Here is a 115,343-nt window from a genome sequence, read left to right on the forward strand (position 1 = left end):
TCTGTGCCCTTCGTCGTCCGCGGCCGCTCCATTCCGGCCTGCGAGCCGCAAGGGCATCGCGATGCGCCCCCAAGATCTTTGTTAATACTGATCACATCCAGCGGCTTCGTTCCGCTCGCCCTCGGGAGTCGTCATGAGCAAGCGCGACGGGTCGATTCGTCCAAGCGGCTGGTCCCGTCCGGTGCTCGGAGAGACCGACTTCGATCTCGCCGAAGATGCGGACCTCGAGGAGCCCCCTGCCGGCGCCGACGCAGCACAATGTCTCGTCGACGCAGCGCTCGACGGAGCCGACGCGGCGGCCCTTCTGCAGCGGCTGATGACGGAGACCGGGCTTGCCATCATCGTGCGCGTTCCGAGCGCGTCTTGGGTCGAGCCCCTAGAACGGGCCTTCGAACGGATGGACCGTGGTCTGCGCATCTATGCGCGGGACGGCAGCAGCCGGACCATCCATAAGGCCGACGTAGGCAACCGCGAAGTGGGTGGCCACCTGTCGTCCGGCCGATCGGTCGTCGGAATCGCGAGCTCGGTCTCGATCCTGCCGACAGCGCTCGCCGCCGCCGCCGATGCCAGCATCGAGGTCAAGACTAGCGCTCGTGTCGTCGCCGATGCGGTGGCGCGCTTCGTCGGAGTTTCGTCTCCCGCCGAACACGTCGAGGGGCTCGGCTCTCTCGACTTCCACGACCTCGTCGCGGCCTTCCGCGTCGGTTCGACCGGAGCGGAGATTTACGCGCGTCTTCGCAAGGCCGCCTCGCGCCTCGGCCAGCCCCGCGGAGACCGACTTCCTCGCCTCGTCGACGCGATCGAATACGGCAGTGCCCGGGAATTTGGATTGGCTCTTGGCCGCGACTACGAGGACTACCTGGCCGGGCATGTCGATTTTAAGGAAATCCGCGGAAACTGCATTTTTGCCGGTCCCACGGGCCTCGGTAAAACGTTCTTCGCCCGCATTCTTGCGCGCCACCTCGGGATTCCGCTCATAGCAACGTCCATCTCAGAATCTTTCGCCACGTCGGCGGGATTTCTCGATTCTGTCATCAAATCCGTCAGGGACACGTTCGCTCGCGCAGAGGCCTGCGCCCCCTGCGCGCTGTTCTGGGACGAGATCGACGCGTTGCCGATGCGCGCCTCGCTGACCGACGGTCGTTCGTCCTCCTGGTGGACGCCCGTCGTGACGGAATTCCTGACGTTGCTCGATTCGGCCGTCTCCGGCGATCGCCCCGGCGTCTTCGTCTGGGCCGCCACGAATCATCCGCATCGCGTGGATCCGGCGCTCGCGCGGCCCGGGCGGTTGGATCGGACGATCCATTTCGCGGAGCCGGACGCGGCAGGCATCGCTTCGATCCTGCGTCACCAACTCGAGGGACAACTTTCGCAAGTCGACCTCGCGCCTCTCGCACAGATCGCAATCGGCCGCAGCCCCGCTGAACTCGCCGGCGCGGTCAGTCGCGCCAAATCCGTCGCCCGGCAAGCGCGGCGCCCGCTCGGCTACGACGATCTGGTCGAAGCCATGGCGCCGCGCGCCTCGTGGGACGCCGATACCCTGCGGCGGATTGCGGTGCACGAGGCGGGGCACGCGATCGTCTGTCTCACCCTCGGGATCGACGAAGTCGCCCTGGTCGATCTCGTCGGCAGTGCGGGTGCACTCGGGAGAACGGTCACGCGTCGGCGCGCAGGCGTGGAGACCCGCCCGACGATCGAACAGCGCGTTTGTGCCGAGCTCGGCGGAAGAGCCGCAGAGGTTGTGATCTATGCCGGCGACTGTTCGGCGAATGCGGCCAGCGATCTCGCGGCGGCCACGACCGCGATCGCGGGCCTCCACGCTTCGACCGGACTCGGCGCCGGGCTCGCCTATCTCGGCGACGAGCATGCCGCCGCGGCGCTGCTGCGCGTCGATCGGAACTTGCGCGATGCCGTCAACGCCGACCTAGCGCGTCTGCAGGCGCGGGCGGTCGACATCGTCCGCGCTCGTCGTGGCTCGCTGGAGGCGTTGGCCGAAGCTTTGATCGATCGGCGTCATCTGACCGGCGACGAGGTTCGCGCGATCGTCGCAAACGCACCAGGATAGACCGCTATCTCGGCCGAATCCTGACGCGGGCCGCCGTACACCTATGGAAACCTGCACGGAGCTTACCATGACGACGAATCCTTCGAACGACGCGCCGTCCACCGCCGTCATCCATCGCCCCTTCGGCGGCATCCTCAGCTATCGCCGCATCTCCGACGGCGCGAGCCGATCCGTCGTCCATGCCTTCTGCATGTCGGATCTGCCCCGCATCGCCGCGGCGGGGCTTTTGCATACCCCCGGCGCGTACGTCTTGACGGACGGCCGGACGGCCTATCTCGGAGAAAGCCGCCGACCCGCACGTCGTTTGTCGGAGCACGCGGCCGACTCGGCGAAAACGGAATTCGCCCGGGACGTCTACGTCATCAGTGGCTGCGATGGCGCACCGTTCGACAAGGCAATCTGCGTCGATTTTCAGTTTCGTTTGACCCGCTGCGCCGTGGAGGCGGGAGTGGTTTCCGTCTGGAAAGGCGCGGCGCCGCCCGAGCCGGATTTGACCGACGCGGAGCGCGCCACACACGATCGAATCTTCGTCGATGCGCTGCGTCTTCTGCACGACGCCGGCTGCAGAATCTTCCATCCGTCGGTCGACGCGGAAGCGATTAAGGCCGAAGACGCGCCCCCCGACGACGCCGCGGATTCCGAACCGATCGATATCGGGGTCAGCACGGTGCCGTCAGGCTCCGTGGAATTCGCCTTGAGGTACGGAGGCCTGTGGGCGCGCGGCTATCAGGTCGACGGGCGGTTCGTCGTGAGCGCCGGCAGCGAGGTGCGGCTGGCCACGAACGATTCCGTCCCGCCGTTGACCCGTACTCGACGCGCCGAACTCTTTGCCGCGGGGGTGTTGGAGCCCATCCCCGGAGTGGCCGACCGGCGCCGACTCACCGTCGCGGTTTCCTTCCCCTCGACCTCGATCGCCGCCAAAACCTTGGCGGGCGCCCACTCCGCCGGTCGTTGGGTGCCCCGCGATCCTCCGCGCCCGGTTCTGCTGACGTAGTCTGGCTTGCAGCTAGAAGCCTTGCTTGTCGCGCTGGCGTCTGCTGAAGCGACTGATGCAACGATCGAGGATGATTCAGATGGACGCAACGGAGCTCGAGCGCTTGGCGGAGATCTTGGAGGCTTCCGGGCGATACCGGATCCTTCGGCGCCTCGAGCCGCGCTCCGCCTACCACTCGCCGGACGGCACGGGGCTCCATCGCGGAATCTTTCTGGATACCGAAACCACGGGACTGGATCCCGCGCGCGACGAGATCATCGAGCTCGGCATGGCGCCGTTCGACTTCTCGTCCGACGGCCGCATCTTCGCGGTAGGAGAATCCTTCAGCCGGTTTCGCGATCCGGGTCGACCGGTGCCCGCCGCCGTCACGGCACTGACGGGGATCAGCGACGAAATGGTCGCCGGGCGATCGATCGAGCCTGCCGAGGTGACCGCGTTCCTGGGCGACGCGGTATTGGTCGTCGCGCACAATGCCGCCTTCGACAGACGCTTCGCCGAACGGTTCTGCGACTCCTTCGTCCGCGTGGCCTGGGCGTGCTCGTTGACCGAGATCCAATGGGCGGCAGAAGGATTCTCCGAGGGCACCAGACTTAGCCACCTCGCGGCAGCCTGTGGCTTCTTCCATGACGGACACCGCGCCGTGCACGACTGCCACGCGGGCCTGGAAATCCTTTCCCGCGCGCTTCCCCGCAGCGGGCGCCGCGCCCTCGACGTCCTGTTGGAATCCGCGAGAGCCCCGCGCTGGCGCATTCGCGCGATCGGAGCGCCGTTCGAGCTCCGCGAGATTCTGAAGTCGCACGGCTACCGCTGGGATCCGGGCGAGGACGGGCGGGACCAAGGCTTGGTTCATCGATGTCCGGGAAGAGGCGCTCGAGGACGAACGTAGCTTTCTAGTGCGCGAAATCTACCGAAGGGACCATGCGGAGATCGACGCCCGACGCCTCGACGCGTTCGATCGCTACTCGGATCGCGGCTGATCCCTCGGCACGATTTCCGATCCAAGAAGGACGGCGATGCCGCACGGTCGAACCTATCGAGCGCATCGGCGAAGGTGCGCGCTTCCCGCCGGAGCGATCGCGTACGAGCAAGAGTGACCTGCCGCGCATTTCCTGCCCTCGCTATGGAGGGCGAAGGACTGCCGACCCTGGCGGAGGTCGAACGATCAAAGCGCGTCGCAGCGCTCTAACCCACACATCACACCTTCGTTATCAAAAGGGTCATTTAGGGAAGTGCGCGACAACCGCTGAGGCGTTCGGCAGATCGGGCGACGCCGGCGCGAATCCTCATTTTTTAAGGATTCGAAATCGAGCCAACCGCGAGGCTTCAGTTTTAACGAGTCCTTGAAAAATCATCCAACCAAAAGCGGAGACCGAGGGCATGTCAACGAACAGTGGATCGGAGGGCGAGCGGCGAAAGCGATCTACAGGCGAGCCGCTAAACGGAGTTGCCCGGGGTGAAGTTCGAGATGCTGGGGGCAGAGGCGAGCAAGGATTCGATATTAGCGTTTCATCACTGCCCGACTGCTCGGAATTCGTTTTGTCTCTGGCGCGCGCGGCCGGAGTGCCCGAAGTGCTCTGCAAGGAAGTTTTTCAAGGATTCGCTGGACGTGCTTCGGTCGGAATGAACGAGGCCGCTAAGATCTTGAAAATGCACGTGAAGACGTTGCGCCTCCATGTGACGGACGGTACTATCAGTTACTTCCAAAAGGGTACTGGCACCGAACGCCCGCGCCGGATTTTCACGCCGAATGACCTGCTCCAGTTCTATGCGGGTCAGCACAGGCGTGTGATCGCGCGCGAAAATGCGCTCGCTCGTCGGCATCCTAACTTATAGCGAGGGCGAATGTCGGTCTATCTGCAGCCAGGTTGCACGATCTACCAGATCGATTTTTGGTACCGTCGAAAACGCTATTGCAAATCCTCCGGCTGCACATCTTATGCCGCCGCTAAGCGGGAGGAGAAGAAGTGGAAGGCTCAGCTGAGGGAGGCATCCCTACTGCCTTCATACGCGCGGCCGAAAGGTGGCAAGACATTCCACGAAGTGAGAAAGGACTATTTCGACCTTCATGGCAAACGCACGACGAATTCGCAGTCTTTAGAGGTGCAGTTGCAGGTCGCGGAGAACATCGTTGGGAAGGATACTCCCGTCTGCGAGATCACCGACCACCTCATGCTACAATTTCGCAAGCGGTTCGAAGAACTGCCGTCCGATCGGACGCGAACGCCCGGCAAGCGGCAGAACAGTTCGATCAACGATTTTATGCGGCTCATCAACCGCATGGTCAACTACACGATCGACATCATCAAGGAGAAGATCGAACGTCTGAATCCCGATAAGTGGCTTCTTCCCGAACCATGGAAAATGCGCGAACTCAGCGCCGCTGAAGAGAGCAGACTTGCGGAGGTGAGCAAGCCAGAGATCCGCCGCCTCTGGCAGTTCATCATCGAAACCGGTTTGCGCCGCAAGCCGGCGTGCGGATTGAAGTGGGATCAGGTCGACGAAGACGCGAGAAAGGTGACGGTCACCGAGAAAGGACAGAAGCCCCATGTCGTGCCGCTGTCAGACTACGCTCTAGAACTGTTGAAGGAGGTGAAAGGTCAACATCCGTCGTTCGTCTTCACTCTCGTGGCAAAAAGGAATTGCAACGGGAAGCATACCTCCTATCGGGAGGGCGATCGGATCGAGATCAAACCGGGATATTTCTGGAAACGATTCGACGCTGATCTCGTTCTCGCCCGCATCGACGACTTCACGGTGCATGATCTGCGGCACACCGCAGCCACGCGTCTGCTGCGGGTGTGCGGCAACATCGCTATCGTCCAGCGGTTTCTCGGCCACACGACGGACAAGGAGACGCGACGCTACCTACATATGGTGCAGGAGGATGTCGCGGCCGCCGTGCTGATGCGGGATATCGCGAGACTGCGGTCCAATATTGCCGTAGTGAGCGAGCTCGATGCTCTTCCATCGTTCCCCGCAGCCGTGAATCTGCGCCACATTCACCTTGCCCTCAATCTGCGTGATCAGCTCCAACACCGGCTGGCCAACTTGCGGCGGGCGGCAGCTTAACTTGGCGGTCGAACAGCTGCTTCCTTTCCAGAACTCCGCGGTGGAGGTCTCGCGGCTCGCCCCAGATGATGGCGCGACGCGAATAAAACCAGTCCGCATTGTACAGATGGCGCCGACGGCCAACCGTCGGCGCCATCTGCTTTCAGCCGAATAGGCCGAGGCCGCGCAAAGTTTTGCGGGCTTCCACGTTCTGGCCGCCGAGAGGTCGATTCTAACGAATATCGCGGATGCTCACGCCCGTGCCGATTTCTCACGCCAGCGTCGAGCGGAGTGGCTTCGCGGCCAACCGGCGTGAGATCGACACCCATTCCGCCCTGATAGTAGGGGCATAGAGGGTATTGGCATCGGTTGGACGCGTGGATTGAGGGCACCGGTTGTGCATCGACATCGGGCCAGTCAAGACAGAGGCGGGCAAGGCCTGTTGTTTGTCAGACATCATGCCGTCTCTAATCCACTGGGCTTGGTTGAAGTAGCGGGCCGGGCTCGCGGGGGCCGCCGGCACAAATGGGGCGCGTGTTGGCTCTCCGGCAACTGCATCGCTTGTTAGGCGGTCGTGGACGGAGGAGCCTTCCGGGAGTCACGGGCCATGACTCTTTGGGAGTCAGGTGGTTTGACTCGATGCAGATCTCAGCGCCCGGTAAGGATTGAGTATCTACAGCAACGTCCTTCTCCATTACGGGCGTGGCCGGCGGCGAGCCCAGTTTTCAACCCCGGAGTCAGGCTGCTTTCCCCTTCGGGACTTCTTCGGGACTCTCGATGCGCATCGGCTCCGTTTGTTCTCCAAAAGCCTTATAAACCGCGCATTTGCCAAGACTGAGCATTCTCGCTAACCGATTGGAGTACAGAAGCTATTTCTTCATATTCCATGCGGGTTCTCCGCATTTAATCCACCTGTCGCCATAGCTCTATTTGTAAAGCGACAGATCGGGAACGCCCGTCTGACGGGCGTTCCCGATGGCCTTCGGGATTTTCTCGGGACTCAGCGTTCCTCTGGAGGGCCTTCGGGAGCACCTTTCGTCAACCCTGATTACACTCCGGCTCCCGTCGTTAGCGCGCCGAAAAGCCGCCCGTCGTACACCTCGAACGAGCGCCGAAACAGCGCGAAGAAACCGCGGGGGCGGGTGGTGCGCCACGACACGAACGAACTGAAGGACAAGGTATTCCGGACCGCCGACGTGATTGCGCTCGAGAAGGGCGTGGCAGCGGTGGGCATCGACGGCGTTCACCGTCAGACGGGCGGAGGTCGACAGAGGGTCTCCAAATACGTCAAGGCCTGGAAGATGCGCCAGCAGGCACGGGCCGCCGAGATGCCCGACAGACTGCGGTTGATGGCCCGGCGCCTGGCCGAGGAGGCATGGATTCTCGCGCTCATCGCGCGCGGGGATGCAAAGCCTGAGACTTCGACCGCCGCCAGCGAGGTCACGAAGTCGGCGCGCCGGCCGGCCGCTGCCAGACCGCCCGAGACTGGGCGCCTCGTCGAAGACGTACCGCGCTCGCCTCGGAAGGCTGCCGGCGACCCGAGCAAACTCCTCAAGCCGGTCGTTTGGACCGGAGCCGAGAATCCGAAGTTCGCCGAGGTCACCGCGAGGGCTCTCGTCCGGGCCGGCTACCCCCTATACTCCCGAGACCTCGAAAGTGGCGAATATCCGCCGTCCACACTCGATCGCTACGCACCTGGAAAGCCCGGCCGGGCAATCTCCAGGGCGCTCAGAGGCTCGCGCATTCAGACGGAGAAGGATGGCAGCCTATGGTTCGAGGGAGTCCCGCGTCCGGCGAGGCCCAAGCGCAAGTCAATCTACAAGCGCGTCGATACGGATCTTTCCCGGCGAAGAGAGCTCTCTCCTGTCTTGGTTAGCAAAGCCGTCGCCTTCATCGCGAACTGCTACCCCGCCTCCGTGCACTTCACGCGGATCTGGGACCACGTCGATCCCCCGGACGGCTTCACCGAATCGTGGCTGAGGCACGCCCTACGGGATCGCGCGAAGCAGGCGGAGGCCGAGTTCAAGATGCTAGGCGAGGGCCGCTACATCGCGTCCGCCACCCCGAAGAGCGTCAGGCGCGGGAAAGGCGAGGGATAGGCCCCATCCGTTGGCCTCGCGCCCGGCAATCGATTTGGCGTCAACGCAATGATGCGCCGGGAGACAGATCGCGTGCTATCCCTCGGCCTTTGATACTTCCATAGCTTGGCGATCGGAATAGCCGACCCAGAACTGGTCGTCCGCCCCCCGGAATTCGATCCGCTTCCGTAGGTGCTCGACCCCGACCCTCGCGTCGGCGAAGTAGTCCGTCTTGTGGTCGTGCCCCACGATCACACAACGACCGATGAACTTAGCGCCGTCGTATCGCCACCACCAGTCGCAGGCGCGGTCTGTCTTTCCGGACAGCAGGTAATCGCTGCTCGGAAGTCGGATATGCCAGTCGTGCGGGCGGCCAAGCAAGCGGTCCGCGGCCGGCATGTGGGCAGCGATCACTTCTTCCTGGATGATGCCCAGCTTCGGGTCGATGACGATTGCGCGCACGCTGGCCGGCGGCGGTGGCTGCGCCGGCGGCGGCGGTTTGTCGACCGAGGTCCAGCGGATCATCGTGACGACGTCGGCGAGGGCGATGCGTGCGGAGGCGCGGTCGCCCCACTCGATCCGGCGACCGACAATCAGACCAGGGCCGACGATTGGGCGCGATCCGCCGATGGTGAAGGCCTCCCCGTGTTCTCGCACCGCCGTCAGCAATACGTCGCCCTTCGGAAGCTTCGCCGCCACCGCCGGCTTCTCGCCGAAGAAGTCACCGAACGAACACGTCTGGGGACCGACCTCAATTGCGGTGATCGACCGCGCGGTCGGATCGATCGAGATCGCTCTGATGCCTCGCATTGCCGCCTTCTCCTCGCTGATGATGGCACTCGCCCAGCTCTGGGCTAGGCATTCCAGTTGCCCACTTTAGTTGGCACAATGGAAGCTTCGGTCGTCGGCAACGGCCACAAATGCGGGGAAAACGATGCGATGGGAAGCTAACTCGTCAACAATCTCCCAGAGGTTGATGAGATGGAATTGCTCAATTGCAAAAACCGCGACGTCGGATACTCTCGGGCTTCCGTTCTATTGGGCCCAACGATGAAGCTATTCCACAGCGCCATTATGACTATCCTGGCTACGCTCTGCATCATAGTCGGCGCGTCCGCGAACGACACGACGATTCCCTGCGCAGCACCTCCTGACAAGGGGGCGAGCGTGGCTGTTCATCCCGGATCGCAGGTGAGCAAGACGCAGGATCGGCAGAGCGGTACATGCGTATTCTCGATCAATGGTGCCGTAGCAACGAGCCCGCCCGCACAACAAGTCATCAGCGCGGTGAACTTTTTGCGCGATCCGGATAGACCGATGTTGCGTGACTCGAAGTCGCTTTCATACTCGCTCGCGACTATCATGGCCGCATCGGCGCCCGTCAACGAAGTGCCCAACGACCTGATCAACCTGCTATCGAATTCCAGCGAGCGGCTGACAGCGTGCGTCACGAAATTCTTTTCTTCGGGAGGCGCGGGTGACACGGAACCACGGGACCCGGTGAATTCCGACACTGTCGTGTGCTTCGCGGCATCCGCGTACGAAGACGAACGCACGAAGCACGCGATTCTCGAGAAAGGCTCCATCGCGGCCGGTCTTCCGACCCTCGCCATCTCGGCAACGTGGGGCAACGGGCGCTTCGCGAGCACAGTCTTTCTACCCATCGTCACGCCCGGCCAACCTCGGCTATCCGCCCAGTAGGACATCATGAGCTTGCTCGGAAGCTTCGCGCAGAAGATCGGCGACAAGATCACCGAGACGATCGGGGGTAAGCTCGCCACGGCGATCAGCGCGGCGGTCATCGCGGCCCTCGGCTACGCGGGATTCTGGTTGTACAATCGAATGAACCCTGAGTTCACCTACGAAGCGACACCTTCATCGGGCGCATCGCATTTCGTCGGCCTCGCCAACGTTCTCAAGCAGATCGACAAGGACTCGCACGTCTACTGCAACGGTGGTTGGGATCAGCGCATCGCGAACTTTGCACTTCGCCGTTGCTACGATCTGACCTTTGTCCCCCAAATAGCCTATCTGACGTATGTTTGCTCGCCTGATCCGAGCGGACTAAAGGTGTCGACCTCGGACCAATTGACGGCGTTGCGTAGAATCGAAGGAAAATACGTTGGCTGCCTCGCGGTTTCGCAAGGCAAATCGGAAAACGACTACGTCATCCGGCCTGGACCACATTCGGTCGAAAGAACCGTTCAGTTCGGTACTGCCCCGGCGGATAAGAGCTTCTTCTGCGGCTGCAGCTCGGATGACGAGAAGGAGATAGCGACAACGATTGGCGCGACGATCCGATAACATAGGCGCCCCATCGACCGGTCATTCGAAATTCGGCAATGAGATAGCCGGCCGATGATGTCAGTGTGATAACGTCGCGCCGAATTCGATTTCAATTTGCTCTGACGGACTTGGGGAACACTATTCTTGCGGATCCGGACTACAGTCATCGAAGGATCGCTTGCCTTCCAGATGCGCCGGGCGGCGGCCGCGCGCGCGAACGACTGCGGCCTCCAGATTTTGACGCTGCCGCTGCTCGCTGCGCGCTTGGCGGGCGGATTTGCAACGCCCATCACGCCGGAGCGGCTGGACCTCGCCGTTCAGGATGCGCTCGCGGAGGGTGGCTTCCGCGATCTGGAGGGAGTTCGGCACCTCCCCGGCATGAGCCGGGCCGTTGCGCGGAGCCTGCGCAAGATCTGGGACGCGGACATAGATCTCCGCTCCGAGCACCACGCGGGGAACGACCGGCTCAAAGATCTGGCTCTGATCGAGGATCGCGTACGACGATCTCTGCCGGTCGCGATGCTGGCATCGCGTGATTTGCGCAATGCTGCTCTCGGACGGATTCAACACGCCGCGCGCACGATCGGACCGGTGAACCTCTCGAGCCTTTCCTTCATCGCACCTGTGTGGCGATCCTTGATCGAGGCGCTCGCGAGGGAGGTTCCGGTCGAATGGCACGCGCCCAAGTATGCCGAGACCGAATGGTTCACGGGCATAATCCTATGGCAAGCGAGGTCCGCCCGCGAGCCTACCATCTCCGCCGTCTCCTGTGCAGATCCGCATGATGAGGTCGTCGAGAGCCTTCGCTGGGCACGTCATTTGATCGTATCAGGAGCCGCGAAACCGCACGAAATCGCGATCGGGTCGGCCGGCACCATCGCCTGGGACGATCATTTCTGCGCGCTGGCCGCCGATGCCGGCCTGAGACTGCACTTCACGCATGGGATCCCCGCGCTGTCGACGCGTGACGGGCAACGATGTGCGGCGCTCGCCGACGTTCTGCTGCATGGTCTGAACCAGCAGCGCATACGACGCTTGATGTCCTTGTGTCGCGGCCAAGGCACGTCACTGGACGCACTGCCGGAACGATGGCTCGGCGCCGTCCCACGAGGGGCCACCTTGGCCCGCGTGGAGGACTGGCGACGCACGATTGCCGCTGCGGCGCTGAAGGATCCTTCCCTTCTCGGCACACAGGCGATCCTCCCTCTACTCGAAGTTCTAATGAAAGGGATTTCCGCCGCGCAGGAGGCGGCGCATCACTTCCTGCGCGGACGCGCACTGCAGCTTTGGGATGCTGCCCTGCGAAAAGCACCTACCGAGGCGATAGAGCTCTCGTTGGGCAATTCACGATTCTCATCCGAGAACGAAGCCGCCGATTCGATTGTCTGGTGTTCGGCGCGCGAGCTCGCCGCCGCGCCGCGCGCGTTCGTCCGTTTGCTGGGACTGACGGACCGGAGTTGGCCCCGACGTGACGGCGGCGATTCCATCGTGCCCGATCACGTGCTGTCGGCGGAGGAGTTCGACGTCGATCCGATCGCGCAGGCCGATCGCAGACACTTTCGCGTGATCCTCGAAGGCGCGTCGGCCGGCGTCGTGCTTTCGCGTAGCCGGCGTAGCGCGCAGGGCGCTCGGGTTGGTCGCAGTCCGCTGTTGCAGGACGTCACGGAAACCTATTTGTCGCGGGCGCGCATTCCCGAACATGCCTGGAGCGAATCGGACAGGCTGATGGCCCGTCCTAGCGACGCGGCGAAGACGCCCAGAATCGTTTCCGCCGATCAGTGTTGGCGCAATTGGCACCTCGGGCAGTTCACGCCGAACGACGGGCTCTTCGCTGCCGACCATCCGGTCGTCTTGAAGGCGATCGGTCGCGTGCAATCCCCGACGTCTTTGCGGCTGTTGCTACGCGACCCGCTCGGCTTCATCTGGCGCTACGGGCTTGGATGGAGCGTACCCCGCGATCGCGAACAGCCGCTCACGATCGCACCGGACGAGTTCGGCAAGCTCGTCCATGAGCTCCTGCGCCGAGCGGTCGACACGCTCGAACCCCACCCAGGCTATGCTCGTGCCTCCGACCCGGAAATCGAAGCTGCCCTGCAGGAAGCCGTGCGCACCGTGCGGGAAGACTGGCCTCTCGAGGGCCAGGTGCCTCCGTCTCTTCTATGGACCAACACGGTCGATTTTGCGGCTTCCATGGCGTCGGTCGGCCTGTTGCGCAAGGAGATCTCGGACACGGGTACCCGCAGCTGGACCGAAGTCCCCTTCGGCCAACCTGATGACTTCGCTGTCGAGCGGGAATTGCCGTGGGACCCGAAAATTCCCGTCTCGGTGCCGGGAACGCCGATCTCATTGCGCGGTACCATCGATCGGCTGGACTTGCGGAGCGACCGTTCGGCGGCCCGCGTGACCGACTACAAGACTAGCGCTCCTCCCAAGAACGCCGGCCGCATCGTGATCGGGGGCGGCTCGGAGCTGCAACGTGCCTTGTACTCGCTCGCCTGCCGTCAATTGCTGGAGGATCCGCGAATCGTCGCTAGGTTGTTCTATCTCGGCGGCGAGACCATGGTTCTCAGGCTTAACGATATCGACGCGGCGATCGAGCAAATCGCTGACTTCGTCAACGCTGCCGTCGAAATGCTCAGCCGCGGCGTTGCCGTACATGGCCGATCTTCCTTCGACGCGTCGAACGATCTTCGATTGGCTCTCCCGGCGTCTCCAGGCTATGGTCGACGCAAGCTCGTCGCCTATAATAGAGCGAGCGAGAAACTGGCGCGCTTCTGGAGCGCTCCATGACGGGCACGATCGACGACTTCGCCCGCAAGCGAGCGCTCACCGAACTGGATTCATGTCTATTGGTCGAATCCGCCGCAGGCACGGGCAAGACATCTCTTTTGGCCGGCCGTGTCGTCCTGCTGCTTGCCGCTGGCACGGATCCCCGATCGATTGCTGCAATCACCTTCACCGAGCTCGCGGCCGGCGAGTTGCGTCAGCGCATCGCCTGGTATTTGGAACGTATCCTCTCCGGGCACGTGCCCTACGAACTCCGATTGGGCCTGCCGAATGGGCCGACGGACAATCAGCGATTGGCACTGCAAGCGGCTTCTGAGCGACTCGACGAACTAACGTGCGGAACGATCCACGGCTTTTGCCATGACCTGCTGCGCGCCTATTCCGTTGAAGCCGGGATCGACCCGGGCGCCGAAGTGCTGGACGGCGATCAGGCCGATCTTGCCTTCGACTCCATCTTCGACGCTTGGTTTCGGTCTCGCCTCGATTCGACGGCGGCCACAGTTGACGACCCTATCGTCTCGGTGGCTCGGAGAGACCCCATCGGCGCCGAGGAGCTCCTGCGGAGTTTCGCACGCTTCCGTCGACGTTATCGCGGTGCGCGGCCGCTGACTTCCGATCTGGACGCGAGCGCCGACGTCGACTTCTCTGAGAGCGTCCGCGAGTTCCGTCGATGGTGCGACCACATCGACGTTCCTCCGGAAGCGGATTCCGACATCGTCGCTCTTGAGACTTTGGTCAGCCACTTCAGCGGAAGCTTCGATCCTCGGCCCGCCTTCGAAAGGCTCTGGACATTGGCGCACCCGGCATGGCTGCCGATCATGCGCAAGGGCTCCTTCGATCTTCGCGACTATAAGCGGCGCGGCATTTGGCGAAAGGTTGCCGGCCGCGAAGCCGGCGATCGCCTCGCTGATCAGGCAGAGGAACACTATGCGCGCTGCCGAAGGACATACAGCGCGCTGATGGGTCGAATTGCTACCGCCATCATCGGCTCCTTCTCCTCGGAGATTGACGAGGTGCTCGAGCAATACGCGACTTTCAAACGCCGCGCCGCCGTTTTGGATTTCGACGACCTACTGTTCACGTGCCGGGGCGTGTTACGCGACTATCCTCTCGTTCGGAAAACCGCCGGCGAGCGCTTCTCCCGGATCCTGGTCGACGAATTTCAGGACACGGATCCGACGCAGGCCGAAACGTTGTTCCTGCTATGCGGTTCCGAGGAGCACTCGCCGCACTGGCAGCAGAGACTGTTACGACCCGGGTCTCTCTTTCTAGTCGGAGATCCGAAGCAGGCGATCTACCGATTCAGGGGTGCGGATCTCGCGACGTACCTGACGGTACGGCGGGCCATCGAGGCACGGTTTCCCGACAATGTTCTCCGGGTCACGGCCAACTTCCGTTCCCGCGGCCAGATAGTCGAGCACATCAACCGGTGCTTCGAGGAACGCCTTGGCTCTCAGGAAGCAGGCTATGTCGCCCTTCGGAGCACGCGGACCGAAGCCGCGCAGGGCTTGCCTTGCGTAGCCAAAGTGTCGGTACGGCTTCCCCCTGAGACACGCGTTGACGGCTCGCGAGACGAAGAAGCCCGCGTGGTAGCCGAAGTGTGCACGCGACTGATCGGCAACGTCGAACTGAAGCTCAACGACGGCGTGACCAGGCGCCTCGGTCCGGGCGACATCGCGCTCCTCGCGCCCGTCTCGACCGATCTCTGGAGATATGAGAGAGCGCTGGAGGAAGCCGGCCTGCCGTTCGCGTCGCAGGCGGGTAAGAACCTGTTCAAACGACAGGAAGCGCAGGATCTGGTGGCTTTGATCCGTACCTTGGCCGACCCGCGCGATACCCTGGCGCTTGGTGCACTCATGCGCGGCCCCCTGGTCGGTCTGACCGAGCAAGAGCTGCTGGACATCACGGCAAGCTTAACGACGCCGTACGAACGGGAGAAGATCGTCGGGCTCTCCTTGTGGACCGACCCGACGGCCATCGATCATCCGATCGCGCGAGAGGTGCTGACCGTACTGCAAGACCTCCGAACTCGGGTCAACGGAACCACGCCCTCGTTGATCCTGGCCGAGGCGATCGAACGGCTGCGCATCCGAGGCATTGTCGCGGCCCGCAGCGCCGATCAAGCCGCAAGATCGCTCGCAAACCTCGATGGGCTCGTGGAGCGGGCACGTCGCTATCGCGTCCGCGGTTTCGTTCAGTTCGCCCGGGACATAGACGACGAGTGGTTGCGCGGACAGGCTTCGCCCGAAGGCATGGTCGAGGCGGACGGACAGTCCATTGAAATCGTCACGGTTCACAGCTCCAAAGGCCTCGAATGGCCGGTCGTCATTCCGATCAACCGCGCGTCGATGCCCCGCAGAGCCGAAGCGTTCGTCTATCGCCGCGCCGACGAGAGTCTACATTGGGCGCTGGGTCAGGTCGTGCCGCCCAGTCTCGGAGACGCCCTGCTCGCGGAGGAGACAGAGAAGCGGAACGAGAATCTGCGGCTTCTATATGTGGCTTGCACGCGGGCGATGGAGACGCTGATCATACCGGATTTCACTTGGAGCAACGACGCCTCCTGGGCGAAGCTCTTGGACTTCAGATTAGACACGATCCCAGAGCTGAACATCTCAGGCCTTGCTCGCTCCGAGATCGTCGCACCGGTCTCGGCGATAAATCTGCAGAGCGCGGAAATCTTCGCTGAGGAGCAAGCGCGACTCGAGAACACGCCGCAGATCCGCTGGATCTCTCCGAGCGACGGCGATCCCGATGTGATCGCGGAACCGCTCGCATCCGAATTGAGCGACGATGGACCGCTTGGCCTCCTCACGAATGTCGAGGGCGGGCGAATCCGGGGCATTCTTCTGCACAAATTAATGGAAGAACTGATCACCGGTGAACTTGAGGAGAGCCTGGCGACGGTGGCCTCGAGGGCAGTAGAGCTGGGCGATCAACTCCTCTCCACCTCGTCATCCACCGCACGCCTGGATGCGGGCGAACTTGCGGATACGGCCATCAAGACCCTTTGGCTGCCGGACCTCGCACCTTTTCGAAGCCAACTCTTGGCGGAGGTCCCGATCCATTCCTCCGTCTCCGCCGACTCCGATCACTTGATCGCTGGTCGGGCTGATGCGATCGCCAAAGGGGACGACGGCGGCACGGTCGTCTTCGATTGGAAGAGCGATGTCGCTCCCAAGGACGTCGACCGAGCGGCATACCGGCAGCAGCTCGGCCAATACCTTCATGCGACCGGGGCAGAGCGCGGAGCCATCGTCTACATGACGTCCGGCCAAATCGATTGGGTCACTCTTCCCCCACGATAGGCGCGATCTTTATGCGGGCGCGCTGAGCCGCTCGATACGCTCGATCAATCGATTGAACTCTCTCTCAGGATCTCGGTACCAATCGGTCGACCATATCCTATAGATCGTCCAGTTGAGTCCTTCGAGGACGTCCTGCCGCAGACGGTCGCGATCCCGCGCTGATTTCGAGGAGTGGTAGGTCGCTCCGTCGCACTCCACACCCAGGATGTAACTGCCCGGCTTGTTGGGATGCACGACACCGATATCGATCCGGTACCCCGCCACGCCGACCTGGGGATGAGCTTCGTAGTTAGCCGCCTTCAGGCGCGTCAGGAACCATCGCTCGAAATCGCTCCCGGGCTCCTCTCCGGTGCCGCGTCCTGGTGTAAAGGTGCCGCGATCCGCATATTCGAGGAACTCCTTCAGAACTCGAACTCCGCGACGATTCCCGTCGGCCACGATGCGACCGGGGTCGAGCGAAGTGAAGACCGTGAGTTTTCGCTTCGCTCGAGTGAACAGCACGTTGAGTCGCCGATGACCATACGCGCGGTTCAAAGGGCCGAAGTTCTGCCGGAAAACCCCCTCGGCCGTGGGCCCATAGACCGTCGAAATCAATATCACGTCGCGTTCGTCGCCTTGCACGTTCTCGAGGTTCTTGACGAAAAAGTCTTCCAGGCTGTCGGCCCACTTCTCACGGTACGCCTGGACGTCGGGATCCGAAGTAGCCCGCTCGTCCATCAAGGTCTCGATGAGATCTCGCTGCGCTTGGTTCATCGCGACGATGCCGATCGAACGATCGGCCCGTGTTCGCATCAGCTCCGCCGCTTCCTCCACGATCGCTTGCGCTTCCCTGGGGTTTCTTCCCTGGCCGACTTCGTAGTCGCCATCGATCTTTCGGCACGACACTCCGTAGTCCGGATCATCGAGCACCGGACTGGGGTAGACCAGAAGCCGCTCACCATAGAACTCCCGGTTCGAATATGCGATGAGACTTTGGTGTCGCGAACGATAGTGAACTTCCAGCATCCGCATCGGATGCCAGCAGCGACGACCGAGCTCTAGGATCGATTCTTCGGGAGCATCCTCGACCTTTTCGTCGCTCGGGTCGTCCGACGCGCTGAAGAAGTCCGTGGGCGGCAATTGTTCGGGATCCCCCACGATGACGGCCTGCCTGCAACGCAGCATCGCGCCCAGCGCGTCCTCGGGGCGCATCTGTGAAGCCTCGTCGATCACGAGTAGATCGAAGCTATGTCGGCCAGGCTCGAGGTACTGCGCTACGGACATCGGGCTCATCATCACGCAGGGCGTGTACGCACGAATAGCGTTTCCCGCATTTGAGAACAGTCGGCGCAGTGCGATCCGCGGCTGCTGCAGGCCGGTTTGGTGCGTCAACATCTCATTGTCGGTGTAGTCGCGCGTCGAGCCCGCGCGTCGACCGGGAGGAATCGACCGAGCGCGAAGCTGGGCCGCGACCATCTTGCGATTCAGTTGAAGTATCTCGCGATCCAGGTCCTGAAACCGCTTGCGCACCTGCTCGTGAGTGTTCCCGGCGTGCCGCGTCAAGACGGGATGCTCCCTCATGAGTTTCTCCGCAGCCGAGCGATAGAATGCGGCTTCGATGGCGCGGGAGACGCCCGAGTAGCGTAGCCCTTCCGTCGGCCAGCAACGGATGAGGTCACTCAAACCAAGGCTTGCGGCTTCCAGCTCCGTCGACAGCAACGCGATCTGCTTTTCGAGAGCATCGGGAGCCTGAGACGCTCGCTCGCACTTCTGCAATAACGTCCGGATCGGCAAAGTTCTCCAGGGGCCGCCGCACCATTCCTCTGGTCGAAGCTTGAGGAGGTCATCCGCCTCCCCGGCGGCTCGGTCGACGTCGGCGATCGCGGCCTTCAGACCCTCTGCGGTGCGCTTCAAGCCGGACGATCGGTCGCCATAGCCTTCTTGCAGGAGATAGCGTGCGACGGAAGGCGGGAGTTGTATCGACTGCACACCTTCGACGAAGCGAGTTGTCGCTCGAACACGCCCAGCCCGCTCCAGTTCATATCCCGCAGCAATCGACGCGCAGGCGTTCGTTGCCATGACATCGGCGGCCATTTGCTGCCGCAGGACCTTGGCCTCGGTCTGCATCTGCAGGGCCTTCTGAAGAGAGGCCACCGGCTGGCTGGGCTGAATGCCAAACTGCTGACTGGTCGCGACGATCGAATCGAGGGCCGACGCGCGAGATTCGTAGCGATCGGCATCCGCGCAGATCGTGGATCGCGCAGCGAACGCTGTCTGGAACGCATCGACGAGATTCAAGCTCCCGGCTGCTTCCGCGAAGCGGACGAGCATCGCGAATTCGTCGGGGCCGCCTTCGAACGCCAGCCGCCGCAATTCTCGCGCGCCTGACTCACCGGGAGGAGTCACTTTTTGGACCGACCGCATCCATTCCGACACTTCAATGAGGCGCTCGAACGGAGTTTCCGCCCCTTTCCAATGTCGACCGGCAGCAGCTTTTGCTTCGGCACATTCCTCCAACCGCTGCAGCCGATCCTTCCACAGAGCCGCCGCAATCAGCCGTTTTGCGGCATCGATCGGAGGAAGCTTGGGCTCGTCCGGAAAGGTTTGGCGGCAGACGGCGCGCGCAGCCCGCCATTCTCCTCCGAAGATTTTGCCGAAGAAGCCCGTAGAGCGAAACGTTCCTGCAGCTCGACGCAGTTCGGCCACGGATGGAATCGAGTCAGCAAGCCTCGTCGTAGCCTGCTCCGAGAAGCTTGCTTCGGTCGCCGCGGATTTGACCTCACCAGCAAGCTCGTGGGCGGCAGCCAAATCGTCGATCGCCGTTTCCGCCGTGAGTGCCTGCGAGCGATAGCGAAGATTGTCCTGCCGGATCTTGGGAACGACGAGAAGGTAGCCCGCGGCCATCGCCTCTGACTTGACGTCGGATGGGGCATTCGGATCACGCTTCGCCGCACTGAGCAGGTCCGCCATCAGTTGAACCAGGGAACCGAATCTGGTTGCGGATTCTCTCGCCAATTCGAGAGCCCTCGATATCCCTTCGACGGGTAAATCGGCTACTCCGAGAGCCGTCGCCCGCTCGAGTAGCGGCCCGATGGCTTCACCGTTGGTTTCGAGCGCCTGCTTGGAGCAAATTCCGTCGACCTGCAGTTCGAGATCGTGGGCTCTTATGCAGCGATCGACCCAATCGTCTAGCGACTTGCGGGCCGATTCGCCGGTCGCGAGGGTGAGCAACTTCTCCTCCACGTCCGCTGGGGCTGCGGGCAGATCGAAAACGACCCTCGCGGCCGCGGAGGCGTCGGCCGGCGAATTTAGGCCGTCCCACGACGCCGCGCTGGCGAGTGCCTCGACGTGCTGCAGAAGCTGCCTCAGCGCGGTGCCCCAACCCGCCACGACCTCAATGGCCTTGGTCCGATCGAAGCGGTTTAGATTGAGGTTGCCGACGCCGCGCCAAGGCTGATGCTTCGGCTCGGCGGCGGCCCCCATTGCCACCGCCCAGTCGTCCAAGGCCTTGCCGAGTCCGACTAGTTCGGCGAGCTTGAATCGATCGATGCCCAACGGCTCCGGAAAGCGGAACTCCGTCGTCGGTTTTGGAGGTGCTGGCTCCAGACCGGCTCTGGTGAAGTCACCCCAAAGAACCTGATGAATGCTGAGGCCGGTAGCGCCGGCCGGGCTGTTGATCAGACTCGCATATTCGGTGAGACGCTGACGCGCCTGGCGAAGAGCTTCGCGGGCGCTCTCGACTTCCTGGACGTTCGCGGCGCTGCGCGGGGTTTCCATGCGCTCGCGTATCGATTTGAGGACCGACGCCTTCGAAGCTTTTGCCGAGTGCACCTCGAGGCAATAGAGGCCGAGGCCCATATGATCGAGCCGGTCCTTGACCACCTTCAGCGCGGCCATCTTTTCGGAGACGAACAAGACCGTCTTGCCGTGCCAAAGCGCGTTGGCGATGATGTTGGTGATCGCCTGCGACTTGCCGGTGCCCGGCGGCCCCTGGATGACGAGGTTCTTTCCGCTTGTGGCGTCGATCACGGCGCTGAGCTGCGAGGCGTCGGCCTCGATGACCAACGCGGGAGCTTGAGACTCGAGCTCTGGCTGGTCGACGTCGTAGACCGCAGCGACGTTGTCGCCGTGCTCGCCGGCGACGTCGCCGTAGACTTGCCCCAGCAATTCGTGAGACTCGGGACGGGAGTCGGCCGGCCATCGAGCCGAGTCGAGATCGCTCCACATCGCCTGCCGGGCAAAAGAAAAGAGCCCCACGGTCGCGAAGCGCCGAACCTTCCATCGAGGTTTGTTGGTGAGGCAGGCGGCTACGCCCGAAAGATAGGCTTCAATTCCAGCCTCGGGATCGTACTCGGGCAGATCGATCGCGAAACGCTTCAGCTTTTCGCGAAGCGCGACATTGCTCGCTTCGTCGTCATCCCGTCCGGCGATGGAATAGACGTACTCGCCGCTCGCGATGCGCTTCTCCATATTGACGGGCAACAAGACGAGCGGCGCGTACGCTGGATCACTCGAATCGTCCTGTTCGTACCATTCGAGGAAGCCGACCGCGAAGTATAGCGCGCTGAGGCCGGCATCCTCCTGGAGCGCCCGCGCGGCACTGTGGATGCTGGCTAGTTTCGGCTCCAGGCGATCCGGGAAAAAGAGTGTCTGCAGAGTGTTGTCTGCATGGTGCTTTTGCGCGGAGCGTTTGGACGGTGGCAGATCGTAAGATGGGTCTATTCCGAGTTCCCGGGCTCTCGCTTTAGCATCAGTCGCGACCCGCCATTCCGGCATCCCAAGCTTCGCCCTCACACGATCGCGCAGCGCCCTTTCAGCGACTTTATCCTTCGTGCGACGGCGGTTACCAGCAGCGCGACGCGCATCTTCAGCGGCCAGCCAGTCGGGATCAGTTTCCTTAGCCGTCTTCAGAGCGGCTCGGAATTCGTCCGTCTCCTCGTCCCGAGGGACCTGCTCGGCCGGCGGAATTGGAATGACATCGAGAGATTTGCCCGAGGCCAAGGCTCCGATCAGAAGCGCCAAATCCTCATCGACGATGCGGACATGCTTTGCCGATGTCTCCGAATGACGAAAGTTCAGCATAGCGTTGCGCATGCTGAGGTCGATCAGCTTATCTCGGGCTTTGCGGACGCCTTCTCGCACCAACTCGGCGATACCGGAAATACCCTCACTGGAACCGGTCGAGCGAGAAGAGTTTTCGCGGTTAGTTTGACCGAACGTCGTCATGAGCCGGAACTGCCACCTGAACTGAGTCGCCAGGCATGCCGTCTCGTTCTTCCTGAATTTGCCGACGCCCGGCCCCTCAGAACAAGCTATGCCCCCTTGATTTCGCTTGCATATTGCCTCGCGGACAACCGGCTCGCAAGCAAAACAAGACCCTCTTTAGTTCAATGATGGCAACGCGTTTCGCGCTGCAACCGGCCAAAAGATATGTGCGGAAGCGTTTGAGCGGTCCTCACGCTCCGCCTGCGTTGACCGCAGGCGAAAAACTGCGAACAGCGCATGTCTAGCAACTATTGATCGGACACCACCTCCTCTGGCTTGTCGGCCTCTATGGAATTCAGCATCTGGCTAAGATCGACTTTCTTGCGCCCTGCCCATTCGAGGAGATTGCCGGGCGATAAGTGGGATCAGCGCGCCCACGTTTAACACGACGCGTCAATCGTTTCGTAATCGGTGGAGTGGGTCCCATCGTCGCGCATCTCGGGTTCGGCGCCGATTACGCGATAGAGAGAGCAAAAGTGGTGGTGTATCCCATATCCGAACCGTAGGAATCGGGGATCGGCGCGGTCACAGAGTCGCCGTCGAGTTCGACCTCGGAACGGGATTCGAGACCATGCAGTCCGCTTTCTTCATCGACCAGCGCAATGGCGCCTGTTTCAGAAGATCGGTCTCGTAGGCCGCCCTCAACATTGGTATCCACACCATTCGCCTTGCGGGATTACGGGATAGCTCATACACGGTGGCCCCTTGGGAAACGTCACATGGCAATTCACCGATTCGAGACGACTGCCCGCTTTGTGTGCCCGAAGTGCAAGCGCGCTGTGTCGGACAATGTGGAAGTTCCGGAACCGAGCTATGAAGCTGAGCGCGCAACCGACCCCGGCGCCGAAGGCCCGGTTGAGATAACGTGTCCGAAATGTAAGACTGTGTTCAACGGGTATTGCTTCAACACCGTAAGCGATTGTGAGATCACGCTCGATGACCACGGCGACACGATCGTCGAAACTGAGATCGCGCGATACGCCGGGAACGACGAGGACTGGTTCGACTTCGATACGTCCGACCATCCGGAGGCGGTATTTAATGACTCGTATCACCACACCGGCGATCTGCTGACTGAGCACGGCGGTGAAGGCGCCCATCTCGTCAACCGGATGGTTTTCTCACACAATATAGGCGCTCTCGAATCCTACCTCTCCGACACTCTGATCAACCTGGTGTCTAATGACGCGGCGGCGATGAATCGCCTCCTCGCCAAAGACAAAGAGCTGAAGGAAAAGAAATTCACCCTCGCCGAGATCGCAAGTGAGAAAGAGCTAGTCCGTGCAGAGGTGCTCGGACACTTGCGATCGATTGTTTATCACAATATCCCAAGAGTGCGCGCGCTCTACCAAATTGCTGCGGATATCGACCTGTTTGAGCTCCTCGGCGACGACAAGGACAAGCTATTCAAGGCCATTGAGTACCGGCACGACTGCGTCCATCGGAACGGTCGCGACAGCAAAGGCTACCGGCTTGAGGTATTCAGTAAGGCTTACGTCCGGGAGACGGCCGACTTAATGAGGAGGCTGGTCGCAAGGGTGGAGGGAAAGCTCTACGGTTTTGAACCGGATTCCGACGACTTCCTGCCGTTCTGACTGAGTCACCTGATAAGGCGGCTTATCCCTCTACGATCGTCAATAGCCACACTTGAGCCGCCCTTGGCGACCTACGAGCAATCGCCTGTGGGGAGTGCGGTATAATATTGCTTTACTTTCGTGTGGCCACGCAAGTTCGGCGGTCGATAGTCCGTGCGCTGGTAATAGTGTTGAACGCCGCCGGGCGCAGCGAAGCGCGCAAGGACGCTTGAATGCAAGATCGCTTCGTCTTGGACTTGGCGCAGGCCCTCAGCCCATTTGAATCGCCCGCGGAGGTAACCTGGTTCGCGTTCGTCGTGCTGCGGACCGAGCGGGTCCGGATTCAGCGTCATGTACCGGCCGTCGACCTTGATGCCGAAGCCGTCGGGCGTCGTGCCGTCAGGCAGGTTCTTGGCTGCGTGCACCATCCATCCCAAGGAGATGTCCGACAGGCGCGCCTCGTTTTCGGGGTAGCTGCCACCGATGTCCGAGTGGTTTCCGGCGAACCAGACCTGTTGCAGCCAGTCCGGGTATTCATCTGGACGCTGCGGCCCCTTGTTGTGCGATCCGCCCCACGGCACGCGCGCGAAGTCAGCACGGTTCTCGTCGATTGCCAAGGCGTGGCGGGCGTACCAGACCGCGTTGTTCAGGTGTAGGTCGTAGAACTTCATCTTGGGCGAAGCCAGATGCAGCGTCCGCCAGAATGAAAAGCCGGGCAGACCGACGGCGTACTTCAGATGGGTCGCGACGTATCCGATGCCCGCCGCGACCGCCGCGCCGGCGACGGTCCACAGGAATGTGGGGAGGAAGGGAAACAGGAAGAACGACTGCAGGTAGCTCAATGCAGCGATCAGGACCGCCGATGCGCCGACCAGCGCCGCGGAGAGCGCGTAGCTGCCGAGGGACGCCACCGTGTCGAAAACCCCGATGAAGAACGGCACCGCGTTGGACGCGCCATCGGCGTCGCTGCCGTACTGCTGGCGAAACCGCTTCGCCAGCGCCTCGCGCTGCGGCAGGTATTCGGTATCTTTCGGCGAGCTGACGTGCTGATAGACCTTCTTCACGGCCTCACGGGCGATGCGCGTCGTCGTGCCGACGTCGCGTTTGAGCGGCGTGCCGTCGGCCATCATTGTCGGCACCCCGCACTGCCCCAGGACGGCCGCAAGGCACCGGACGGTGTAGGCGCCTCGACTGAAACCGAACAGGAAGATCCGGTCGCCAGGCTCCCACATCCGGATGATGGCGGCGTAGCAGTCGATGATGTTGGTGGTGATGCCGAGCCCCGTCGCCTGGCTGGCGACGTTGTGCAGCCAGCGGTAGGCGCGAGTGACGAACAACGCGCCGCCCGGCGGCCGTGAACCGAGCCCCGCGTCGTAGAACGCAAGCTGCTCGTGCGGATCGATCGCGGTGTCGGGGCCGCAGCGGGTCGCCCGGTAGAGCTTGTAGATGTTGGAGCGGTTCTCGTCCGGACGAAGGCCGCCGGCCTGGCCGGTACCGTCCGAGAAGATCAAAATATTCTTTGGCATGTCGGCCTCGCCGGTCAGCGCGTGAAAACAAACGAAGGATACGCAGTCGAACAATTGGCGGCAAAACTCAGGCAGCACGTGGTCTTCGGTGCCCTCGGTTCATCTCCGAGTGACGTCGGCGTCGTCCATCGTGTAGCGGCCCGGCGGCGCCGTCTGGTAGATGCCTAAGGCGCGACGCGTCAGAAACCGGCCGTGATATCCCACAACGAGGCGAACACCGCCTTCAACTCCGGGTCGCCGCAGAATTCGCAGCGATTGCGTCGTCCCCTGAGCCTGCGTACCGGAGTCGGCGGCCGCCATGGATCCAAGTGCAGATAGTTGGTGGGCGGCAAATCGTTCGTCGACAGGCTCCGCATCAGGTCGATCACCATCAGGCATCCGGCCAGGCTGGACACGAAGGCGAAGGGAGCCAGGGCCTGTCTGCCGCCCGCCGTTGTCACTGGCGCGGAGCCGCAGCGCGCCTTTGCCAGGCTGTCCATCGACTTGCCGAAAAAGGCGGCGGCCGGCTCGCCGAAATTGCGGGACAGTTCGGCAGCCATGTCCTCATCCACGGTTCTCCGCTTTACCTGATCGAGCGTCAGGCCGAGCAGCTGCGCGATGTCGCGCTCGCGCGCATCCTCCTCCGGGATGTGAGGGTAGATGCATGACAGGCAGGCGTTCGCGGTCGGCTGCCGGTGATGGTGCGCGACGACGGCCGTTACCTCGGTAGTCGAAGCATCGAAAACCTCAAGCGGCATGTCGCCCTGGATCGAACGCCGCGCTGGGCGGCTGTCAACCGTGACGAAGACCCGCCGGATCCGCCCGCGTTGCAGCAGAAGATCGTGAAACGTTCCGACGAACGACTCTAACACCGTTTCGCCGAGCACAGCGCGCGCGACCAACCGCTCCGCCTTGGGCTTGCCGACATCGTCGCCCTTGTAGAAGAAGCAGCGGTTCAGATTGCCGTCCGAGACGTTCTTGCCATCGACGACGGTGAGGGCGCCGGAGGTCTGCACGGCTTGTAGAGCCCACAAAAACGCGGTCCCGACGCCGCCGCAGCCGGCCAGTGCGTCATCGTCGAATACGATCGGTGCATGGCCGTCTGGAATGCCGAGCGCGCGGAAATCGACGCCGAACGGATCGGGGAAGGACCTCCCGATAGCGCGCGCGATGACCACGCCCGCGGCATAGCACGCGCAGATTCGCTCGTTGAACCTCGGAACCGTCGACCATTCAGGCCGCACTATCCCACCGCCGACGGTCAATCCGTCGCGGAGCATCGAGGCGGTCATCTTGACCGGCGCGCCTGTCGATGCCGGGCCGCCGACCGTGATCTCAATGTCCGGGTTTGCATCGGCGTCGACCAGCTGAAGCGTCTTCCCGATCAGTTCCGATAAATCCGCGGCGAAGGCCGCGCCTGCGGGATCGGCGACGATGACGGCGACCTTGGTCTGCAACTTCTCGGCAGCCTCCTCCTCATCGATGCCGAGCAGGCTGGCCAAAGCCTTACGATTTTCTTCGGTGGCGTTCAGCATCATGCGAGTTCCACGGTATGCAGGACTTCCTCGTCCGGAACCTCGATCCACCTGTCGTCGTCGGAGAGACGGTAGATCGCGGTTTGATCCATGAAGTTAGCGACCGTGCTGCCGGCGCCGAAGCGGGGGACGACAAACGATAAAGCGCCGCGATGGCGAACGATCGCCCATTCGTCGTCCGCTTCGGAATGGAAGGCCCTGCCGGGATGAGAATGCACCTGCGCCGTGACGTGCAGGCGGGTGCGTCGCAGGTGCCCCATCAAATCCTTCATCGCCGCCGAGGGGATCCGAAAGAAATCCTTGTCGGCGATCTGATCGGGCCGGTACGCCTCCGCAATACGCTCCGCACCGCGGGGCCCGCTGCCCAGCCACAACACGACGGCTTCGCATTTCTCGGCGCCGCCGCGTCGCAGAATGTCGATCGTGCGTGCGACGATTTCCCTAGGGACGAGGAGCGTCATGCGCCAACGATCTTGCGCAGCGCGCGGGAAATCTGGGTGACGATGCCGAGAATGTTCATGCCGTCCTCGCCGCGGTAGGTGTCCCAGACTTCGCTACGATGACTTGAATGGGTGTGGTATTCGCGCACCCCGCGCATGCAGATAAACGGACGCCCGGTCTGCTCATGCGCCGATTGATTGAAGATCGAGCCAGCGAGCGGCTGCACTTCCGCCTCGGTCAGGAACGCGCCCTCAGGCGACAAAAGCGCGACCGAGGGAGGCGCCTCGTTCCAGCCCCCGCAATCGAGGCGGAGGCGAAGCGACCGCTTCGCCTCGATTGTGAGATCGAGCACCGGAAATACCGCCGACCAAAGCCTCCACCCCTTGATCCGGAGGTAGTCCGGCGTCAGCAGCGCGACCTCGGCGTCGAACTTGGCCTTAGAGGCTGCCGGATGCACCGCCGCCCCCTTCCGGCTTGTGCCATTCGATCTCGACGATGCCATGCAGATCGTTCTCGGCGAAGGTCTTGGAAGGATCGATCGGGCGATTTTCGACCTCCGCCACCCAGTCTGCGGTGTTGGTGAGTTCGAGCTTGATCTTCGCACGCTCGAGGACGTGAGCGACGACTTCGCCACGATAGGAGCGGTTGTAGTCGTTGGCGTCTGGATAGAATCCACTGGGCGTGATGACGGCCACCGCGATCGGCTTGTCATCGTGATGGTGGCCAGCGCGTTCAGTGTCGTGTTCGAGAACCGTCATGGCTATCTCCAGCGGAGGGTTGATTCCCTAGACATTAATACTAACTGGGAATACTGTCAACTTGGTACCCCATCTTGATGTCAACTTGGTTGACTTCGCCCCGCGAATGCGGGACGATTCGGCTACCGACCGCCCACCGCAAAAATTGAGATGATCACACCCAACGAATTCTACGTGAAGCTCGGCGATTCCATCCGACGTCGCCGGGAGGAATTGCGGCTGACCCAGGCCGAGCTTGGCGAAAGTCTCGGCCTGTCGCGCACTTCCGTCACCAATATCGAGCGGGGGCGCCAGCGCCTGCTGATCGATCAATTCCAGCGCGTCTGCAAGACGCTTGATGTCTCTGCCGACGTGCTGCTTACGGGCGTCAACGAGGACTCGCGGCCCGTAGTCCGCCCGCCTAGCGAGCTGAAGCGGATGCCGACGGTGACGGCATATCTGGAGCGAACCCTCATCAAAGCGGGTGAACGGTGAGACCGCTGCGACCGCGGTATAATCGAATCCGCCGCTGCGCGGCGGAGCTCCTGGCTGAGAACGGCATTGAGCGCCCTTCTGTGCCGGTCGAGCGCCTAGCCAAAGCGGCCGGCGCCGTGATGGAGTATCGCGACTTCAACAACGAAATCTCCGGTCTACTGATCCGTAAGCACCTGATGGTGGTGATCGCCGTCGCCAAGGAGCAGCCCGAACAACGGCAGCGATTCACGATCGCACATGAGCTAGGCCACCTCCTATTACATGACGGAATTGAGGTCCGCGTGGACAAGCATTTCCGCGTAAACCTGCGGTCAAGTGAATCGTCAAAAGCCGAGGACGTCGAGGAAATCGAGGCGAACGCCTTTGCTGCCGAACTCTTGATGCCGCGCGACTTCCTGCTGCGCGACGCCAAAAAGCTGACGCTCGACATCGAAGACGAGGAGCAGATTGCTGCCCTTGCGCGACGTTACGAAGTAAGCCGACAGGCGATGACGTTCAGGCTGATGAACCTGTTCGGCGAGAGATCATGATGCTGCGGTTGTTGCGATCGCTGCTGTCGCGTGTTTTCGGAAAGGCGAGCCTGCCTCCTACGCACCAGCCGTCAAGCGGCCGTTGGACAAGGCCGAGACTAGATGTTCCGCGCTACTCGGGCGCCAGTGAACCTCCCCCGATGCACTGGAAGCCCTGTCATCCGGCGACGGTCAAGCGCTTCAAGGCGGAATTCGCTTGCCCGAACGGGCATGGCATAGTTCTCAAGGGCCACTCGATCGATGCCGATGGTACCGTGCACCCTAGCGTCGTGTGTCCCGCTCCCGCTTGCGACTTTCATGATTTCGTTCGTCTTTCGCGCTGGGATGCCGGCCCCGTCTAGCTGCAATTTCGGAAGCTGCCACCGTCTTGGCAAATACCGCAAACCTTTGAGCGATTTTTCAGTCGAAAAACCCCGCAACGCGTGGCAAAGATAGGCGGAGAGTGCTCCACCGGGGTGCTCCACCGTCCAGAAACCGGCGGTTCGAAAAGCTCTTGTTTTTGAAGGACTTCTGCGCTGCTGCCAGACAGTGGCGGAGAGAGTGGGATTCGAACCCACGGTACGGTTTCCCGCACACACGCTTTCCAAGCGTGCGCCTTAAGCCACTCGGCCATCTCTCCGGAGCGCCCTCTCTTGAAGGGGCGCCGGTGATTTTGCAAGGGATCGCGGGGAAATCGGGTGAATTTTCGGTAAGATGTTGTATTTAAACAATAATATGCAGCGTTGAGGGGCCCTTGGGAAACCATCCGGGACTGAACCGGAGGCGGGTTTGGCGCGACGATTCACTCAAGCCCTCCAGACGCGACCGGGGACGCCATGATGATCCGCAAGACGATCGCTACGCTCGGCCTGATTTCCACCCTTGGCTCCGTGGTTGCCGTGCCTGCCCTGGCCCAGGTCTGCACGCGCCAGGGGGTGGACGTCAGCTGCGACGACGGCCGGCGCGGGATGCTGTCGGGCGATGCGATCCTCTGGCCGGACGGGACGCGCTCGAGCGTGACCCCGCATCAGAGCGTCATCATCGGCAACAAGAGCTCGGTGCATGTCGGGTCCGGCGTGTTCGTCGGCCAGGGCAAGGGCATGGTGCCACTGGACGACCCCAACGCGCCGAACAAACGGCAGTGCGCGATATTGGAGGGAGTTTCGTACTGTTATTGAGGGCAGTCGACGCTGCCCTCGCCCCGCTTCCGGGGCGAGGCGAAGAAAATCTAGATCAACCTCACGCCCGAGATCGCCGATTTCAGCCAGCGCAGCGCCTGCGGCGGCTGGGCCGCGAGCGGGGCGACGGCGGCCTTCTCGGTCCGGCACTTTTCGAGCTCGGCGACGAAATCGGCCGACCATTGCTGGATGGTATGGCCGCGCAGCTTCTTCATCATCGCCTCCCAGCGCATCTTGCGCTCGGTGAGCGGCATCGCGGCGGCGACCGCGATGGCGCGCGCCATGCCGTCGATGTCGTGCGGATTGACCAGTAGCGCGGTGTCGAGCTCGTTGGCGGCGCCGGCGAACTTCGACAGCACCAGCACGCCGGGATCAGCCGGATTTTGCGCGGCGACATATTCCTTGGCCACGAGGTTCATGCCGTCATGCAGCGGCGTCACCACACCGATCTGCGCGGTGCGATAGAGACCTGCGAGCACCGCCTGGCTGAAACCCTTGTTGAGGTAGCGGATCGGGGTCCAGTCGACCTCGCCATGACGGCCGTTGACGTCGGTGACGAGGCGCGCGACCTCGTTCTGGAGATTGCCATAGGCCTCGATGCCGCCGCGCGAAGGATTGGCGATCTGAAGCAGCGAAATGCTGCGCGCAAACTGCGGCTGCTCGGTCCAGAGCCGGTCGAACGCGCTGATGCGGTTGACGAGGCCCTTGGAATAATCGAGCCGGTCGACGCCGATCGCGAGACGTTCGCCGTTGAGGCTGCGGCGTAGGCGCGAGACGTCAGGATGCGACGCGGATTTCGCTGCATAGGCTGCAAACTTCTCCGCATCGATGCCGATCGGAAACACCTCACAGCGCGTGCGGCCGTGCTGCGAGAGCACCACGCCGTCCTCGATGGTGAGCTCAAGCTCGCTGGCGGCATAGCCGAGAAAGTTCTGGCAATCCTCCTCGGTCTGGAAACCGAGCAGGTCGTAGGCCAGCATCGCAGTGATCAGCTCGCGGTGATTAGGCACGCCCTGCATCACCGCGGCAACCGGCCACGGCGTGTGCAGGAAGAAGCCGATGGGATCGTCGACGCCGAGATCGCGCAGCTCCGCGCCGAGCGCGAGGAAATGATAATCCTGCACCCAGAACGCGGTCTGCGGTTTGCGGAAACGCATCAAGGCACGCGCCATGAAGGCGTTGACCTCGCGATAGCTGACATAATCGTCGCGCGAGACGCGGATCAGATCGCTGCGCGAATGCAGCGCCGGCCACAGTGCCGAATTGGCAAAGCCTTCGTAATAGCCTCCGTAATGCGCCGCCGGCAGATCCAGCGTCGCAATCGCGCCCGAGCCCAGCGCCTCGATCTCGGCAAACGGTTCCTTCTGATGTCCGTCACGCACCCGGCCGGAGGACCCCACCCAGATGGCGCCCGAATGCTCGACGACCGGCAGCAATGCCGCAGCCAACCCGCCGGTCATGGGCTCGTTGGGTTTACCGCGCGCAACTCGATTTGAAACGACGACTAAGTTCACAGGTCGTCCCCTCCTGTTCATTCCACCCCGTTTAACTGCCGTTCATCAATATGGTTCCTGTCATCATTTCTTCGGATTGAAACCAAAATCGGGCGCGCGCGTTGGAACCAGTTTCCTTGAAGGGAACCCGGCGATTTCATTGAAGAAGAGAATTTTTCGAGGCTGATTCACGCGGCATGAATGGCAAGCGCAATGGAACTGCGCATGCCACAACATGGCGACGAAGTGGCGATGCCTTACTTCAACCTTGTGTCGTCGAGCAGGCGCGCGAGGAACGCACGCACATCACTCGGCGTATCGAAGTGACCATCGACGCCCATGGCACGGCGGCCGACCGAGAAGGCCAGCCCGTCCATGTCCGGCATGATCGCAAACACGGTCTCATCCGTCACGTCGTCGCCGATGAAGATCGGACGGCGCCCCTTGAACGGCTCGTGCTTCATCAGCTCGCGCACACCGGTTGCCTTGGTGAAACCGGAATGCTTGATCTCGCAGACGAACTTGCCAGGCAGCACCTCGATCGGCGCATTGGGCAGATCGGCCCGGATCAGCGAGACGGCTTCGTAGATCGCCTTCTCGGCTTGCGGTGCAAGGCGATAATGCAGCGCCAGCGAATAGCCCTTGTCCTCGAGCAGAATGCCGGGGCTCAGCTTTGCGATCGCAGCCAGGCGCCGCTTCAGCTCCTTGTCCAGCGGCGGCGCATGCACGTCCTCGGCTTCGTTGCTTACGGACAGTCGCATCTCCGCACCATGGCCCGCGACCGCACGAAACACGTCGGGCGCGAAGATCAAGTCGATGTCATTGAGCGAACGCCCACTGACCATCGCCAGCGCGCCGGAGGTGCGCTCCACCAGCCGGTTCAGCGTTTCCGACAGGCCCGGCGGGACCCATACCTCGCGCGGCGTCGGCATCAGATCGAGCAAAGTGCCGTCGATGTCGAGCAGGATCGCAGTCTCGCCCAGATGCGGGACCAGCGCATGCGGCACCGGCACGGCTTCAGGCTTTTCATTATCGACCATGGTGCGCTTGTGATCCAGTTCGGCAAGTTCCGGTTTCATCAGTCTACTCCATAGAGGCGAGCGGCCGCGCGATTTGTTCGAGCGATTTGCGTTCCGCGGAGACGGCATAGCGCCACCCCACGATCGCGGCCGCGATCATCAGGAATGCCCCCAGCAAATAGCCGGCAAACACGCTGGTGCGTGATCCCGTGTCTATCAGCGCGCCGAACAGCGCGGGACCAATCACGCCGCCGATGCCGGTACCGACCGCGTAGAACACCGCGATCGCCAGCGCGCGGACTTCCAGGGGAAAGGTCTCGCTGACGGTGAGATAGGCCGCGCTCGCCGCGGGCGAAGCAAAGAAGAAAATCACCATCCAGGCGATGGTCTGCTCGCGTGCGCTAAGCGCGCCGATCGAGAACAGATAGCCCGACAGCGCCAGTAGCAGGCCCGACACACCATAGGTGAACATGATCATGACACGCCGGCCGAGCGTATCGAACAGACGTCCGAGCAGCAATGGCCCAAGGAAATTGCCGGCGGCGAAGGGCAGCAGATACCAGCCGACATGGTCGGCGCTGATGCCGTAGAAATCGGTCAGCACCAGCGCGAAGGTGAAGAAGATCGCGTTGTAGAAGAACGCCTGCGCGCTCATCAGCACGAGGCCGACCAGTGCGCGCTGGCGATAGGTCGAGAACAGCGTGTGCACGACCTCGCGGATCGGCGTGTGATCGCGCATCTTCAGGCGCATCTTGGGGAAGCGGCCGTCGCCTGCATCCTGGTCGTGTCCGATCACCGAGCGCTCGATCTCGTCGACGATGGCGTGGGCCTGGTCGGGCCGGCCATGGATCATCAGCCAGCGCGGACTTTCCGGGATCCACATCCGCATCAAGAGCACGACGAGGCCGATGGTGGCGCCGACCAGATAAGCGAGGCGCCAGCCGAGATCGGGGGCGATGAAGGCGGGATCCAGCAGCACGATCGCCGCGACCGCGCCCATCGCCGCGCCGATCCAGAAGCTGCCGTTGATGACGAGATCGGTCCAGCCGCGATAGCGCGCCGGCACCAATTCCTGGATGGTCGAGTTGATCGCGGTGTATTCGCCGCCGATGCCGGCACCGGTGAGGAAACGAAACAGCGCGTAGCTCGCGACATCCCACGACAAGGCGGTCGCGGCTGTCGCAGAGAGATAAAGCGCGAGCGTGATGAAGAACAGCTTCTTGCGGCCGATGCGGTCGGTGAGCCAGCCGAAACCGAGCGCGCCGAGCACCGCGCCGGCAAGATAGGCCGAATTCGCGATGCCGAGATCGAGGTTGGAAAAATGCAGCGAGGGACTTTGTTTCAGGGCACCGGAGAGTGCGCCGGCGAGCGTCACCTCAAGGCCGTCGAGGATCCAGGTGATGCCGAGCGCGAGCACGACCCGGGTGTGAAAGCCACTCCACGGCAGCGCGTCGAGGCGCGCGGGAATGCTGGTAGCGACAATGCGATCCGTCGCGACCGCCGGGATCGCAGATCCATCATTCAGCGCTCGGCTTTGCTGCAGTTCCATCGTGTTGCTGGGTCATGGGTGCGGCATTCCGCCTGCCACCTGCGACAACGTCTGCGGCAAAGCCGGGTTCCCGTGGGAACGGCGTCGAATGCGGCTCGTTTCCGATGGAGCCGCAAGGAGTTGACGCATGGCTCATGTCAGAAAGACGACACATTCGCGGAAAGCTGGCGCGCGCAAGAAGACCAGCGCGAGGCGCAGCACCAGCGCGCGCAAGAGCCCGAAGCGCGCGACACCGAAACGCTGGTCACGGCGCGTGACGAAGGAGAGCGATGCGCTCGACCTCAAGCAAGGTGTGTTCAAGCTGACCAGCGCCAGGAAGATCGCAGCGTCGCTGAAGCGCTCGGCCGAGCACAGCTCGCGCCGCAAGACCGGCGCCTATCGCTCGGCGCTATCGATGCTGACCTTCTACATCAACCGCGCCGGCAAGACGCTGCGGAAGACAGAGCGTTCGCGGCTGGAACGCGCGAAGGTGGAGCTGAAGCGGGTGTTCGGGAGAGAATGAAAGCGTAATCCTTGCTCCGCTGTCGTCCCGGACAAGCGCAGCGAAGCGGAGCGCAGATCCGGCAACCCCGCGCGAACGCTTGCGTTCGTCGCGATAGCCACAGGGAGCACTTTGGCGAAGATTCGGAGTTGCCTGCGCGCTCCATAACCATGGCCTGTGGTTATGGGTCCCCGCGTGCACTTGGACGACAGTGGAGAGTAAGGCGACGGCAGAGCGTCTAATCGACAACCGACCCAAGACGCGTTACGCCGCCCGGATATTCCCCATGAAGCGGTCGAGCTCGGCGCGGAGGCGGGCGCTTTCGGACGACAGCGTCTTGGCCGAGTTCAGCACCTCTTCCGAGGCCGAGCCGGTTTCGGCCGCGCCGCGGTTGACCTGGCCAATATCGGTGGCTGCGGTCTGGGTGCCCTGGGCGACGGTCTGGACGCTGCGCGCGATTTCCTGCGTCGCGGCGCCCTGCTGCTCGACGGCGCTGGCGATCGAGGTCGAGATCGACGAGATCTGACCGATGGTGGCGCCGATCTCCTTGATCGCGGCAACCGATTCGGCGGTGGCGCCCTGCATGCCCGCAATGTGCGAGGAGATCTCGTCGGTCGCCTTGGCGGTCTGGCTCGCCAGCGACTTCACTTCACTCGCGACCACCGCAAAGCCGCGGCCCGCTTCACCGGCGCGTGCCGCCTCGATGGTGGCGTTCAGCGCCAGCAAATTGGTCTGCTCGGCGATCGCCGTGATCAGCTTGACGACCTCGCCGATCTGCTGGGCGGCGTGGGAGAGCTTTCCAATGCGGCCGTCGGTTTCCTTGGCCTGCACCACGGCGGCTTCGGCAATGCGGTTGGAATCGCGGACCTGGCGGCCGATCTCCTCGACTGAGGCCGAAAGCTCCTCGGTGGCGGTTGCGACCGACTGCATGTTGCTGGAGGCCTGCTCGGAGACGCCGGCAACCTGGCTCGACAGCGTCTGTGTGGTCTCGGCCGTGCGCGTCAGCGTCGACGCGGCCGATTCGAGCTGCACGGCGGACGCCGACACGTTCGACACGATGGCGCCGACAGCGCTTTCGAAATCGTCGGCAAAGCGGATCAGCTCGGAGCGGCGGCTTGCGGCCTGCTCCTTGTTCTGGGCTTCGCTGGCAGCCGCATCGCGCTCGGCCTTGGCCACGGCCTGAACCTTGAATTCTTCCACCGCGCCGGCCATCTCGCCGATCTCGTCCTTGCGGCCGAGACCCGGCAGCACGACGTCGAAATTGCCCGAGGCGAGCTCGCGCATCGCCTTGCACATCGCGATCATCGGGCGCGAGATGCCGTTGCCGAGCATCAGGGCCAGCGCAGCACCGACGGCAAGACCGCCGAGCGCCAGCATCAGCATCAGCCGCTCGGTATCGCCAATGGTGGCGTTGGCGCTGGCTTCGATGCGCTGCTGATCGGCGGTCAGGTCCGAACGCAGATCGCTCGACAGCTTGAGAATGCCGACCGCCGTCTTGGCCATCTCGCCGTTCGACTTGACGATGACCTTGACGTTCTCGGTCAGCTTCGAGAACGAGGTGCGGTACTGCTTCAGCAGGTTGCCGATCTCGGTGACGCGATCGGTGATCTTCTGGTCGTTGGCATAGATCGAGACCAGCAGGGTCTCCAGGAACTTGATGCGGGCGATCACGCCGTCGGCCGTCTTCGGCTCGGGCTTGGCGACGAAGGCGCTGACCGAGGTGGAGACCGCCAGATATTGCGACGTCACGTCCTTGGCGGTGGTCTGCACCGAAGCGAGCCCGGCGAGCGCGGCGGTATCGGCGAGGTCATCGAACTTGAAGCGGATCTTGTTGCCGACGCTGTTGAGCTCATCCGCCGCGATCTTGTTGTTCTCGCGCGTCAGCGTGATGATCTCGCTGAACACCTTTGCAAAGCGCTGGAACTCGGCCTCGAGCTTGCCGACCTGCTCGCGGCGGGCCGCGCCCGTCGTCGCGGCCATCGACTTAGAGATCGCGCCCCTCAAACTCTCTTCGGCGGCCTTGGCCGCGGTTTCGTCATCGGCTGCGCCGGTCAGCGTATAGGCCCGCGCGAGGCCCTGATAGGCGACCAGCTCGCGATCGACGGTCCGTGCGAGGTCCGCTTCCGAGACGCTGGTCCGGTAGGACGCCACGGCGTCCGCGATTCGCTCGAAGCCGAAATAGGCGAAGGCCATGCTGACGGCGAGGATGGCCAGCACGGCCACGAAACCGAGGATGATTTTTGCACGAAAACGCAAGGTGAAGAGCTTCGATGTGTTCGGTTTCGACTTGACGGGCATTCCCCACCCCATTCCATTCGCGGAAAACCAGGCGCAGCCCGGAAGCAGCCCGCTTCCCGGCTCCCGAGCACGGTAAGGGGCAAAGGATAAGCCACCGTAAATTTATCCCGTCGCAACTTGCGGTTAGGTGACGCGGGAATTGTTAAAGTGGGCTTTCCAGCGCCACTACAAATCCTCCGCTGGCGTCCCGGACAAGCGTCAGCGCCGATCCGGACCACGGCGGAGTGTGAAACGGCAGCCGGGCCCCTCACGCCGCCCGGATATTCCCCATGAAGCGGTCGAGCTCGGCGCGGAGGCGGGCGCTTTCGGACGACAGCGTCTTGGCCGAGTTCAGCACCTCTTCCGAGGCCGAGCCGGTTTCGGCCGCGCCGCGGTTGACCTGGCCAATATCGGTGGCTGCGGTCTGGGTGCCCTGGGCGACGGTCTGGACGCTGCGCGCGATTTCCTGCGTCGCGGCGCCCTGCTGCTCGACGGCGCTGGCGATCGAGGTCGAGATCGACGAGATCTGACCGATGGTGGCGCCGATCTCCTTGATCGCGGCAACCGATTCGGCGGTGGCGCCCTGCATGCCCGCAATGTGCGAGGAGATCTCGTCGGTCGCCTTGGCGGTCTGGCTCGCCAGCGACTTCACTTCACTCGCGACCACCGCAAAGCCGCGGCCCGCTTCACCGGCGCGTGCCGCCTCGATGGTGGCGTTCAGCGCCAGCAAATTGGTCTGCTCGGCGATCGCCGTGATCAGCTTGACGACCTCGCCGATCTGCTGGGCGGCGTGGGAGAGCTTTCCAATGCGGCCGTCGGTTTCCTTGGCCTGCACCACGGCGGCTTCGGCAATGCGGTTGGAATCGCGGACCTGGCGGCCGATCTCCTCGACTGAGGCCGAAAGCTCCTCGGTGGCGGTTGCGACCGACTGCATGTTGCTGGAGGCCTGCTCGGAGACGCCGGCAACCTGGCTCGACAGCGTCTGTGTGGTCTCGGCCGTGCGCGTCAGCGTCGACGCGGCCGATTCGAGCTGCACGGCGGACGCCGACACGTTCGACACGATGGCGCCGACAGCGCTTTCGAAATCGTCGGCAAAGCGGATCAGCTCGGAGCGGCGGCTTGCGGCCTGCTCCTTGTTCTGGGCTTCGCTGGCAGCCGCATCGCGCTCGGCCTTGGCCACCGCCTGAACCTTGAACTCTTCCACCGCGCCGGCCATCTCGCCGATCTCGTCCTTGCGGCCGAGGCCGGGCAGCACGACGTCGAAATTGCCCGAGGCGAGCTCACGCATCGCCTTGCACATCGCGATCATCGGGCGCGAGATGCCGGTGCCGAGCAGGAAGGCGAGGATCGCACCCAGCAACGTGCCGCCGACGGCGAGCATCAGGACCAGCTGTTCGGTCTGACCGATGGTCGCTTCGGATTCGGAATCCAGACGCTGCTGTTCGGCGACGAGGTCAGCCTTCATGGCGGTGGCGCCTTGCAGGATCGCGCCGGCCGAGCCGCTCATTTCGGTGACGAGTTCGTCCACCATCTTGGCGTTGGCGATCAGCTTCTCCAGCGCTTCGCGATAGGCGACGAGAATGGTCTTGGCGTCCTTCAGGCCGGCGACGATCTTGTCGTCCATGGAATAGACCGCGCCGAGCGAGTTCTCGACGAATTTCAGCCGCGCCAGCGCACTGCTGGCGATGGCTTGGTCGGAGGTCAGCACGAAATTGGTCGCAGCCGCGTTCGCGGTCTGGAACTGGGCATTGACCTGCTTGGTGCCGAACTCGATCGCCTGCGCCTCGGAATCGGAGGCGTTGTTGCCGATATCGTCGAGCTTGTACTTCAGGAGGTTGGCCTGGCGCGTCAGCTGGTTCTGCACCAGCAGCGCACTGTCGCGCTTGGCCTGCAGGACTTTTGCGAAAGTCGCGGAGAAATTGGAAAACTCCTTGGCGAGCTTGGAGAGGCTCTCCTGCCGCGCCGGCTTCTTGGCGCTGTTGACGGCCTGGTCGATCGCGTTCTTGAGGCTGGCTTGGGTATCCAGCGCCGCCTTGGCATCGTCCTCCTTGCCGGTCACGACGAAATATTTGACGGCCGAGCGGTAGGCCAGCAGCTCGCGGTCGATGTTGCGGGCGAGATCGGCCTCGGTGACGCTGCTGCGATAGGCCCCCACCCCGGACGAGACCCGCTCGAAGCCGAAATAGGAGAAAGCCATGCTACCGGCGGAGATCACCAGCACGGCGGCAAAGCCGAGAATGATTTTTGCGCGGAACCTGAGGGTCGGAAGAAATGCACGCTTCGACGGCGACGCGACACGCCCTGACATTCCCAACCCCCAGCTTATGTTCTTGCAACGATGAGCGGCCCGGACGCAGCCCTTTCCGAACCCGTGCGGAAAATTAAGGCAGAAACGTCAAGGGGTGGTAAATCCATCCGGTCTGCCCCCCCGGGTGGGAGGGGAGTTTCCGCCCCCGGAGGGGTTCTTCCGGCCTCGCCGGGCCGGGCGGCCCGTGTTGCGGCTAACCGGAAAGCGCCTTACTCTCGGGATACTTGTCGGGCACTTATCAGGCACTTGGCATCAGACCAGGCTGGTCCTCGAGGGAGAAACGGAGTGGGGCAAACCGATTTTCGGTTTGGCGGTGCGTCTGGCGTTGCCGTAGCCAAATCGAAGGCTGGGAGCGTCGATGAGGCCGTGGCCGACCTCGCCGCCCAGCTCCCGTCCGACGAGCTGGCGCTGATTCTGGTCTTCCTCTCGCCGAGCTACGACCCCCATCAGTTCATCGCCGAGATCACCCGGCAGTTCGCGGAGACTCAGGTCTGCGGTTGCACGACCGCCGGCGAGCTTGCCCCCGACGGCTGGGACGAGAACAGCGTCGTGGCGCTGGCGTTCAGCCGGGCCGACTTCTCGGCTGCGGTGCGGCCCATTTTCAACCTCGACAGCTTCGGCGTCGAGGACGGCCGCAGGATCGGCGGCGAGCTCCGGCACGAGCTGCTGCGGATCACCCCGCAAGTCGATCGCGGCAATCCCTTCGGCCTGGTTCTGATCGACGGCCTGTGCCGGCGCGAAGAGGCGGTGATGTCCGCGATCTATGCCTCGCTCGACGACATTCCGGTCGTCGGCGGATCCGCGGGCGACGGGATGCGCTTCGAGAAGACCTTTGTGTTCTTTGGCGGCAAGGCACACACCAATGCCGCCCTCCTGATCCTGTTGAACACCTCGCTGCCGTTCCGGGTTTTCAAGTGCGACAATTTCGAACCTACCCCGCAGAAGATGGTGGTCACCGAAGCCGACATCGAAAATCGAACGGTCCGGGAGCTGAACGCGGAGCCTGCGGCCGAGGAATATTCGCGCATGGTCGGGATCCTCGACGCCAAGCTCGATCCGTTCTCCTTCGCGTCCCACCCCGTGCTGGTGCGCGTCGGCGGCGCCTATTACGCGCGGTCGATACAGCGCGTCGAATCGGACGGCTCCCTGCATTTCTTTTGCGCCATCGACGAGGGCATGGTGCTGACGGCCGCGACGTCGCGCGGCCTGGTCGGCTCGACGCGCGACACCTTCGCCGAAATCCACGACCAGATCGGAGAGGTCTCGCTTTATATCGGCTTCGAGTGCCTGCTGCGCCGGCTCGACGCCGAGCAGCACCAGCTCACCCGCGACATGTCCGAACTGTACCGGGAGAACCGGGTCGTCGGCTTTCACACCTATGGCGAACAGTTCGGCTCCATGCATGTGAACCAGACCTTCACCGGCGTCGCGATCGGAAGGCGCTCGTCGTGACGGAGATGTGGCAGGGCCCCGATGCGGTCGACCAGCTGCGGCGCGAGGCGGCGAAGCTGAAGAAGATCAATGCCGCGCTGATGTCGCGCGTCGAGCGCTCGATGGACCAGCAGCTCAACGCGTTCTCGCTGTTCGAAACCGCCATCGCGCTCGATCACAAGGTTCGCGACCGGACGCACCAATTGCGCGAGGCGCTGCATTCGGTCGAGCGCGCCAATGAGGGTCTCTACCGCGCCAAGCAGCAGGCCGAAGCCGCAAGCTCGCTGAAATCCTCGGTGCTGATCTCGGTCACCCACGATCTGCTGCAGCCGCTCAACGCGGCGCGCCTGACGCTGTCGGCGCTGACCGAGATGATGGAATCGCAGGAGGCGGGCCTGCTGATCGACCAGGCCGACCGTTCGCTGCTGATGCTGGAGGATCTGCTGCGATCGCTGCTGGAGATCGCAAAGCTCGACGCCGGCGCGCTCAAGCCCGACATCCGCGCGATTGCGCTGGCGCCCTTGTTCGAGCAGCTCCGCAACGAATTCGAGCCCGTCGCGGCCCGGCAGGGGCTCTCCTTACGCATCCGCACATCACCGCTCGCGGTGCGGTCGGATGCGATGATGCTGCGGCGGATCCTGCAGAACCTGCTTGCCAATGCCATCCGCTATACGAGCAGCGGCGGCGTCGTCATGGGATGCCGGCTGAGGGGCGGCCAGATCTGCATCCAGGTCTCCGACACCGGCCCCGGCATCGCGCAGGCGCAGCAGGAGGCCATCTTCCGCGAATTCCAGCGCGGCGAGGCAACCGCGACCGACCAGGCCGGCTTCGGGCTCGGCCTCTCCATCGTCCGCCGTTTCGCGACCGTGCTCGGGCACGAGGTGCGGCTGTCGTCGCAGGTCCGCAAAGGATCCACCTTCACGATCGAACTGGAGCCGGCCGACATCGCGGAGGTCGGCGACGAGGTGCGGGAGATCAAGCTCGCCGAGCGGCACTATAGCGGTCTCGAAGGCGCCAAGATCCTGCTGATCGAGAACGACCCCAACGGCTCGGAGGCGATGGCCGCGCTGCTGGAGGGATGGGGCTGCGACGTCGCGACCACGCGCTCGGCCGCGGACGCGCTCGTGCGCCTCAGCGAGCTCGGCGGCGCCCCCGATGCTGTCATCGCCGATCTCCACCTCGATCACGGCGAGAGCGGCTTGTCGGCCATCGCCGACGTCCGCCGGCAGCTGCAGCTCGACACGCCGGCCATGATCATCACCGCCGACTATTCCCAAAAGGCTGCGAAGGAAGCGAGCCTGCACGGCCTCGAAGTGCTGAAGAAGCCGATCAAGCCCGCCGAGATGCGGGCGCTGCTGTCGTTCCTGCTGAGCTAGCCGCGGACCGGCCTCAAACAAAATGGCGAAACAACCCCATGCACAGTACCGGTAATATATTACATCTCACCAAGCTAATGATTTGAATCCGAAACTAGCTATCGTGCGAACTCGACCTAGAATGGAAGACAGCAAACGATCACGTCACTGCTTGTCGAGCTGCGCGCGCTCGCGCCTGGTCGAAACTAGGCCTTATCTCGCCCGCCTGCGTGGGGATTGGGAACCCTTCTTCGGAGGGCGCGATTGCGAAAGCTTCGACAGTCATTCCGCAATGGAGAGCATACGATGGTGCGCGCTGGAAGCCACTATCGAAGTACGCTCCTCCGACAGCCGCCAAGCGGAGATGCGCAGCATGTCTCCGGCTATGCGTTTAATTCGGTCCACGAATTGTGGCCGGACCAGTAATGCGGAGCCATGGCCGCGAATGGCGTCATCAACATCGTCGACGCGAAAGCCACCTTCGCGCCACCAGACAGTTCGAGAAGCGACTTCGCCGGATGAATCCCGATAAATAAAGGGTTCGGTCCTCCGAGATTCAAGTCCTATTGATTTTGCTGCGCGCGGGCAGAGAGTCAGCCCCCAACGCGGCACGGACCCGGCAATGCCCTCGTCGATCCTGACAACGCCACCGGGCGCGGCACCCTTGTAGAGAGGATAGAGCGAGCCTAGGACTTCCACCCGCGGGATCTGCCCCCACGCTTGTTGCAAGTTCTCACATGGCCTGCCTCCATGCGACGGCACCGTGAGCCGCTCCGCTCCCAACCTGTCTGCAAATCGACGTCGCTCGAAGCGAGAAATCGAGGCTAGGCAGAGCCATCCGCGCATGTGGTCGCGCAAAGTATCCTGATCATTCGCTTGTTTTGCCCACTCTCCCGTGGGAGCCGAACTTGTGAAAAAGCCAGGGATAGCCAATCTATGGAAGCCCGGCTCGCGGCTTTCTGGAATCACTGTGTCAGTAGAAAAGTTAAACGCCCCGGTCTCATGCAAAAAATACAACGACTTGGCGAGGTCGAGCTGCCCGGCCAAGGCTATTTCTCCCGCAGCCTGTCGTACAGCCAAAAGCGCTGCCATTGCCATCGGTCGATGGTACTTCAAGCGCAAATCGAGACGTGAATAACGCTGCTTAAGTTTCTTCGATATCTCGGGTCCGAACGCTGCTCTTCCACCCATTTGGGCCATTAGAATAGCCGCACGTCGGCGAAGTACGTTTTGGGGGAACGGGCAGCTGTCGGAGAGAAGTTCGAGCGGAAATTTGAGGCCCCAAGTCCAGCTATAAGGGTCATCCGTCCAAAGGCCTTCCTCGAACGGAGAAAAGCCTATGGGCTGCTCGTAATCATCCGCGCCATCATCTGGAGGAAGCTCAATCGAATAAAAGCTCGGCAACTTCCGCTGCATCCGCTCCACCTGGACTTGCCAATAGCCCGCTAGAGCTGCCACAGAACGCTGGACTGCCAGGTCACGACTGGTAGACCATTCCTGAAGTTGCGGTGCGATTGCATCGCGAACGCCCTGCACGTCTCGACACTCCCAAGCTATGCGCGTCGCCTGGAGTTCACCTTCTCCTCCCTTGCACCACAAATCGCATACTACCTTCGCCGTGATCGGAGCCCCGGCTTCTAGCGATGCGAGGTCGCGCAGTCCGACACGTGCCTGACATTCCAAAATTCCGATCTTGAGTTCGAGCGCGCGCTTGAAAAGATCTCCAAGGAGTGTCGCCGTGCCTTCGCCATCTGCAGCGTACTGAATATCGTGACCCAACTTGTATTCACGAAATTCTCGCAGTAGCTTCGCTAAGACTTCCCATAGCTCCGCGTCTGAGACTCTTGGAATAGTTAGGTCGAGGACATCGAGTAGGTCAGGCAATAGCGACGCCAACCATTCCCTTCCCTGGCTCAGATCAAGACAAAGCTCTTCGAAATTTTCCTTACGCGCGGCGTCACCACGGAGCGCAACCTCGACGCCTCGAAGCCTCGCTTTGGCTCCACTTTGCCAACTTCCCCAAGAGCCCTCCGTCGCCATCTTACCTTTAGCAGGCTCTATCAACTTCGCGGCCGCATCTGGCCTTCCATGTTTCACAGCTGCCGTAGCTGCATGGACCAGAATCCTCTCATCCTCGCGCAAAATAGGATGCTGCACTAACAACGGTTCGATTTCTTTGAACGACCTTCCCTCCGCTGCACGTTCAAAGGCTGAGCTGATGTCCCAGCTTGAGTAAGCGGTTCCATCCTTCAATTTCTCGTCCAACTCTTCGAGCGATCGCACGTTATGAAGCTTGTCATCATTCGTCGACCCGTGCTTCACGACTTCCGGATCATCTTGCCAGCGAACTGCCGTGCTCGTTTCGATCGATCGTCCACGCGCCGTCGCCTTTTTCGCGATGTTCTCCATGATCGTCGAGCGACAACTCAGATGACCATCGATCGCCGCCGCGCTCAAACCTACCGTAACAATAAAATCGACTTGCTCATCCGGCGCCATCTCGACAAGATCGGCCAGCATTTCCTGGCCGCTTTCAGATGCAAATGGCAGTGCCAATCGCGCAAAAGTCACAGCCGCACATGCGGCAAGCCGTGTATCGCGATCAACGGCGCCGCGGGCAATGCTTTCGACGATCTTCGACCAAGACGTCAACCCGGCATTCTCCATTTCATCAACCGTTGCGCTAGCCAAGGACACGCCACCGACGGCTGCCCACTTGACGATGGAGTTGGCGATGCGTCCAGCCGCGCCGTCTCCCTCCGTCTCGGACATTCCAGCGACTAGTCGCGCCATCACGGCGACCCGATTGGGAATCTCCGCCTTGTCCTCGCGACATGCCCTTTCGAAAGCGTCACGCCACAATACGTACTGCGGATCTTTCTTAGCTGGCAGCGAATAACCAAGACCCTGCTCGTGAATGCTGGCCAAGAGCCTCTTGGCTCGCTCGGGTTCACCGAGCCGCACAAAGCCTATTGCTTCTTCTGCGACCGCAGCGAAATATTCAGCCGGTGTTCTCTCGCCGCCGACGGACCCTTTCCAGGTGATTCTGGACAAGGCGGCACTGCGGTCTTTCTGACACTTGTAAGTGGCTATCGCAAAGGCGCGGCGAAATGCGGGCAAATGGAGATTGTCTTTTTCGGAACTCAAAACTCCATCTATATAGTCAGCAATCTGATTCAGTGTCTCGTTACCAAAATGCCAAGCTGTCTCGACAATAGCATTAGCCGCCGCCCGTAATCCGCCGTTGATACGCCATCGCGCGTGATCGAATTCGGTGCCAGACGACTGCGCCTTTCCCAGGAACGTTACAAATGTCTTGATCTCCGCAACGGCGTCGCCGGCCTTGCTCCTACTCCGCGCGTAATCTTGCCCGTTGTACCAACCTAGCCGCTGTAGCCGCGATTGGAGACTTTTGACAAGGTCTGAGTCCACCACGTTCACGAGCTTCGTGGCAATCCCGAGAGCAGAGGCAACGGTTGCATATCGAAAAACCTGTCGGCAGTCGTAGCCGAAATCGTCTCTGCCAGAATAATCCCCCTTGAGTTCCGGCAGCCCAGCAGGATCAAAAAACGCCGCTGCAAGGGCTAGCCATTGCCGCCTAAGACAAATCGCGGCTGCGCCGAGACGCGCGTCAGACGGCAGCCGCTCTTTTTGGTTCAGCAATTCGGTGAAGCGACGTTTCGCTACATCTTCGACATCGTCTGCGTCCGCAGATCGAGCGGCAACAAATCGCAAAAGGGCCTGATACTCTGCTGAAACTCGGTAAAGCTCGCGAATTGGCTCAGCCTCAAGGGATGAATCCCTTTCGAGAACCCGACGGGCGACTATAAATAGGAGCCGAGCCCGTAAACTTGCGATATCGAATTCATCATGTAGGGTGTGGGGGCGCTGGCGTAGCCGGTCGATGGACGTAAGAATTTCCGATGGTGAGCGGAATAGCGCTACGCGTTCGGCCCATTCTGAAAGCGCGTGGTTATCGGAGTATTGATCTATCGATTCCGAGCCGAGTAGTTTGGTGAGAGGTTCATGATTCTCAAACATGCGCCGCGCATCGTCGGGACGGTCTTTATCAAGCAACGCCTCAACGACGTCGTAGGCCTTCCCAATCGACAGATGAGCACCATCCGCCTCGACAAGACCTATTGCGCGATCGAGGTCATCAACGGCGAGGTATGCGTCGATCAACCGGTCAACACCGAGCGCGTCAGCCCGCATTTCGAGTTCATGTCGGGCTAATATCAATTCGACGAGCCGTTTTGGAGATTTCGTAAAAGCCACCGCCACGAACGCGAGCCGAATATCGTCAGAAATCGCGCGAGGGGCGCGACCTTCGATGAACTGCTGGCGGAAGCGAACAGGCTCGCAGAGCGCGACCACCGCCTGATGATCTTCCGCGCGCGCCGCATAGCGCAACTCCATCCAGCGTTGTTCATCGCTCGCTGTTGCCGCCCGCGCCATCGCTGCGAGTTTCTTATAGCGTTCCTTTCTTACTGCGGGAGCGGGCCTATCATGTCGCTGCGAGGTCGCCTCGCGGAGGAATAATCGAAAGCTGTTGTGGAAGATTCTCCATTCGTCATTAGGAGTGCGAAGCAACAGGTGTTTGGCTGCATCCCACGCTTTATCAACCGAGCGAGAGTCGACAAGCCCATCCAACGAGGCTACACGGATTTTACCCTCGACAAGCGCCAGAAGCGCTAACACTTCACGAGAAGGCTCGTTTCCTTCAAGATCACGCCACGCCTTCCGATAAAAATTTTCGACGTCTCCACCGTACTCGGGCCCACTTTTGAGCCAATTGCTGCGCTCGTCTTCCGTGAGCGCGTTTCGTGCTCCCTCGATCAAGTATCGCGCTGACAACGGATGACCGAGTGATCGCTCAAAAATGAGCTCGGCATCCGAGTCCTCGCTTAGTCCGGATACTTTGACGAGGCGGAAGACTGCTTCACGGCTTAGCGCTTCAACCGAGATCAACCGTTCCGGTCTAGACGCTTGGCTATTGACCTCAGGCGGCATCCCCTCAAGATCGAGCTTCTGCGTGCCGAGAACAAACAGAACGCCCGCCGGCAGACTGATGGGGAGAGGCAGCTCGTTCAACAAAGACCGTTCTGGTCGCTCTTCTCGGGGAACGTGATCGAGACCATCGACTACGATAACTGTACGCAGTCCTTCCTTCTTGAAACGAGCGTTAGCTTCCAAGAGAAGTTTGGCGAGCTGCAAACGAAGCTCGTCAAGCGTTGTGCCGGTCACTAGAGTATGGCCAATCCCGGTTCGCTTTAACTGAGCTACAAGGTCATGCAGGAAATCAAAGGCTTCCGCGCGGCCGAGCTGATGGCCCTCATTTGGCATGAACGCGAGGTAGCGAATGACCACGGCCTGTGGCGTCGGCAGCAGACCGGTTTGTAGCAACGTTGACTTGCCGCAACCCGGCGGTCCGACTAGGGACAAATATCCACAGTCAGTAGCTGCGAGCGCCAACTGGAGCTTGTCCTGAGTCTTGCGGTTGGCCTGTACCAAGGTGTCCGTTGGAAATGTGTGGCCATGGTGCGGACTAAAGGGGTCGCTCCAATTTAGGCGACGTAACAATTCTTCAAGAGACCAACGATCCTTCTCTCCCTCTTCAGCGATCAAACGCGGAAGCAAGGCCGAAATATCTGCTATTCGCCGTCTATCTAATGGTGTCTGCCCCCACGCATCGGTCCTGCGGCCTTGGCCGGAATCCAGAAATCGAACGCTTGACAGAAAATCAATGAATCTCGCCGGTTCTAATCCACTTGCACCTATTAGTTCAGAGATAAATTGGCCATATTCCGAACTAAGCCACTCTTCCAGAGACCGGGAAGAACGATTTGCCTCCAAAGTCCGCAAAAAGGCGGAGGAGGATGGCCCAGCGCTCGACTTGTCTATGCTATCGTCGTCGGCAGGAACATCATCGCAGATATATTGGACTTCAATCGACAAGTTCTCCTTGTCCTTGAGTTTCTTCCAGACGGCCACCAATGACGCGAGGAGGGCGTTGCTTCCCAGCATCAAAGTTCGCACGTTGAATTTTTTCGGCCTTGAACTCGTTTTTACTTGATGTGCAATGACGCGCTCACTGAGCCCCAGCACGAGATCGTCGAAGTTCCCAGCCGACCGATCAGCCAACCCAACCCACTGCAGCGTGCCGCTTGCGATTGCTTTGTGGATTGCGTACGCCGCAAAGTCATATTGCGGTACATATCCTCGCTGCGCGCGTCGCTCGCCTTCGCCTGGTGCGACCGCCTCTCTATTTACTGGGCCCATGGCAATGTTCAGCGGGTTGTAATCAAAAACGATTCATCTCACCATTGTGGCCCGAGCACGCTATCGGAACAAGGCAGTCAATTCCCATAGGGTACTCCGACCTGGGTCCAGGCGCCCAGAAGTATAGTCCATAGGGACTTTGCTAACAAAGATTCCATCAAGGCGATCGCCGCTTGTTCGGCTACTCCGATTGTGCGCGGTCGTGCTTCGCGCTGGCGCCCTCGGCGGCCAGCGTCGCGAAATCGATCCTGGACATTTCGACGATCGCCTTGGTGCGGCTGATCACGTTGAGCTTGCGCAGGATGTCGGAGACGTGGACCTTCACCGTGGTCTCCGAGATCTTCAGCTCATAGGCGATCTGCTTGTTCTGCAGGCCGCGCTTGAGCATCTCGAGCACACGCAATTGCTGCGGCGTCAGCTCATGCAGGCGCTTCAGCAGATCCTGCGCGGGACCGGACGCGCGTTGCGGGCGGACCAGCGCGCGATAGGCCGCGGGAACACAGACCGCGCCGCGCAGCACCTCGCCGATCGACTGCGCCAGCTCCTGCTTGGACGACGATTTGAGGATGTAGCCGGACACGCCGAGCGACAACGCGGCGGACATGATCTGCCGATCCTGATGCCCGGACACGATGACGACGGGAATTTTGGGAAATGCCTTGCGGATGCGGATGATGCCGGAAAGACCCGTGGTGCCAGGCATCGACAGATCAAGCAGGATCAGGTCGAGCTCGATGGTGGCCGCGACCTGCTCCAGCGCGCCGTCGATCGAAATTGCCTCAAGAATATCGGCCGCGGGCGCTACCATCCGGAGCGCGCCTTCGAGCGCCTCGCGAAACAGCGGGTGGTCTTCGACGATCAGAAATCGCATCAGATATGAGCCATTCTGAAGACCCTGCTGAAGATCTCGCCCGGGATGCCGCCGGGGCCGGCGTCGCATCGAAGGCGTCGAGAATGGCTCAGCACGACCGCACGGGCTTGATCCAGGTCAAGGACGACACCACGCATCATTGCGGCCTGCCGCGATCGACCCGCGCATAGGGCCGGCTGCGTGGATCAGGCAGCTCCATCTTGCCGATCTCGATGATCGCCTTGTTGCGGCTGAACAGGCCGAGCTTGCGCAGGATCTCGGTGATGTGCGCCTTCACAGTGGACTCGGCGAGCGCAAGCTCCTGGGCGATCTGCCGGTTCGGATAGCCGCGACGCAACAGGTCGAGCACGCGAAGCTGCTGCGGCGTAAGCTCGCGCAGCTTGACCTCGAGCGCCTTGCCGGCATCGACCTTCCGGCGCTGCGGCGCCGCCACGAAATCCTTCGGCACCGACACCGATCCGCTCAGCACGCCCTCGATCGATTGCGCCAGCTCACGCTTCGACGTCGACTTGGGCAGATAGCCGGCGGCCCCCAACGCCAGCGCCTCGCGGACGACGCCCTGGTCCTCCTCGCTCGACACGATGGCGACGGGCAGGCGCGGATGGGCCTCGCGCAAGCGCAGGAAGCCGGAGAAGCCGGTCGCATCCGGCAGCGAGAGGTCGAGCAGCGCGAGGTCGATGCCCTGCTCGGCCGACAGGAGATGCAGGGCATCCCCGATCGACATCGCTTCGAAGATCCGCGCCTCCGGCAAGGCCAGCCGCACCGCATTGCCGAGCGCCTCGCGGAACAGCGGATGATCGTCGATGATCAGGAAGCTGGTCATGGCGCCGTCCCAACGCTGCACCGCACGCTTATCCGCCGCAGCGACGGATGCAGCAAATCCATGCGAGACCCGTCCGGCGCCCGGATGGCGTCGGACGGATGCTACCACATCCTCCCGATCGCGTTCGGTCAAGATCGTTCAGTCGTTCGATTCGGACTGGACCGTCAGCAGGAAGGAAAAGATGTGGTCGAACTGGTCGTCGGTGAAGACCTCTTTCCAGGCCGGCATGCCCTTGGTCGGCCGTCCCTCATGCACGGTCTTCCAGAACGTGTCGCGCATGTCGTCGCCATAGCGGTGACGCAGCAGCCGGAGGTCGATCTTCCGCTCGCTCTGGATCGCATCGGGACCGTGACAATGCGCGCAAGTTCCGTTGAAGATCTCCTTGCCTGCCTCGGCGGCCGGCGCGGCCGCGTCGCCTTTGGTCTCGGTCGCCACCACGCTGGCGGTTTGCGTCGCGCCGGGTCCGGTCCCCGTCGTCGTTCCCGCCGGCATCGCCTGGGTCGCACCGAAGCGCGCCGGCTGGCCGGTTGGCAGGCCGTATTTCACCGCAAGTGCGGCGATGGTGCCCTGAAGCTGCGGCAGCACGGCATCGACGCGATCGCGCAGCTCGGTGGACGTCTTGGCAAAGCCGATGGCCGCATCCCATGACAGGCCTTCGCCCTCGGTGAGCTGAATCTGGTAGCGATCATCGTAGCTGGTCTTGTTCAGCCAGCCGGCGACCGGGCCCCAGATGAAGGCGACGTCGGCCTTGCCCTGGTCGAGCGCCTGCATGCCTTCCTCGGGCGACAGCACCGTCACCTTCTGGATGTCGTCGCGGCCAGCGAGCAGGTTTTGCGGCGTGCTGGCAAACTGCACGGCAACACGCTTGCCCTTGAGGCCGTCGACGCCATTGAGCGCCTGCCCCTTTGGGGCCACGAGCGCATACCCCTCTTTCGCGAACGTGCTGGAGAAGATCACGGCTGGTCCCATGAAGTCCTCGGACCGCGGCAGCCCGATCATGGCGTCGCATTGCTTGCCGAGCAGCGTGACGCGCACGGTGCGTTTGCCGAAATAGGATTTGTACCAGTCGTAGGCGACCGGCCGGCCGAGCGCCTGCGCCAGGGCCTGCCCGATCTCGACATAGAAGCCCGGCTGCGACGGGCTATCGCTCGAGAATGGAAGATTGGTCGGATCGGCGCAAAGCCGCAGCGGCTGCGCCTCGTCCGCATGCGGCGAGGCCGGAACGATCAGCGCGGCGGCACATGCGAGCAGGCCTGCGATGGCGCGATTTCGGCTCGCACCGATGCCGGAATGATTCGGACCCATCCTCGTCTCCCATGGCTCTTGCTTGATTGGACCAGGCGCTGCGGCACCTGGCATCGGCCGGTGCCGCAGTGATCATCTGGAAAAACGCGCGCGTACCCTGTCACCTCTAGGATACGCGCGCGAGGTCACTGGACGGAGAACACGAAGAGCGAACCGCCCTCGGGAGCTGCGGCCGTCATCTTCTTGCCGATATCGCCCAGGAACGCGGGTATCGAGGCGGTGCGACCGACGACGATGGCGACATATTGTTTGCCGCCAACCTCATAGGTCACTGGCCCGGCGCCAATACCGGAGCCGAGATTCCTGCTCCAGAGGACCTTGCCGTTCTTCGCATCGATGGCGCGGAAGTCGCCGTGAAGGTTGCCGGAGAACACCAGGCCACCGCCGGTGGTCAGCGTGCCGCCGTTGAACGGCAGGTCTTCCTTGATCGACCAGACCTTCTTCTGCGCGACCGGATCCCAGGCCACCAGCTCACCGAGGAACCCGCCGGGGCCTTCCTTGGTGGGAAATTCGGCGCCGAGATAGAACACGCCGCGCTTGTAGGCGACGTCGGAGACCGACCAGTCCATGCAGACATTGTTGGACGGGATGTAGACGAGGCCGGTCTGCGGATTGAACGACATCGGCTGCCAGTTCTTGCCGCCGATCAGGTTCGGGCAGATGTCCTTGGCCGGATGGTTCGGCCCGGGACGCTTGTCGGGATCCTCGACCGCGCGCATCGTGGCGACGTCCCACTTCTTGGCCCAGTTGGAGAACACGTATTTCTCCGCCGACAGCACCTTGCCGGTCTCGCGATTGGCGACGAAGAAATAGCCGTTGCGATCCGCCTTCATCAGCGTCGGAACGGTGCTGCCGCCGATCTTGAGATCCGCAAGCACGGCTTCGTTGACGCCGTCATAATCCCAGGCATCGGCCGGCGTGGTCTGGATGTGCCATTTGATCTTGCCGGTGTTCGGATCGAGCGCCAGCGTCGAGGCGGTGTAGAGGTTGGTCAGCTCGCCGAAATTGCCGTCGCCGGTCGAGCGCACCGCCGTGTTCCACGGACCGGGATTGCTGGTGCCCCAATAGACCGTGTCGCTCTTCGCATCGTAGGAACCGACCAGCCAGGCGGCACCGCCGCCATGCTGGGCGGAATCGCCCTTCCAGGTGTCACCACCCGGCTCGTCCGGTGAAGGAACGGTATAGGTCTGCCAAACCTGCTTGCCGGTGTTGATGTCGAAGGCCTGGAGCGAACCGCGCACGCCGTACTCGCCGCCGCCGAAACCGGTGATGACCTTGTCGCGCACGACGAGCGGCGGCGAGGTGATGACCGAACCCTGTTTGTAATCGACTACCTTGGACGTCCACAGCACCTTGCCGGTCGCGGCATCGAGCGCCGTCAGCTTGCCGTCGAGACGGCCGACGAAGATCTTGCCGTCGGCATAGGAGACGCCGCGATTGTTCACGTCGCAGCAGGCGTATTGCAGCACGTCCTCGGGAATGTCGGGCTCGTAAGTCCATTTGCGGGCGCCGGTTGCGGCATCGAGCGCGTAGACGTATTTCGGGCCCCAGGAGCTCGACACGTAGAGCGTGTTGCCGATGACGATCGGCGAGGATTCGTTCGAGCGCAGCGACGCCAGCGAGAACGAATAGGCCAGCGTCAGCTTGCCGGCGTTCTCGGTGTTGATCTGCTTCAGCGGGCTGAAGCGCGTGTTGCCGTAGTCGTGGCCGGCGACGGCCCACTGGTTCGCATCGGATTGCGCCTTGAGCAGGGAGTCGTTGGCGCGAACGCCTGGTGTGGCGGCGGCAAGCATCGCAACCATCGAGATGCCAGCCAAGAAGCCCTTCGTTCCAAAGGTCATGTATTCCCTCCGCGATGTTGTTGTGCACGCCTCGTTGGGCGCCGGGCGCGCTACGCCCGTGATGCGCAGTTCGTCTGCGAGCCATCGTTCGAAATTACAGCATCGCCGTTTCGCGCTTAGTATAGGCGGAAGGTAGTAGTGCAAATCATTGGCAGCTTTCGCCGCTCATGTCGTTGTCGGGGCTTGCGTCTTTGCCGTATTTTTCAGCTCAGAAAGCGCCATCGGATTTGGGCAAGACCCAAGACTCAGCCGTCGTCCCGGACAAGCGGAGCGAAGCGACGTGCAGATCCGGGACCCATAACCACCGAATCTGGTTTGTCGCAGACTGATAACTCCGAGTCCCCATAATCACGTCCGGCCTGTGGCTATGGTCCCGGATCTGCGCTTACGCTTGTCCGGGACGACAGCTGAGTTTGCGGCGATCTCGCATCGTCGCGTGCAGCGATGCTGCACAACGGTCACGATGACGGCGCGACCAGGACTGCGAAGTTTTCGAAGAAGTTCGCGGCGAGCTTTCGCGACGTCGAGTCGATCAATCGCGCGCCGAGTTGTGCGAGCTTGCCGCCGATCTGCGCGTCGGCCTCGTAGTGCAGGATGGTGACGTCAGGCGATTCGTCCTCCAGCCGGACCGTCGCGCCGCCCTTGGCAAAGCCTGCGACGCCGCCAGCGCCTTCGCCGACGATGCGGTAGCCGTTGGGCGCATCGATATCGGTCAGCGTCACCTTGCCGCTGAACGTCGCCTTCACCGGACCGACCTTCAGCACCACGGTCGCAACCATCTCCGTCGGCGACGCCATCTCGAGAGATTGGCAGCCGGGAATACAGCGCCTGAGAATGTCGGGATCGTTGAGCGCGGCCCACACGCTGGCCTTCGGCGCCGGAATACGCTGACTGTCGTTCATCTGCATCGCTTCCACCCCTTGCTGTTACTTGTACAGCTCGACTAAGGGCGCGCGCGGGTGCGATCAATCGCCAGGAAGTACTAGGTCGTCGTCCCCGCCGGCGCGGCTTCCCATCGGCACCGGGCAGTCCAGCTGCGCTGCATCGCAGCGAACAGAATCAATGACTTAGCCCGCCTCCGTCTACTACCAAGATCGCGATTACAACGGCGCAGGCGCGTGCTCCTATTCGGGGCAACGAACCAGACATCAAAGGGAGAGACGACGCGCCAATCGCGCCGACATTCAGGGCCAGCGCTTCGCGCCGGCGGTTGAATTCCAGGTCCCACTGACAGAACGGAGATCGTTTTCGAGAGCTCCTTGCAAGGTCGCGCCACGCAATGGCGTCGGCACAGAACATTGCGGCCGAATCGTACAGCTGCGACAGCCGTCACAATGACCTTTCCATGACGCTCGGCGCGCAAAATCCCAGTTGCAAAGTTCCGTTCGCGCTGTCTCTAATTGGAATAACTATAAACATTCGGGAGGTACTCACGTGTCTACAGTCAAACTGACGGTGAACGGCAAGGCTGTTGCCGTCGACGTCGAGGACCGCACGCTGCTGGTCCAGCTCTTGCGCGATCACCTCAACCTCACCGGAACCCATGTCGGCTGCGACACCAGCCAGTGCGGCGCCTGCGTCGTGCACATGGATGGCCGCGCGGTGAAGTCGTGCACCATGCTGGCGGGACAGGCCGACGGCGCCAACGTCACCACCATCGAAGGCATCGCCAAGGGCGACGAGCTGCACCCGATGCAGGCCGCCTTCCGTGACAATCACGGCCTGCAATGCGGCTATTGCACGCCGGGCATGATCATGTCGGCGATCGACATCGTGCATCGCCATGGCGGCCAGCTCGACGAGCCCACCGTCCGTCACGAGCTCGAAGGCAACATCTGCCGCTGCACCGGCTACCACAACATCGTCAAGGCCGTGCTGGACGCAGCCGGACGCATGAAGGTCTCGCAGGCGGCCGAGTAAAGCGGCCCGCCTCGAAAGAAAACCACCACTGCTGCCTTCGATGGGAAGGCGCAGGCAAAGCAATTCCGGTCGGGAGGACCAGACATGGGTGTTGAAGGCATCGGCGCGCGCGTCGTGCGCAAGGAAGACAAGCGTTTCATTACCGGCAAGGGCCGATACGTCGACGACATCAAATTGCTGGGCATGACCCATGCCCATTTCATCCGCAGCCCCCACGCGCATGCCAAGGTGAAGGGGATCGACTCCTCCACGGCGCTGAAGATGCCGGGCGTGGTCGCGGTGCTGACAGGACAGCAGCTGGTCGACGACAAGGTCGGCAATCTCATCTGCGGCTGGGCCATCACCTCCAAGGACGGCAGCCCGATGAAGATGGGCGCATGGCCGGCGATGGCGCCGGAGACGGTGCGCTTCGTCGGCCAGGCCGTCGCGGTCGTGATCGCCGACAGCAAGAATCTGGCGCGCGACGCCGCGGAAGCCGTGGTCGTCGACTACGAGGAACTTCCCGCGGTCGCCGACGTGCACGCCGCGATCAAGGCAGGCGCGCCGCAGCTTCACCCTGAAGCACCCGGCAATCAGGTCTATGACTGGGTGATCGGCGACGAGGGCGCGACCGATGCCGCCTTCGCCAAGGCCGCCAATGTGGTCAAGCTCGACGTCACCAACAACCGCCTCGCGCCCAACGCGATGGAGCCGCGCGCGGCGATTGCCGACTACGATCAGGCGGAAGAGCACTTCACGCTCTACACCACGTCGCAGAACCCGCACGTCGCCCGCCTGGTGCTGTCGGCGTTCTACAACATCGCCCCCGAGCACAAGCTGCGCGTGATCGCGCCCGACGTCGGTGGCGGTTTCGGCTCGAAAATCTTCATCTACCCGGAAGAGATGGTGGCGTTGTGGGCCTCAAAGAAGGTCGGCCGTCCCGTCAAATGGACCAGCGATCGCACCGAGGCTTTCCTCACCGATGCGCATGGCCGCGACCATGTCACCCATGCCGAGATGGCGTTCGACGCCAACAACAAGATCACCGGCCTCAAGGTGAAGACCTACGCCAATTTCGGCGCCTACATGTCGCTGTTCTCGTCGTCGGTGCCGACCTATCTCTACGCAACGCTGCTGTCGGGCCAGTACAACATCCCGGCGATCCACGCCGAGGTAATCGGCGTCTACACCAACACCACGCCGGTCGACGCCTATCGCGGCGCCGGCCGCCCCGAGGCGAGCTACCTGATTGAACGTCTGATGGAGACGGCGGCGCGGCAGTTGAACGTCGATCCGGCCGCGCTGCGGCGGACCAACTTCATCACCCAATTCCCGCATCAGACGCCCGTGATCATGGCCTATGACACCGGCGACTTTAATGCCTCGCTCGATGCCGCGATGAAGGCGATCGACTATGCCGGCTTCCCCGCCCGCAAGGCCAAGGCCAAAGCCGACGGCAAGCTGCGCGGCATCGGCGTGTCCTGCTACATCGAGGCCTGCGGCATCGCGCCGTCCAAGGCGGTCGGCAGCCTGGGCGCCGGCGTCGGCTTGTGGGAATCAGCGGAGGTGCGCGTCAACCCGGTCGGGACCATCGAGATCCTGACCGGCTCGCACAGCCACGGCCAGGGTCACGAAACCACGTTCTGCCAGCTCGTCGCGGATCGTCTCGGCGTTCCGATCAGCCAGGTCTCGATCGTCCACGGCGACACCGACAAGGTGCAGTTCGGCATGGGCACTTACGGCTCGCGTTCGGCGGCCGTCGGACTCACCGCGATCCTGAAGGCCATGGAGAAGATGGAATCCAAGGCCAAGAAGATCGCGGCGCACGCGCTGGAGGCGTCGGAAGCCGACATCGTCATCGAGAACGGCGAGTTCAAGGTGACGGGCACCGACAAGGCGATCGCCTTCCCGATGGTCGCGCTCGCAGCCTACACCGCGCACAATCTGCCTGAGGGAATGGAGCCGGGCCTGAAGGAGAGCGCCTTCTACGACCCCACCAACTTCACCTTCCCGGCTGGCACCTATATCTGCGAGCTCGAGGTCGATCCCGGCACCGGTAAGACGAGCTTCGTCAACTTCGTCGCGGCCGACGATTTCGGCCGGCTGATCAATCCGATGATCGTCGAGGGCCAGGTTCATGGCGGCCTCGTGCAGGGCATCGGCCAGGCGCTGCTGGAGCACGCGATCTACGATGCCAACGGCCAGCCGGTCACGGCCTCGTTCATGGACTACGCCATGCCGCGCGCAGACGACGTGCCCTCCTTCAACCTCTCCCACACCACGACGCTGTGCCCGGGCAATCCCCTGGGCATCAAGGGTTGCGGTGAGGCCGGCGCGATCGGCGCCTCGGCGGCCGTGATCAACGCAATCACGGATGCGATTGGCAAGAACAACCTGGAAATGCCCGCAACCCCTGATCGGGTGTGGCGCACGATCCACGCGGCCTAAAGAGGGAGGACCGAAGATGTACCAGACCACTTATCATCGCGCTTCCTCGGTGGATGAGGCCGTGAGCCTGTTCGGCAAGAGCAGCGAGGCGAAATTCCTTGCCGGCGGCCAGACGTTGCTGCCGGTCATGAAGCAGCGCCTCGCCAGCCCCTCGGATGTGATCGATCTCGGCAAGATCAAAGAACTGCAGGGCGTGGAGCTTTCGGCCGACACGCTGACCATCAAGGCCGCCACGACCTATTACGACATCATGACGAATGCCGATGTGAAGAAGGCGATCCCCGCGATTGCCCATCTCACCTCGGTGCTCGGCGATCCCGCCGTGCGCTATCGCGGCACGATCGGCGGCTCGATCGCCAACAATGATCCGGCCGCAGACTTCCCGGCCGCCTTGCTCGCGCTCGGCGCCACCGTGAAGACCAACAAGCGATTGATCTCGGCGGATGATTTCTTCAAGGGCCTGTTCACGACAGCGCTTGAAGACGGCGAGATCATCACCGCCGTGGCGTTCCCGGTGCCGGCCAAAGCGGGCTACGAGAAAATGCGGCATCCGGCCTCGCGCTTCGCGCTGACCGGCGTGTTCGTCGCACAGACGAAGTCGGGTGAGGTCCGTGTCGCCGCGACCGGGGCGTCACAGAACGGCGTGATGCGTGTGCCGGCGATCGAGGCCGCGCTGAAGGCGAACTGGTCGCCGTCGGCGATCGACAGCGTCAATATTCCGGCGAACGGATTGCTCGCCGACATCCACGGCACGGCCGAATACCGCGCCAACCTCGTCAAGGTGATGGCGCAGCGCGCGGTGGCGGCGGCGGGCTGATAGCGCCTCGACGCAAATTTTCGGCGGCGCGCAGCAATGCGCGCCGCTTTTTTGATGCGCCCATGCATGAAAAGCGCTTGCCTCGCCCGGTGTAAGGCGGGAAAAGTTAATCGGCCGATTAACTCGGCCAACGAGAAATGCCCGCGACGATGTCGCGCCCCGAGGAAACAACAACGTGCTCGATAAATCAGCCCCATCCTCCTCTGTCCGCGCCTCAGGCCCGCTCTCGGGCTTCCGCATCGTCGAATTTGCCGGCATCGGGCCCGGCCCGTTCGCCTGCATGATGCTGGCCGACATGGGCGCCGATGTCGTCACGCTCGACCGTGTCGGCGCCAAGAAGAGCATGAAGTCGGTGGCGGGCCGCGGCCGCAAGCTGATCGAGCTCGACCTCAAGGACAAGGCGGCGATTGCAGAGGTGCTCGACCTGCTCGCCAGCGCCGATGCGCTGGTCGAAGGTTTTCGTCCCGGCGTGATGGAGCGGCTCGGGCTCGGCCCGGACGTCGTGCTCGCGCGCAATCCAAAGCTCGTCTATGGCCGCATGACCGGCTGGGGCCAGGAAGGCCCGCTGGCGAACGCTGCCGGCCACGACATCAACTACATCTCCATCACCGGTGCGCTCGCCGCGATCGGACCTAAGGAAGCACCGGTGCCGCCGCTCAACCTGGTCGGCGATTTCGGCGGCGGCGCGCTCTATCTCGTCGTCGGCGTGCTCGCCGCATTGCTGGAGGCGCAGAGATCCGGCAAGGGGCAGGTGGTGGACGCCGCGATGTGCGACGGCGCGGCATCGCTGATGTCATTCTTCTTCGACATGACCACGCTCGGCCGCTGGACCGAAGGCCGCAACCAGAATTTTCTCGACGGCGGCGCGCATTTCTACGGCGTCTACGAATGCGCCTGCGGCCATTTCGTCTCGATCGGGTCGATCGAGCCGCAATTCTACGCGCTGCTGCGCGAGCACGCGGGCCTCACCGATGCCGATTTCGACGCGCAGATGAACCCCAAGGCCTGGCCGGCGCTGAAGGAGAAGCTGAAGGCCGTGTTCAAGAGCAAGACGCGCGAGGACTGGTGCAGAATCATGGAGGGCACCGACATCTGCTTTGCGCCGGTGCTGACCATGTCGGAAGCGACCCAGCATCCGCACATGGTCGCCCGCAACGTCTTCATCGAGCGCCACGGCGTGAAGCAGCCGGCGCCGGCGCCGCGGTTCTCGCGGACACCGTCAGCGGTGCGGGAGCCGGAGGCCGCGGAGATCGGTGCGGTGATGCAGGCGTGGAAGCGGTAGAGCCGAGCACGGTCTCGTAGGGTGGGCAAAGCGACTTGTCCGCCATAGCTCGCAGAGCGACGGCGGAAGCGTGCCCACGCATTTTTTGTGATGGAGAGAGATCGTGGGCACGGCGCAAGTGCGCCTTTGCCCACCCTACGGCAGCGTGCTTGCGGCTTACGCTGCGTTCTCCACCTTCAGCACCCCGCGCCGGATCTGGTCCTCCTCGATCGACTCGAACAGGGCCTTGAAATTGCCCTCGCCAAAGCCGTCGTCGCCCTTGCGCTGGATGAACTCGAAGAAGATCGGGCCGATCGCGTTGGCGGAGAAGATCTGCAGCAGCACCTTGGTCTGGCCGCCGTCGACCACGCCTTCGCCGTCGATCAGGATACCGTTCTTCTGCAGGCGGGGGACGTCCTCGCCATGCTTGGGCAGCCGCGCGTCGATCTTCTCGAAATAGGTGTCGGGCGGCGATGGCATGAACGGCAGGCCCGCCGCGCGCAGGCCCTCGATGGTGGCGTGGATGTCGCGGCAACCGCAGGCGATGTGCTGGATGCCTTCGCCGCGATAGGTGTTCAGATATTCCTCGATCTGGCCGGAATCGCCGGCATCCTCGTTGATCGGAATCCGGATCTTGCCGTCGGGGCTGGTCAGCGCGCGCGAGAACAGACCGGAGGCGCGGCCCTCGATGTCGAAGAAGCGGATCTGGCGGAAGTTGAAGAGTTTGGCGTAGAAGCCGGTCCAGACATCCATGCGGCCGCGATGGACGTTGTGGGTGAGGTGGTCGAGATAGAACAGGCCGGCCCCGACCGGCCGCGGATCGCGTGCACCGAGCCATTCGAACTCGGCGTCATAGGCCGAGCCCTTGGCACCATAGCGATCGACGAAATAGAGCAGGCTGCCGCCGATGCCCTTGATCGCGGGCACATCGAGCGTCTTCTGCGCCGATGACACATCGGCCGGTTCGGCACCGAGCGAGATGGCACGGTCATAGGCCGCCTTGGCATCGACGACGCGAAACGCCATCGACGGCGCGCAAGGGCCGTGCGCTGCGACGAAATCGGTGCCGTGGGTGCCGGGCTGCTCGTTGACGAGATAGTTGATGTCGCCCTGGCGATAGACCGTGATTGCCTTGGTCTTGTGGCGCGCGACGGGGGCGTAGCCCATCAGCTTGAACAGCGCGTGCAGCTCTGCCGGATTGGGGTGCGCGTATTCGACGAACTCGAACCCGTCAGTGCCCATCGGATTGTCGGCGCTGATCGTGGCCGGCGGTGCATCGTGCGGAAACGGACCCATGGTGTTCTCCCAGATTGCTGCTGGGAAGAACTATCCTTCATCAGCGGCGCAAGGAGCGTGCAAACGGGACGGCGTTTGGCTATTATATGCACGATCCGTGCACACAATGGGCAAAAGACGCATGATTTCGGTGGATGCCTTCGACCTCAAGATCCTCACCGCGCTGCAGGACGATGGCCGCCTGACCAACCAGGAGCTCGCCGACCTCGCCGGGCTCTCGGCCTCGCAATGCTCGCGGCGGCGGATGCGGCTGGAGGAGGAGAAGGTGATCGCGGGCTATCACGCCGACCTCTCCAGCGAGGCGCTCGGCTTCGGCGTGATCGCCTTCATCCAGGTGGGACTCGCGACCCACTCGCCGGACAACTCCAAACGATTCCGTACGCTGGTCAATCGGATCGACGAAATCCAGGAAGCCTATTCGCTCACCGGCGACGCCGATTACGTGCTCAAGGCCGTGCTGCGCGATCTCAAGGGCCTCTCCAACCTCGTCAACGACGTCTTGATGCCGCACCAGAGCGTGGCGCATGTGCGCTCCTCGATCGTGCTCGATCGTCTCAAGGAGAGCTCGAAGCTGCCGCTGAAGGAGCTGAAGACTGGCTGAAATCGAGGGAACTGCGCCATTCGCGCTGCGCGCGTGATCTGCGATGATCATGGCCATCAGGAGATTCAGCCATGGCCCTCCAGCTACGACCGAACTGCGAATATTGCGATCGCGACCTGCCGCTTGACGCAACCGATGCGCGGATCTGCTCCTATGAATGCACATTCTGTGCGGACTGCGTGGAGACGAAGCTCTCCAACGTCTGCCCGAACTGCGGCGGCGGCTTCGCGCCGCGCCCAATCAGGCCGACGCAGGAATGGCGCCCGGGCGTGTGCACGAGCAAGCAGGCGCCGTCGGACAAGCGCGTGCATCTGAAGTACAGCCTGGAGGACATCGCGGCGCATTGCGCGCGGATCAAGGACGTGCCGCCGGAGCGGCGGTAGGTCCGGCGAATCACTCCGCCGCCAGAATCGTCCCCTCCACCTCGCCGAAGCCGACGCGATAGCCGTTGCCCTGGCACCAGCCGCGCATCACGAGGCTGTCGCCGTCTTCCAGGAAGGAGCGCTTGACGCCACCGGGCAATTCCACCGGCTCGGTGCCGTTCCAGCTGATCTCCAACAGACTGCCGCGCTGGTTCTTCTCCGGACCGGAGATGGTGCCGCTGCCGAGGAGATCGCCGACATTCATGGCGCAGCCGGAGGAGGCGTGGTGCATCAGCTGCTGCACCGAGGACCAGTACATGTATTTGAAATTGGTGCGGCTGATGCTGGCGGGCGCATTGCTGCCTGAGGCACGCAAGGAGACGTCGAGCTCGACGTCGTAGTTCTGCGGCTTGCCCTGCTTGAGATAGTCGAGCGGCACCGGCTCCTGCTCCGGGCCCTTCAGGCGGAACGGCTCGAGCGCCTCGCGCGTCACCACCCACGGGCTGATCGAGGTCGCGAACGCTTTTGCGAGGAACGGCCCCAACGGCACATATTCCCATTGCTGGATGTCGCGCGCGCTCCAGTCGTTGAGCAGCACGAAGCCGAAGATCATCTCCTCGGCCTGTTGCTCCGAGAGCATGCCGCCGATCGGCGAGGGCTGACCGACCACGACGCCCATCTCCAGCTCGAAATCGAGCCGCTTGCAGGGGGCAAAGCTCGGCACCTCTACATTCGGCGGCTTCAGCTGTCCGCGCGGCCGCTTCACCTTGGTGCCTGACACCACGACGGTGGAGGCGCGACCGTTATAGGCGATCGGCATGTGCAGCCAGTTCGGCTGCAGCGCATTGTCCTTGCCGCGGAACATCACGCCGACATTGGTGGCGTGCTCTTTGGACGAATAGAAATCGGTGTAGCCGGAGACCGCGAAGGGCAGATGCAGTTTCGCATCGCGCATCGGCACCAGCGCCTGCTTGCGCAGCTCCTCGTTATCGCGCAGCTCCGGATGATCGTGCCGCAACAGCTCGCTGATCCGCGCGCGGGTCTTGCTCCAGACTTTCGGCCCGAGCGCCATGAAGGCGTTGAGCGAGGCCGAGGAAAACACGCCGAGCGGCCCGACATCGAGCCGCGAGTCCTGCTCGAGCTCCCAGAGATCGAGGACATAATCGCCGATCGCAACGCCCACGCGCGGCGTCGGATTGGCCGCGGTCGAGAACACGCCGTAGGGCAGGTTCTGGATCGGGAAATCGGAGGCGGGATCGACGTCGATGAAGGAGCGGAGGTTGGGGTGGGTTGTCACTTGCGACTCTATTCTTTCTTCCTCCTCCCCCTGTAGGAGAAGGTGGCGCGAAGCGCCGGATGATGGGTTCTATCCGCGCGTCCAATGAGAGATGCTCTCGGTAGGGAACCCCTCACCCGTCTCGCCGCTTCGCGATAGCCGATGCAAAGCATCGGCGTTCTTAGGAAACGGCGGCCGGAGGCCGCCTATGCCACCCTCTCCCACAAGGGGAGAGGGTAAGAACGTCACGGCCTGTTCGGATCGAAGCGCTTCTCCAGGCCTTTCCAGCAATCCGCGTAATCGTCCTGCAGCGTCGACGACTTCGCGGCGTGCGCCGTCACGCGCTGCGGGTAGCGGGTCTCGAACATGAAGGCCATGGTGCCCGTGAGCTTCACCGGCTTCAACTCGCCATTGCTGGCGTGCTCGAAGGCGTCGCGGTCGGGGCCGTGCGGCAGCATACAATTGTGCAGGGAGATGCCACCGGGGACGAAGCCCTGCGGCTTCGCGTCATAGACGCCGTAGATCAGTCCCATGAACTCGCTCATGATGTTCATGTGGTACCAGGGCGGACGGAAGGTGTTGTCGGCGACCATCCAGCGCTCGGGGAAAATGACGAAGTCGATATTCGCGGTGCCCGCGGTCTCCGACGGCGAGGTCAGCACCGTGAAGATCGAGGGATCGGGATGGTCGAATCCGATCGCGCCGACCGGCGAGAACGTGCGCAGATCATATTTGTAGGGTGCGTAATTGCCGTGCCAGGCGACCACGTCGATCGGCGAGTGCGGCAATGTCGTCTTGAACAGCGATCCGCCCCATTTCACGAACAGCTCGGTCGGCGTGTCCTTGTCCTCGTAATGCGCGACCGGGGTGAGGAAGTCCCGCGCATTGGCGAGGCAGTTGGCGCCGATCGGCCCGCGCTCCGGCAGCGTAAAGGCGCCGCCATAGTTCTCGCAGAGATAGCCGCGCGCCGGGCCGTTCGGAATCTCGACGCGGAACTTGACGCCGCGCGGGATCACCACGATCTCGCCGGGCTCGGCATCGATGCGGCCGAACTCGGTGACGAGACGAAGATTGCCCTGCTGAAGCACGAACATCAGCTCGCCGTCGGCATTGTAGAAATGCTGGTCCACCATCGACTTGGTGATGAGGTAGACATGCGCGGCCATGCCGGCCTGCGTGTTGACATCACCAGCAGTGGTCATGGTCTGTACGCCCTGAAGGAAGGTCATGTCTTCCTTCGGGATCGGTGCCGGATCCCAGCGCAGTTGCGCGATCGGCAGATCGTATTCATGGCACGGCGCCGAGCGCCAGAGCCCGGCATCGACTTTCTCGAAGCGGCCGGAGTGCTTCACGGAGGGACGGATACGGTAGAGCCAGGAGCGCTCGTTGGTGCCCCGCGGCGCGGTGAAGGGCGAGCCCGAAAGCTGCTCGGCATAGAGCCCATAGGCGCAGCGCTGCGGCGAATTGCGGCCGATCGGCAGCGCGCCGGGCAGCGCCTCGGTCTCAAAACTGTTGCCGAAGCCGGACATGTAGCCCGGCGTCACCTGCGCCGAGCTGCGGATGATCTGATCGGGCGAGGTATTGATGTTCATGACTATCCTCCTCCTTGCAGGGCCGCCCACATTTCCTGGTCGCGCTTGTCGGTCCAGATGACGGGATCGTCGATGCCCGACGCTTCGTCGTAAGCGCGCGACACGTTGAACGGCAGGCAGTGCTCGTAGATGGCGAAGCTGGAAAATTTCGGGTCCATCACCTCGCGCGTCGCCGCCATCGATTCCTTTAAGCTGCGCCCCCTGGCGACCGAGATTTCGGCGGCGCCATAGAGCGAGGTGACGAAGTCGCGCGTCATCGCGATGGCTTCGCGCACCGTGGCGGTGCCCTTCAGCGCGTCGCCGCGGCCCGGCGCGATCGCCTTGGGATTGAAATTGCGGATCTCGTTCAGCGTCAGCGGCCATTCGCGCAAGTGAGCGTCGCCGCAATAGCAGGCCGAGTGATATTCGATCAGGTCGCCGGAGAACATGACTTCGGCATCCGGCACCCAGGCGACGATGTCGCCGGAAGTGTGGCCGGCGCCAAGCTGCATCAAACGCACCTCGCGCTTACCGAGATAGATCGACATCTCGCCTTCGAAGGTCAGCGTCGGCCAGGTGAGGCCGGGAATGCTGGCGGCATCCTGGAACAGCCGCGGGAAGCGGCCATACTCGGAATCCCAATCCTGCTGGCCGCGCTCCTCGATCAGCCGATACGTCTCCTGCGAGGCGACGATGCCTTGCGCCTTGTAGGCGGAGGCGCCCAGCACGCGCACAGCGTGATAATGCGACAGCACGACATATTTGATCGGCTTGTCGGTCACCGCCTTGACGCGCTCGATCACCTTGTTCGCCATCGCCGGCGTTGCCTGCGCATCGAACACCAGGCAGCCATCGTCGCCGACGATCACAGCCGTGTTCGGATCGCCTTCGGCGGTGAAGGCGTAGAGATCGGTGCCGATCTCGGAGAAGGTGATCTTCTTTTCAGCGAGATCGCCGGTGGATGCGAAGTTCTTCGCCATCAATTCATCCTTACGAGGTTATTGCTGTTGTTGTTGTTGTTGCTGTTGCTGTTGCTGGCCATCGATCATGCGGCGCTTCGCCAGCACGAGCGCGTCCCTGAGCACGTCGATATCGCCGATATGGTTGGCGAGGATCAGGACCAGCGCCGCGTCGAAATCCGCGCTCTGCTCATCAGTGAGGCCCCGATGCGCCTCGACGATGGCGCGAAAGGCATCGTCGGGCCGCGCGAAGTTGGAGCTGGTCGAAAGCGGCATATGAAACCTCAATTCAGACCTGCGGCCCGCGACAGCGCGGTCGTTACGCCGGCGCGCGTTGGATGACGGAACCGCGCCGCGACATAGCCGTCGGGCCTGAGCAGATAGGCCGTATCAGGCTCGGCGTCGTAGCGTTTGGCGACGAGGCCCGAGGGATCGGCCAAACCGCCCTCACCGCCGATGCGGATCTCCTTCACACCATCGGGCGCATCGATCGCCGCGCCATTGCTGAACGACAGCAGCGTAAAGTCCGTTCCACCCTTGCGGAAGGCATCCGTCAGATAGACCTGCTCGCCAATGGGCGCATCGAGCATGGAGCAGCCCGGCGATGGCCCACCGCGCCAGGTATCTGCATCGGGCGATGACAGCGGCGTATCATAGCTGCACGGCACCGAGAGCCGGCCGCCATTGACCATGCGCTTGCCGAACTCGGTCTCCTTCGCCAGCGACAGCACCGCCTTGCGCAATCGCGCCTCCTGGTGCGAGTTCGGCGCCATGAAGTCGGTCGAGCGGGTGGACTCGCGAATATTCTCGTCGGCGGCAAAGCTCCGCTCGACATGGTAGCTCTCGAGCAGACTCGCGGGCGAGGTGCCGCGCAGCACGCGGTCGAGCTTCCACGAGAGGTTCTCGGCGTCTTCGAGTCCCGAGTTGGCGCCGCGTGCGCCAAAGGGCGAAACCTGGTGCGCGGAATCGCCGGCGAAGATCACGCGGCCATGGATGAAGCGATCCATGCGACGGCACTGAAATTTATAGAGCGAGATCCACTCGAACTCGAACTTGTCATGCCCGAGCATGCGCGCAATCCGCGGCCGTACGTTCTCCGGCTTTTTCTCGACAACGGGATCTGCGTAGCGATTGAGCTGAAGGTCGATGCGCCAGACGTCGTCGGGCTGGCGATGCAGCAGCGCTGAGCGCCCGGCATGAAACGGCGGATCGAACCAGAACCAGCGCTCGGTCGGGAATTCCGCCGTCATCTTGACGTCGGCGATCAGGAACTGATCCTCGAACACCTGTCCCGCGAACTCGGCGCCGACCATCTGCCGCAGCGAGGAGCGCGCGCCATCGCAGGCGATGACATATTGCGCGTGCAGGCGATAGGTGCCCTCGGGCGTCTCGATCGTCAGCAGGGCGGAATCGTTGCGTTGCTCCAGCGCCGTCACCTTGTTGCGCCAACGCAAATCGATTGCGGGCAGATCGCTGACGCGATCCACCAGATAGGCTTCTGCGTAATATTGCTGCAGGTTGATGAAGGCCGGCCGCTTGTGACCGTCCTCCGGCAGCAGGTTGAACTGGTAGAGCTGGGACTCGCCGTGAAAGATGCGGCCGACGCTCCACACCACGCCCTTGTCGGCCATGCGATCAGCGACGCCGAGCCGGTCCCAATATTCCAGCGAGCGCTTCGAGAAGCAGATCGCGCGCGAGCCTTCACCGATGCGGTCGGCATCGTCCAGAAGGACGACGCGCTGGCCGCGCTGGGCGAGATCAATCGCCAGCGACAGCCCGACCGGGCCGGCGCCGACAATCACGACCGGATGCTCGGCCGGGCTCTGGCCGGGGCGGTCCTGATCGGGATGACGGCGATAGCCGAACTGGGTTTTGGCCTGATGCGTATTGGCCGGCGCCATACACTAACCTCGGCTCTGGTCAGGAGGGGACTGACCTGCTAGATAGTCTCACGTGCAACTATTTTGGACCTGAGCCGGCCGGCCGTCAACTGGAATTCGGAGCGCAAGCCTTGGTGAGGACATCCAGCGACATCGCTCTGAAGGCACGCGAGACTCACGAGGCTTCAGCGCGGCCGAAGGCGCGGCTAGACCTGTTCAGGTTCGTGCCGTTTCGCCTCAACAGGCTCGCCGCGGAGGTGAGTTCCGCACTCGCCGTCGAATATCAGGAGCGTCACGGTCTCGACATTCCGGCCTGGCGCGTGATCGCAACGCTCGGCTTCCGCAACGATGCCTGCAGCGCGCAATACATCTCGCAATGCACGCGCACGCACAAATCCACCATCAGCCGCGCGGTGACGACGCTGCTCAACGAGCAATTGATCGAGCGGGTCGAGAACGAAGCCGACCGCCGCGAATTCCGCCTGCAACTGACGAAGAAGGGCCGCGCGCTCTACGAGGAGCTGTTCCCGCGATTGCTGCGGCGGGAGGACGAGATCCTCGCCTGCCTGTCTACGCAGGAGCGCAAGCAGCTCTCGGCCCTGCTCGGCAAGATCGAGCAGAGCCTCGATCTGATCCAGACCAGCGAAGAGGCGGACGCGAAACAGGCGTATTAGCAATGGATTCCGGGTTCGCGCTACGCGCGCCCCGGAATGACGGCTTCTATTTCGCAAAGGACCGCGTCGGCGGCTGATGCAGCGCCCAGGCATCGACCTTGTCGCTTGCGCGCGGATAGATCTCCGTCACGATCGGATCATGGCCGGGGATAAACCTGTCGGGATGCCCCGCGAGCCGCTCGATCGTCTCCCAGCCCACTGCCATGTCGCCGACATTATAGACGATCGGAAACGGGCTCCTGCGCTGGAGATTGGCGTAATAATGCGCGGCGTCGGAGGCCAGCACCACCGGTCCGCGCGCGGTCTCGACCTTGACCACCTGCAGACCGTCCGAATGGCCGCCCACGCGGTGCACGGTGACACCGGGCGCGATCTCACCGTCGCCGGAATGGAAGGTGACGCGTTCGCCATAGACATGGCGCACCATCTGGGTGACGTGCTCGACCGAGAATGGATGTCGCAACAGGCCGTTGCACATGCAGCGGCCGGTCGCGTAGGCCATCTCGCGCTCCTGGAGATGGAAGCGCGCGTTCGGGAAGCGGTCGAGATTGCCGGCGTGGTCGTAATGCAGATGCGTCACGATGATGTCGCGGATGCTCGAAGCCGTGACGCCGAAGCGTTCCAGCGCATCGACCGGATTGAGCGTCAGCTTGCGCGCCCGCGCGCTCGCCTCCTCGGCGTTGAAACCGGTATCGACCAGGATGTCGCGGCCGTGCCCCCGGATCAGCCAAACGAAGTAGTCGAGGTCCTGCGCCGCGCTGTCATGCGGATCGGGCGCCAGAAAATTCATGCTGGGGGTGCGCGGCGACATCGTCGCATAGCGCAGGGCGTAGATTTCGTAAGCGTTTCCCATGGTCTTGCTTTTCTATGGTTGGATCTTGCGGGACGATTGCACGCACCAAGCCATTGTCCGCCGCAAAGGTCAAACACCGCACGTTGTGACGGGAACAGACCAGTCATGTGAGACCAATCACACTATCGTCGCCATAACTGCCCTAAGACATGAGCGCCCAAACATGGCGAGCGCAATGCCCAACCAGATGGCCTCGAGTGCACCCGTGACTGTCCGTTTATTCCCCTCGCCATGTACCTCCGTGTCGCGGTCAATCGTCGCAATAACGCCGAATCTCCAAGCAGTTGACGCCCCCTCTCCCCGGTTTGATAATGCACATTGCGTAAGTTAAGGTCGCCGCGGCGCAAGCTGGTAACGGCGCCTTTTTGGCTGGACCGCGCTGATTATGAAAATTCGCTTCCTTTGTCTTCTGCCCCTGCTCGTTTCGCTTGTCCCGGCCGCGCCATCCCTGGCCGCCGGTGATCGTTATGCGCTGGTCATCGGCAACGCCAAATATCCGGACGCGGATGCCCCGCTGAAGGAACCCATCAACGACGCGCGCGACGTCGCCGACGAGCTCAAGCGCGACGGCTTTAACGTGGATACCGGCGAGAACCTGACCGGCGACGGCATGCGCCGCGCCTTCGACAAGCTCTACAGCAAGATCAAGCCGGGCTCGGTGGCGCTGGTGTTCTTCAGCGGCTTCGGCATCCAGTCGGCGCGCCAGAGCTACATGCTGCCGATCGATGCGCAGATCTGGACCGAATCCGACGTGCGCCGCGACGGCTTCAGCCTCGAGACCGTGCTTGGCGAGCTCAACACCCGCGGCGCCGGCGTCAAGATCGCGCTGATCGACGCTTCCAGGCGCAATCCGTTCGAGCGCCGGTTCCGCAGCTTCTCGGCGGGCCTCACCCCCGTCATCGCGCCGAACGGCACGCTGGTGATGTATTCGGCGGCGCTGGCCTCTGTCGTCTCGGATGCCGGCGGCGAGCACAGCCTGTTCGTGCAGGAATTGCTCAAGGAAATCCGTGTCCCCGACCTGATGGCCGAGGAGACGCTGAACCGCACCAAGATGGGCGTCACCCGCGCCTCGCGCGGCGAGCAGGTGCCGTGGATATCCTCTTCTTTGGCCGAGGATTTCTCGTTCATTCCGGGTGCGGCCGGGTCGCGCCCGTCAGCATCGGCGCCGCCGCCTCCCGCCCCGCCGGTGGTCGCGAACAACCCGCCGCCGGCACCACCCGCGCCGCCGTCACCCCCTCCGGCACCGAAGCCGGCCGACACGGTTGCAGCGCCTGCGCCTCCCCCTCCGCCCGCACCGGCCCCGTCGCCGAAGCCGCAGATCGAGGCCGCCCTGCCGCCGGCGCCACCGCCGGTGAAGCCGGTCGAGCCGGTCCTCCCGCCGCCGAGCGCAGATAGCGGGCCGAGCGCGTCTGTGCTGGCGGAAGATCCCACCATCAAGGGCCTGACCGCCAAGATCGCGGCCAACCCGGATGACGTGAACGCGCTGTACCGGCGCGGCCAGGTCTATGCCAGCAAGGGTGCCTACGGCCTCGCCATCAAGGATTTCGACGACACGCTCCGGATCAACTCGAAGGACGTCGAGGCGCTGAACAACCGCTGCTGGACCCGCACGGTGGTCGGCGACCTCCAGGGCGCGCTGAAGGATTGCAATGAGGCGCTGCGGCTGCGGCCGAACTTCGTCGATGCGCTGGACAGCCGCGGGCTGGTCAATTTGAAATCGGGCGCGGTGAAGAACGCCATCGCCGATTTCGACGCGGCGTTGCGGATCAATCCGCGCCTGACCTCCTCGCTCTACGGGCGGGGCCTTGCCAAGCAGCGCAACGGCTCCGCCCAGGAAGGGGCGCTCGACATCGCCAATGCCAAGGCGATGGACCCGAACATCGTTCAGGAATTCGCAAGCTACGGAGTCCGCTAGTATTTTTTTGAGTTGAGGCGATCGAGGCCTCGAACCCTCGGCGGCCCACAGAAGACTAATGAGCGGATGCCGCAGGCGGCCTTTCCCGGGGGGCCTCAAGCACGAATTTTAGAACCGCGCGAGCTGGCTGCGCAGGAGGGACTGGCAATGAGACTGGCTGCAAAAGGACTTACCGCAATCCTGTCGATCATCACCATCGGCGCCGCCCTGTCGCTGCCGACCTCGACCGCCTTCGCCGGCGATGACGGCAACAGCAAGAACGTCACCGAGGACGAGATCGTCCGCGCGCTGGCGCCGCCGCCGAAGAAGCCGCTGACCCGCGGCCTGTCGATCGGCGCCCCGCAGGCCGATCCCGCGCCGAACGCGGCAGAGACCAAGCTGATCCAGTCGGTGCGCGGCCGCTCGACCCGGTCGCTGTCCTCGACCGAGCGCGAGGAGATCGCCTCGGCCGCCAAGGACAAGCCGAACATCGATCTCGAAATCACCTTCGACTACAACTCGGCCAATATCAGCGCCAAGTCGCTTCCCTCCGTGCAGGCGCTCGGCCGCGCGCTGACCAGTCCCGACCTGAAGGGCTCGACCTTCGTGGTCGCCGGCCACACCGATGCCGCCGGCGGCGAGGCCTACAACCAGGACCTGTCGGAACGCCGCGCGGATTCGATCAAGCGTTACCTTGTCGAGAAGTACAGCATCTCGGCGACCGACCTCGTCACCGTCGGCTACGGCAAGAGCAAGCTGAAGGACCCGAGCCAGCCGATGGCCGAGGTCAATCGCCGCGTGCAGGTCGTCAACATGGAAAACAAGACCACTGCCTCGAAGTAGGCACGACGCAATCCGTTGAAGTGACCCGTCGTGATGTGGTGTAAAGTCATGCGTCCAAAGCGCGTCCCGCAGCCTTGCGGGACGCCGCTTTGTTTCAGGGAAATGCTCGTCATAGGCCTCGTGCGGACGGCCGTGAGCCAGGCCAGGATGATCCGGCGATGAACCTCTCCGAATATCTCAAGCCGGTTGGAACCGTGGCCTTCGTCGTGGCCCTCGGCGTCGGCTATTATCTGTTCGAGCATCGCAAGCGCCCCGAGGTGAAGGAGACGCCGAGCGAGGCGCTGGTCATCGTGACGAAGTCGACCAATGCCTGCTTCTCCGACCTCGTCCGCGTCACCGGCTTCTTCGTGCCGCGCCGCGAAGCCGTGGTCGTCGCCGACCAGGAGGGATCAAGGGTCACCGACCTCTTCGTCACCGAAGGCACTGTTGTCACCGACAATCAGGAACTGGCGCGCCTGACCGCGCCGCCGCAGATTCCGGGCCAGCCGCAGCGCCCCGGCCCGCAGGGCCCGGTCTCGCTGAAGGCGTCTGCGCCGGGCTTGGTCACCGAGGTGCGCACCATCGTCGGCGCGCCCGCCTCGCCGCAGGCCGGCCCGATGTTCCGCATCGCCGTCAACAACGAGATCGAGCTCGACGCCCAGGTTCCGGCCGTGCACATGCCCAAGCTCAGCGCCGGCGCCACCGTGCGCATCAGCCGCGATGACGCGCCCGACCTGATCGGGCGGGTCCGGCTGGTCGCGCCCGAGATCGATCGCGCCACCCAGCTCGGCCGCGTCCGCATCAGCGTCACCAACAATCCTTCGCTGAAGGTCGGCGTGTTCGCCCGCGCCTCGATCGACGCCAAGCGCAGCTGCGGCGTCGCGGTTCCCAAGACCGCGATCGACCATCTCACCGTGCAGGTCGTCAAAGGCAACATCGTCGAGACGCGCAAGGTGCGGGTCGGGCTGACGTCCGACAGCCAAACGGAAATTCTGGAAGGTCTCGACGTCGGCGAAATCGTCGTGGCCGATGCCGGCTCTTCGCTGCATGACGGCGACCAGATCAAGACCATGTTCGCCGATGAACTCGATCGCACGCGGGTACGCTGATGGCTCTCAATATTTCGGCATGGTCAATTCGTCATCCGCTGCCGTCGGTGGTGTTTTCGATCATCCTGCTGGTGCTCGGCTGGACCTCCTTCGTGAAGCTCGCGGTGACGCGGCTGCCTTCGGCCGACATTCCCGTGATCTCGGTCGCGGTGTCGCAATTCGGCGCGGCGCCGGCCGAGCTCGAATCCCAGGTCACCAAGACGGTTGAAGACGCCGTCTCCGGCGTCGAGGGCGTCAGGCACATCACCTCCTCGATCACCGACGGGTTGTCGGTGACCACCATCCAGTTCGCCCTGGAGACCAATACCGACCGCGCGCTCAATGACGTCAAGGACGCCGTGACGCGCGTGCGCTCGAACCTGCCGCAGAACGTCACCGAGCCGCTGATCCAGCGCGTCGACGTGATCGGCCTTCCGATCGTCACCTATGCCGCGATCTCGCCCGGCAAGACGCCGGAGCAGCTCTCCTACTTCGTCGACGACGTGGTCAAGCGCGCGCTGCAGGGCGTGCGCGGCGTCGCCCAGGTCGAGCGCATCGGCGGTGTCGAGCGCGAGATTCTGGTGTCGCTCGATCCCGACCGCCTGCAGGCGATGGGGCTGACGGCCGTCAATGTCAGCCAGAGCCTGCGCGGCACCAATGTCGACGTCGCTGGCGGCCGCGCCGAGATCGGCAAGAACGACCAGGCGATCCGCACGCTGGCCGGCGCCAAGACGCTGGGCGACCTCGCCGGCACCATGGTCCCGCTGTTCGGCGGCGGCGAGGTGCGGCTCGACGACCTCGGCACCGTCACCGACACCATCGCCGACCGCCGCACCTTCGCCCGCTTCAACGGCGAACCGATCGTCGCGCTCGGCATCAAGCGCTCCAAGGGCGCCAGCGACGTGAAGGTGGCGGAGGCCGTGCAGAAGCGCATCAACGCGCTCAAGGCCGCCTATCCCGATGTCGACCTCAAGCTGATCGACACCTCGGTGGAATACACCAACGGCAATTACGAAGCGGCGATCTCGACCCTGTTCGAGGGCGCCATCCTCGCCGTCGTGATCGTGCTGCTGTTCCTGCGCGACCTGCGCGCCACTATCATCGCCGCGATCTCGCTGCCGCTGTCGATCTTCCCGGCGTTTTGGGCGATGGACCTGCTCGGTTTCTCGCTCAACCTCGTCAGCTTCCTCGCCATCACGCTGTCGACCGGTATTCTCGTCGACGACGCCATCGTCGAGATCGAGAACATCGTCCGGCACATGAACATGGGCAAGTCGCCCTACCGTGCCGCCCTGGAAGCCGCCGACGAAATCGGCCTCGCGGTGATCGCGATCTCGCTGACCATCATCGCGATCTTCGCACCCGCAAGCTTCATGTCGGGCATCGCCGGACAGTTCTTCAAGCAGTTCGGCATCACCGTCTCGGTGCAGGTGTTCTTCTCGCTCTTGGCCGCACGCTTCGTCACGCCGGTGCTGGCCGCCTACTTCCTCAAGCACGGCAATCACGAGGAGCCGCCGCCCGGGCGCGTGCTGCGGTCCTACCACCGCATCGTAGCCTGGTCGGTGAGGCATTATTTCATCACGGTGCTGATCGGCTTCGGCATCTTCGCCGCCTCGATCTGGAGCATCACGCTGCTGCCGCAGGGCTTCCTGCCGGCGCAGGACAGCGCGCGCTCGCTGCTGGCGCTCGAACTGCCGCCGGGCACGCAGCTCGCCTACACCGAGAAGGTCACCGAGGACATCGTCGCGCGGCTGCGCAAGCGGCCGGAGGTGAAGAGCATCTTCGTCGATGGCGGCCGCGTTCCACCCGGCACCCAGGAAGTCCGGCGCGCCTCCCTGATCATCAACTACACGCCGAAGGGCGACCGCGACATCACCCAGCGCGAGCTGGAATTCTCGATCAGCCAGGAGCTGGAGAACATTCCGGACATCCGCTTCTGGTTCCTCGACGAGAACGGCCTGCGCGCCATCTCGCTGGTCGTGACCGGCGTCGACGCCAACATCGTCAACAACGTCGCCAGCGAGCTTGCGACGCAGATGAAGCGGATTCCGACCATCTCCAACGTGATCTCGGAGACCACGCTGGAACGGCCCGAATTGCGCGTCGAACCGCGCGCCGACCTCGCCGCGCGCCTCGGCGTCTCCACCGAGAGCCTGTCGCAGACCATCCGCGTCGCCACCATCGGCGATGTCGGGCCGGCGCTGGCCAAATTCGACGTCGGCGACCGTCTGGTGCCGGTCCGCGTCCAGCTCGAGGATGCCGCGCGCGGCAATCTGAAGACGCTCGAACAGTTGCGCGTGCCGCTCGGCGAGCACGGCGAGAAGGGCGGCGTGCCGCTCTCGGTCATCGCCGACGTCAAGCTCGACCAGGGCCCGACCAGCATCAATCGCTACGACCGCGAACGGCAGGCGACCGTCGCCGCCGACCTCGTCGGCTCGGCCGCGCTCGGCGATGCCACCAAGAAGATCTACGACCTGCCCGTGATGAAGACCCTCCCGAAGAGCGTGAAGGTCTCACCCTCGGGCGATGCGGAAAGCCTCAACGAGCTGTCCGACGGTTTTGCGACTGCGATCACGGCCGGGTTGATGATGGTCTACGCCGTGCTGGTGCTGCTGTTCGGCACGTTCCTGCAGCCGATCACCATCCTGTTCTCGCTGCCGCTCTCGATCGGCGGCGCGATCGCGGCCCTGCTCATCACCGGCAAGCAGCTGACGACGCCGGTGTGGATCGGCATCCTGATGCTGATGGGCATCGTCACCAAGAATGCGATCATGCTGGTGGAGTTCGCGATCGAATCCATCCACGCCGGCAAGCCGCGCGACGAAGCCATGATCGACGCCGGCATGAAGCGCGCCCGCCCGATCGTGATGACCACGATCGCGATGGCCGCCGGCATGATGCCGAGCGCGCTCGCGGTCGGCGCCGGCGGCGAGTTCCGCTCGCCGATGGCGCTCGCGGTGATCGGCGGCCTGATCTTCTCGACCATCCTGTCGCTGGTGTTCGTGCCGGCGATGTTCATGGTGATGGACGATCTCGGCGCCCTGATCTGGCGCTTCGGCAAGCGGCTGATCGTGCACAGCGAGGATGCGGATGGCGCCGATCATCACGAGGCCCCGCAAGCGTTACCGGCGCCGAAGAACATCGTGCATCCCGCGGCGGAGTAAGGGCCGGGCGCACCACTGGCGAAAGCCGCGCGCAGGCGCTATGTTATGCCCATGACGTTCACGCGCATCACGATCGACCCTGCAGTCTGCACCGGCAAGCCCTGTATTCGCGGGCTGCGTTTTCCGGTTGCGCGGCTGCTCGGCCTGCTGGCCGCCGGTGAGACCCGTGAATCCGTCTTGAAAGACTACCCGTATCTTGAACGAGAAGACATTGACGAAGCATTGCGCTACGCGGCCTTCCTTGTTGAGGATGAAACCGTCGAGCTGCGCCCCACAGTTCCGGCTAAGTGAAATTCCTCATCGACATGCCCCTTTCACCAGCGCTGTCGCGCTGGCTAACGGATACGGGGCATGACACCGTCCACGCCTCCGACATCGGACTTCATGATGCGAGCGATGTTGAAATCATCGGTCGCGCCCGGCAAGAGGCTCGCACAGTCGTTACGGCAGACCTCGACTATCCTCGACTGATCGCCACTGCGGGCAGCGACAGCCCAAGTCTCATTCTTTTCCGAGGCGGCGACTGGACAGAGGCGGATCTCAGAACTCGACTCGCTGAAGTTCTGTTTACCCTGACCGAGGAAGACATTCAGTGCAGCATCATCACGATTGACCGAGATCGCGTCCGCCGACGGAGACTCCCGATCACTTGACCCTACTCGTTCCGTGCGATCGCCGTCAGCTTGGTCATGTTCCGCAGCAGGATCCGGCCGCGCTGGAGATCAAGGATCGCCTCCTTGCGCCAGGCCTGGAGCTGGCGGTTGACGCTCTCGCGGGCGGCGCCGACGAAGACGCCGAGCTGCTCCTGCGAGATGTGCACCTCCGAGCCGAAATCGGCGGCGAGCGCGCAGAGCCGGCGTGCGAGGCGAACCGGCAGCGGCTGCAGCATGGATTCCTCCATGCGCTCGCTCTGCCAGCGGATGCGCTGGCAGAGCAGCGCGATGATCTTGATCGCGACCTTCGGCTCGCGCTCGAGAAAGGCGAGAAAATCCTCGCGCCGCAGCACGAACAATTCGCTGGCCTCGCCCGCAGTCGCATCCGCGGTGCGGCTCTGGCCGTCGAGCACCGCGACCTCGCCGAACAGATCGCCCGGGCCCATGAAATTCAGCGTCAGCCGGCTGCCGTCGGAGGCGCCGGTCTCGATGCGGACCTGGCCGCGACGCACGCCGAACAGCGCGTCGCCGGGATCGCCCTTCTGGAACAGCACCTCACCATTCGCGAGATTCTGGGTGTGGCAGAGATTGGACAGCCGCTGGAGCTCGTCCGCGCCGAGATCGGCGAACATCGGGTTCATCTTCAGGATGACCGCAAATTCGGCCTGCTTGCTCATTTCAACGTCCTTGTGAACTTGCTTGTCGATTTCGTCGTCAAATCGCCTGGAACCACCGACGTCAGAATCGCGTAAAACCGCGCCGGAGAAGTGTGTCATAAGTCACATAACTTTGCAGCACCCCCCGACTATTTTTGACCGGCTGGAGCGGCTTGCCGTCCCGGGATAAACTCACGCGCAACGGGCGGATGGGCAGCCGGGCTCGGCGCGGTTCGTCCGTCGTTGGAAAGTCGACATGAGAGCCATGAAATTCATCGGTGCCGCGATCGCCGCTGTCATCGTCGTGATCGCGCTTCTGCTCGTGGTCGGAATCCCCTCGGGCTTCCTGACCTCGACGATTGCCGCGCGCGTCGAGAGCGCGACCGGCTATCGCCTGTCGATCGACGGCACCACCAGGATCAGCCTGTGGCCGACGCTGAACGTCACCCTGAACGATCTCACGCTTGCCGATCCCAAGGACCGCAGCGGGATCACGCGCCTCACCATCGACAGCGTGCAGGCCGACATGTCGCTCGCGAGCGTGTGGTCGGGCAGCCCGAGGATCAGTGAGCTCGTCGTCACCCACCCCGTGCTCTACCAGCCGCTGCTGCGTGAGCGCCTGCCGAATGCCGGCACTTCGTCGAAGCCGCTCGCGCTCGATGCTGGCGGTGCAACCATCGACCGCGTCAGGATCACCGATGGCGAGGTCGCCTTCGCGCGCCTCCGCGACCGCATCGAGGGCAGCATCAGCGCCATCAACGCGGATGCCGTCGTCAGTCGCGACCGCAAGGTCAACATCACCGGCACCGCGCGCGTCGGCGATCACCCGACCAAATTCGACATCAAGGCGATCGCACCGGCGCCGCCTGCCGACCGGCCGACCATTCCGGTGGATTTCGCGATCGACATGCCTGATGTGCTGAAGTCCCGGCTCGCAGGTCACGCCGAGATGCGGCTGAGCGGCGACCTCGTGATGATCAACGGCGTCAACGGCACGCTCGGCGACGGCGCGTTCAACGGCTGGGCCTCGGTCGACATCGCAAGCAAGCCGCTGGTCAAGGTCGATCTCGACTTCCAGCGGCTCGCAATTCCGCTGGCAAGATCGCCGCAGGGAGCACCGGGGCAGCCATGGAGCGATGCGCCGATCGACGTGTCCGGACTCAATTATGTCGATGCACAGGTGCGGATCTCCGCGAACGAGGCCGTGATCGGTGATGCCCGTCTCGCGCCGCTGGCGCTCGATGCGAAGCTTGCCGGCGGCGTGCTGAAGGCGGGTACCGCCAATCTTGGCGCCTATGGCGGCCAGGTCTCGGGCGAGGTGATCCTGGATGCGACCAGCGGCGCGCCGAGCTTTGCGATGCATTCCGACCTCGTCGGCGTACGCGCGCTGCCGCTGCTGCAGGGCCTTGCCGAATTCGACCGGATCGACGGCAAGCTGCAGGCCAAGCTCGCGCTGCGCAGCGCCGGCACCAGCCAGCGCGCACTGATGGCGAACATGCAGGGCACCGCCTTCGTCAACTTCCAGGACGGCGCCATCCGCGGCATCAACGTCGCGCAGATGATCCGCTCGCTGGCATCGGGCACGCTGTCGGGCTGGCAGGATAACCAGAGCAGCAATCAGGAGCAGAGCACGGATCTGTCGCAACTCTCGGCCTCGTTCCGCATCGACAAGGGCCAGGCCGTGACGACCGATCTCAATCTGATCGGGCCGCTGGTGCGCGTAACCGGCGCGGGCACCATTGCGCTCGACACCAAGATGATGGGTTTTCGCGTCGAGCCGAAACTGGTGATGACGACCGAAGGCCAGGGCCGCACCAACGAGCCGGTCGGCTTCGGCATCCCCGTGATGATCACGGGCAGCTGGTCGCAGCCGCGGATCTATCCGGATATGGCCGGCATGCTCGATAACCCCGATGCCGCCTATGCCAAGCTGCGCGAGATGGGCAAAGGGCTGTTCGGCCCCGACGGCGCCGGGCTCAACAATATCCTGAGCAGCCTTGGCAACCTCGGGCTCGGCGGCACGACCGCGCCGGCCGGCGGCAACGCCAATCCGCAAGCCCAGCAGCCGGCGCAGAACGATCTGCTCGGCGGCCCGCTGGGCGCGGCGATCGGCAATCTGATCCAGCAGGGGCTTTCCAGCGGGGCGGCGTCCGGCTCGGGCACTGGAGCTGCGACCGGCCGCAGCCGCAGCCTGCCGGCAGGGCCGTCGAGGCCGGCGCCGCTGGTCTCGCCCGAGCCCTCGGCGCAAGGTCAGGGTCAGGGCCAAAGCCAGGCCCTCGACAACCCGCCGATGGCGCAGCAGGACAGCCAGCCGATGAACGACGTGCTGCGGCAGCTCTTCAATCGATGACGGGCGGACCAACGCTCTGGACTCCACGCCAACCCTTACATCGGCCCTCCCATCGGCGGCTTCCTCCAAACGGATGAGGCTGCGGCAATTCAGCACTGTTTCGGCCCGACCCGGCGTGCACAACGGGTAACCACGCCGGCCGGTCCACCGGTCCCGCGGCCCAAATTGTGATAGAAGGGCGGCGGGGCCCGCACGGCCCGTAGCGCGCAGCGTCGATGGCAGCGCGAGAGGATCCGGATGGCTGGGGCGAACGACAAGACACGGTTTCTGCGCGAGGGCCTGTTCGCCAAATATGTCGTCTCCCTCGTCGGCCTCGTCGTGTTCGTGCTCGCCGTCAACGGCGCAATGGAGACATGGATCTCCTACCGCGCCACCAAGACACAGCTGACCGACGGTCTCGAGGACAAGGCACAGGCCGCGGCGCGCCGGATGGAGCAATCCGTCTCCGAGATCGGGCGCCAGATCAGCTGGGTGACGACGGCCAGCCGGGACACGCTCGAAAAGCGCCGCGCCGACTACGCCCAGCTCCTGCAGCAGGTCTCGGTCGTCACGCAGTTGTTCCAGCTCAACGGCGACGGTCGCGAGGTGCTGCGCGTCTCGCGCCAGTCGACCACGACCGGCAGCAATGCCGACCTTGCGCGCGACATGCGCTTCACCGAAGCGGTCACCCGTGGCGTCAGCTATGCGCCGCCCTGGTTCGTGGAGCAGACGCCGATGATGTCGATCTCGGTGGCGCATTCCGGCTTCAATGCCGGCGTCACCGTGGCCGAGATCGATCTCAGCTTCCTCTCCGACTTACTGTCCGACGCGCAAGTCGGCAAGGCGGCGGTCGCCTATGTGGTCGACGGGCACGGCCGCGTGCTGGCGACGTCGTCGAAGGGACCCGAAGTCGGCAAGGATGTGTCGAAACTGCCGCAGGTCGCGGCTGCCATCGCGCCCGGCCGCGAGCCCGACACATCGGGCGTCGACTTCAACGGTCGTGCGGTGCTGGCAGCTGCGAGCACCGTGCCGAAGCTCGGCTGGAGCGTGCTGTTCGAGCAGCCGGCCGCGCAGGCCCTGATGCCGATCCGCGACCAGCTTGTGCGCATCGCGCTGCTGATAGGGATCGGCCTGATGGTCGCGATCCTCGCCGGCACGCTTTTGGCGCGCCGCATGATCATTCCGATCACGGCGCTGCGCGACGGCGCGCACAAGCTCGGCGAAGGCGATTTCAACCACCGCATCGACGTCAAGACCTCCGACGAGCTGGAAGACCTCGCCGGCCAGTTCAACCGCATGGCCGGCCAGCTGCAGGAGACCTATTCCAATCTCGAGACCAAGGTCGAGGAGCGCACCCGCGATCTCGCGCAGTCGATCAACGAATTGAAGGTGCTGGAAGAGGTCGGCCGCGCGGTCGCCGCCTCGCTCGACCTCAACGCGGTGCTGCAGACCATTGCGGCGCGCGCGATCGAGATCACCCATGCCGACGCGGTGCTGATCTACGGCTATGATGCCGAGACGCGCCGCTTCAAACTGGTCGAATCCAACGGCATCGACAAATCGGCTGAGGGCGCGCATGTCACGATCGACCAGGACGACAACATCCTGAGCGATGCCGCCAGAAGCGGCGAGCCGATTGCAATTGCCGATCTCGACCACGCGACCGGGCAGCCGCTGCGCGATGTCGCGGTCAATGCCGGCTTCCATTCGGTGCTGGTGGTGCCGCTAATCGACCAGCAGGGCACGCTGGGCTCGCTGGTGGTGCTGCGCCGCTCGAGCGGCGAGTTCGCCGGCAACGTCACCGGCTTGATGCGCACCTTCGCCAACCAGGCCGTGCTGGCGATGCGCAATGCGCGGCTGTTCACCGAGGTCGATCACAAGAGCCATGCGCTGGAGGCGGCGCACGAGACCGTGCGCGCCCAGGCCGACAAGCTCAAGCAGCAGACCGAGCAGCTCAAGGACTGGAACAAGTCGCTGGAGGAGCGGGTCGCGACCCAGCTCGGCGAGATCGAGCGCATCCGCAAGCTCGAGCGTTTCCTGGCGCCACAGGTGGCGCAGCTGATCGCCTCCTCCGACAGTCCCGAGGGGCTGCTCACCAGCCAGCGCCGCGAGGTCACGGTGGTGTTCTGCGATCTGCGCGGCTTCACGGCGTTCACGGAAGCGACCGAGCCGGAAGAGGCGATGAACGTGCTGCGCGAATATCACGCCGCGCTCGGCAAGCTGATCTTCAAATACGAGGGCACGCTCGACAAATATGCCGGCGACGGCGTGATGATCCTGTTCAACGCGCCGATCCAGTTCGAGGACCACGTCCAGCGCGCCGTGAAGATGGCGGTGGAGATGCGCGACACCATCGGCCCCTTGACCGAGCGCTGGCGCAACCGCGGGCACAGCCTCGGGTTCGGCATCGGCATCGCGCTCGGCTATGCCACGCTCGGCCAGGTCGGCTTCGAGCAGCGGCTGGAATATGCCGCGATCGGCAGCGTCACCAACCTCGCCTCCCGCCTCTGCGGCGAGGCCAAGCCCAACCAGATCGTGGTCAGCCGCCGCGTCTACGGCATGGTCGAGCCCTACGTCGAAGCCCGCGCGCTCGATGACCTCCAGCTCAAGGGGTTCAATCACCCGGTGCTGGCAATGGAGATCTTGAGCTGGCACGACGAGGCGGAGAGCGTGGTGGATGCGGCAGCGGCGCGAATGCGCGGGTAGCCGGCCACAAAATTCGAAAACAACCCCATGCACAGTAGGGAAGGTGCTGGTTGATCTCGCGAGCCTGCGCCGAATGCGGATTTTTCGAAATTTCGCTTGACGCGTCGGGCAAAACAGGGGTAGTATGGCATCATCGGGATTTTGGACGAGGCTCATCCTGTTCAGGCGGCGCCTCTGACGTTCGAGTCGCGGTCTCGGCGTGCCGTAATTTGGCTGCATGAAAAAACGACTCGGATGTTTCTGCAATATCAGAGACATCGATGAAGACCTCTGAGAGGTCTGCCAGCTCAGCCAAGCGTGCTGTTGAAGTGGTCATCGGCGTCGCAGAAGCCGCGCAGCTTGATTTCAGGGATATCGTTCGAGTGGGCGTCAGGCTGGCAAGATAGCAGCAACGAGGATTTAGGCCAGCTTTTCGCCAAGTGCCTTCGAGGGTTTGGGCGTTCAGGGCATGCTTCCCAGAAACGGATTGACGATGGAGAGTCCGCCGATGCTGCGGCCGTGCTGCATGTCCTCGGTGTACAGCACGTCGCAGCCGGCCTCAATCGCGGTGGCCACGACCAGCGCATCGTAGAAGGCGATGCCGTGATCCCGCGCGAGCGCAAGGCCGGCACGCGTCGTCGTAGCTGTCAGTGGCAGAGCGGAATCGAGCGCGTTGTCGACGTCATCGAGAACGAGTTCGATATCGCGCCAGCTTCGATTGTCTTTCTTGCGCAATACATTCGTCAGTTCGTTCAGGACCTGCACGCTGATCGTCCCGCCCTGAGCGATCAGATCCTGCGCGATGGTGGCCTTGGGGCCAGTCTGCTGGGCGTAAACGAGAATGTTGGTATCGAGAAACGCGCTCACCGTTCGTTCGCCTCGTCGCGATCGAACTTGTAGTCCGCCGGCAGGGCCGGCCATTTCCGCGCACGCATGTTTTCGATCGCCCGGCGGCGCCGCTCTTCCTTGGTCTCGACTTCGATCACGCCCTTTCGGGCGGACACGACATCGATTTCATCGCCTTCCTTGAGCCCGAGTTCATCGACCAAGGCCTTGGGCAGGCGAACCGCGAGGCTGTTGCCCCATTTGGAGACTTGCACTGGAACCTCCATGATATTCATTCTTTATAAGTATATCATGCGATGTATATCATTGGATTGCAAGCTCCTTTGACCCCGCCGAGTTGCGCAGCGCTCGCTGGGATGGAGCTTCGCTGTGATCCACGGCAAGGCGCGCGAGCAACGCGCGCGCTGGTTCGTCCGTCGCGGCCTGCGAAACCAGTCGGCCTTCGAAGGCGGCCTTGAGGATGGATCGCTTGAGCTGCGCGGCGTCGGCGGCCTCGGCGTCGCGCGCCGGGATCTTCAATTGAGCCCCACCCGCGCGACGATCTCTTGTGGCATGCCTCCACGAACCACATCCCTCCTCCCTGCGACTAACCCTCGCCTCAACGGCGAGGCGTGAATTCGGATGGGAGAGCCCCGTGGCGTTTGCCTTGCCCTCGCGCGCGTATGATTTGCAGATGCTGGATCGGCCCGTCGATCGTGAGCGCGACCAGGGCTGGGTGTATGGGCTGCCGCCGGGCATCAGCAGCGAGTTATGGCCGCTCGACCCCGTCACCGGCTTTCCGCTGATGCACGGCTTTACACTCAAACTGCCGGAGGATTATCGCGTGCATGGCGAGGACATCGTCGCGGTGTCCTTCTTTGCGACCGCGCCCGACCACAATGACGGCGGCGCGCCGGATGACCCTGAAATCCGCGACGCGGTGATGGCGCGGCCAGCGCATCCGCGGCTCTCGCGGATGACTGACATTCTCGATTACGAATATGCGGCCCTGCTGCTGACAAGGAGCGAGTACGAAGGCGCGTTCGCGACGCCGCCGGCGCCGCTGGCACTCGCAACGGCGGACCGGCCGCGCTGGCTCGATGTCGGCGGCGCCAGTGCGTTCTTCGAGGCGGCCGCGCCTTACGCCAAGAAGATGTTTGCAAACCCGCCGCGCGCCGATCTCACCGAGACCCGCGCGATTGCAATCGCGCCGCGCGCTGATGATCCCAACGCCGGCAAGGGCCCGCAAGACGAGCACACGCGCAAAAACCCGCCGACCGGCTACCAGTCCTATTACTATTTTGTCGACGGCGTGCCGAGCCGCGACAATTTCCGCCTGCACGATTGGGGCAAGGACCACGCCCACAACCATCTCGGCGGCACCATGCGGCCGTGCCAGGCGGTGCCGGAGATGAGCCCGTTCTACATCGAATTCGAGGAATATTTCGGCGGCTACAATTTCGGCGGCGGCAATGCGCAGCTCGACTTCAGGGATATGAAGTTCGACTGGGCCTGCGGATAGGCTGTTGGTTTGACGCGTTTTCTTGACGCGAACCGGTATCCACTTCGCTCGAAAACGCTCTGATCACGCCCCCCGCTTCGGCCCCATCGCCTCAAACGCCGCCTTCTGTTCGTCGCTCAGGTCCGCCTCGAAATCATCAAGCGCATCGCTGATGTCCTTGACGGACTGCAGCATCGTCTCCAGCCGGGCCTTCACGGCGGCGAGGCGGGCCTGCGGGGTCGCTTCGGGCTTGGTCGGGCAGGCGCTGAGCGTTTCCAGGGTGCGGAGCGTGGTGTCCTGGAGCACTTCGAAGCGGGCGCGGGCGACTTCGTCGAGCTTGAGCGTGGACGCGATCTCGGCGGCGGGCCATTGCTGCTGGATGAGCTGTTCGTACTGACGCTGCGCCTGGATGTCATAGCGGGGATCGTAGCCGGCATCGCAGGCTGCTTCCGCCCGCGCATCCTTGCGCTGGCCGGCGGCGAGCGCGGCGCGGCGCTCGTTCGCGAGCGCATCGAGCTTTGCCTTCTGGCCGTCGTCGAGGAGACCTTCGAATTTCGCAAGCGGCGTGGCGACGGCATCGGTCGCCTTGATCATGGCCTCGAGGCGCTGGCGCATCAGGCCGAGGCGATCCGCCGCCGTCGCAGGCACCTGCGTCGGGCACGCCGCGCGAATGCCGTCACTGGCGGCGCGCCAGGCGGCACTGAGCTCGTCGAGCGCGGTGCGCTGCAATTCGCTCAGCTGCACGGCGCTCGCGATGCGATCTACCGGGAAGCCGGCGGGATCGCTGATGTCGCAGATATCCTGCGCCGACGGAATTTTTCGCGTGCGCCGGCCTTGCGGCGCGGTGTAGGCGGCGAGCTCGGTCACCGCATAGGGCGCGAAGATCGCGGCGTAGATGTCGCCATAGCCGTAAAGCGAGATGCTGGTCATATCGGCGAAGATCACCGCATTGGTGAGATCGTCCTGCGCGAACGGCCAGAACACCGGGCCGGCCCAGCCGTAGCTGCCGTCGGGATGCCGCCACCAGCCCTGCGGTCGGCGGCCGCCGCGCCAGCCCGACAGCGCGGCCTGCGCCGAGAGCGCCGCGCGGATGATGTAGGGATTGGACATCTGCTCGCGTTCGGCGCCGCGGGGATCCTGTGACCGCAGCGCGGCGGAGCGATAGCGCCCGCCCCGCACCGCCATGCGAGCATGGCGCAGCCGCGACATGCCGATCACGTGGCCGACGGCAAAGCGCGCAACGCCAAGCGGGCCACCGCGAATGCCGAACTGGGCTTCGGCTCTATTCGGCAGCAGCACTGCCGCCATCACCAGGACCGCACCCAGCAGCGGAAGGCCCATCCGTGATCCCGGCATGATCGCTGACCTCTCCACCTTGGCCCTCCTCCAGCGCCAGGCGCGCATCGCGTCGCAAGACAAAGACGCGCGAGGGAACTAAATGTTCCGAAGGCGTACAGGTCAAAGCGTCGCGGACCCCTTACCTCGCCCCGCCTGCGGGGAGAGGTCGGATTGCCCCCGGCGATGCGAAGCATCGTCCGGCGCGATCCGGGTGAGGGGGTACAGGTCTCGCGACAGACGGCCGTTTGGAGAGAGGCCCCTCACCATAGCCGATGCTTTGCATCGGCGTTCTTCTAAAGTACGGCGGCCATCGGCCGCCTACGCCTCTCCCCGTATCCGCCTTCGCCCGAAGGCGGGCTTCGGCTAGACAAGAGAACGGGGAGAGGGAGAGGAGAGACCATCCTCACTCCGCCTTCTGCGGCATCACAAAAGTCTGGCCGGGATAGATCAGATTGGGGTTGTGGATCTTGTCGCGGTTGGCGTTGACGATCACCGAATAGCGGGCGCCGTCGCCATAAGCGAGCCGGCTGAGCGCCCACAGGCTGTCGCCGCGCGAGATCACCCGGCTGCCGCCCGCCTCCGCCGGCGTGCCGGTGAGCGCATCCGCAGGCGACGCCGATGCGACGGTCGTAGCCGCAGGCGCCCGCGCCAAAACCTTCGGCTTCGCAGCGCCCATCATTCTGGGCCGGGCCGCCGGCCTTTCCGGAGCGGAGGCTAGACGCGGCGCCGGCAAGGACGCCACGACATCGGATTTGTCGGCCTGCTTCGGCTCCTGTTTGACGGCAGGCGCGGGCGGCGGCGCGGCTTCCGCGATCGTCACCGGCATGGTGCGGCTGGACTGCGTGATGGTGCCATCGGGCGCTTTCGCACGCAGGGTCAATTCATAGGAGCCGGCGGGAAGTTTTGGCGGCGTCACGACGAACTGGCCCGACGCATCGGCGACCACGCTGTCGAGCGCCTTGCCGTCGCGCAGCAGCTCGACCTTCGCGCCGGGCGTGGCCTGGCCTGCGATCACCGCCGCTTCGCCCTGGTCATCGATACGGGCGACGTCGAAGCGGGGACCGGCATCGGTCGGCGCCGCCGGCGGCTTGACCGGAGCGAGATCGGTGAGCGCGGCGGTGACCTGTTTCTGGGTTTCTGCGAGCGGAGCCGGCTTCGGCGGGGCGGTCTGTTCCGCCGACGGAGATGGCGTGGGCTGCGCCGCTGCGAGCTTCGGTTCGTCGGGCTTCGGCTCGACGTTGGCCGCGACCTTGGCTTCCGGCTTCACCGCCCTCGCGACCTCGGTGGTGGTCCCGCCGGGCAACAGACGGCGCAGCTCGGTGGGGCCGATCACCAAGACGGTGCCGACCACCGCAAGCAGACAGAGCGCAATGAGGGCCTTGGATGCGGTCATCATCGGAAACGGACCTTAAATCGCAAATCAGCCGAAGGCGGCAGCCTGCGCTGATTTGGCACCGGCAGCAAGACGGCCGATCGCATGATCCTCTCCCGTCGCTGCGGCCGATGAACCCGGACGGCCCCCTCGGCGTCCAATGAGCGAGGCCGCCTTGCCGGTTTTTGTTGCCGGTTTTCTTGCGGCTATTTTCAAAGGATTTTTCCGTGATCGCATCGTTCCGCACCGCGCCGTGGACCGCATCCTGGCTGGCGCTCGCCTTGACGCTCGCCGCCTCCCCCGCACTCGCCGCCTCCGGCCCGCCGCCGGGCTTCGTCCTCACCGACGATGCCGACCTCGCCTTCACCTCGCCCGACGGCGCCACCAAGCTCGAGCAGTATATGAAGGACAGTGAAGACCTGTTCGGCGTCAAATGGCAGGTCTGGGCGCGGCGCCGCGACCAGATGACGGAGCTGAAGCCGGAGCAGGGCTATGGCGCCGGCTTCCGCTTCACCAGCGACTCGCAATGGCTGGTGCGGATGCAGAAGACCGGCTCGGGCTCGCAGGACCTGTTTCTCTACCATATCGAGAACGGCGCCTTCGTGAATGCGACGAAGAAGTCGCTCAGCGATCTCGCCTGGGCCTATTTCCACAGCCGGCCCGACACCAAGAGGATGAAGCTCGACTACCACATCTCGGCCAATCTGATGAAAGGCACCGAGGACGCCTATCGCTGGCTCGGCGTCGACTGGCCCAACAATCGCTACCTCCTGATCTCGCTGTCGGGCGCAATGGACAAGCACCCGAAGAACGTGGCCGTGAAGGGATTGGGGGACTGGACATGCCGCTATGACCTCAAGACCGGCAAGTTCGACGTGCCCGAGATGTTCGCCAAGGACAATGCGGAAGCGTTGAACTGGGAGATCAAACGGTAAGATCTCGCTGCGCTCTCATGCCGGGCATGTCCCGCCTGCGCGGCCGAAGCCGCTTCGGCGAGGCGAAGGCCCGGGCATCCACGTTCTTCGTGCCGAGGCGAGAGGCGTGGATGGCCGGGACAAGCCCGGCCATGACGCCGTTCTGTTTGGGTGGGCCAAATAACTTCGGCGGTGGAACCAACCCTCTGATTCCACTCAAATTCATATTCTCCTAACCCTACGTGGTAACGGGCTCTTGTCGGTTTTGCTGCATCTTGCATCCCACGGGAGGGCTGGATGGGCGCATCGATCCGATGGACCGCGCGACTGCGCGCGCTGCTCCGCCGCTGGCGCGGCGCGCCGCTGACGTGGCTGATCGCCGGCGGCTTCGTGCTGATGCTTGCCACCGCCATCGGCACCGCGCTCACCGTCGACCGCTTCCGGCAGAATGCGATCGAGAGCGGCCGCGACAGCCTGGAGAGTGCGGTCCGGCTGCTCGCCCGGCATTACGACCGCGAGTTCGCGGATTTCGCGGTGTTCCAGAAAAGCGTCATCGCCGAGCTCGAAAGCCACGGCATCGAGTCACCCGAGCTGTTCCGCGGCCAGATGGGCTCGCTCGCCATGCACCAGATGCTGCGCGCCAAGGCCAGCGGCTGGACCGACGTCGCCGGCGCCAATGTGTTCGATTCCGAGGGCGTTCTGATCAATTCGTCGCGGCGCTGGCCGGTCGCCGACGTCTCGGTCGCCGACCGCAACTATTTCAAGCGGCTCAAGGACGATCCGATTGCGCAGGAAGAGGTCGAGGTCGTTCCCGGCGGCCGGATCGGCAACGGCCCCGCGATCGTGTTCGCGCGGCGCGTCTCCGGGCCGCACGGCCAATTCCTCGGCATGGTCTCGCGCGCGATCGCGCCGGAGCAGATCGAATCCTTCTTCGCCTCGGCCGGGCTCGGCGAGGATTCCTCGATCGCGCTGTACCATCAGAGCGGCCAGCTGCTCGCGCGCATTCCGCATGTCGACGCGATGATCGGGCAGAACTATCGCATCGGCTCGGCGGAGCAGAACGCGGTGTTCGATCGCACCTCCGTCTCGACGAAGCTCACCAGCCCGATCGACGGCAAGGACCGCATCGTCGCCTCCCGCCTTCTCGCCGGCGAACCGCTGGTGGTGGTCGCGACCAGGTCGCTGGACGCAACGCTCGCCACCTGGCGCGCGCAGACGAAATTCTTCGTCAACGTCGCCGCGCTCTCGATTGGCCTCTTGGTACTGACGCTGTTCCTGATCTTCCGCCAGGTGACGCGGCGCGTGTCGCTGGAGAAGCAGCGGCTCGACACCGCGATGAACACGATGACGCAGGGCCTGCTGATGTTCGACCAGGACGAGCGGCTCATCGTCTGCAACCGCCGCTACATCGAGATGTACAATCTGTCGGCGGCCGTGCTGAAGCCCGGCGCCTATTTCCGCGACGTGATCCGGCACCGCCACGACACCGGCTCGTTCGAGGGCGACGTCGATGCCTATTGCGACGGCATTTTGAGCAACGTCGGACTGACCCAGAGCACGATCGTCGAGACCGCCGACGGACGCCTGATCGAGATCAAGAACCAGCCCGGCGCTTCTGGCGGCTGGCTCGCCACCCATGACGACGTCACCGAGCGCATCCGCGCCGACGAGCGCATCGCGCATATGGCGCATTACGACGCGCTGACCGACCTGCCCAACCGCGTCTTGATGCGCGGCCATCTCGAGCGCCGCGTCGCCGAGCTGGCCCAAGGCAAGCCGTTCGCGATCCTCTATATCGACGTCGACGAGTTCAAGGGTGTCAACGACCAGCTGGGCCACGAGGTCGGCGACGAGCTGCTGCGCCAGGTCGCAAGCCGCCTGCGCGCCTGCGTCAGCGGCAACGATCTCGTCGCGCGGCTCGGCGGCGACGAATTCGCCGTCATCAAGGCCGGAAGCAGCGATCAGGCCGAGCTGGCGACGCTCGCCGACACCATCCTCAAGGCGCTGCGGACGCCGGTGAGCTGCAAGGGCCAGGACATCCGGACCGATGCCAGCATCGGTATCGCGATCGCGCCCGAGCATGGCGATAATCCCGACGAGTTGCTCAAGCGCGCCGATCTCGCGATGTACGCCGCGAAATCGGAAGGACGTGGTACCTTCCGCATCTTCGTGCCCGAATACGACGCCAAGGCCAGGCTGCGCCGTCAGCTCGAGCTCGATCTGCGCCAGGCGCTCGCGCGCGGCGAGTTCGAGGTGCATTACCAACCGCTGGTCGATCTCGCGGCCAATGTCGTCACCGGCTGCGAGGCGCTGCTGCGCTGGCGCCATCCGGAGCGCGGCATGGTCTCGCCGGCCGATTTCATTCCGGTCGCGGAAGACACCGGCCTGATCGGCGAGATCGGCGAATGGGTGTTACGGCAGGCGTGCACCGAGGCCGCGAGCTGGCCCGGCAAGATCCACATCGCCGTCAACGTCTCGCCGGTGCAGTTCCGGTCGCGGTCGCTGGCGCTGAAGGTCGCCGCCGCGCTCGCCGAGTCGGGGCTTGCGCCCGGCCGGCTCGAGCTCGAGATCACAGAAACCGTGCTGATCCGCGACGATGCGGAGGCGCTGACGATCCTGCAGCAGCTGCGCGAGCTCGGCGTGCGCATCGCGCTCGACGATTTCGGCACCGGCTATTCGTCGCTGAGCTATCTGCACCGCTTCCCGTTCGACAAGATCAAGATCGACCGCAGCTTCATCAACGACATCGGCCGTTCGGAGGACTCCTCCCCGATCGTGCAGGCCGTGGTCCACATGGCCGCCGCGCGCCACATGGCAACGACCGCCGAAGGCGTCGAGACGGAGGCGCAGGCCGAGGTGCTGCGCCAGCTCGGATGCAGCCAGATGCAGGGCTGGCTGTTCAGCCCCGCCGTGCCGGCGACGAAGCTGAAGCAGCTGCTGTCGAAGCAGACGGAAGCGGCATAGCAGGTGTGTGACGCCCTCCCGCACTTCATGCGAATCGTTGGGAACGATTGCCACTTTTTCCCGTTGAGGCTGGCGCTCGACTATCGCCCGTGATCGCGGCGATTCAGACCAGCAGCGAGGGAGAAAAATGACGAAGCTTTTCGGACTGGCCGCGACCGCGGCACTGATCGCGACGATGGGAGCAATCTCGCCGGCCTCAGCCCGGCTGGGCATGGCACCGCCAGCCATCGCGCAGGACGATGCCGTGATCCAGGTCCGTGGCGGCCATGGCCATGGTCACGGTCATCACGGCTGGCATGGCAATCGCGGGCATCACTATGGGTGGTACCGCGGGCGCGGCAATTGGCGCCATCACCATCACTGACGGCAGGTCATCGCCAGCATCGCGCCCGGATCGCTGACGATCCTGGCGCGGAGCGCGGCGCTGACGTGCTGCGCACGGTCGGGAACTTCAGAGACGACGATGAAACGCGAGCGGCTGAAGGCCGAGCGCCTGGCGCGGGAAGCCCGTGCGAAAGCCTCTCCAAAATAGCCCCGGCATCTCGCCGGCCCGGTCCTAGAGCATCGAGAGCACGACGACGCCGTCTTCGAGCTCTCCGGACGCGAGCCGCGCCCGCGCCATCTGCTCGAACTCCGTCCGGTATTTGTGAAGGTAGCTGAAGGCCTGCTTGTCGGTCTGAAATGTCGTCGTCAGCCTGCATATCTGCCGGGCTGCGCCCAGCGCGAGCGTAAAGGTGATCGTTCCGCGGCCGTCCGACTTTGCTCTGGGCACGATCAGCGCTCTCCGGCTTGTGACTGGATCCGCGACGAATTCATCGACGGATATCGAGGCCACCTATCGCGACGGCTTCCTGGCGCGCTTTTTCGGCGCCGGCGGCGGCAATGTCGCGGCAATAGCGGCGTCGGCGGCTTCCTTGGCCTCGCGCAACTCGCGCAGCCGGGCCATGTTCTTGCGAAGCTCGACGCCCTGCCGTTCGACGTCCGCGATCGCCCGCACGCCCTCTTCCGCGGCCAGCCGCTGGCGAGCGGCGCGGGCGATCGATTCAGGTGACGGTCCTGCCGATTTGCTGGCGCTCATCCTTCACCCTCTCATCCAATGGACAGAACCCGCTCAATCCGGGGATCGAGCGGGCACGCTACCGTTTCAGTACATCCGTGAAACGGTGCGTCGAGATCAGGCCAGCGAGAGGTTCTCGGCGCTGACTTTGCCTCGCATCTTGTCGGTCTTGAGCTCGTAATTGAGCTTCTGGCCTTCGGCCAGCCCGGAAAGACCAGCGCGTTCAACCGCGCTGATGTGAACGAACACATCGTTGCTGCCGTCGTTCGGCTGGATGAATCCGAAGCCTTTTTGGCCGTTGAACCACTTCACGGTACCTGTCGTCATTTTCTTCTCCAAAGCGCGCGAGCGCATGCCGCGCGACGATCGCGCGGTCGTTTCAACTTCGTCGATGTCTTTGGAAAAGGAGCCCGCGGGCGCGTTCAACAAGGCACAGCGGCTAATCGAATACGCTCAATATACACGTCTTTCGGTTTTTTGCAAGGAGATAAGCCGATTTGTTTTCAGCCGCCGGGAACTGCACCAAATGGCACGCAAAGCTCCAGGAGGGGCTTTATCGATTGACTTGCCCGGTCGAGGGTGGTCACGTCATCTCAATTGAACCGCATCGCCGTGACGGGCCACACCGCTCGTTCGAGTTCGGCGAAAGTCTGAGCGGTTGCGCTCATCCTCCCATTCATAACGATGTCCTGCGCAATTGGCTGCGTGCAGGATCGCCCGTTTTGCAGCCAGCGAGGAGTTTCAATGCAGGTTCTCGTCCGCGACAACAATGTCGACCAGGCGCTTCGCGTCCTGAAGAAGAAGATGCAGCGCGAAGGCGTCTTTCGCGAGATGAAGCAACGGCGCTCCTATGAGAAGCCGTCCGAGCGAAAGACGCGTGAGAAATCCGAAGCCGTTCGCCGGGCCCGCAAGCTCGCCCGGAAGCAGGCGATCAGGGAAGGCCTGCTGCCGGCCCCGCCCAAGAAGAAGCCTCCGGAGCGCAGGCCGCCGCTGCCGCAGACATCCGAGCCCGTCGGCTCAGCGAGCTCTCGTTCCCTGGCGACGTGAGCGACAGGCGCACGGCCGGTGCCGGCTCGGCCACACGATTCATTAGATGGCGCGCTCATTGGTGGGGAACAGTCTGTTGGCGCTGATGTTCAAGCCAATGCCGGCTCAGAAAGACGGCCGCATCTTGCATTCGCGCGGCCATTCCATATCTCATCGACATGATGAAGATCACACTCGTTCAGGACCAGGCGATCCAGGCGCTCGTTGCGGGCGCGGTCGGCGCCGAAGCATTCGATCACGTTTTCGCAGGCATCCGCTTCGACGAAATCGAGGGCACGATGCTCTACGCCTTCGCCCGAAACGAAGACGTCGCATCCGACATCGAGGACAGCTATTCGCCGCTCGTCGCGGCGGTCGCATCGCGGGTGCTGAACAAGCTGGTCGACGTCGTCGTGGTGATGCCGAAAGTCCTGCAATAAGGCTCAGTCGATGAAGGCTGCGAACTCCTCGGGGCTCCCCGTGGGGAACGCCTCCTTGAGGAAATCGACGAACGCGGAGACGCGCGCGCTCAGCAGCCGTCGCGAGGGATAAAGCGTCCAGAGCGCGATCTCGGGTCCCGTGACATCCCCCCAATAGGCGAGCTTGCCGGCCGCGATGTCGCGGCTCACCAGCGAGATCGGAAGCCGCGCAGCGCCGACGCCGGCCCGGACCGCATCGCGCACCATGATGAGCGATGACAGGCGAAGCACCGCCTCGGTCGCGATCCGTGAGCTTCGGTCTTGTATCTTCACATCCCAGACGGAATTCATTTCGCTCCCACCGCGCACCACGGCCGGTACGGCGACATCCTCGGCCGGACGATCGAGGCTCGGGCTTGCCACCACCACCAGCCGGTCGCGCAGGAAGATTCGCCCGACCAGCGTTTCGTCCGGATCCGGATTGACGCGGATCACGAGGTCGTAGCCTTCCTCGACCATGTCGACGGCACGGTCTTCCGTCGTGACCTCGAGCCGGACTTGCGGATAGTCCAACGCGAACGCGGCGGCGAGCTTTCCCATCGCAGTCTGCGAGAACAGCAGCGGCGCGCTGATCCGCAAGCGGCCGCGCGGCTTGTCGCCGCCTGACGCGATGGAAGCTGCAGTCTCATCCAGTTCGGCGAGCAATGCCCCCGTCCGTTCATAAAGTGCCCGCCCTTCCTGGGTGAGCTTGAGATCCCGCGATCCGCGCTCGAACAGGCGCAGATCGAGGCTGCTTTCGAGGTCGGAGACCCGGCGGGACAGCGTCGCCTTCGGGCGGCCGGTGGCCCGGGCGGCCCGCCCGAAGCCGCCATGACGGGCGACCAGGTTGAAATCGGCGAGGGCAAGCAGGTCCATTCGTTCCACCAGCGAGACAGTTAGTCTATATTTAACGACTATCGGTCCGAATGTGGATCACTAATTTGCGGGGTGTCTCTTAACCCCAGCAAGGAGTGCCCCCATGACCATCCTCGTAACCGGTGCCACCGGCCGTGTCGGCCGCCATGTCGTCGAACAACTCGTCAAGCGCGGCGCCAAGGTGCGCGTGCTGACCCGTGACCCCGCCAAGGCCGAATTCCCGGCCGGCGTCGAGATCGCCAAGGGCGACCTGCTCGACATCGAGGGACTGCGCGCCGCGTTCTCGGGCGTGAGAACGCTGTTCCTGCTCAACGCCGTGACCGGCGACGAATTCACCCAGGCGATCATCACGCTGAACATCGCGCGCGAAGCCGGTGTCGAACGGGTCGTTTATCAGTCGGTGTTCGACGCCGACGGCGCCGTGAACGTGCCGCACTTCGCCGTGAAGTCGGGCGCCGAGCGCATGCTCGCGCGGATGGGCTTCAGCGCCACCATCCTGCGTCCGTCCTACTTCATCGACAACGAGCACATGATCAAGGACGTGATCCTCAACCACGGCGTCTATCCGATGCCGATCGGCAGCAAGGGGATCGCCATGGTCGACGCGCGCGACATCGCCGAGGTCGCCGCGATCGAACTGATCCGTCGCGATCAGGCCGCGGACAAGCTTCCGGTCGAGACCATCAACCTGGTCGGCCCCGACAATTTGACCGGCGAGGGCGTGGCGAAGATCTGGTCCGATATCCTCGGCCGCCCCATCGTCTATGGCGGCGACGATCCCAGCGGCTTCGAGCAGACCATGGCGAGTTTCATGCCGCGATGGACGGCCTATGAGATGCGCCTGATGGCCGAGCGCTATGTCAGCGATGGCATGATCCCCGAGCACGGCGACGTCGCGCGTCTGACCAACATGCTGGGACGTCCGCTGCACTCTTACCGCGATCTTGCAAACGAGATCGCGGCCGCGGCGAAAAAGTCCGCGTGACGGGAGCGGCAATGAGCCCCGGACGTCGCTGCGGCGCAACGCCCGGGGCTGTGGCGTGACCTCCGAATAAAACCGCGCTAACCTCTTCCGACAAGAACAAGAGGAAACGCCAATCGTGTACGACTACATTATCGTGGGCGGCGGCTCGGCGGGGTCCGTGCTGGCCCACCGGCTGTCTGCCAAGAGTGCCAACAGGGTCCTGCTGTGCGAAGCCGGACAGGACACACCACCCGGCAACGAGCCGGCCGAAATCCGAGACAGCTATCCGGGCACGGCCTATTTCGATCCGCGCTTCCACTGGACGGAATTGAAGGTCACCACCCAGGTCGTCAGCCACAACAATCCGAACGAAGCGCGGCCGCCGCTCCGCAAATACGAGCAGGCGCGCGTGCTCGGCGGCGGCTCGTCGATCAACGGTCAGATGGCCAATCGCGGCGCGCCGACCGATTACGACGAATGGGACGCGCGCGGCGCTGCGGGCTGGACCTGGAACGACGTGCTGCCGTTTTTCAAGAAGGTCGAGCGCGACCTCGATTTCGACGGTCCCTATCACGGCAAGGACGGCAAAATTCCCGTGCGCAGAATTCCAAGGGAGCACTGGACGCGGCATTCGCAGGCCTTTGCCGACGCCTTCCAGCAGGCCGGCCATCAATTTCTGCCGGACCAGAACGGCGAATTCGTCGACGGCTTCTTTCCGGTGACGCATTCCAACCAGGCCGAGCAGCGCGTCTCCGCCGCGATGGGCTATCTCGATCGCGACACGCGCAAGCGGGCGAACCTCATGATCTCCACCAACACGCCGGTGCGCGAGCTGCTGTTCGAGGGCACGCAATGCGTCGGTGTGAAGGCCGTGGTCGACGGACGCGAGCAGGAATTCCGGGGCCGCGAGATCATTCTCGCCTCGGGCGCGATCCATTCGCCGGCGCACCTCTTGCGCGCCGGCATCGGCCCGGTCGGTCATCTCAGGGAACTCGGCATTCCCGTGCTGATGGGACTGCCGGGCGTCGGCCAGCGCCTGATGGATCATCCCTCGATCTCGCTGTCCTCCTTCGTCCGCCGCGGCGCGCGCATGAACGAGCACACCAGGCGCCACATGCAACTGGGCCTGCGCTATTCGTCGGGCCTTGCAGGCGTACCGAAGGGCGACATGTTCGTGGTGCTGCTGTCCAAATCGGCGTGGCATGCGGTCGGCGAGCAGATCGGCTCGCTCCTGACCTTCGTCAACAAGACCTATTCGGAGACCGGGCAGGTCAAGCTCGCCTCGCGCGATCCCACGGCGGAGCCGATCGTCGAATTCAACCTGCTGTCGGACCGGCGCGACCTCGAGCGCCTGATGAGCGGCTTCCGCAAGATGGCGGCCATTCAGATGAGCGATATCGTGAAGACGGTGACGGACAAGCCGTTCCCGGCCGCCTATACCGACAAGGTCCGCAAGATCGGCGTGGTCAACACGAAGAACAAAATCCTGACCAAGATCGCCGCGACGCTGATGGACGGGCCGGCGGCGCTGCGCCACTACATGATCGACAATTTCGTGGTCGAAGGTTTCACCTTCGACCAGGTGATCAACGACGACGAGGCGCTGGAAGCCTTCGTGCGCAAGGCGACCATCGGCGTGTGGCACGCCTCATGCTCATGCCGGATGGGCCGGGCCGATGATCCCATGGCGGTGGTCGACAACCAGGGCCGCGTCAAGGGCATCCAGGGCCTGCGCGTGGTCGACGCCTCGATCTTCCCGGTGGTGCCGTGCGCGAACACCAATTTCCCGGTGCTGATGTCGGCGGAGAAGATCGCAGCCGCGATGGTGGGGTGATCGACGCTGCGTAGGGTGGGCAAAGGCGCGCTCTTCGCGCGTCGTGCCCACCATCTGGACGTGGTGGGCACGCTGCGCTGTGCCCACCCTACGGCACCGTATTGAACTACGCCGCCCGGAGATCGCCGACGAAGCGATCGACGTCGCGCCTGAGGTCGTCCGACAGGCGCGCCAGCATTTTTGCGGAACCCAGCACCTCGCCTGCGGCGGCGCCGGTCTGGTCGGCGGCCTGCGACACGCCGGTGATGTGACGCGAGACCTCGTTGGTGCCTTGCGAGGCCTGCTGCACGTTGCGCGCGATCTCGCGCGTCGCGGCGCCCTGCTCTTCGACGGCCGCGGCGATCGCGGCCGCGATCTCGTTGACGCGCTGGATGGTGGTGCCGATCGACCGGATCGCAGTGACCGACGACTGCGTCGCGCCCTGGATCGCGGCGACTTGGCCGGTGATCTCCTCGGTCGCCTTCGCGGTTTGCGTCGCGAGGTTCTTCACTTCGGAAGCGACCACCGCAAAGCCTCGGCCGGCTTCACCGGCGCGCGCGGCCTCGATGGTGGCGTTGAGCGCGAGCAGGTTGGTCTGCTCGGCAATGCCGGTGATCAACGCGACGACGTCGCCGATGCGCTGGGCGGCATCGGCCAGCGCCTGCACCTCGGCATTGGTGCGATCGGCTTCGCTGGCCGCGGCACCAGCGATGCTGGAGGATTCCGCGACCTGGCGGCTGATCTCGCTGATCGAGGCCGAGAGTTCTTCGGTGGCCGCCGCAACCGTCTGCACATTGGAGGAGGCATCGCCCGAGAGGCTCGCGACTGAAGCCGCCTTGGACGAGCCCTGCTCGGCGGTCGACGACATCGACTGCGCAGTCGCGTTCAATTCGCCCGAGGCCGATGCCAGCGTGTGCAGCGATTCCGTGACGGTCTTCTCGAATTCGCCAATCAGCCGCTCCACGGCAAGCTGGCGCCGCTCCTTCTTCGCCTGCTCGGCCGACTGCTCCTCGGCGAGGCGGTCACCGGTCATCATGTTCTCCCTGAACACGGCGACCGCGCGCGACATCTCGCCGATCTCGTCGCCGCGCTCAATGCCTTCGAGCTCGATCGCATAGTCGCGCTCGGCAAGGCGGCGCATCGCCTGCGTCATTTTGCGGATCGGCGTGCTGACGCGGCGGGTCACCAGGATGAAGCCGAACAGCGTGATGGCGAGCGCGACCAGCATCATGCCGCCGTTGAGCACGAGACTCCACTTTGCCGATGTCATCTGCTGCCCGGCGCGGGCGACCATCTCGGCGAGCGCAACCTGGCCGGCCTCGACGCTGGAATTGAGGATGGCGGTGTTGAGCTTGGAGAGATCCTCGATCTTGATGTCGATGGTCTGGTTGTTGCTCAATGCCTTGATGAAGCCCTGCTGGCGCTCGATCATGGCGGCAGCCTCGCCCTGTTTCGAGCGCGCGATCACGTCGATGAGGCTTGCGGGCGCATCGGGGCGCGAGGCGGCGTCCAGCACCTGGCTCCAGGCCTGCCTGGCGCGGCCGGTGTCTTCGGCGGCGCCGACCATGTCGGCAGCGCTCCAGGGCTTGCCGCTCGCGGCCGCAGCTTCGAGGCGGATGGCGACCAAGCCACCGAAATTGCGCGCGGCCCAGGCCGATTGCTTGACGCCGAGCAGATGATCGACCACGGGATCGGTCAGCTTGAGCGCGTTCTCGAGCTCGCCGGTCAGCGCCAGGATCGCATCGAGATAATCCTGCGCGGCCTTGCGGAAGTCGTCACCGACTTTCGCGTCACGCTCAACCTTGGCCTGGTGAATCGCGGTTTCCGCTTTCGATCGCAACGGCACAAGCGCATCGTGCGCGGCGGTGAATTTACTCACCGAGCCGGCAAGGCGCGAATCGGGCACGCCGTCGAGGCGCTCACGCACGCTTTTATAGGCCGCCTCCGACAACTGCCGGTTGGTGGCGATACGGCTGTCGGCAGCGGCATTGGCTGGAGTGTCCGCGACCAGCGCCGACAGGAAGGTGCCGCGTTCGAGCCGGAAGCCGAGCAGGGTCGCGAACAGCTGCTGGTCGGTGCTGGCAAAGCGCTCGACCTTCTGCGCGGCGCCGTCACGGGCGATGGCCCCGAACAGTCCAGTCGCGAGCTGCCCGACCAGGAACAGGCCGAGGACACCGATGATGGCGCCAAGCACGGAGCGAATGGAGGGATTGCCGAACAATGCCATGGGGAGCGCCGGGGTCCTGCGGAAAAGATGCAGAAAAATACCGGCCGCCCCCCTAAGATTTCGTTCACCAAATGGGTTGTCGCCGGCGGCGTGCGCGAGCGATACCCGTCGAACTACGGAGAAGAACGCCCGGACGCAGCCCGCTCATTTCAGCTGCTTCGCCGCCCTGATCTCGGCGAACTCGGCGTCGGGATGGGTGACGATGGTGGTGAACATGATGCCGCTGATGATGAGCGACCAGGCGGTGTCCCAATAAATCCAAAACACGTGCCAGCCTCCGTTTCGGGCTACTCCGCCCGCAGGATCAAGGCAACGGCAAGATCGGGCTGCCGTTCCCAATATCCGTGCGGCGCGGGCGAGGCGCTATTTTGATTTGGTCGGCGGGGTGCTGCGATCGGTTTGACCGGTGTGGCGCTTTGCCACGACATCCTCGTCGCGCGGACCTTCGCGCGGGGGCACTGGCGGTTTGGGTTGACCGGCCTGACCACCATGCTTGCCGCCCATGTCGGGCTGGCCTTCGAGATCGTTTTCGCGAGGCATGAACCGTTAATGCGCTCGCGCGGCATTGGTTCGCAATCGGCGCGCCACTGTTTTGCCTGTGAACGAGTTCATAGGATCGTCGGCGGTTGCAGTGCACGATCTCTGCTGTGTGCAGTGCATGAATTGACGGATCTGGCCTGATGCGGAAACGGTTAGTCGCCTGGACCATTTTGACCTCGGCGCTGCTGGCGGTTGCGGTGTGGACCGTGCTCGGGCCGCCGGATCGTCCGGCCGGACCGCATCTGCCCTCCCGCGACCTGACGGCGGCGGTGCGGTAGCGACCAATACGATTCCAGCATCGATCAATCCCAACTCGAATTTGGTGCGGCGGCGCGCCTGCCGCTATCCTCCGGCAAAACGATAACGACGTCACGTCCGGGAGGAGCCCATGTTGAGACCGACCAGCCGCATCGCGTCCCGCGCCGCGATCGCCACCACCCTGACGTTTCTCACCCTCATTTCGGGAGTCCGTGCCGGCATGGCCGAGACCTTCGCCTATGTCGGCAACGCCGACAGCAACGACATCAGCGTGTTCAAGCTCGCCGACACCGGCGAGATGATTCCGGTGCAGACCGTCGCCTTCACGGGTGTCGAGAAGCCGGGCTCATCGACTCCGCTCGCGATCACGCCCGACCACCGGTTGCTGATTGCCGGCGTCCGTTCGCAGCCGTTCCAGGCCGTGAGCTTTGCGATCGACCCGAAGACGGGCCAGCTCAGCCACATCGGCAACGGACCGCTCGCCGACAGCATGGCCAACATCGCCACCGACCGCGACGGCAAGGTGCTGTTCAGCGCCTCCTATGGCGGCAACAAGGTCGCGCTGAATCCGCTTGCCGCGAATGGTGTCGTGGCCGAACCGAAGCAGGTGATCCCGACCGGGCTGAACGCGCACGCCTTCCTCCCCTCGCCCGACAACCGTTTTGCGTTCGCGACCAATCTCGGCTCCGACCAGATTCTGGCCTTCGCATTCGATGCCGCGGCCGGCGCCCTGACGCCGAGCGATCCGCCCGCGATCAAGGTGGCCGAGAAATCCGGGCCGCGGCACTTCGTGTTCCATCCCGGCGGCAAGTTCGTCTACCTCATCCACGAGCTGAACGGCGACGTTGCCGCGTTCAGCTATGAGGCCAGAAGCGGCGCCTGGACCGAGATCCAGCGCACCAGTGCGCTACCTGAAGGATTTGCCGGCAAAGACTCCGGTCAAAAGCCTTGGGCCGCCGACATCCACATCACCCCGGACGGTCGCTTCCTCTACGCTTCCGAGCGCACCACGAGCACGCTCACGGCCTACAAGGTCGATGCTGACAGCGGCACGCTCACCACGACCGGCAGCGTGCCGACCGAGAAGCAGCCGCGCGGCTTCAACATCGATCCCTCGGGCCGCTACCTCGCCGCGGTCGGCGAGCTCTCCAACGGCATGACGGTTTATGCGATCGACCAGGCAAGCGGCGCGCTCAGCAAGCTGCAATCGTATCCGACCGGGAAGAAGCCGAACTGGGTGGAGTTCTTGAGCTTGCCGTGAGGGCCGCGATGCCTCCGCATCGTCATGGCCGGGCTTGACCCGGCCGTCCACGCCTTGCCACCCAGAACGAAGAACGTGGATGCCCGGGACGAGCCCGGGCATGACGAGTCTGCCGGGTGGCAACCACCCGCGAACCTCTTTGCCCCTTTGAAGACTAATTCAACAAGCGGCATCGCGCCGCCTGCGCTGCAGCGGTCTCATCCGGCCGGACCATGCCGTCCCCTTGGCCCACCGCTGGCGCTTCTGCTATCGATGAGGCCGTCAAGGCCCCAACCGGAATGACCGATGCGTCCATTGCCTGTGCGTTCCTTTTCCCGACATCTCGTTGCTCTCACCGGGCTGCTGTTGTCCGCGCAGCCCATGCTGGCCGCCGAGGACGACGCGCCCAAGGGGCCGGCGGTCACGGTGCTGAAGGTCGCCAAATCCTGCTTCTCCGACATCGTCGAGGCCACCGGCACGATCATCGCGCGCGAGGAAACCTCGGTGCGGCCCGAGCGCCCCGGCCTGAAAGTCACGGAAGTGCTGGCGGAAGCCGGTGAGACCACCACGGCCGGCCAGGTGCTGGCGCGCCTTGCGCTGCCCGAAGGCGGCACGCTGCAGGTGACGGCGCCGGTGGCGGGCGTGATCGCGACCTCGACCGCGCAGATCGGGAACCTTGCTTCCGCCAAGGGCGAGGCGCTGTTCACGATCGTGGCGCGCAGTGAATATGATCTCGTCGGCCTCGTCGCCACCACCGATGTGCGCAAGCTCGCAGTCAACCAGCAGGCCACCGTGCGCATTGCCGGCGCCGGCGACATCGACGGCAAGGTGCGCCGCATCGGGCCGACCGTCGAGCCGAACATCCAGCAGGGCATGGTCTATATCGGCATCTCCTCGCAGAAGCGGCTGCTGCTGAACGCGAGCGGGCGCGCGCTGATCAAGACCGGGCAGAGCTGCAACGTCGCGGTGCCGCTCACCGCCGTGCAATATTCCTCCGCCGGCACCGTGGTGCAGGTGATCCGCCGCAACCGGGTCGAGACCAAGCGCGTCGAGATCGGATTGATGTCGGGCGGCAATATCGAGGTCCGCGACGGCCTCAACGAAGGCGACGTCGTGGTCGCCCGCGCCGGCGCGCTGCTGCGTGAGGGCGATCCGGTGCGCCCGGCGATGGCCGTGGAAGCGGCGAAGTAGGGCCGCTCATGTCCCGGACGCGCTGCAGCGTGGAACGCTGCTGCGCAGAGCCGGGACCCATCCCCCGCAAAATGACAGGCCAAAAGAATGGCCCCGGCTCAGCGTCGCATCATTGCATGATGCGGCGCGTCCGGGGCACGAGACTTTGCGCGTTAAGAAACTTACCCGCCGGCCTGGTCGAAATTCACGTCTTCGAGCAAGGACGACGACACGGTCGGGACCTGGTCGCCTTCGCTGGCGCGGGAGATGGCGATGCGGGTCTTGTTGAAGGCGCTTTCGGCGCTGCCCTGGGCATTGAGATTGCCGAGCAGCTCGCTGACCAGCACGCTGTGCTCGCCCTTGCCGTCGTCGACGACCTTGCCGGGCGAGGCCGAGGACAGGATCAGCGCATTGTCGGGCGCGCTGATCGGCGCCAGGCCATGGCTGTAGGAGCGGAAGCGGCGTTCATAGGGATTGCGGCGGGAGGCATCGAGGACGACGAGCTTGGCCTTGGCGCCCTGCTCCTTCATCATCTCGAGCACGCCCTCGATCGAGACGCCCTGGCGGCGGACGTCGCTTTCCTTCCAGATCACGGCATCGACCGGCAGCATGTAGCTCTCGCGGCCGGCCTGCACGCCGAAGCCGCCGAAGAACAGCATGACGACGGTGTCGCGCTTGATCCGCGACTTCAGGCGATTGACGGCGCGGACCATGTCGTCCTTGGTGGCGTCCTCCACCATGTCGACGTCAAAGCCGCTCTTGCGCAGGGTCGAGGACAGCGCGCGGGCGTCGTTGATCGACTGCGTCAGCGGCGCGCTGGCGTCGGGATAATGTCCATTGCCGATGACGAGCGCGAGGCGCGAGGTCTGGCCGACCGAGCCGGTGACCTGATCGGTCGTCACGGCCTTGGCGGCATCGAGCGCACGCATGTTGAGGGCAGCATGGGCACCGATCACGAGCGAGACCGTGCCGATGAGGGCCGCGGCCACCGCGATCGTGCGTCGGGAAATGTCGAGCTGCCTTACATTCATCTCGGTTCATTCCTGTCAGGGCCAAAGACCAGCCAAGCGCGCGCACACAGTTTGAGTAGCGCGATAGCGTCTTTAGGTTTGAGGGATTGGCCGGGGGAGTGCCCCCGAATTGCGCGCAATTTGCGGCGCCGCACCAAACAAACCCTTAACCGGATATCGCCTCCCCGGCAATAGATCGCCCAAAATTTGAGCTAAGTCACTGAAGCTATTGGTTAATTCTCCGAACCAGAAACGTGGATTTTTGGCGTCCCCGTAGCCTTCCGGGGGTGATCATGCAGCCCGCGAGCCGGGTTTTTCCGTGACCACCGTCACATTTGTATTTCCCGCGAATCCGGGTAGCTTTTTCAAAGACTTGCAGGGGGTGGCGGGCGGACGGCTGCGCGCGCGCCGGTCCCGGGCAAGGTCCCGCGACCAGGTATTTCATGAACTTTCATTATTTTGCCGGCGCCGCCTGCCGGGCGCTGACGGCGCGCAAGGACGGCCCCTCGCTTTACGAGGTCTGCGATCCCGTCCTGTCGGGAGCCGCCGGCGGCGATCCGCATCTGGCCAAATTCTACAAGACTGCGCTCGGCAATCCCGCATTGCGGATCCTGCTGCGACGCGCCGGCCTGCCCGAGCTGCGCAATGACGCCAAGCTGGCCAGGCTGCGCGAGGCGCTGGCGCGCGCCCGCGACGATGCCGAGCCCGATTGGGCGGCGGTCGGCCAGCCCGTCGCAGAGCTCGTCGACAGCATTTCGCTCGACCATCCCAAACCGCCGCCGGCGATCTTCACCGGCTCCGCGCCGCCGCAGGCGCAGATCGACGGCGTGATCCGCGACTGCGCGCAGCATCTGCTGGGGTCGTATCGCAACAACGGCTTCCTGCCGACCTATGCCGCGTTCAACCTGATCGGCGATCCCGACTTTCGCGGCCGTGAGCTGATCATGGCGCTGACCGGACTGAACGCGCGCGGCTACAAGAACTCCTCGCTGTTGTTCAACCTCGCCCGCGTCTTCATCGCGCGATCGAAGGCAGAAGCCGTGGTCAATCCGCCCTGGCGCGGGATTGCCGAGCCGATGTGGGAGCCGGTGCAGATCCGCCACCGCTCGGCCTATTACGATGCGTTCTTCATCGAGGCGCTGCTCAGCTTCGTCGAGACCGGCCTCGCCTCGCCCGCCGACAAGATGGCCGCGGAGCGCGCGATCGCCGACATGGTCGATTTCTGCGTCAATATCAGCCGCGAGGAGGTCGAGGGCACCGACGGCGCGCGGTTCAACGTCGTCACCGCACTGGCGCCGGCGCCGCATCCGCGCTTTTCCCGGTTCTTCGCCCAGATCAAGCAGGACCTCGGCTTCGGAATCTATGTGCCTGACTGCGACACCACGGCGTGCTCGATCTCGGCGGCAACGCAGGCCGGCTGCACCGACCCCATCATCGACCAGCCACTGCTCGACTTCTACGCGGGCTACCAGGTGCGCGCCGGCGTCAACGCGCCGCGCGTGACGGTGCCGCTCAATGACAATATCGACTATGAGGGCGGCGTTGCCACCTGGATCGACAACCTCAAGGGCGAGCGTCCCTATGGCAACGATCTCGATCCGACGCTCAATCTCGACATCCTCGAGGTCAGCTTTCGCAACCTTCAGCGCTGGAAAATTCTGGAGACGCCGGCGCGGCTGGCGACGGTGCACCGGATCATCGGGTTCCAGAAGCGCCTCGCCGCCAGCGGCGCCTTCGCCAATCCGCGCTCGCATATCTATTATCTGCCGGAGCTCTACAGCGCCTATTTCGGCCGCTGCTACGCGGCCTTCCTGGCGCTGCCTCTTGCCGCACAGGCCGCGATCGATCCCGACGGCGATTTCGATTTCATCCGCCACCGCGTGCTCGCTTATGTGAAGGGCGAGCTGATGGCCGCCGAGATGAACGTGTTCGACGCTGCGCTGGCGCTGATCGCGCTCGGCCATCTCGGCGCCGACCCGCGCGCCTTCGCGCCGGCGCTGAACATCATCGTCACCAGCCTCGGCGAAGGCGGCCGCCGCGGCCCGTTCCGGGCCTATGAATGGAACAAGATGAAGACACCGACGCGGATTCTGGTCGGCGGGCCCGAGGTGACCTCGGCCTTCGTGCTGATGGGACTTGCGGTAGCGAAGCGGGCGATGACGCGGGGGTGAGGTGGTCTTGTGCCCCGGACGCAGTGCCCCCCGCGATGCGCTGCAGAGCTGCGGCCCATGCCGCCGAGAACTGTGTCCGTGATTTTCTGGGTCCCGGCTCTGCGGAGCGGCGTTGCACGCCGCACCGCGTCCGGGACACGAACAAGAGATCGTCGTGCAATGACAGGAAGTTGAAAGCCCAATCGTTGGGCATAAGCTGGCCGGGCGGCCAAAAGCCGACCACAATTACGCTGCTTATCGAGATCGTCCTGAACACGCGGACCGGCATGTTGCGAAAATTCCCGATTGCACTGGCTTTGCTCGGCTTATCCTGGCTCGCTCTGCCGTCGCTGGCCGAGGCCGCCGACATCACCGGCACGGCAAAGGTCCGTGCCGGCGATTCCGTCGTGATCGGCAACACGCGCATCCGGCTCGGCGGCATCGACGCGCCCGCGGTGGACCAGCTCTGCCTCAACACCAAGACTGAGCGCTGGACCTGCGGCGTCGCCGCCCGCGACGAGCTCGCGAAATACACCGAAGGAAAGACCTGGGTCTGCCACACCCGTTCGGTCGACCGGCGCGGCCGCACCGTGGCACGCTGCGAGGTCGGCGGCGAGGACATCCAGAAATGGCTGGTGCGCGCCGGCTGGGCGCTGGCCTACACCCGTGTCTCCAAGGACTACGAACCGGACGAGGCTGCCGCGCGTGAGGCCAAAGCCGGGATGTGGCAGGGCGCCTTCATCGCGCCCTGGGACTGGCGGGAGCGCAACAAGAAGACGACGATTCTGGGCGCGACAAAGCCGCCGGACGGAGCGCATGCGGTGCTGCTCGCCTCGGCCTCGGGGCCGGTCGCGCCCTCGCCGGACTGCACCATCAAGGGCAACGTCAACAGCGCAGGCGAATGCATCTATCACCAGCCGACCAGCCGCTGGTACGCGCAGATCAAAATGAAGATCAGCAAGGGCACCCGCTGGTTCTGCTCGGTGGAAGAGGCGGAAGCGGCCGGGTGCCGGGAGACCAAACGATAGGGGCAGTCAGGGCTGCATTTTGGGTGCTTTTCTTGCATCTCCGCGCCGCGTAAGAGTGAGACTCAGCGACCCCACCATCCTGTTCTCTGGCAATAAGGACCGACAGCAATGACCGTTCGCGCGGGCCGGGAGTTTCTGGCCATCCCCGGGCCCACCACGATGCCCGACGAGGTGCTGCGGGCGATGCACCGTCCGGCGATCGACATCTACTCCAAGGAGATGCACGAGCTGACCGACAGCCTGCTCGCCGACATCTCGAAGCTGTTTGCGACCAAGGGCAAGTCCTACATCTACATCGCCAACGGTCATGGCGCCTGGGAAGCCGCTTTGAGCAACGTGCTGTCGCGCGGCGACAAGGTGCTGGTGCTGGAGAGCGGACGGTTCGCGATCGGCTGGGGCAACGCGGCGGCGCTGATGGGCGCCGAGGTCGAGGTGCTCAAGGGCGACTGGCGCCGCGCGGTGCGGCCGCACGAGGTCGAGGAGCGTCTGCGCCGCGACAAGGAGCACAAGATCAAGGCCGTCGTCGTCGTTCAGGTCGACACCGCCTCCGGCGTGCAGAACGACATCGAGGCGATCGGCAAGGCGATCAAGGCGAGCGGCCATCCCGCGCTGTACATGGTCGACACCGTCGCCTCGCTCGGCTGCATGCCGTTCGAGATGGACAAATGGGGCGTCGATGTCGCGATGTCCGGCTCGCAGAAGGGCCTGATGACGCCGCCCGGCCTCGGCTTCGTCGCCGCCAATGCGCGCGCGCTCGAGGTGCAGAAGAAGGCCAACATGTCGACGCCCTATTGGAGCTGGAGCGAGCGCGAGGGCACCGAGAATTATCGCAAATATGCCGGCACCGCGCCGGTGCATCTGTTGTTCGCGTTGCGCAAGGCGATCGACATGCTGCACGAGGAAGGCCTCGAAAACGCCTTCCGCCGCCACAGCCTGCTCGGCGAAGCCGCGCGCCGCGCGGTCTCCGCCTGGTCGGAAGGCCAGGTGCTCGGCTTCAACGTCGCGGAAGCCAGCGAGCGCTCCAACACCGTGACCACGGTGACCATGAGCAACGGCCATGACCCGGCCGTGCTGCAACGCTATTGCAAGGAGAAGTGCGGCGTGGTGCTCGGCACCGGCATCGGCGATCTCTCGGGCCAGGCCTTCCGCATCGCCCATATGGGCCATGTCAATGCGCCGATGCTGCTGGGAACGCTGGGCGTGATCGAGATCGCGCTGAACGCGCTGAAAATCCCGCACGGCAAGGGCGGGCTCGAGGCGGCGGTGTCGTATCTCGGGGAAGAGGTGGCGGCGTAGAAGGCGGCACTCGTGCCCCGGACGCAGCGCAGCGCGCACTTACGCGGTGCGCTGCAGAGCCGGGGCCCATGTGGCTGCGATGGATCCCGGCTCTGCGGAGCGGCACTTTGCGCCGCACCGCGTCCGGGACGCGAGACCGGATTTTCCCGAATCCTACTACGCAAGGCCCCACTACGGCAGTTGAGGCACCCGATACGCTTCGATCTGCGCTTTCAGCTCGTCCAGCGACGCAAGCGGCTTGTTCGGATCGACCCGGTACTCCCCGCTTCCCAACCACTTCAACACCATCGCATCCACCACCGGCGAGTGATGGATCACGTCGCTGTAATTGTCGAGATCGTGCGTCACCTCTTTGATCGCACGGAAATCATGAAGGCGCACGTTCGGTAGCTTCGTCAGGCGCTGCGCGATGACCGCTGTGAGATCGGTGACGATCTTCAGCGTCGCGGGCGAGGCATCGCGCATCGCGACGAATTGCAGGATCGAGTAGGGCGGGAAGTAGATGTCGAAGCTCACATCCGGATGGCGCGCGATCAGGCCGACCGCGTCCTGCTCGAAATGCCGGACCATGGCCTCATAGCCGTAGCCTTCGCCGAGGAAGCGGCTGCGCGACGGCGCGGTGATATAGGCGAAAGAGGCCAGCGTCTTCTTCGCGTTGTAGTCCCGCGCGACGTCGAAGTCCCGCGGCAGGGCATAGATGTCGTCGACATCTTCAAGCGCGAACTTGACCGGCAGATAAGGCGCCGCACGCGACAGCGGTCCCTGCAGCGGCGGGATCGATCGCAGCAATGCGAACAGCGATTCCTTCGCCATTGCCGCGCTGAACAGATAGGACGCGATGCCCTTGGCCGTCCGGCGGTAGAGATCGACGGAGAGATACGGGTCAACCTCGATGTCGGCCGCATCGACGAAGATGAAATCGTCCATCTCCCAGATCACGCGCTTTGCGCCGCGATAGATCGCCTGCTCCAACACGAAAGCCTGCTGGCGCGAGTTGGAGCCGGTCATCGCGAGCTTGAGCGAATGCACGCCGAGCGCGCGATCGATGTCGCTCTGGCGGAAATGGATCGCGAGCGAGGTGCCCATGAACGCCGTGTCGAACGATTGGCTGCGGATCAGCCCGGCATTCTGCATCCTTGTGTCGTCGGAATAGAAGGCGAGGCGCGAGAGGCGGAACAGTTGCAGGGGATCGACGGCATAGGTGAGCATCGCCGCGCCCAGCACGCAGGCGATGCTCGCGAGCAGGAGGCGCCCTAGATGTGAGAACGGCCCGCGCATCAGAACCGGAAATAGATGAATTCGCTGTGGCTCTGGATGCCCAGAATGCCGAAGGCGAGCACGAGTGACGCCGCATAGAGCACCAGCGGACGCATGCGGCCAGCCCGCAAGCCTTCGCCGACCGTTCGATTGGCGTGATCGTATCCCATGATGGCTTGGGTGTTCGGCGCCAGCCACACCAGCGCGGCATAGACGGCGACCTGCACCAGCGCCGCGATCTCCTCGCGGCCGAAGACGATGTTGGAGGGATCAGCCATCGCGTGCAGGACGCGCAGCGCCCATGCGACGCTCTCGGCGCGAAAGAACACCCAGGCAACGACGACGGCGAGGAACGTCAGCGCTGCACCGGCCATGCGGAGCGGTCGCACTGCGATCGCCGGCATGGTCGGCATCAGTGCATTGAAAGCGTGATTGACGCAGAGATAGGCGCCGTGCAGCGCGCCCCATACCACGAACGTCCAGGCCGCGCCGTGCCAGAGGCCGCCGAGCAGCATCGTGATCAGCAGGTTGACATAGCGCAGCACGCGGCCGCGCCTGTTGCCGCCGAGCGGGATGTAGAGATAGTCGCGCAGGAACTGCGACAGCGTCATGTGCCAGCGCCGCCAGAACTCGATGATGCTGGTCGCCTTGTAGGGCGAGTTGAAATTGACGGGCAGGAAGATGCCGAACATCAGCGAGATCCCGATCGCCATGTCGGAATAGCCGGAGAAGTCGAAATAGAGCTGGAACGTGTAGGCGAGCGCACCAAGCCAGGCCTGGTCGAAGCTGGGGAAGCGCGCCTCGAAGGCGAGCGCGACCAGCGGCTGGATGCCGTCGGCAAGGCAGGTCTTCTTGAACAGGCCGATGGCGAAGATGATGATTCCGCACAGGATCAGATGCGCGTCAGGACACTTGGTCTCCTCGCGCTCGAATTGCGGAATCATGTCCTTGTGATGGAGGATCGGGCCCGCGATCAGATGCGGAAAGTAGGTCACGAACAGCGCGTAATGCGGCAGCGCATAGGCCGCGACCTGGCCGCGATACGCGTCCACCAGGAATGCGATCTGCGTGAACGTGTAGAAGGAGATGCCGACCGGCAGCAGGATGTGGATCGCAAAGTGCGTGCCGAACAGCGCGTTGATGTTCTCGGTAGCAAAGCCGGCATATTTGAAGATGCCGAGCACGAGGAGATCGCCCGCGACGCCGAGCCCGAGCGCAGCCTTGCGTTGCCTTGGGCCGAGCTTCGCCACGATCAGGAGATGGCCGACGCCATAATTGAACACGATCGAGAGCAGCAGCAGGGCCACGAACTGCCAGCTGCCGATGGCATAGAAGGCGAGCGAGGCCAGCGCCAGCCAGATCACCGGCGCCAGATTGCTGCGCCGTCCCAGCCCGAAATACCCGGCCAGTGCGACCGGCAGGAACAGCAGGATGAACGGATAGGAATTGAACAGCATCAGGCTGGACCGGCGGCGGGATATGGAGGCTAAGCATACACGGGCGCGACCAACAACCCCGCGACTTGGCGCAGGACCGCTGGCAATTGGCGGAATCGGAACGATATAAGACGGTGCGCCTTCTCCCTCTCCCCGTTCTTACGGGGAGAGGGTTGGGGTGAGGGGCCTCTCTCCGAGAATGAGATTGTAGAGAGACCTGTACCCCCTCACCCGGAATTTGCTCTCGCAAATTCCGACCTCTCCCCGCAGGCGGGGAGAGGTGAAGGGAAGGCGGCGCGCGAGTGATAGAGAACGAGGATCGAGTGACCAAGCCCAACACCCCCGCCCAGCCCCCCGTCGCCCCGCGCCGGCCGCATTCCTTTACCCATCACGGCATCACCGTGACCGACGATTATGCCTGGCTGAAGGACGCGAAATGGCAGGAGGTGCTGCGTAACCCTGCGGTGCTCGACCCCGACATCCGCAAATATCTGGATGAGGAGAACGTCTATACCGAGAGCCTGCTCGGCCATACCTCGGGCTTGCAGAAGATTCTGGTGCGCGAGATGCGTGGGCGGATCAAGGAGGACGATTCCAGCGTGCCCTCGCCCGATGGCCCCTTCGCCTATTTCCGCAGGTTTCGCGAGGGCGGGCAGCATGAATTATTCGGCCGCATGCCGCGCGACGGCGGCGAGGGCCATATCGTGCTCGACGGCGATGCGCTGGCAAAAGACCACAACTATTTCAAGTTCGGCGGCAGCCGGCACTCGAACGATCACAAGCTGCAGGCCTGGAGCGCCGACACCAAGGGCTCGGAGTATTTTTCGATTCGCGTGCGCGACTGGGCGACCGGCCAAGATCTGGACGATCTCGTCGAGGAGACCGACGGCGGCATGGTCTGGAGCGCCGATTGCAAGAGCTTCTTTTACGTCAAGCTCGACGACAATCACCGGCCGATGCAGGTGTGGCGGCACAGGCTCGGCACCAAACAGGCCGACGACACGCTGGTCTATGAAGAGCAGGATGCCGGCTGGTTCACCCATCTGCATGAGAGCACCAGCGGCCGCTTCTGCGTGATCGCGGGCGGCGACCACGAGACAAGCGAGCAGCGGCTGATCGATCTCGCCAATCCCGAGGCGCCGCCGCGCCTCGTCGCAGCGCGCGAGGAAGGTGTGCAATATTCGCTCGCCGATCGCGGCGACGAGCTGTTCATCCTCACCAATGCCGACGACGCCATCGACTTCAAGATCGTCACCGCGCCGCTTTCTTCGCCCGAGCGCAAGAACTGGCGCGATCTGATCCCGTATCGTCCGGGCATCTACATCATCGACCTCGATCTCTATGCCGGCCATCTGGTGCGGCTGGAGCGCGCCAACGCGCTGCCGTCGATCGTGATCCGCGATCTCACGACCAAAGAGGAGCACGCGATCGCGTTCGACGAGGCCGCCTATTCGCTCGACACGATGGGCTCCTACGAATTCGAGACGACCAATCTGCGCTTCGCCTATTCGTCGATGACGACGCCGTCGGAAGTCTACGACTACGACATGGTCAAGCGCACGCGGACCCTGCGCAAGCGGCAGGAGATCCCGTCCGGCCACGATGCGAGCGACTACGTCACCACGCGCATCATGGCGAAGGCGCAGGATGGCGCCGAGGTGCCGGTGTCGATCCTCCATCGCCGCGGGCTCACGCTCGACGGCACAGCCCCGCTGCTGCTCTACGGCTATGGCTCCTACGGCATGGCAATGCCAGCCTCGTTCAACGCCAACCGGCTGTCGCTGGTCGACCGCGGCTTCGTCTACGCCATCGCCCATATCCGCGGCGGCGCCGACAAGGGCTGGGGCTGGTACCTCGACGGCAAGCGCGAGAAGAAGACGAATTCGTTCGACGATTTCGCGGCCAGCGCTCGCGCATTGATCGATGCGAAATACACCAGCGCAAAACGCATCGTCGGCCACGGCGGCTCGGCCGGCGGCATGCTGATGGGCGCGGTGGCGAACCGCGCCGGCGAGCTGTTCGCCGGCATCGTCGCCGAGGTGCCGTTCGTCGACGTGCTCAACACCATGCTCGACGACACGCTGCCGCTGACGCCGCCGGAATGGCCTGAATGGGGCAACCCGATCGAGAGCGAGAAGGATTTTAGGACGATCCTGTCCTACTCGCCTTACGACAATGTCGCGGCGAAAGAGTATCCGGCGATCCTGGCGATGGGCGGCTTGACCGATCCCCGCGTCACCTATTGGGAGCCGGCGAAGTGGATCGCCCGCCTGCGCGCGACAATGAAAGGCGGTGGCCCGGTCCTGCTGCGCACCAACATGGGCGCCGGCCATGGCGGCGCATCGGGGCGGTTCGACCGGCTTGATGAAGTCGCGATCGTCTATGCGTTTGCGCTGTGGGCGGTGGGGATGGCGGATAAGGCGGAAGTCTGATCTCTCCCTCTCCCCGTTCTGACGAGGAGAGGGTTGGGGTGAGGGGCGGCCTCAGCAGATTCGCTGGCAGATGGAATCGCGGAGAGTCCCCCTCACCCGCCGCGCTTTGCGCGTCGGCCTCTCCCCGCAGGCGGGGAGAGGCAAAGAGCGGCTCACACCGCGCCGTGGGCCTCGACATAAAGCGCATAGACCGAATGGCTGCTCGCCATGTAGAGCCGGTTGTTCTTGAGGCCACCGAAGCAGAGATTGGCGCAGCGTTCGGGCAGTTTGATGAAGGCGAGCGGCTTGCCATCGGGGTTGAACACCATGACGCCGTCGAGGTCTTCGGACCTGCCCTTGAGCTGGTAGACCTTGCGTCCCCCGACATCGGTGGGCTCGGACGCCAGCGCGCCGTTGGAGCCCCAGCCGCACCAGAGATTGCCGTCGCGATCGACGCGAAAGCCGTCGAGCGAAGCCTGGTCGGCGGCGTCGATCAGCTTGGTCTTGCCGCTGAGGCTGCCGTCATCGCCGACATTGTAGCTCCAGATGCTGCGGTTGGGCGTGCCTTTCCATTCGACGATGTAGAGCTTCTTCTCATCCGGCGAGAAGGCGAGACCATTGGGATTGACGAGGTCGGTGAGCACCGCGCTGATCTTTCCGTCCCTGGCGATGCGATAGACGTTGGTGGTGGCCTGCTCGGCCTTTTCCTTCTTGCCTTCCCACTCGCCGTTGATGCCGAACAAGGGATCGGTGAACCAGATGCTGTCATCGGATTTCACCACGATGTCGTTCGGCGAATTCAACCGCTTGCCCTCGAACTTGTCGGCGAGCACGGTGATCTTGCCGTCCTTCTCGGTGCGGGTGATACGGCGGGTCACCGAGTGCTCGCAGGTGACGAGGCGGCCCTGGCGGTCGCGCGCATTGCCGTTGGCGTAGTTGGCGTTGGCGCGGAAGACGCTGGTCTGGCCGGTCTTCTCGTCAAACTTCATGATCCTGTTGTTGGGAATGTCGGAGAACAGCAGATAACCGCCATCGGGGAAATAGGCGGGGCCTTCGGCCCAGCGCATGCCGGTCGCGACCTGCTCGACCGTCGAGGAATAGAGCCGGTACTTGCCGAAGCTCGGATCGAGGATCTGGACGGCGGGATCGGGATAGCGCTGGTTGGGCGCAAACGGAAAAGATTGGGCGCCGGCGGCGCGGGCGAGAAGCGTCGAAGCCGCCAGTGCGCCAGCGCCGGCCATGAGATTGCGTCGCGTGAAGTTCATGAAATCCTCCCTGGGTGATGCAAGGCCGGCGCTTGCTGCGCCGGCGCGTTTTTTGTCGTGATGTCGTCGGCTCAGCGGCCGTTCTTCTTCCGCCATTCCGCGAAGTCGGTCAGCGTCTGCGGATCGGTGGCGGGGTAGAGGCCAAAGATGCCGCGGCCCTTGCCGACTTCCTCGGTGACGAAGTCCTCGAACGCCGTCATCTCGAAGGTCTCGTTGGCGATTTCGTCGGAGAGATGCGCGGGGATGACGATGACACCGTCGGCATCGCCCAAAATGACGTCGCCGGGAAACACCGGCGCGTCGCCGCAGCCGATCGGGACGTTGATCTCGATCGCCTGGTGCAGCGTCAGGTTCGTCGGCGCCGACGGGCGATGGTGATAGGCGGGAATGCCGAGTTTTGCGATCTCTGCGGAATCGCGAAAGCCGCCGTCGGTGACGACGCCGGCGACGCCGCGCTTCATCAATCGCGTCACCAGGATCGCACCGGCGGAGGCCGCGCGCGCGTCCTTGCGGCTGTCCATCACCAGCACCGCGCCGGGCGGACAATCCTCGACCGCCTTGCGCTGGGGGTGCGAGCGGTCCTTGAACACCTCGATGGTGTTGAGGTCTTCCCGCGCCGGCATGTAGCGCAGCGTGAAGGCCTCGCCGACCATGGTCGGCTGGTCGGCGCCGAGGGGATGTACATCCTGGATCATCTGGATACGCAGGCCGCGCTTGAACAGCGCGGTGGCGACGGTGGCGGTGGAAACGGATTTGAGTTTTGTGCGGGTTGCTTCGGAAAGTTTGGTCATGGTGTTCTCTCTCGTCATTCCGGGGCGCGCGGAGCGCGAGCCCGGAATCCATCGGGCCGCACGCACGCGGTAAAATGGGTTCCGGGTTCGCGCTCCGCGCGCCCCGGAACGACAGCGTCAGTAAATCGACGGCTCGCCGATCGGCGCGCCGA

General features: G+C 63.7%; 92 protein-coding genes and 1 tRNA gene (1 of these 93 running past the window's edge). 47 read left to right on the forward strand and 46 right to left on the reverse strand.

Annotation, left to right across the window (positions count from 1 at the left end; all coding sequences use genetic code 11):
• Nucleotides 1–133: 133 nt before the first annotated feature.
• The 6 genes from HYH08_RS29165 to HYH08_RS29190 all read left to right on the forward strand — a co-directional run bounded on the left by HYH08_RS29165 (nt 134) and on the right by HYH08_RS29190 (nt 8,206).
• The gene (locus tag HYH08_RS29165) at nt 134–2,065 is read left to right on the forward strand and encodes an AAA family ATPase (protein ID WP_220013281.1); all 1,932 of its coding nucleotides are present in this window, start codon (nt 134–136) and stop codon (nt 2,063–2,065) included.
• A gap of 67 nt (nt 2,066–2,132) precedes the next feature.
• A complete protein-coding gene (locus tag HYH08_RS29170; protein WP_228748142.1) occupies nt 2,133–3,059 on the forward strand; it encodes a DUF4357 domain-containing protein in 927 nt (308 codons plus the stop codon).
• A gap of 79 nt (nt 3,060–3,138) precedes the next feature.
• The gene (locus HYH08_RS29175; RefSeq protein WP_349631467.1) at nt 3,139–3,945 is read left to right on the forward strand and encodes a 3'-5' exonuclease; all 807 of its coding nucleotides are present in this window, start codon (nt 3,139–3,141) and stop codon (nt 3,943–3,945) included.
• A 491-nt stretch (nt 3,946–4,436) separates the two neighbouring features.
• Nucleotides 4,437–4,892: a helix-turn-helix domain-containing protein gene (locus HYH08_RS29180; protein ID WP_220013283.1), complete on the forward strand. Its 456-nt coding sequence runs from the start codon at nt 4,437–4,439 to the stop codon at nt 4,890–4,892.
• Between the two features lie 9 nt (nt 4,893–4,901).
• Nucleotides 4,902–6,128, forward strand: coding sequence for a tyrosine-type recombinase/integrase (locus HYH08_RS29185; protein ID WP_220013284.1), 1,227 nt, complete (start codon nt 4,902–4,904; stop codon nt 6,126–6,128).
• Between the two features lie 1,124 nt (nt 6,129–7,252).
• Nucleotides 7,253–8,206: a hypothetical protein gene (locus HYH08_RS29190; RefSeq protein WP_220013285.1), complete on the forward strand. Its 954-nt coding sequence runs from the start codon at nt 7,253–7,255 to the stop codon at nt 8,204–8,206.
• 75 nt (nt 8,207–8,281) lie between these two features.
• Here the strand turns inward: HYH08_RS29190 and HYH08_RS29195 are convergent, their stop codons facing one another.
• Nucleotides 8,282–8,995: a hypothetical protein gene (locus HYH08_RS29195; protein WP_220013286.1), complete on the reverse strand. Its 714-nt coding sequence runs from the start codon at nt 8,993–8,995 to the stop codon at nt 8,282–8,284.
• A 171-nt stretch (nt 8,996–9,166) separates the two neighbouring features.
• On the opposite strand from HYH08_RS29195, the gene HYH08_RS29200 reads away from it, so the two are divergent.
• The 4 genes from HYH08_RS29200 (at nt 9,167) to HYH08_RS29215 (ending at nt 16,563) form a co-directional block, all read left to right on the forward strand.
• Nucleotides 9,167–9,886, forward strand: a complete 720-nt coding sequence (locus HYH08_RS29200) for a hypothetical protein (protein WP_220013287.1) — start codon at nt 9,167–9,169, stop codon at nt 9,884–9,886.
• Nucleotides 9,887–9,892: 6 nt separating this feature from the next.
• Entirely contained in the window at nt 9,893–10,489 is a 597-nt protein-coding gene (locus HYH08_RS29205) for a hypothetical protein (protein WP_220013288.1), read from the forward strand.
• A gap of 126 nt (nt 10,490–10,615) precedes the next feature.
• Nucleotides 10,616–13,261: a PD-(D/E)XK nuclease family protein gene (locus tag HYH08_RS29210; RefSeq protein ID WP_220013289.1), complete on the forward strand. Its 2,646-nt coding sequence runs from the start codon at nt 10,616–10,618 to the stop codon at nt 13,259–13,261.
• Nucleotides 13,258–16,563, forward strand: a complete 3,306-nt coding sequence (locus tag HYH08_RS29215) for a UvrD-helicase domain-containing protein (RefSeq protein ID WP_220013290.1) — start codon at nt 13,258–13,260, stop codon at nt 16,561–16,563. Before HYH08_RS29210 ends, HYH08_RS29215 begins: the two co-directional genes overlap by 4 nt.
• 9 nt (nt 16,564–16,572) lie before the next feature.
• On the opposite strand, the gene HYH08_RS29220 is transcribed toward HYH08_RS29215, so the two are convergent.
• Entirely contained in the window at nt 16,573–21,768 is a 5,196-nt protein-coding gene (locus HYH08_RS29220) for a DUF4011 domain-containing protein (RefSeq protein ID WP_220013291.1), read from the reverse strand.
• 493 nt (nt 21,769–22,261) lie between these two features.
• Nucleotides 22,262–22,465 carry a hypothetical protein gene (locus HYH08_RS29225; protein WP_220013292.1) on the reverse strand — a complete coding sequence of 68 codons (204 nt, stop codon included), beginning with the start codon at nt 22,463–22,465 and terminating at the stop codon, nt 22,262–22,264.
• 61 nt (nt 22,466–22,526) lie between these two features.
• Here HYH08_RS29225 and HYH08_RS29230 point away from each other — a divergent pair, with 61 nt between their 5' ends.
• Complete coding sequence (locus HYH08_RS29230; protein WP_220013293.1) at nt 22,527–23,402, forward strand: hypothetical protein; 876 nt, start codon at nt 22,527–22,529, stop codon at nt 23,400–23,402.
• A gap of 71 nt (nt 23,403–23,473) precedes the next feature.
• Here HYH08_RS29230 and HYH08_RS29235 read toward each other — a convergent pair whose 3' ends face one another.
• The 5 genes from HYH08_RS29235 to HYH08_RS29255 form a co-directional block, all read right to left on the reverse strand.
• Complete coding sequence (locus HYH08_RS29235) at nt 23,474–24,985, reverse strand: T6SS phospholipase effector Tle1-like catalytic domain-containing protein (RefSeq protein ID WP_349631468.1); 1,512 nt, start codon at nt 24,983–24,985, stop codon at nt 23,474–23,476.
• A 101-nt stretch (nt 24,986–25,086) separates the two neighbouring features.
• Entirely contained in the window at nt 25,087–26,424 is a 1,338-nt protein-coding gene (locus tag HYH08_RS29240; protein WP_220013294.1) for a ThiF family adenylyltransferase, read from the reverse strand.
• On the reverse strand, nt 26,421–26,882 hold the full coding sequence (locus tag HYH08_RS29245; RefSeq protein ID WP_220013295.1) for a Mov34/MPN/PAD-1 family protein: 462 nt from the start codon (nt 26,880–26,882) through the stop codon (nt 26,421–26,423). Before HYH08_RS29245 ends, HYH08_RS29240 begins: the two co-directional genes overlap by 4 nt.
• On the reverse strand, nt 26,879–27,319 hold the full coding sequence (locus tag HYH08_RS37725) for a putative metal-binding protein (protein WP_220013296.1): 441 nt from the start codon (nt 27,317–27,319) through the stop codon (nt 26,879–26,881). Before HYH08_RS37725 ends, HYH08_RS29245 begins: the two co-directional genes overlap by 4 nt.
• The gene (locus HYH08_RS29255) at nt 27,300–27,620 is read right to left on the reverse strand and encodes a hypothetical protein (RefSeq protein ID WP_220013297.1); all 321 of its coding nucleotides are present in this window, start codon (nt 27,618–27,620) and stop codon (nt 27,300–27,302) included. Before HYH08_RS29255 ends, HYH08_RS37725 begins: the two co-directional genes overlap by 20 nt.
• A 174-nt stretch (nt 27,621–27,794) precedes the next feature.
• Here HYH08_RS29255 and HYH08_RS29260 point away from each other — a divergent pair, with 174 nt between their 5' ends.
• Nucleotides 27,795–28,094, forward strand: coding sequence for a helix-turn-helix domain-containing protein (locus tag HYH08_RS29260; RefSeq protein ID WP_271573830.1), 300 nt, complete (start codon nt 27,795–27,797; stop codon nt 28,092–28,094).
• 80 nt (nt 28,095–28,174) lie between these two features.
• Nucleotides 28,175–28,624, forward strand: coding sequence for an ImmA/IrrE family metallo-endopeptidase (locus HYH08_RS29265; RefSeq protein WP_349631469.1), 450 nt, complete (start codon nt 28,175–28,177; stop codon nt 28,622–28,624).
• A 529-nt stretch (nt 28,625–29,153) separates the two neighbouring features.
• Here HYH08_RS29265 and HYH08_RS29270 read toward each other — a convergent pair.
• A tRNA-Ser gene (locus HYH08_RS29270) sits at nt 29,154–29,243 on the reverse strand.
• 196 nt (nt 29,244–29,439) lie between these two features.
• Here HYH08_RS29270 and HYH08_RS29275 point away from each other — a divergent pair.
• Nucleotides 29,440–29,781, forward strand: a complete 342-nt coding sequence (locus HYH08_RS29275) for a hypothetical protein (protein ID WP_220013300.1) — start codon at nt 29,440–29,442, stop codon at nt 29,779–29,781.
• A gap of 50 nt (nt 29,782–29,831) precedes the next feature.
• On the opposite strand, the gene HYH08_RS29280 is transcribed toward HYH08_RS29275, so the two are convergent.
• The 3 genes from HYH08_RS29280 to HYH08_RS29290 form a co-directional block, all read right to left on the reverse strand.
• Complete coding sequence (locus tag HYH08_RS29280; RefSeq protein WP_220013301.1) at nt 29,832–31,295, reverse strand: trehalose-6-phosphate synthase; 1,464 nt, start codon at nt 31,293–31,295, stop codon at nt 29,832–29,834.
• 236 nt (nt 31,296–31,531) lie between these two features.
• Entirely contained in the window at nt 31,532–32,353 is an 822-nt protein-coding gene (gene otsB, locus HYH08_RS29285; RefSeq protein WP_220013302.1) for a trehalose-phosphatase, read from the reverse strand.
• A gap of 4 nt (nt 32,354–32,357) precedes the next feature.
• Entirely contained in the window at nt 32,358–33,842 is a 1,485-nt protein-coding gene (locus HYH08_RS29290; RefSeq protein ID WP_220013303.1) for an MFS transporter, read from the reverse strand.
• A 127-nt stretch (nt 33,843–33,969) separates the two neighbouring features.
• Between HYH08_RS29290 and HYH08_RS29295 the strand changes: the two genes are divergently transcribed.
• Complete coding sequence (locus HYH08_RS29295; RefSeq protein ID WP_220013304.1) at nt 33,970–34,344, forward strand: DUF3175 domain-containing protein; 375 nt, start codon at nt 33,970–33,972, stop codon at nt 34,342–34,344.
• A gap of 243 nt (nt 34,345–34,587) precedes the next feature.
• Here the strand turns inward: HYH08_RS29295 and HYH08_RS29300 are convergent, their stop codons facing one another.
• Nucleotides 34,588–36,621: a methyl-accepting chemotaxis protein gene (locus tag HYH08_RS29300; RefSeq protein ID WP_220013305.1), complete on the reverse strand. Its 2,034-nt coding sequence runs from the start codon at nt 36,619–36,621 to the stop codon at nt 34,588–34,590.
• A gap of 247 nt (nt 36,622–36,868) precedes the next feature.
• Nucleotides 36,869–38,908, reverse strand: a complete 2,040-nt coding sequence (locus HYH08_RS29305; RefSeq protein WP_220013306.1) for a methyl-accepting chemotaxis protein — start codon at nt 38,906–38,908, stop codon at nt 36,869–36,871.
• 285 nt (nt 38,909–39,193) lie between these two features.
• Between HYH08_RS29305 and HYH08_RS29310 the strand changes: the two genes are divergently transcribed.
• Together HYH08_RS29310 and HYH08_RS29315 are read left to right on the forward strand one after the other, a co-directional pair.
• Nucleotides 39,194–40,360, forward strand: coding sequence for an FIST N-terminal domain-containing protein (locus HYH08_RS29310; RefSeq protein ID WP_220013307.1), 1,167 nt, complete (start codon nt 39,194–39,196; stop codon nt 40,358–40,360).
• A gap of 5 nt (nt 40,361–40,365) precedes the next feature.
• Nucleotides 40,366–41,715: a hybrid sensor histidine kinase/response regulator gene (locus tag HYH08_RS29315; RefSeq protein ID WP_220013373.1), complete on the forward strand. Its 1,350-nt coding sequence runs from the start codon at nt 40,366–40,368 to the stop codon at nt 41,713–41,715.
• A gap of 261 nt (nt 41,716–41,976) precedes the next feature.
• Here HYH08_RS29315 and HYH08_RS29320 read toward each other — a convergent pair whose 3' ends face one another.
• The 6 genes from HYH08_RS29320 to HYH08_RS29345 form a co-directional block, all read right to left on the reverse strand.
• Nucleotides 41,977–47,976: an AAA family ATPase gene (locus tag HYH08_RS29320; protein WP_220013308.1), complete on the reverse strand. Its 6,000-nt coding sequence runs from the start codon at nt 47,974–47,976 to the stop codon at nt 41,977–41,979.
• 181 nt (nt 47,977–48,157) lie between these two features.
• Nucleotides 48,158–48,847: a response regulator gene (locus HYH08_RS29325; RefSeq protein WP_220013309.1), complete on the reverse strand. Its 690-nt coding sequence runs from the start codon at nt 48,845–48,847 to the stop codon at nt 48,158–48,160.
• Nucleotides 48,848–48,983: 136 nt separating this feature from the next.
• On the reverse strand, nt 48,984–49,670 hold the full coding sequence (locus HYH08_RS29330; RefSeq protein WP_220013310.1) for a response regulator: 687 nt from the start codon (nt 49,668–49,670) through the stop codon (nt 48,984–48,986).
• Between the two features lie 138 nt (nt 49,671–49,808).
• Nucleotides 49,809–50,975, reverse strand: coding sequence for a c-type cytochrome (locus HYH08_RS29335; protein ID WP_220013311.1), 1,167 nt, complete (start codon nt 50,973–50,975; stop codon nt 49,809–49,811).
• 125 nt (nt 50,976–51,100) lie between these two features.
• Nucleotides 51,101–52,816: a PQQ-dependent methanol/ethanol family dehydrogenase gene (locus HYH08_RS29340; RefSeq protein WP_228748145.1), complete on the reverse strand. Its 1,716-nt coding sequence runs from the start codon at nt 52,814–52,816 to the stop codon at nt 51,101–51,103.
• Nucleotides 52,817–53,274: 458 nt separating this feature from the next.
• Nucleotides 53,275–53,724, reverse strand: a complete 450-nt coding sequence (locus HYH08_RS29345; RefSeq protein ID WP_220013312.1) for an SRPBCC family protein — start codon at nt 53,722–53,724, stop codon at nt 53,275–53,277.
• A gap of 526 nt (nt 53,725–54,250) precedes the next feature.
• Between HYH08_RS29345 and HYH08_RS29350 the strand changes: the two genes are divergently transcribed.
• The 4 genes from HYH08_RS29350 to HYH08_RS29365 all read left to right on the forward strand — a co-directional run bounded on the left by HYH08_RS29350 (nt 54,251) and on the right by HYH08_RS29365 (nt 59,262).
• Nucleotides 54,251–54,736 (forward strand): (2Fe-2S)-binding protein, encoded by a 486-nt coding sequence (locus HYH08_RS29350; protein WP_220013313.1) that lies wholly within the window; start codon nt 54,251–54,253, stop codon nt 54,734–54,736.
• Nucleotides 54,737–54,820: 84 nt separating this feature from the next.
• Nucleotides 54,821–57,163 carry a xanthine dehydrogenase family protein molybdopterin-binding subunit gene (locus HYH08_RS29355; protein ID WP_220013314.1) on the forward strand — a complete coding sequence of 781 codons (2,343 nt, stop codon included), beginning with the start codon at nt 54,821–54,823 and terminating at the stop codon, nt 57,161–57,163.
• Nucleotides 57,164–57,179: 16 nt separating this feature from the next.
• Entirely contained in the window at nt 57,180–57,980 is an 801-nt protein-coding gene (locus HYH08_RS29360; RefSeq protein WP_220013315.1) for an FAD binding domain-containing protein, read from the forward strand.
• Nucleotides 57,981–58,155: 175 nt separating this feature from the next.
• Entirely contained in the window at nt 58,156–59,262 is a 1,107-nt protein-coding gene (locus tag HYH08_RS29365) for a CaiB/BaiF CoA transferase family protein (RefSeq protein WP_220013316.1), read from the forward strand.
• A 156-nt stretch (nt 59,263–59,418) separates the two neighbouring features.
• Here the strand turns inward: HYH08_RS29365 and hppD are convergent, their stop codons facing one another.
• The gene (gene hppD, locus HYH08_RS29370; protein WP_220013317.1) at nt 59,419–60,537 is read right to left on the reverse strand and encodes a 4-hydroxyphenylpyruvate dioxygenase; all 1,119 of its coding nucleotides are present in this window, start codon (nt 60,535–60,537) and stop codon (nt 59,419–59,421) included.
• A gap of 121 nt (nt 60,538–60,658) precedes the next feature.
• Here hppD and HYH08_RS29375 point away from each other — a divergent pair, with 121 nt between their 5' ends.
• Together HYH08_RS29375 and HYH08_RS29380 are read left to right on the forward strand one after the other, a co-directional pair.
• On the forward strand, nt 60,659–61,138 hold the full coding sequence (locus HYH08_RS29375; protein WP_220013318.1) for an Lrp/AsnC family transcriptional regulator: 480 nt from the start codon (nt 60,659–60,661) through the stop codon (nt 61,136–61,138).
• A gap of 71 nt (nt 61,139–61,209) precedes the next feature.
• Nucleotides 61,210–61,521, forward strand: coding sequence for a DUF1272 domain-containing protein (locus HYH08_RS29380; RefSeq protein WP_220013319.1), 312 nt, complete (start codon nt 61,210–61,212; stop codon nt 61,519–61,521).
• Nucleotides 61,522–61,531: 10 nt separating this feature from the next.
• On the opposite strand, the gene fahA is transcribed toward HYH08_RS29380, so the two are convergent.
• From fahA to HYH08_RS29405, 5 genes are all read right to left on the reverse strand, one after another.
• Nucleotides 61,532–62,797 carry a fumarylacetoacetase gene (fahA, locus tag HYH08_RS29385; protein WP_220013320.1) on the reverse strand — a complete coding sequence of 422 codons (1,266 nt, stop codon included), beginning with the start codon at nt 62,795–62,797 and terminating at the stop codon, nt 61,532–61,534.
• Between the two features lie 224 nt (nt 62,798–63,021).
• The gene (gene hmgA, locus HYH08_RS29390; RefSeq protein ID WP_220013321.1) at nt 63,022–64,368 is read right to left on the reverse strand and encodes a homogentisate 1,2-dioxygenase; all 1,347 of its coding nucleotides are present in this window, start codon (nt 64,366–64,368) and stop codon (nt 63,022–63,024) included.
• A 2-nt stretch (nt 64,369–64,370) separates the two neighbouring features.
• On the reverse strand, nt 64,371–65,327 hold the full coding sequence (locus HYH08_RS29395; protein ID WP_220013322.1) for an MBL fold metallo-hydrolase: 957 nt from the start codon (nt 65,325–65,327) through the stop codon (nt 64,371–64,373).
• Nucleotides 65,328–65,345: 18 nt separating this feature from the next.
• Complete coding sequence (locus tag HYH08_RS29400) at nt 65,346–65,582, reverse strand: DUF2783 domain-containing protein (RefSeq protein WP_220013323.1); 237 nt, start codon at nt 65,580–65,582, stop codon at nt 65,346–65,348.
• Nucleotides 65,583–65,590: 8 nt separating this feature from the next.
• Nucleotides 65,591–67,207, reverse strand: coding sequence for an FAD-dependent oxidoreductase (locus tag HYH08_RS29405; protein ID WP_220013324.1), 1,617 nt, complete (start codon nt 67,205–67,207; stop codon nt 65,591–65,593).
• A gap of 110 nt (nt 67,208–67,317) precedes the next feature.
• Here HYH08_RS29405 and HYH08_RS29410 point away from each other — a divergent pair, with 110 nt between their 5' ends.
• A complete protein-coding gene (locus tag HYH08_RS29410; protein ID WP_220013325.1) occupies nt 67,318–67,860 on the forward strand; it encodes a MarR family winged helix-turn-helix transcriptional regulator in 543 nt (180 codons plus the stop codon).
• A gap of 46 nt (nt 67,861–67,906) precedes the next feature.
• Here HYH08_RS29410 and HYH08_RS29415 read toward each other — a convergent pair whose 3' ends face one another.
• Nucleotides 67,907–68,713 (reverse strand): N-acyl homoserine lactonase family protein, encoded by an 807-nt coding sequence (locus HYH08_RS29415; RefSeq protein ID WP_220013326.1) that lies wholly within the window; start codon nt 68,711–68,713, stop codon nt 67,907–67,909.
• Nucleotides 68,714–69,098: 385 nt separating this feature from the next.
• Between HYH08_RS29415 and HYH08_RS29420 the strand changes: the two genes are divergently transcribed.
• The 6 genes from HYH08_RS29420 (at nt 69,099) to HYH08_RS29445 (ending at nt 76,334) form a co-directional block, all read left to right on the forward strand.
• Nucleotides 69,099–70,628, forward strand: coding sequence for a caspase family protein (locus tag HYH08_RS29420; RefSeq protein ID WP_220013327.1), 1,530 nt, complete (start codon nt 69,099–69,101; stop codon nt 70,626–70,628).
• A gap of 147 nt (nt 70,629–70,775) precedes the next feature.
• Nucleotides 70,776–71,450: an OmpA family protein gene (locus tag HYH08_RS29425; RefSeq protein WP_220013328.1), complete on the forward strand. Its 675-nt coding sequence runs from the start codon at nt 70,776–70,778 to the stop codon at nt 71,448–71,450.
• A gap of 158 nt (nt 71,451–71,608) precedes the next feature.
• Nucleotides 71,609–72,538 (forward strand): RND family efflux transporter, encoded by a 930-nt coding sequence (locus HYH08_RS29430; RefSeq protein ID WP_220013329.1) that lies wholly within the window; start codon nt 71,609–71,611, stop codon nt 72,536–72,538.
• On the forward strand, nt 72,538–75,681 hold the full coding sequence (locus tag HYH08_RS29435) for an efflux RND transporter permease subunit (protein ID WP_220013330.1): 3,144 nt from the start codon (nt 72,538–72,540) through the stop codon (nt 75,679–75,681). The genes HYH08_RS29430 and HYH08_RS29435 overlap by 1 nt, the downstream gene beginning before the upstream one ends.
• Before the next feature lie 45 nt (nt 75,682–75,726).
• Nucleotides 75,727–75,972 carry a DUF433 domain-containing protein gene (locus tag HYH08_RS29440; protein ID WP_502789027.1) on the forward strand — a complete coding sequence of 82 codons (246 nt, stop codon included), beginning with the start codon at nt 75,727–75,729 and terminating at the stop codon, nt 75,970–75,972.
• Nucleotides 75,969–76,334, forward strand: a complete 366-nt coding sequence (locus HYH08_RS29445; RefSeq protein ID WP_220013331.1) for a DUF5615 family PIN-like protein — start codon at nt 75,969–75,971, stop codon at nt 76,332–76,334. The genes HYH08_RS29440 and HYH08_RS29445 overlap by 4 nt, the downstream gene beginning before the upstream one ends.
• Before the next feature lie 2 nt (nt 76,335–76,336).
• Here the strand turns inward: HYH08_RS29445 and HYH08_RS29450 are convergent, their stop codons facing one another.
• Entirely contained in the window at nt 76,337–77,011 is a 675-nt protein-coding gene (locus HYH08_RS29450; protein ID WP_220013332.1) for a Crp/Fnr family transcriptional regulator, read from the reverse strand.
• A gap of 235 nt (nt 77,012–77,246) precedes the next feature.
• Here HYH08_RS29450 and HYH08_RS29455 point away from each other — a divergent pair, with 235 nt between their 5' ends.
• Both HYH08_RS29455 and HYH08_RS29460 read left to right on the forward strand, forming a co-directional pair.
• Entirely contained in the window at nt 77,247–79,340 is a 2,094-nt protein-coding gene (locus tag HYH08_RS29455; protein ID WP_220013333.1) for an AsmA family protein, read from the forward strand.
• A 237-nt stretch (nt 79,341–79,577) separates the two neighbouring features.
• Nucleotides 79,578–82,025, forward strand: coding sequence for an adenylate/guanylate cyclase domain-containing protein (locus HYH08_RS29460; RefSeq protein WP_220013334.1), 2,448 nt, complete (start codon nt 79,578–79,580; stop codon nt 82,023–82,025).
• Between the two features lie 441 nt (nt 82,026–82,466).
• On the opposite strand, the gene HYH08_RS29465 is transcribed toward HYH08_RS29460, so the two are convergent.
• The 3 genes from HYH08_RS29465 to HYH08_RS29475 are packed head-to-tail and all read right to left on the reverse strand — an operon-like array spanning nt 82,467 to nt 83,369.
• Complete coding sequence (locus tag HYH08_RS29465) at nt 82,467–82,871, reverse strand: PIN domain-containing protein (RefSeq protein WP_220013335.1); 405 nt, start codon at nt 82,869–82,871, stop codon at nt 82,467–82,469.
• Nucleotides 82,868–83,104, reverse strand: coding sequence for an AbrB/MazE/SpoVT family DNA-binding domain-containing protein (locus HYH08_RS29470; protein WP_220013336.1), 237 nt, complete (start codon nt 83,102–83,104; stop codon nt 82,868–82,870). The genes HYH08_RS29465 and HYH08_RS29470 overlap by 4 nt, the downstream gene beginning before the upstream one ends.
• Nucleotides 83,105–83,153: 49 nt before the next feature.
• A complete protein-coding gene (locus HYH08_RS29475; RefSeq protein WP_220013337.1) occupies nt 83,154–83,369 on the reverse strand; it encodes a hypothetical protein in 216 nt (71 codons plus the stop codon).
• 115 nt (nt 83,370–83,484) lie between these two features.
• Between HYH08_RS29475 and HYH08_RS29480 the strand changes: the two genes are divergently transcribed.
• Nucleotides 83,485–84,351, forward strand: a complete 867-nt coding sequence (locus HYH08_RS29480; RefSeq protein ID WP_220013338.1) for a hypothetical protein — start codon at nt 83,485–83,487, stop codon at nt 84,349–84,351.
• A 63-nt stretch (nt 84,352–84,414) separates the two neighbouring features.
• On the opposite strand, the gene HYH08_RS29485 is transcribed toward HYH08_RS29480, so the two are convergent.
• Both HYH08_RS29485 and HYH08_RS29490 read right to left on the reverse strand, forming a co-directional pair.
• The gene (locus tag HYH08_RS29485) at nt 84,415–85,686 is read right to left on the reverse strand and encodes a Spy/CpxP family protein refolding chaperone (protein WP_220013339.1); all 1,272 of its coding nucleotides are present in this window, start codon (nt 85,684–85,686) and stop codon (nt 84,415–84,417) included.
• Nucleotides 85,687–86,071: 385 nt separating this feature from the next.
• Nucleotides 86,072–87,064, reverse strand: a complete 993-nt coding sequence (locus HYH08_RS29490; RefSeq protein ID WP_220013340.1) for a LysM peptidoglycan-binding domain-containing protein — start codon at nt 87,062–87,064, stop codon at nt 86,072–86,074.
• Nucleotides 87,065–87,270: 206 nt separating this feature from the next.
• Between HYH08_RS29490 and HYH08_RS29495 the strand changes: the two genes are divergently transcribed.
• The 3 genes from HYH08_RS29495 to HYH08_RS29505 all read left to right on the forward strand — a co-directional run bounded on the left by HYH08_RS29495 (nt 87,271) and on the right by HYH08_RS29505 (nt 91,282).
• Nucleotides 87,271–87,975: a hypothetical protein gene (locus tag HYH08_RS29495; protein ID WP_220013376.1), complete on the forward strand. Its 705-nt coding sequence runs from the start codon at nt 87,271–87,273 to the stop codon at nt 87,973–87,975.
• A gap of 276 nt (nt 87,976–88,251) precedes the next feature.
• Complete coding sequence (locus HYH08_RS29500; protein WP_220013341.1) at nt 88,252–90,918, forward strand: bifunctional diguanylate cyclase/phosphodiesterase; 2,667 nt, start codon at nt 88,252–88,254, stop codon at nt 90,916–90,918.
• 127 nt (nt 90,919–91,045) lie between these two features.
• A complete protein-coding gene (locus HYH08_RS29505; RefSeq protein WP_220013342.1) occupies nt 91,046–91,282 on the forward strand; it encodes a hypothetical protein in 237 nt (78 codons plus the stop codon).
• A gap of 192 nt (nt 91,283–91,474) precedes the next feature.
• On the opposite strand, the gene HYH08_RS29510 is transcribed toward HYH08_RS29505, so the two are convergent.
• From HYH08_RS29510 to HYH08_RS29520, 3 genes are all read right to left on the reverse strand, one after another.
• On the reverse strand, nt 91,475–91,690 hold the full coding sequence (locus HYH08_RS29510; protein WP_220013343.1) for a hypothetical protein: 216 nt from the start codon (nt 91,688–91,690) through the stop codon (nt 91,475–91,477).
• Between the two features lie 63 nt (nt 91,691–91,753).
• The gene (locus tag HYH08_RS29515) at nt 91,754–91,996 is read right to left on the reverse strand and encodes a transcriptional regulator (RefSeq protein WP_220013344.1); all 243 of its coding nucleotides are present in this window, start codon (nt 91,994–91,996) and stop codon (nt 91,754–91,756) included.
• 96 nt (nt 91,997–92,092) lie between these two features.
• Nucleotides 92,093–92,302, reverse strand: coding sequence for a cold-shock protein (locus tag HYH08_RS29520; RefSeq protein WP_220013377.1), 210 nt, complete (start codon nt 92,300–92,302; stop codon nt 92,093–92,095).
• Between the two features lie 417 nt (nt 92,303–92,719).
• On the opposite strand from HYH08_RS29520, the gene rpsU reads away from it, so the two are divergent.
• Together rpsU and HYH08_RS29530 are read left to right on the forward strand one after the other, a co-directional pair.
• Complete coding sequence (gene rpsU, locus HYH08_RS29525; RefSeq protein ID WP_220013345.1) at nt 92,720–93,022, forward strand: 30S ribosomal protein S21; 303 nt, start codon at nt 92,720–92,722, stop codon at nt 93,020–93,022.
• 158 nt (nt 93,023–93,180) lie between these two features.
• Nucleotides 93,181–93,441 carry a hypothetical protein gene (locus HYH08_RS29530; RefSeq protein WP_220013346.1) on the forward strand — a complete coding sequence of 87 codons (261 nt, stop codon included), beginning with the start codon at nt 93,181–93,183 and terminating at the stop codon, nt 93,439–93,441.
• A 3-nt stretch (nt 93,442–93,444) separates the two neighbouring features.
• Here HYH08_RS29530 and HYH08_RS29535 read toward each other — a convergent pair whose 3' ends face one another.
• A complete protein-coding gene (locus HYH08_RS29535) occupies nt 93,445–94,335 on the reverse strand; it encodes a LysR family transcriptional regulator (RefSeq protein WP_220013347.1) in 891 nt (296 codons plus the stop codon).
• 103 nt (nt 94,336–94,438) lie between these two features.
• On the opposite strand from HYH08_RS29535, the gene HYH08_RS29540 reads away from it, so the two are divergent.
• Entirely contained in the window at nt 94,439–95,320 is an 882-nt protein-coding gene (locus HYH08_RS29540; protein WP_220013348.1) for an SDR family oxidoreductase, read from the forward strand.
• 115 nt (nt 95,321–95,435) lie between these two features.
• Entirely contained in the window at nt 95,436–97,133 is a 1,698-nt protein-coding gene (locus tag HYH08_RS29545) for a GMC family oxidoreductase (protein ID WP_220013349.1), read from the forward strand.
• A 106-nt stretch (nt 97,134–97,239) separates the two neighbouring features.
• Here the strand turns inward: HYH08_RS29545 and HYH08_RS29550 are convergent, their stop codons facing one another.
• The 3 genes from HYH08_RS29550 to HYH08_RS29555 form a co-directional block, all read right to left on the reverse strand.
• Nucleotides 97,240–99,339 carry a methyl-accepting chemotaxis protein gene (locus tag HYH08_RS29550; protein WP_220013350.1) on the reverse strand — a complete coding sequence of 700 codons (2,100 nt, stop codon included), beginning with the start codon at nt 99,337–99,339 and terminating at the stop codon, nt 97,240–97,242.
• Nucleotides 99,340–99,483: 144 nt separating this feature from the next.
• Nucleotides 99,484–99,606, reverse strand: coding sequence for a hypothetical protein (locus HYH08_RS37730; protein WP_349631470.1), 123 nt, complete (start codon nt 99,604–99,606; stop codon nt 99,484–99,486).
• A 96-nt stretch (nt 99,607–99,702) separates the two neighbouring features.
• The gene (locus HYH08_RS29555) at nt 99,703–99,879 is read right to left on the reverse strand and encodes a hypothetical protein (RefSeq protein WP_220013351.1); all 177 of its coding nucleotides are present in this window, start codon (nt 99,877–99,879) and stop codon (nt 99,703–99,705) included.
• A gap of 140 nt (nt 99,880–100,019) precedes the next feature.
• On the opposite strand from HYH08_RS29555, the gene HYH08_RS29560 reads away from it, so the two are divergent.
• From HYH08_RS29560 to HYH08_RS29570, 3 genes are all read left to right on the forward strand, one after another.
• A complete protein-coding gene (locus tag HYH08_RS29560; protein WP_206736206.1) occupies nt 100,020–100,157 on the forward strand; it encodes a hypothetical protein in 138 nt (45 codons plus the stop codon).
• A gap of 110 nt (nt 100,158–100,267) precedes the next feature.
• Nucleotides 100,268–101,398, forward strand: a complete 1,131-nt coding sequence (locus HYH08_RS29565; protein WP_220013352.1) for a lactonase family protein — start codon at nt 100,268–100,270, stop codon at nt 101,396–101,398.
• Between the two features lie 285 nt (nt 101,399–101,683).
• Nucleotides 101,684–102,568, forward strand: a complete 885-nt coding sequence (locus HYH08_RS29570; protein ID WP_220013353.1) for an efflux RND transporter periplasmic adaptor subunit — start codon at nt 101,684–101,686, stop codon at nt 102,566–102,568.
• Between the two features lie 161 nt (nt 102,569–102,729).
• On the opposite strand, the gene HYH08_RS29575 is transcribed toward HYH08_RS29570, so the two are convergent.
• Entirely contained in the window at nt 102,730–103,578 is an 849-nt protein-coding gene (locus tag HYH08_RS29575) for a caspase family protein (protein ID WP_220013354.1), read from the reverse strand.
• Nucleotides 103,579–104,000: 422 nt separating this feature from the next.
• Between HYH08_RS29575 and HYH08_RS29580 the strand changes: the two genes are divergently transcribed.
• The 3 genes from HYH08_RS29580 (at nt 104,001) to HYH08_RS29590 (ending at nt 108,031) form a co-directional block, all read left to right on the forward strand.
• Complete coding sequence (locus tag HYH08_RS29580; RefSeq protein WP_220013355.1) at nt 104,001–105,728, forward strand: hypothetical protein; 1,728 nt, start codon at nt 104,001–104,003, stop codon at nt 105,726–105,728.
• A gap of 266 nt (nt 105,729–105,994) precedes the next feature.
• Nucleotides 105,995–106,735, forward strand: coding sequence for a thermonuclease family protein (locus tag HYH08_RS29585; protein ID WP_220013378.1), 741 nt, complete (start codon nt 105,995–105,997; stop codon nt 106,733–106,735).
• Between the two features lie 108 nt (nt 106,736–106,843).
• Nucleotides 106,844–108,031, forward strand: coding sequence for a pyridoxal-phosphate-dependent aminotransferase family protein (locus HYH08_RS29590; protein WP_220013356.1), 1,188 nt, complete (start codon nt 106,844–106,846; stop codon nt 108,029–108,031).
• 171 nt (nt 108,032–108,202) lie between these two features.
• On the opposite strand, the gene HYH08_RS29595 is transcribed toward HYH08_RS29590, so the two are convergent.
• Both HYH08_RS29595 and HYH08_RS29600 read right to left on the reverse strand, forming a co-directional pair.
• Complete coding sequence (locus HYH08_RS29595) at nt 108,203–109,309, reverse strand: hypothetical protein (RefSeq protein ID WP_220013357.1); 1,107 nt, start codon at nt 109,307–109,309, stop codon at nt 108,203–108,205.
• Complete coding sequence (locus tag HYH08_RS29600) at nt 109,309–110,745, reverse strand: MBOAT family O-acyltransferase (protein ID WP_220013358.1); 1,437 nt, start codon at nt 110,743–110,745, stop codon at nt 109,309–109,311. Before HYH08_RS29600 ends, HYH08_RS29595 begins: the two co-directional genes overlap by 1 nt.
• 302 nt (nt 110,746–111,047) lie before the next feature.
• Here HYH08_RS29600 and HYH08_RS29605 point away from each other — a divergent pair, with 302 nt between their 5' ends.
• A complete protein-coding gene (locus HYH08_RS29605; RefSeq protein WP_220013359.1) occupies nt 111,048–113,156 on the forward strand; it encodes a S9 family peptidase in 2,109 nt (702 codons plus the stop codon).
• 152 nt (nt 113,157–113,308) lie between these two features.
• Here HYH08_RS29605 and HYH08_RS29610 read toward each other — a convergent pair whose 3' ends face one another.
• The 3 genes from HYH08_RS29610 to araD form a co-directional block, all read right to left on the reverse strand.
• Complete coding sequence (locus HYH08_RS29610; RefSeq protein WP_220013360.1) at nt 113,309–114,400, reverse strand: SMP-30/gluconolactonase/LRE family protein; 1,092 nt, start codon at nt 114,398–114,400, stop codon at nt 113,309–113,311.
• A gap of 71 nt (nt 114,401–114,471) precedes the next feature.
• Nucleotides 114,472–115,191, reverse strand: coding sequence for a ribonuclease activity regulator RraA (locus HYH08_RS29615; RefSeq protein ID WP_220013361.1), 720 nt, complete (start codon nt 115,189–115,191; stop codon nt 114,472–114,474).
• Nucleotides 115,192–115,308: 117 nt separating this feature from the next.
• On the reverse strand, nt 115,309–115,343 hold the 3' portion of the coding sequence (gene araD / locus HYH08_RS29620; protein WP_220013362.1) for an L-arabinonate dehydratase. It continues 1,702 nt past the right edge of the window; the window shows 35 of its 1,737 coding nt (coding positions 1,703–1,737); the start codon falls outside the window, past its right edge; the stop codon is at nt 115,309–115,311.

The sequence above is a fragment of the Bradyrhizobium sp. BR 10289 genome (assembly GCF_019455385.1).
GTDB lineage: Bacteria > Pseudomonadota > Alphaproteobacteria > Rhizobiales > Xanthobacteraceae > Bradyrhizobium.

Bases quoted from the DNA above. Each gene is read 5' to 3' on its own strand.
- HYH08_RS29165 (WP_220013281.1), top strand. From the start codon at position 134: ATGAGCAAGCGCGACGGGTCGATTCGTCCAAGCGGCTGGTCCCGTCCG.
- HYH08_RS29170 (WP_228748142.1), top strand. From the start codon at position 2,133: ATGACGACGAATCCTTCGAACGACGCGCCGTCCACCGCCGTCATCCAT.
- HYH08_RS29175 (WP_349631467.1), top strand. From the start codon at position 3,139: ATGGACGCAACGGAGCTCGAGCGCTTGGCGGAGATCTTGGAGGCTTCC.
- HYH08_RS29180 (WP_220013283.1), top strand. From the start codon at position 4,437: ATGTCAACGAACAGTGGATCGGAGGGCGAGCGGCGAAAGCGATCTACA.
- HYH08_RS29185 (WP_220013284.1), top strand. From the start codon at position 4,902: ATGTCGGTCTATCTGCAGCCAGGTTGCACGATCTACCAGATCGATTTT.
- HYH08_RS29195 (WP_220013286.1), bottom strand. From the start codon at position 8,995: ATGCGAGGCATCAGAGCGATCTCGATCGATCCGACCGCGCGGTCGATC.
- HYH08_RS29200 (WP_220013287.1), top strand. From the start codon at position 9,167: ATGGAATTGCTCAATTGCAAAAACCGCGACGTCGGATACTCTCGGGCT.
- HYH08_RS29205 (WP_220013288.1), top strand. From the start codon at position 9,893: ATGAGCTTGCTCGGAAGCTTCGCGCAGAAGATCGGCGACAAGATCACC.
- HYH08_RS29215 (WP_220013290.1), top strand. From the start codon at position 13,258: ATGACGGGCACGATCGACGACTTCGCCCGCAAGCGAGCGCTCACCGAA.
- HYH08_RS29220 (WP_220013291.1), bottom strand. From the start codon at position 21,768: ATGACGACGTTCGGTCAAACTAACCGCGAAAACTCTTCTCGCTCGACC.
- HYH08_RS29230 (WP_220013293.1), top strand. From the start codon at position 22,527: ATGGCAATTCACCGATTCGAGACGACTGCCCGCTTTGTGTGCCCGAAG.
- HYH08_RS29240 (WP_220013294.1), bottom strand. From the start codon at position 26,424: ATGATGCTGAACGCCACCGAAGAAAATCGTAAGGCTTTGGCCAGCCTG.
- HYH08_RS29245 (WP_220013295.1), bottom strand. From the start codon at position 26,882: ATGACGCTCCTCGTCCCTAGGGAAATCGTCGCACGCACGATCGACATT.
- HYH08_RS29255 (WP_220013297.1), bottom strand. From the start codon at position 27,620: ATGACGGTTCTCGAACACGACACTGAACGCGCTGGCCACCATCACGAT.
- HYH08_RS29275 (WP_220013300.1), top strand. From the start codon at position 29,440: ATGATGATCCGCAAGACGATCGCTACGCTCGGCCTGATTTCCACCCTT.
- otsB (WP_220013302.1), bottom strand. From the start codon at position 32,353: ATGAAACCGGAACTTGCCGAACTGGATCACAAGCGCACCATGGTCGAT.
- HYH08_RS29290 (WP_220013303.1), bottom strand. From the start codon at position 33,842: ATGGAACTGCAGCAAAGCCGAGCGCTGAATGATGGATCTGCGATCCCG.
- HYH08_RS29295 (WP_220013304.1), top strand. From the start codon at position 33,970: ATGGCTCATGTCAGAAAGACGACACATTCGCGGAAAGCTGGCGCGCGC.
- HYH08_RS29300 (WP_220013305.1), bottom strand. From the start codon at position 36,621: ATGCCCGTCAAGTCGAAACCGAACACATCGAAGCTCTTCACCTTGCGT.
- HYH08_RS29305 (WP_220013306.1), bottom strand. From the start codon at position 38,908: ATGTCAGGGCGTGTCGCGTCGCCGTCGAAGCGTGCATTTCTTCCGACC.
- HYH08_RS29315 (WP_220013373.1), top strand. From the start codon at position 40,366: ATGTGGCAGGGCCCCGATGCGGTCGACCAGCTGCGGCGCGAGGCGGCG.
- HYH08_RS29320 (WP_220013308.1), bottom strand. From the start codon at position 47,976: ATGGGCCCAGTAAATAGAGAGGCGGTCGCACCAGGCGAAGGCGAGCGA.
- HYH08_RS29325 (WP_220013309.1), bottom strand. From the start codon at position 48,847: ATGCGATTTCTGATCGTCGAAGACCACCCGCTGTTTCGCGAGGCGCTC.
- HYH08_RS29330 (WP_220013310.1), bottom strand. From the start codon at position 49,670: ATGACCAGCTTCCTGATCATCGACGATCATCCGCTGTTCCGCGAGGCG.
- HYH08_RS29335 (WP_220013311.1), bottom strand. From the start codon at position 50,975: ATGGGTCCGAATCATTCCGGCATCGGTGCGAGCCGAAATCGCGCCATC.
- HYH08_RS29340 (WP_228748145.1), bottom strand. From the start codon at position 52,816: ATGACCTTTGGAACGAAGGGCTTCTTGGCTGGCATCTCGATGGTTGCG.
- HYH08_RS29345 (WP_220013312.1), bottom strand. From the start codon at position 53,724: ATGCAGATGAACGACAGTCAGCGTATTCCGGCGCCGAAGGCCAGCGTG.
- HYH08_RS29355 (WP_220013314.1), top strand. From the start codon at position 54,821: ATGGGTGTTGAAGGCATCGGCGCGCGCGTCGTGCGCAAGGAAGACAAG.
- HYH08_RS29360 (WP_220013315.1), top strand. From the start codon at position 57,180: ATGTACCAGACCACTTATCATCGCGCTTCCTCGGTGGATGAGGCCGTG.
- hppD (WP_220013317.1), bottom strand. From the start codon at position 60,537: ATGGGTCCGTTTCCGCACGATGCACCGCCGGCCACGATCAGCGCCGAC.
- HYH08_RS29375 (WP_220013318.1), top strand. From the start codon at position 60,659: ATGATTTCGGTGGATGCCTTCGACCTCAAGATCCTCACCGCGCTGCAG.
- HYH08_RS29380 (WP_220013319.1), top strand. From the start codon at position 61,210: ATGGCCCTCCAGCTACGACCGAACTGCGAATATTGCGATCGCGACCTG.
- hmgA (WP_220013321.1), bottom strand. From the start codon at position 64,368: ATGAACATCAATACCTCGCCCGATCAGATCATCCGCAGCTCGGCGCAG.
- HYH08_RS29395 (WP_220013322.1), bottom strand. From the start codon at position 65,327: ATGGCGAAGAACTTCGCATCCACCGGCGATCTCGCTGAAAAGAAGATC.
- HYH08_RS29400 (WP_220013323.1), bottom strand. From the start codon at position 65,582: ATGCCGCTTTCGACCAGCTCCAACTTCGCGCGGCCCGACGATGCCTTT.
- HYH08_RS29405 (WP_220013324.1), bottom strand. From the start codon at position 67,207: ATGGCGCCGGCCAATACGCATCAGGCCAAAACCCAGTTCGGCTATCGC.
- HYH08_RS29415 (WP_220013326.1), bottom strand. From the start codon at position 68,713: ATGGGAAACGCTTACGAAATCTACGCCCTGCGCTATGCGACGATGTCG.
- HYH08_RS29420 (WP_220013327.1), top strand. From the start codon at position 69,099: ATGAAAATTCGCTTCCTTTGTCTTCTGCCCCTGCTCGTTTCGCTTGTC.
- HYH08_RS29425 (WP_220013328.1), top strand. From the start codon at position 70,776: ATGAGACTGGCTGCAAAAGGACTTACCGCAATCCTGTCGATCATCACC.
- HYH08_RS29430 (WP_220013329.1), top strand. From the start codon at position 71,609: ATGAACCTCTCCGAATATCTCAAGCCGGTTGGAACCGTGGCCTTCGTC.
- HYH08_RS29435 (WP_220013330.1), top strand. From the start codon at position 72,538: ATGGCTCTCAATATTTCGGCATGGTCAATTCGTCATCCGCTGCCGTCG.
- HYH08_RS29440 (WP_502789027.1), top strand. From the start codon at position 75,727: ATGCCCATGACGTTCACGCGCATCACGATCGACCCTGCAGTCTGCACC.
- HYH08_RS29450 (WP_220013332.1), bottom strand. From the start codon at position 77,011: ATGAGCAAGCAGGCCGAATTTGCGGTCATCCTGAAGATGAACCCGATG.
- HYH08_RS29455 (WP_220013333.1), top strand. From the start codon at position 77,247: ATGAGAGCCATGAAATTCATCGGTGCCGCGATCGCCGCTGTCATCGTC.
- HYH08_RS29460 (WP_220013334.1), top strand. From the start codon at position 79,578: ATGGCTGGGGCGAACGACAAGACACGGTTTCTGCGCGAGGGCCTGTTC.
- HYH08_RS29485 (WP_220013339.1), bottom strand. From the start codon at position 85,686: ATGCCGGGATCACGGATGGGCCTTCCGCTGCTGGGTGCGGTCCTGGTG.
- HYH08_RS29490 (WP_220013340.1), bottom strand. From the start codon at position 87,064: ATGATGACCGCATCCAAGGCCCTCATTGCGCTCTGTCTGCTTGCGGTG.
- HYH08_RS29500 (WP_220013341.1), top strand. From the start codon at position 88,252: ATGGGCGCATCGATCCGATGGACCGCGCGACTGCGCGCGCTGCTCCGC.
- HYH08_RS29505 (WP_220013342.1), top strand. From the start codon at position 91,046: ATGACGAAGCTTTTCGGACTGGCCGCGACCGCGGCACTGATCGCGACG.
- HYH08_RS29515 (WP_220013344.1), bottom strand. From the start codon at position 91,996: ATGAGCGCCAGCAAATCGGCAGGACCGTCACCTGAATCGATCGCCCGC.
- HYH08_RS29520 (WP_220013377.1), bottom strand. From the start codon at position 92,302: ATGACGACAGGTACCGTGAAGTGGTTCAACGGCCAAAAAGGCTTCGGA.
- rpsU (WP_220013345.1), top strand. From the start codon at position 92,720: ATGCAGGTTCTCGTCCGCGACAACAATGTCGACCAGGCGCTTCGCGTC.
- HYH08_RS29530 (WP_220013346.1), top strand. From the start codon at position 93,181: ATGATGAAGATCACACTCGTTCAGGACCAGGCGATCCAGGCGCTCGTT.
- HYH08_RS29535 (WP_220013347.1), bottom strand. From the start codon at position 94,335: ATGGACCTGCTTGCCCTCGCCGATTTCAACCTGGTCGCCCGTCATGGC.
- HYH08_RS29540 (WP_220013348.1), top strand. From the start codon at position 94,439: ATGACCATCCTCGTAACCGGTGCCACCGGCCGTGTCGGCCGCCATGTC.
- HYH08_RS29550 (WP_220013350.1), bottom strand. From the start codon at position 99,339: ATGGCATTGTTCGGCAATCCCTCCATTCGCTCCGTGCTTGGCGCCATC.
- HYH08_RS29555 (WP_220013351.1), bottom strand. From the start codon at position 99,879: ATGCCTCGCGAAAACGATCTCGAAGGCCAGCCCGACATGGGCGGCAAG.
- HYH08_RS29560 (WP_206736206.1), top strand. From the start codon at position 100,020: ATGCGGAAACGGTTAGTCGCCTGGACCATTTTGACCTCGGCGCTGCTG.
- HYH08_RS29565 (WP_220013352.1), top strand. From the start codon at position 100,268: ATGTTGAGACCGACCAGCCGCATCGCGTCCCGCGCCGCGATCGCCACC.
- HYH08_RS29570 (WP_220013353.1), top strand. From the start codon at position 101,684: ATGCGTCCATTGCCTGTGCGTTCCTTTTCCCGACATCTCGTTGCTCTC.
- HYH08_RS29575 (WP_220013354.1), bottom strand. From the start codon at position 103,578: ATGAATGTAAGGCAGCTCGACATTTCCCGACGCACGATCGCGGTGGCC.
- HYH08_RS29580 (WP_220013355.1), top strand. From the start codon at position 104,001: ATGAACTTTCATTATTTTGCCGGCGCCGCCTGCCGGGCGCTGACGGCG.
- HYH08_RS29585 (WP_220013378.1), top strand. From the start codon at position 105,995: ATGTTGCGAAAATTCCCGATTGCACTGGCTTTGCTCGGCTTATCCTGG.
- HYH08_RS29590 (WP_220013356.1), top strand. From the start codon at position 106,844: ATGACCGTTCGCGCGGGCCGGGAGTTTCTGGCCATCCCCGGGCCCACC.
- HYH08_RS29595 (WP_220013357.1), bottom strand. From the start codon at position 109,309: ATGCGCGGGCCGTTCTCACATCTAGGGCGCCTCCTGCTCGCGAGCATC.
- HYH08_RS29600 (WP_220013358.1), bottom strand. From the start codon at position 110,745: ATGCTGTTCAATTCCTATCCGTTCATCCTGCTGTTCCTGCCGGTCGCA.
- HYH08_RS29610 (WP_220013360.1), bottom strand. From the start codon at position 114,400: ATGAACTTCACGCGACGCAATCTCATGGCCGGCGCTGGCGCACTGGCG.
- HYH08_RS29615 (WP_220013361.1), bottom strand. From the start codon at position 115,191: ATGACCAAACTTTCCGAAGCAACCCGCACAAAACTCAAATCCGTTTCC.